Origin of the sequence: Limnobacter parvus (genome assembly GCF_024623725.1) — a bacterium.
In the GTDB taxonomy this organism is placed as follows: Bacteria; Pseudomonadota; Gammaproteobacteria; order Burkholderiales; family Burkholderiaceae_B; genus Limnobacter; species Limnobacter parvus.
The window spans coordinates 345,490-460,832 of sequence record NZ_JANKHG010000017.1 but is presented as its reverse complement, the minus strand read 5'-3'; the positions used below and the strand labels follow the sequence as shown (position 1 = coordinate 460,832).

General features: G+C 51.8%; 114 protein-coding genes, 4 tRNA genes and 2 pseudogenes (2 of these 120 only partly in view). 34 read left to right on the top strand and 86 right to left on the bottom strand.

The window, feature by feature from the left end; all coding sequences use genetic code 11:
- Positions 1–280, top strand: the 3' portion of a protein-coding gene (locus NSP04_RS09290; protein ID WP_257512048.1) for an HD domain-containing phosphohydrolase. Its footprint begins 1,148 nt before the window's first position; the window shows 280 of its 1,428 coding nt (coding positions 1,149–1,428); its start codon lies off the left edge, out of view; it ends in the stop codon at positions 278–280.
- A 21-nt stretch (positions 281–301) separates the two neighbouring features.
- A pseudogene (locus tag NSP04_RS15040) lies at positions 302–1,684 on the top strand (HD domain-containing phosphohydrolase).
- Between the two features lie 5 nt (positions 1,685–1,689).
- Here the strand turns inward: NSP04_RS15040 and NSP04_RS09275 are convergent.
- From NSP04_RS09275 to NSP04_RS09160, 23 genes are all read right to left on the bottom strand, one after another.
- Positions 1,690–2,328: a response regulator gene (locus NSP04_RS09275; RefSeq protein WP_257512045.1), complete on the bottom strand. Its 639-nt coding sequence runs from the start codon at positions 2,326–2,328 to the stop codon at positions 1,690–1,692.
- A 139-nt stretch (positions 2,329–2,467) separates the two neighbouring features.
- Positions 2,468–2,558, bottom strand: a tRNA-Ser gene (locus NSP04_RS09270).
- A gap of 99 nt (positions 2,559–2,657) precedes the next feature.
- Positions 2,658–3,914, bottom strand: a complete 1,257-nt coding sequence (locus NSP04_RS09265) for an aspartate kinase (protein ID WP_257512044.1) — start codon at positions 3,912–3,914, stop codon at positions 2,658–2,660.
- A 91-nt stretch (positions 3,915–4,005) separates the two neighbouring features.
- Entirely contained in the window at positions 4,006–5,520 is a 1,515-nt protein-coding gene (gene purF, locus NSP04_RS09260) for an amidophosphoribosyltransferase (RefSeq protein ID WP_257512043.1), read from the bottom strand.
- A 9-nt stretch (positions 5,521–5,529) separates the two neighbouring features.
- Complete coding sequence (locus NSP04_RS09255; RefSeq protein ID WP_257512042.1) at positions 5,530–6,021, bottom strand: CvpA family protein; 492 nt, start codon at positions 6,019–6,021, stop codon at positions 5,530–5,532.
- The gene (locus NSP04_RS09250; RefSeq protein WP_257512041.1) at positions 6,018–6,710 is read right to left on the bottom strand and encodes an SPOR domain-containing protein; all 693 of its coding nucleotides are present in this window, start codon (positions 6,708–6,710) and stop codon (positions 6,018–6,020) included. Before NSP04_RS09250 ends, NSP04_RS09255 begins: the two co-directional genes overlap by 4 nt.
- A gap of 18 nt (positions 6,711–6,728) precedes the next feature.
- A complete protein-coding gene (gene folC / locus NSP04_RS09245) occupies positions 6,729–8,126 on the bottom strand; it encodes a bifunctional tetrahydrofolate synthase/dihydrofolate synthase (RefSeq protein ID WP_257512040.1) in 1,398 nt (465 codons plus the stop codon).
- A 7-nt stretch (positions 8,127–8,133) separates the two neighbouring features.
- Positions 8,134–9,012: an acetyl-CoA carboxylase, carboxyltransferase subunit beta gene (accD, locus tag NSP04_RS09240; RefSeq protein WP_257512039.1), complete on the bottom strand. Its 879-nt coding sequence runs from the start codon at positions 9,010–9,012 to the stop codon at positions 8,134–8,136.
- 24 nt (positions 9,013–9,036) lie between these two features.
- Positions 9,037–9,849: a tryptophan synthase subunit alpha gene (trpA, locus tag NSP04_RS09235; RefSeq protein ID WP_257512038.1), complete on the bottom strand. Its 813-nt coding sequence runs from the start codon at positions 9,847–9,849 to the stop codon at positions 9,037–9,039.
- Between the two features lie 12 nt (positions 9,850–9,861).
- Complete coding sequence (gene trpB / locus NSP04_RS09230; RefSeq protein ID WP_257512037.1) at positions 9,862–11,115, bottom strand: tryptophan synthase subunit beta; 1,254 nt, start codon at positions 11,113–11,115, stop codon at positions 9,862–9,864.
- Between the two features lie 23 nt (positions 11,116–11,138).
- Entirely contained in the window at positions 11,139–11,774 is a 636-nt protein-coding gene (locus tag NSP04_RS09225; protein ID WP_257512036.1) for a phosphoribosylanthranilate isomerase, read from the bottom strand.
- Positions 11,771–12,535, bottom strand: a complete 765-nt coding sequence (truA, locus tag NSP04_RS09220) for a tRNA pseudouridine(38-40) synthase TruA (RefSeq protein WP_257512035.1) — start codon at positions 12,533–12,535, stop codon at positions 11,771–11,773. The genes NSP04_RS09225 and truA overlap by 4 nt, the downstream gene beginning before the upstream one ends.
- Entirely contained in the window at positions 12,535–14,766 is a 2,232-nt protein-coding gene (locus tag NSP04_RS09215; RefSeq protein ID WP_257512034.1) for a motility hub landmark protein FimV, read from the bottom strand. Before NSP04_RS09215 ends, truA begins: the two co-directional genes overlap by 1 nt.
- 61 nt (positions 14,767–14,827) lie before the next feature.
- Entirely contained in the window at positions 14,828–15,949 is a 1,122-nt protein-coding gene (gene asd / locus NSP04_RS09210; protein WP_257512281.1) for an aspartate-semialdehyde dehydrogenase, read from the bottom strand.
- Between the two features lie 45 nt (positions 15,950–15,994).
- Positions 15,995–17,089, bottom strand: coding sequence for a 3-isopropylmalate dehydrogenase (gene leuB / locus NSP04_RS09205; RefSeq protein WP_257512033.1), 1,095 nt, complete (start codon positions 17,087–17,089; stop codon positions 15,995–15,997).
- Positions 17,090–17,122: 33 nt separating this feature from the next.
- Positions 17,123–17,764, bottom strand: coding sequence for a 3-isopropylmalate dehydratase small subunit (gene leuD, locus NSP04_RS09200; RefSeq protein WP_257512032.1), 642 nt, complete (start codon positions 17,762–17,764; stop codon positions 17,123–17,125).
- A gap of 102 nt (positions 17,765–17,866) precedes the next feature.
- On the bottom strand, positions 17,867–18,004 hold the full coding sequence (locus NSP04_RS09195) for an entericidin A/B family lipoprotein (protein ID WP_257512031.1): 138 nt from the start codon (positions 18,002–18,004) through the stop codon (positions 17,867–17,869).
- Positions 18,005–18,027: 23 nt separating this feature from the next.
- The gene (gene leuC / locus NSP04_RS09190) at positions 18,028–19,428 is read right to left on the bottom strand and encodes a 3-isopropylmalate dehydratase large subunit (protein WP_257512030.1); all 1,401 of its coding nucleotides are present in this window, start codon (positions 19,426–19,428) and stop codon (positions 18,028–18,030) included.
- Between the two features lie 123 nt (positions 19,429–19,551).
- Positions 19,552–20,388 (bottom strand): M48 family metallopeptidase, encoded by an 837-nt coding sequence (locus NSP04_RS09185; RefSeq protein ID WP_257512029.1) that lies wholly within the window; start codon positions 20,386–20,388, stop codon positions 19,552–19,554.
- Between the two features lie 90 nt (positions 20,389–20,478).
- The gene (locus NSP04_RS09180; RefSeq protein ID WP_257512028.1) at positions 20,479–21,663 is read right to left on the bottom strand and encodes an MFS transporter; all 1,185 of its coding nucleotides are present in this window, start codon (positions 21,661–21,663) and stop codon (positions 20,479–20,481) included.
- Positions 21,664–21,702: 39 nt separating this feature from the next.
- Positions 21,703–22,809 carry a chorismate synthase gene (gene aroC, locus NSP04_RS09175; RefSeq protein WP_257512027.1) on the bottom strand — a complete coding sequence of 369 codons (1,107 nt, stop codon included), beginning with the start codon at positions 22,807–22,809 and terminating at the stop codon, positions 21,703–21,705.
- A 93-nt stretch (positions 22,810–22,902) separates the two neighbouring features.
- Positions 22,903–23,931: an NAD(P)/FAD-dependent oxidoreductase gene (locus NSP04_RS09170; protein WP_306815306.1), complete on the bottom strand. Its 1,029-nt coding sequence runs from the start codon at positions 23,929–23,931 to the stop codon at positions 22,903–22,905.
- Between the two features lie 32 nt (positions 23,932–23,963).
- Complete coding sequence (locus tag NSP04_RS09160; RefSeq protein ID WP_257512026.1) at positions 23,964–24,437, bottom strand: CBS domain-containing protein; 474 nt, start codon at positions 24,435–24,437, stop codon at positions 23,964–23,966.
- 152 nt (positions 24,438–24,589) lie between these two features.
- Here NSP04_RS09160 and NSP04_RS09155 point away from each other — a divergent pair, with 152 nt between their 5' ends.
- Entirely contained in the window at positions 24,590–24,904 is a 315-nt protein-coding gene (locus NSP04_RS09155; RefSeq protein ID WP_257512025.1) for an Mpo1-like protein, read from the top strand.
- Here the strand turns inward: NSP04_RS09155 and der are convergent.
- From der to ndk, 8 genes are all read right to left on the bottom strand, one after another.
- A complete protein-coding gene (gene der / locus NSP04_RS09150) occupies positions 24,901–26,226 on the bottom strand; it encodes a ribosome biogenesis GTPase Der (protein ID WP_257512024.1) in 1,326 nt (441 codons plus the stop codon). The two genes, NSP04_RS09155 and der, sit on opposite strands and share 4 nt — an antisense overlap.
- 10 nt (positions 26,227–26,236) lie before the next feature.
- Positions 26,237–27,415: an outer membrane protein assembly factor BamB gene (gene bamB / locus NSP04_RS09145; protein WP_257512023.1), complete on the bottom strand. Its 1,179-nt coding sequence runs from the start codon at positions 27,413–27,415 to the stop codon at positions 26,237–26,239.
- Positions 27,408–28,058, bottom strand: a complete 651-nt coding sequence (locus NSP04_RS09140; protein ID WP_257512022.1) for a YfgM family protein — start codon at positions 28,056–28,058, stop codon at positions 27,408–27,410. The genes bamB and NSP04_RS09140 overlap by 8 nt, the downstream gene beginning before the upstream one ends.
- The gene (gene hisS, locus NSP04_RS09135) at positions 28,055–29,380 is read right to left on the bottom strand and encodes a histidine--tRNA ligase (RefSeq protein WP_257512021.1); all 1,326 of its coding nucleotides are present in this window, start codon (positions 29,378–29,380) and stop codon (positions 28,055–28,057) included. Before hisS ends, NSP04_RS09140 begins: the two co-directional genes overlap by 4 nt.
- Before the next feature lie 50 nt (positions 29,381–29,430).
- Positions 29,431–30,678 (bottom strand): flavodoxin-dependent (E)-4-hydroxy-3-methylbut-2-enyl-diphosphate synthase, encoded by a 1,248-nt coding sequence (gene ispG / locus NSP04_RS09130; protein WP_257512020.1) that lies wholly within the window; start codon positions 30,676–30,678, stop codon positions 29,431–29,433.
- A 70-nt stretch (positions 30,679–30,748) separates the two neighbouring features.
- A complete protein-coding gene (locus NSP04_RS09125; protein ID WP_257512019.1) occupies positions 30,749–31,870 on the bottom strand; it encodes a RodZ domain-containing protein in 1,122 nt (373 codons plus the stop codon).
- A gap of 265 nt (positions 31,871–32,135) precedes the next feature.
- Positions 32,136–33,275 carry a dual-specificity RNA methyltransferase RlmN gene (gene rlmN / locus NSP04_RS09120; protein WP_257512018.1) on the bottom strand — a complete coding sequence of 380 codons (1,140 nt, stop codon included), beginning with the start codon at positions 33,273–33,275 and terminating at the stop codon, positions 32,136–32,138.
- A 78-nt stretch (positions 33,276–33,353) separates the two neighbouring features.
- Positions 33,354–33,779: a nucleoside-diphosphate kinase gene (gene ndk / locus NSP04_RS09115; RefSeq protein ID WP_257512017.1), complete on the bottom strand. Its 426-nt coding sequence runs from the start codon at positions 33,777–33,779 to the stop codon at positions 33,354–33,356.
- 172 nt (positions 33,780–33,951) lie between these two features.
- Here ndk and NSP04_RS09110 point away from each other — a divergent pair, with 172 nt between their 5' ends.
- Positions 33,952–34,656 (top strand): Bax inhibitor-1/YccA family protein, encoded by a 705-nt coding sequence (locus NSP04_RS09110; RefSeq protein WP_257512016.1) that lies wholly within the window; start codon positions 33,952–33,954, stop codon positions 34,654–34,656.
- Between the two features lie 217 nt (positions 34,657–34,873).
- Here NSP04_RS09110 and rlmD read toward each other — a convergent pair whose 3' ends face one another.
- From rlmD to yaaA, 5 genes are read right to left on the bottom strand one after another with little or no spacing between them, the layout of a single operon-like run.
- Entirely contained in the window at positions 34,874–36,247 is a 1,374-nt protein-coding gene (gene rlmD, locus NSP04_RS09105; protein WP_257512015.1) for a 23S rRNA (uracil(1939)-C(5))-methyltransferase RlmD, read from the bottom strand.
- A gap of 19 nt (positions 36,248–36,266) precedes the next feature.
- The gene (locus NSP04_RS09100; RefSeq protein WP_257512014.1) at positions 36,267–37,091 is read right to left on the bottom strand and encodes a peptidoglycan DD-metalloendopeptidase family protein; all 825 of its coding nucleotides are present in this window, start codon (positions 37,089–37,091) and stop codon (positions 36,267–36,269) included.
- Complete coding sequence (locus NSP04_RS09095) at positions 37,088–37,849, bottom strand: protein-L-isoaspartate(D-aspartate) O-methyltransferase (RefSeq protein WP_257512013.1); 762 nt, start codon at positions 37,847–37,849, stop codon at positions 37,088–37,090. Before NSP04_RS09095 ends, NSP04_RS09100 begins: the two co-directional genes overlap by 4 nt.
- Positions 37,840–38,601 (bottom strand): 5'/3'-nucleotidase SurE, encoded by a 762-nt coding sequence (gene surE / locus NSP04_RS09090; protein ID WP_257512012.1) that lies wholly within the window; start codon positions 38,599–38,601, stop codon positions 37,840–37,842. The genes NSP04_RS09095 and surE overlap by 10 nt, the downstream gene beginning before the upstream one ends.
- Before the next feature lie 2 nt (positions 38,602–38,603).
- On the bottom strand, positions 38,604–39,374 hold the full coding sequence (gene yaaA / locus NSP04_RS09085) for a peroxide stress protein YaaA (RefSeq protein WP_257512279.1): 771 nt from the start codon (positions 39,372–39,374) through the stop codon (positions 38,604–38,606).
- A gap of 306 nt (positions 39,375–39,680) precedes the next feature.
- Between yaaA and lexA the strand changes: the two genes are divergently transcribed.
- Genes lexA through NSP04_RS09065 form a run of 4 tightly spaced genes read left to right on the top strand, consistent with a single transcriptional unit; the run spans position 39,681 to position 45,587 of the window.
- Complete coding sequence (gene lexA, locus NSP04_RS09080; RefSeq protein WP_257512011.1) at positions 39,681–40,331, top strand: transcriptional repressor LexA; 651 nt, start codon at positions 39,681–39,683, stop codon at positions 40,329–40,331.
- A gap of 21 nt (positions 40,332–40,352) precedes the next feature.
- Positions 40,353–41,129 (top strand): translesion DNA synthesis-associated protein ImuA, encoded by a 777-nt coding sequence (gene imuA, locus NSP04_RS09075; RefSeq protein ID WP_257512010.1) that lies wholly within the window; start codon positions 40,353–40,355, stop codon positions 41,127–41,129.
- The gene (locus NSP04_RS09070; RefSeq protein WP_257512009.1) at positions 41,053–42,426 is read left to right on the top strand and encodes a DNA polymerase Y subunit UmuC family protein; all 1,374 of its coding nucleotides are present in this window, start codon (positions 41,053–41,055) and stop codon (positions 42,424–42,426) included. The genes imuA and NSP04_RS09070 overlap by 77 nt, the downstream gene beginning before the upstream one ends.
- A gap of 14 nt (positions 42,427–42,440) precedes the next feature.
- Positions 42,441–45,587, top strand: coding sequence for an error-prone DNA polymerase (locus tag NSP04_RS09065; protein ID WP_257512008.1), 3,147 nt, complete (start codon positions 42,441–42,443; stop codon positions 45,585–45,587).
- A 38-nt stretch (positions 45,588–45,625) separates the two neighbouring features.
- Here the strand turns inward: NSP04_RS09065 and NSP04_RS09060 are convergent, their stop codons facing one another.
- The gene (locus NSP04_RS09060) at positions 45,626–47,587 is read right to left on the bottom strand and encodes a DNA topoisomerase IV subunit B (RefSeq protein WP_257512007.1); all 1,962 of its coding nucleotides are present in this window, start codon (positions 47,585–47,587) and stop codon (positions 45,626–45,628) included.
- A gap of 290 nt (positions 47,588–47,877) precedes the next feature.
- On the opposite strand from NSP04_RS09060, the gene NSP04_RS09055 reads away from it, so the two are divergent.
- Both NSP04_RS09055 and NSP04_RS09050 read left to right on the top strand, forming a co-directional pair.
- Positions 47,878–48,453 (top strand): RNA polymerase sigma factor, encoded by a 576-nt coding sequence (locus NSP04_RS09055; protein WP_257512006.1) that lies wholly within the window; start codon positions 47,878–47,880, stop codon positions 48,451–48,453.
- 59 nt (positions 48,454–48,512) lie between these two features.
- A complete protein-coding gene (locus NSP04_RS09050; protein WP_257512005.1) occupies positions 48,513–48,884 on the top strand; it encodes a hypothetical protein in 372 nt (123 codons plus the stop codon).
- Positions 48,885–48,903: 19 nt separating this feature from the next.
- Here NSP04_RS09050 and NSP04_RS09045 read toward each other — a convergent pair whose 3' ends face one another.
- The 4 genes from NSP04_RS09045 to NSP04_RS09030 form a co-directional block, all read right to left on the bottom strand.
- A complete protein-coding gene (locus NSP04_RS09045) occupies positions 48,904–49,215 on the bottom strand; it encodes a hypothetical protein (protein WP_257512004.1) in 312 nt (103 codons plus the stop codon).
- A 55-nt stretch (positions 49,216–49,270) separates the two neighbouring features.
- On the bottom strand, positions 49,271–49,492 hold the full coding sequence (locus tag NSP04_RS09040; RefSeq protein WP_257512003.1) for a hypothetical protein: 222 nt from the start codon (positions 49,490–49,492) through the stop codon (positions 49,271–49,273).
- 15 nt (positions 49,493–49,507) lie between these two features.
- Positions 49,508–50,836 carry a sigma-54-dependent transcriptional regulator gene (locus tag NSP04_RS09035; RefSeq protein WP_257512002.1) on the bottom strand — a complete coding sequence of 443 codons (1,329 nt, stop codon included), beginning with the start codon at positions 50,834–50,836 and terminating at the stop codon, positions 49,508–49,510.
- Between the two features lie 101 nt (positions 50,837–50,937).
- Positions 50,938–51,540 (bottom strand): RNA polymerase sigma factor, encoded by a 603-nt coding sequence (locus tag NSP04_RS09030; RefSeq protein ID WP_257512001.1) that lies wholly within the window; start codon positions 51,538–51,540, stop codon positions 50,938–50,940.
- A 222-nt stretch (positions 51,541–51,762) separates the two neighbouring features.
- Here NSP04_RS09030 and NSP04_RS09025 point away from each other — a divergent pair.
- Positions 51,763–51,837 (top strand) — tRNA-Arg (locus NSP04_RS09025).
- 63 nt (positions 51,838–51,900) lie between these two features.
- Here the strand turns inward: NSP04_RS09025 and NSP04_RS09020 are convergent.
- The 3 genes from NSP04_RS09020 to NSP04_RS09010 all read right to left on the bottom strand — a co-directional run bounded on the left by NSP04_RS09020 (position 51,901) and on the right by NSP04_RS09010 (position 56,908).
- Positions 51,901–54,621 carry a TRAP transporter large permease subunit gene (locus NSP04_RS09020; RefSeq protein WP_257512000.1) on the bottom strand — a complete coding sequence of 907 codons (2,721 nt, stop codon included), beginning with the start codon at positions 54,619–54,621 and terminating at the stop codon, positions 51,901–51,903.
- A gap of 135 nt (positions 54,622–54,756) precedes the next feature.
- The gene (locus NSP04_RS09015; RefSeq protein ID WP_257511999.1) at positions 54,757–55,797 is read right to left on the bottom strand and encodes a putative solute-binding protein; all 1,041 of its coding nucleotides are present in this window, start codon (positions 55,795–55,797) and stop codon (positions 54,757–54,759) included.
- Between the two features lie 82 nt (positions 55,798–55,879).
- Positions 55,880–56,908, bottom strand: a complete 1,029-nt coding sequence (locus NSP04_RS09010) for a hypothetical protein (protein ID WP_257511998.1) — start codon at positions 56,906–56,908, stop codon at positions 55,880–55,882.
- Between the two features lie 260 nt (positions 56,909–57,168).
- On the opposite strand from NSP04_RS09010, the gene NSP04_RS09005 reads away from it, so the two are divergent.
- Entirely contained in the window at positions 57,169–58,566 is a 1,398-nt protein-coding gene (locus NSP04_RS09005) for a tetratricopeptide repeat protein (protein WP_257511997.1), read from the top strand.
- An 11-nt stretch (positions 58,567–58,577) separates the two neighbouring features.
- On the opposite strand, the gene NSP04_RS09000 is transcribed toward NSP04_RS09005, so the two are convergent.
- The 9 genes from NSP04_RS09000 to NSP04_RS08960 all read right to left on the bottom strand — a co-directional run bounded on the left by NSP04_RS09000 (position 58,578) and on the right by NSP04_RS08960 (position 66,024).
- On the bottom strand, positions 58,578–59,024 hold the full coding sequence (locus NSP04_RS09000) for a thioredoxin fold domain-containing protein (RefSeq protein WP_257511996.1): 447 nt from the start codon (positions 59,022–59,024) through the stop codon (positions 58,578–58,580).
- Positions 59,025–59,029: 5 nt separating this feature from the next.
- Positions 59,030–60,751: a thiosulfohydrolase SoxB gene (gene soxB / locus NSP04_RS08995; protein ID WP_257512278.1), complete on the bottom strand. Its 1,722-nt coding sequence runs from the start codon at positions 60,749–60,751 to the stop codon at positions 59,030–59,032.
- A gap of 21 nt (positions 60,752–60,772) precedes the next feature.
- On the bottom strand, positions 60,773–61,426 hold the full coding sequence (gene soxX / locus NSP04_RS08990) for a sulfur oxidation c-type cytochrome SoxX (RefSeq protein ID WP_257511995.1): 654 nt from the start codon (positions 61,424–61,426) through the stop codon (positions 60,773–60,775).
- Between the two features lie 17 nt (positions 61,427–61,443).
- On the bottom strand, positions 61,444–62,280 hold the full coding sequence (soxA, locus tag NSP04_RS08985; protein ID WP_257511994.1) for a sulfur oxidation c-type cytochrome SoxA: 837 nt from the start codon (positions 62,278–62,280) through the stop codon (positions 61,444–61,446).
- A gap of 38 nt (positions 62,281–62,318) precedes the next feature.
- Positions 62,319–62,630 (bottom strand): thiosulfate oxidation carrier complex protein SoxZ, encoded by a 312-nt coding sequence (soxZ, locus tag NSP04_RS08980; RefSeq protein WP_257511993.1) that lies wholly within the window; start codon positions 62,628–62,630, stop codon positions 62,319–62,321.
- Positions 62,631–62,651: 21 nt separating this feature from the next.
- Positions 62,652–63,125 carry a thiosulfate oxidation carrier protein SoxY gene (gene soxY, locus NSP04_RS08975; RefSeq protein ID WP_257511992.1) on the bottom strand — a complete coding sequence of 158 codons (474 nt, stop codon included), beginning with the start codon at positions 63,123–63,125 and terminating at the stop codon, positions 62,652–62,654.
- A 29-nt stretch (positions 63,126–63,154) separates the two neighbouring features.
- A complete protein-coding gene (locus NSP04_RS08970) occupies positions 63,155–64,177 on the bottom strand; it encodes a c-type cytochrome (protein ID WP_257511991.1) in 1,023 nt (340 codons plus the stop codon).
- A 3-nt stretch (positions 64,178–64,180) separates the two neighbouring features.
- Entirely contained in the window at positions 64,181–65,554 is a 1,374-nt protein-coding gene (soxC, locus tag NSP04_RS08965) for a sulfite dehydrogenase (RefSeq protein ID WP_257511990.1), read from the bottom strand.
- A 92-nt stretch (positions 65,555–65,646) separates the two neighbouring features.
- Positions 65,647–66,024: a hypothetical protein gene (locus NSP04_RS08960; protein ID WP_257511989.1), complete on the bottom strand. Its 378-nt coding sequence runs from the start codon at positions 66,022–66,024 to the stop codon at positions 65,647–65,649.
- A gap of 116 nt (positions 66,025–66,140) precedes the next feature.
- On the opposite strand from NSP04_RS08960, the gene NSP04_RS08955 reads away from it, so the two are divergent.
- Entirely contained in the window at positions 66,141–66,620 is a 480-nt protein-coding gene (locus NSP04_RS08955) for a DUF1178 family protein (RefSeq protein WP_257511988.1), read from the top strand.
- Between the two features lie 33 nt (positions 66,621–66,653).
- Here NSP04_RS08955 and gloA read toward each other — a convergent pair whose 3' ends face one another.
- Genes gloA through cyoA form a run of 8 tightly spaced genes read right to left on the bottom strand, consistent with a single transcriptional unit; the run spans position 66,654 to position 73,914 of the window.
- A complete protein-coding gene (gloA, locus tag NSP04_RS08950) occupies positions 66,654–67,151 on the bottom strand; it encodes a lactoylglutathione lyase (protein ID WP_257511987.1) in 498 nt (165 codons plus the stop codon).
- 12 nt (positions 67,152–67,163) lie between these two features.
- Positions 67,164–67,712 (bottom strand): response regulator transcription factor, encoded by a 549-nt coding sequence (locus tag NSP04_RS08945; RefSeq protein ID WP_257511986.1) that lies wholly within the window; start codon positions 67,710–67,712, stop codon positions 67,164–67,166.
- Positions 67,709–69,058: an ATP-binding protein gene (locus tag NSP04_RS08940; RefSeq protein WP_257511985.1), complete on the bottom strand. Its 1,350-nt coding sequence runs from the start codon at positions 69,056–69,058 to the stop codon at positions 67,709–67,711. Before NSP04_RS08940 ends, NSP04_RS08945 begins: the two co-directional genes overlap by 4 nt.
- Before the next feature lie 24 nt (positions 69,059–69,082).
- Positions 69,083–69,838 (bottom strand): SURF1 family protein, encoded by a 756-nt coding sequence (locus tag NSP04_RS08935; RefSeq protein WP_257511984.1) that lies wholly within the window; start codon positions 69,836–69,838, stop codon positions 69,083–69,085.
- Between the two features lie 16 nt (positions 69,839–69,854).
- Complete coding sequence (gene cyoD / locus NSP04_RS08930; protein ID WP_257511983.1) at positions 69,855–70,256, bottom strand: cytochrome o ubiquinol oxidase subunit IV; 402 nt, start codon at positions 70,254–70,256, stop codon at positions 69,855–69,857.
- Entirely contained in the window at positions 70,253–70,885 is a 633-nt protein-coding gene (cyoC, locus tag NSP04_RS08925) for a cytochrome o ubiquinol oxidase subunit III (RefSeq protein ID WP_371825017.1), read from the bottom strand. The genes cyoD and cyoC overlap by 4 nt, the downstream gene beginning before the upstream one ends.
- Positions 70,886–70,892: 7 nt before the next feature.
- Entirely contained in the window at positions 70,893–72,896 is a 2,004-nt protein-coding gene (gene cyoB / locus NSP04_RS08920) for a cytochrome o ubiquinol oxidase subunit I (RefSeq protein ID WP_257511981.1), read from the bottom strand.
- On the bottom strand, positions 72,877–73,914 hold the full coding sequence (gene cyoA, locus NSP04_RS08915; protein ID WP_257511980.1) for a ubiquinol oxidase subunit II: 1,038 nt from the start codon (positions 73,912–73,914) through the stop codon (positions 72,877–72,879). Before cyoA ends, cyoB begins: the two co-directional genes overlap by 20 nt.
- A gap of 157 nt (positions 73,915–74,071) precedes the next feature.
- On the opposite strand from cyoA, the gene NSP04_RS08910 reads away from it, so the two are divergent.
- The 4 genes from NSP04_RS08910 to NSP04_RS08895 all read left to right on the top strand — a co-directional run bounded on the left by NSP04_RS08910 (position 74,072) and on the right by NSP04_RS08895 (position 78,458).
- Positions 74,072–75,391, top strand: a complete 1,320-nt coding sequence (locus NSP04_RS08910; protein WP_257511979.1) for an MFS transporter — start codon at positions 74,072–74,074, stop codon at positions 75,389–75,391.
- Positions 75,392–75,505: 114 nt separating this feature from the next.
- On the top strand, positions 75,506–76,174 hold the full coding sequence (locus NSP04_RS08905; protein WP_257511978.1) for a DUF305 domain-containing protein: 669 nt from the start codon (positions 75,506–75,508) through the stop codon (positions 76,172–76,174).
- Positions 76,175–76,193: 19 nt separating this feature from the next.
- Positions 76,194–77,663 carry an LVIVD repeat-containing protein gene (locus NSP04_RS08900; protein ID WP_257511977.1) on the top strand — a complete coding sequence of 490 codons (1,470 nt, stop codon included), beginning with the start codon at positions 76,194–76,196 and terminating at the stop codon, positions 77,661–77,663.
- Between the two features lie 21 nt (positions 77,664–77,684).
- The gene (locus tag NSP04_RS08895; protein ID WP_257511976.1) at positions 77,685–78,458 is read left to right on the top strand and encodes an enoyl-CoA hydratase/isomerase family protein; all 774 of its coding nucleotides are present in this window, start codon (positions 77,685–77,687) and stop codon (positions 78,456–78,458) included.
- A gap of 7 nt (positions 78,459–78,465) precedes the next feature.
- Here the strand turns inward: NSP04_RS08895 and NSP04_RS08890 are convergent, their stop codons facing one another.
- Together NSP04_RS08890 and NSP04_RS08885 are read right to left on the bottom strand one after the other, a co-directional pair.
- Positions 78,466–79,281: an MBL fold metallo-hydrolase gene (locus NSP04_RS08890; RefSeq protein WP_257511975.1), complete on the bottom strand. Its 816-nt coding sequence runs from the start codon at positions 79,279–79,281 to the stop codon at positions 78,466–78,468.
- 70 nt (positions 79,282–79,351) lie between these two features.
- Positions 79,352–79,459 (bottom strand): annotated as a pseudogene (locus NSP04_RS08885) (LysR family transcriptional regulator); the annotation flags it as partial.
- A gap of 108 nt (positions 79,460–79,567) precedes the next feature.
- On the opposite strand from NSP04_RS08885, the gene NSP04_RS08880 reads away from it, so the two are divergent.
- Positions 79,568–80,197, top strand: a complete 630-nt coding sequence (locus tag NSP04_RS08880; protein ID WP_257511974.1) for an LON peptidase substrate-binding domain-containing protein — start codon at positions 79,568–79,570, stop codon at positions 80,195–80,197.
- A gap of 11 nt (positions 80,198–80,208) precedes the next feature.
- On the opposite strand, the gene NSP04_RS08875 is transcribed toward NSP04_RS08880, so the two are convergent.
- Both NSP04_RS08875 and NSP04_RS08870 read right to left on the bottom strand, forming a co-directional pair.
- Positions 80,209–81,186, bottom strand: coding sequence for an NADPH:quinone oxidoreductase family protein (locus tag NSP04_RS08875; protein WP_257511973.1), 978 nt, complete (start codon positions 81,184–81,186; stop codon positions 80,209–80,211).
- A 23-nt stretch (positions 81,187–81,209) separates the two neighbouring features.
- Positions 81,210–82,049, bottom strand: coding sequence for an SDR family NAD(P)-dependent oxidoreductase (locus tag NSP04_RS08870; RefSeq protein ID WP_257511972.1), 840 nt, complete (start codon positions 82,047–82,049; stop codon positions 81,210–81,212).
- Positions 82,050–82,198: 149 nt separating this feature from the next.
- On the opposite strand from NSP04_RS08870, the gene NSP04_RS08865 reads away from it, so the two are divergent.
- On the top strand, positions 82,199–82,918 hold the full coding sequence (locus NSP04_RS08865) for a class I SAM-dependent methyltransferase (protein WP_257511971.1): 720 nt from the start codon (positions 82,199–82,201) through the stop codon (positions 82,916–82,918).
- On the opposite strand, the gene NSP04_RS08860 is transcribed toward NSP04_RS08865, so the two are convergent.
- The 5 genes from NSP04_RS08860 to NSP04_RS08840 form a co-directional block, all read right to left on the bottom strand.
- On the bottom strand, positions 82,915–84,177 hold the full coding sequence (locus NSP04_RS08860; protein ID WP_257511970.1) for a TIGR03862 family flavoprotein: 1,263 nt from the start codon (positions 84,175–84,177) through the stop codon (positions 82,915–82,917). The genes NSP04_RS08865 and NSP04_RS08860 overlap by 4 nt on opposite strands.
- An 11-nt stretch (positions 84,178–84,188) precedes the next feature.
- Positions 84,189–84,410 carry a DUF3820 family protein gene (locus NSP04_RS08855; protein ID WP_257511969.1) on the bottom strand — a complete coding sequence of 74 codons (222 nt, stop codon included), beginning with the start codon at positions 84,408–84,410 and terminating at the stop codon, positions 84,189–84,191.
- A gap of 44 nt (positions 84,411–84,454) precedes the next feature.
- Positions 84,455–86,350, bottom strand: coding sequence for a potassium transporter Kup (locus NSP04_RS08850; protein ID WP_257511968.1), 1,896 nt, complete (start codon positions 86,348–86,350; stop codon positions 84,455–84,457).
- Positions 86,351–86,428: 78 nt separating this feature from the next.
- Complete coding sequence (locus tag NSP04_RS08845) at positions 86,429–87,130, bottom strand: response regulator (protein ID WP_257511967.1); 702 nt, start codon at positions 87,128–87,130, stop codon at positions 86,429–86,431.
- A 14-nt stretch (positions 87,131–87,144) separates the two neighbouring features.
- Positions 87,145–88,599 carry a sensor histidine kinase gene (locus NSP04_RS08840; RefSeq protein ID WP_257511966.1) on the bottom strand — a complete coding sequence of 485 codons (1,455 nt, stop codon included), beginning with the start codon at positions 88,597–88,599 and terminating at the stop codon, positions 87,145–87,147.
- Positions 88,600–88,746: 147 nt separating this feature from the next.
- On the opposite strand from NSP04_RS08840, the gene NSP04_RS08835 reads away from it, so the two are divergent.
- Positions 88,747–90,267 (top strand): alkaline phosphatase PhoX, encoded by a 1,521-nt coding sequence (locus NSP04_RS08835; RefSeq protein WP_257511965.1) that lies wholly within the window; start codon positions 88,747–88,749, stop codon positions 90,265–90,267.
- An 18-nt stretch (positions 90,268–90,285) separates the two neighbouring features.
- Here NSP04_RS08835 and NSP04_RS08830 read toward each other — a convergent pair whose 3' ends face one another.
- A complete protein-coding gene (locus tag NSP04_RS08830) occupies positions 90,286–92,592 on the bottom strand; it encodes a TIM-barrel domain-containing protein (RefSeq protein ID WP_257511964.1) in 2,307 nt (768 codons plus the stop codon).
- A complete protein-coding gene (locus NSP04_RS08825) occupies positions 92,589–93,947 on the bottom strand; it encodes a GDSL-type esterase/lipase family protein (RefSeq protein ID WP_257511963.1) in 1,359 nt (452 codons plus the stop codon). The genes NSP04_RS08830 and NSP04_RS08825 overlap by 4 nt, the downstream gene beginning before the upstream one ends.
- 115 nt (positions 93,948–94,062) lie before the next feature.
- Between NSP04_RS08825 and NSP04_RS08820 the strand changes: the two genes are divergently transcribed.
- Entirely contained in the window at positions 94,063–94,731 is a 669-nt protein-coding gene (locus NSP04_RS08820; protein WP_257511962.1) for a TetR/AcrR family transcriptional regulator, read from the top strand.
- 28 nt (positions 94,732–94,759) lie between these two features.
- Positions 94,760–95,332: an exopolysaccharide biosynthesis protein gene (locus NSP04_RS08815; RefSeq protein WP_257511961.1), complete on the top strand. Its 573-nt coding sequence runs from the start codon at positions 94,760–94,762 to the stop codon at positions 95,330–95,332.
- 82 nt (positions 95,333–95,414) lie between these two features.
- Here NSP04_RS08815 and NSP04_RS08810 read toward each other — a convergent pair.
- From NSP04_RS08810 to NSP04_RS08765, 10 genes are all read right to left on the bottom strand, one after another.
- Positions 95,415–95,491 (bottom strand) — tRNA-Pro (locus NSP04_RS08810).
- Positions 95,492–95,518: 27 nt separating this feature from the next.
- Complete coding sequence (locus NSP04_RS08805; RefSeq protein ID WP_257511960.1) at positions 95,519–95,902, bottom strand: MerR family transcriptional regulator; 384 nt, start codon at positions 95,900–95,902, stop codon at positions 95,519–95,521.
- A gap of 37 nt (positions 95,903–95,939) precedes the next feature.
- On the bottom strand, positions 95,940–96,248 hold the full coding sequence (locus tag NSP04_RS08800) for an integration host factor subunit alpha (RefSeq protein ID WP_257512277.1): 309 nt from the start codon (positions 96,246–96,248) through the stop codon (positions 95,940–95,942).
- A gap of 86 nt (positions 96,249–96,334) precedes the next feature.
- Complete coding sequence (gene pheT, locus NSP04_RS08795) at positions 96,335–98,764, bottom strand: phenylalanine--tRNA ligase subunit beta (RefSeq protein ID WP_257511959.1); 2,430 nt, start codon at positions 98,762–98,764, stop codon at positions 96,335–96,337.
- 31 nt (positions 98,765–98,795) lie between these two features.
- A complete protein-coding gene (gene pheS, locus NSP04_RS08790) occupies positions 98,796–99,758 on the bottom strand; it encodes a phenylalanine--tRNA ligase subunit alpha (RefSeq protein WP_371825016.1) in 963 nt (320 codons plus the stop codon).
- Positions 99,759–99,959: 201 nt separating this feature from the next.
- Positions 99,960–100,316, bottom strand: coding sequence for a 50S ribosomal protein L20 (gene rplT / locus NSP04_RS08785; protein ID WP_008249959.1), 357 nt, complete (start codon positions 100,314–100,316; stop codon positions 99,960–99,962).
- A gap of 14 nt (positions 100,317–100,330) precedes the next feature.
- On the bottom strand, positions 100,331–100,528 hold the full coding sequence (gene rpmI, locus NSP04_RS08780; RefSeq protein ID WP_105029855.1) for a 50S ribosomal protein L35: 198 nt from the start codon (positions 100,526–100,528) through the stop codon (positions 100,331–100,333).
- 164 nt (positions 100,529–100,692) lie between these two features.
- Complete coding sequence (gene infC / locus NSP04_RS08775) at positions 100,693–101,211, bottom strand: translation initiation factor IF-3 (protein WP_257512275.1); 519 nt, start codon at positions 101,209–101,211, stop codon at positions 100,693–100,695.
- Positions 101,212–101,239: 28 nt separating this feature from the next.
- A complete protein-coding gene (gene thrS, locus NSP04_RS08770) occupies positions 101,240–103,147 on the bottom strand; it encodes a threonine--tRNA ligase (RefSeq protein ID WP_257511958.1) in 1,908 nt (635 codons plus the stop codon).
- A 108-nt stretch (positions 103,148–103,255) separates the two neighbouring features.
- Positions 103,256–103,384 (bottom strand): hypothetical protein, encoded by a 129-nt coding sequence (locus NSP04_RS08765; protein WP_257511957.1) that lies wholly within the window; start codon positions 103,382–103,384, stop codon positions 103,256–103,258.
- Between the two features lie 186 nt (positions 103,385–103,570).
- Here NSP04_RS08765 and NSP04_RS08760 point away from each other — a divergent pair, with 186 nt between their 5' ends.
- From NSP04_RS08760 to NSP04_RS08740, 5 genes are all read left to right on the top strand, one after another.
- Positions 103,571–104,326, top strand: coding sequence for a Crp/Fnr family transcriptional regulator (locus NSP04_RS08760; protein ID WP_257511956.1), 756 nt, complete (start codon positions 103,571–103,573; stop codon positions 104,324–104,326).
- Positions 104,327–104,536: 210 nt separating this feature from the next.
- A complete protein-coding gene (locus tag NSP04_RS08755) occupies positions 104,537–105,310 on the top strand; it encodes a Crp/Fnr family transcriptional regulator (protein ID WP_257511955.1) in 774 nt (257 codons plus the stop codon).
- Positions 105,311–105,389: 79 nt separating this feature from the next.
- A complete protein-coding gene (locus NSP04_RS08750; RefSeq protein ID WP_257511954.1) occupies positions 105,390–105,740 on the top strand; it encodes an ElaB/YgaM/YqjD family protein in 351 nt (116 codons plus the stop codon).
- A 30-nt stretch (positions 105,741–105,770) separates the two neighbouring features.
- Complete coding sequence (locus NSP04_RS08745) at positions 105,771–106,082, top strand: BON domain-containing protein (RefSeq protein WP_257511953.1); 312 nt, start codon at positions 105,771–105,773, stop codon at positions 106,080–106,082.
- A 26-nt stretch (positions 106,083–106,108) separates the two neighbouring features.
- Positions 106,109–106,441, top strand: a complete 333-nt coding sequence (locus NSP04_RS08740; protein ID WP_257511952.1) for a BON domain-containing protein — start codon at positions 106,109–106,111, stop codon at positions 106,439–106,441.
- Positions 106,442–106,497: 56 nt separating this feature from the next.
- Here NSP04_RS08740 and NSP04_RS08735 read toward each other — a convergent pair whose 3' ends face one another.
- From NSP04_RS08735 to NSP04_RS08720, 4 genes are all read right to left on the bottom strand, one after another.
- Complete coding sequence (locus tag NSP04_RS08735) at positions 106,498–107,295, bottom strand: OmpA family protein (RefSeq protein ID WP_257511951.1); 798 nt, start codon at positions 107,293–107,295, stop codon at positions 106,498–106,500.
- Positions 107,292–107,663: a hypothetical protein gene (locus NSP04_RS08730; protein ID WP_257511950.1), complete on the bottom strand. Its 372-nt coding sequence runs from the start codon at positions 107,661–107,663 to the stop codon at positions 107,292–107,294. Before NSP04_RS08730 ends, NSP04_RS08735 begins: the two co-directional genes overlap by 4 nt.
- A 28-nt stretch (positions 107,664–107,691) precedes the next feature.
- Positions 107,692–108,108, bottom strand: a complete 417-nt coding sequence (locus NSP04_RS08725) for a CsbD family protein (RefSeq protein WP_257511949.1) — start codon at positions 108,106–108,108, stop codon at positions 107,692–107,694.
- A 150-nt stretch (positions 108,109–108,258) separates the two neighbouring features.
- Positions 108,259–108,335, bottom strand: a tRNA-Val gene (locus NSP04_RS08720).
- 124 nt (positions 108,336–108,459) lie between these two features.
- Between NSP04_RS08720 and NSP04_RS08715 the strand changes: the two genes are divergently transcribed.
- The 7 genes from NSP04_RS08715 to NSP04_RS08685 form a co-directional block, all read left to right on the top strand.
- Positions 108,460–108,729, top strand: coding sequence for a hypothetical protein (locus NSP04_RS08715; RefSeq protein ID WP_257511948.1), 270 nt, complete (start codon positions 108,460–108,462; stop codon positions 108,727–108,729).
- Positions 108,730–108,838: 109 nt separating this feature from the next.
- The gene (locus tag NSP04_RS08710) at positions 108,839–109,771 is read left to right on the top strand and encodes a UDP-2,3-diacylglucosamine diphosphatase (RefSeq protein ID WP_371825015.1); all 933 of its coding nucleotides are present in this window, start codon (positions 108,839–108,841) and stop codon (positions 109,769–109,771) included.
- Between the two features lie 6 nt (positions 109,772–109,777).
- Complete coding sequence (locus tag NSP04_RS08705) at positions 109,778–110,917, top strand: glycosyltransferase family 4 protein (protein ID WP_257511946.1); 1,140 nt, start codon at positions 109,778–109,780, stop codon at positions 110,915–110,917.
- Between the two features lie 99 nt (positions 110,918–111,016).
- On the top strand, positions 111,017–111,802 hold the full coding sequence (fabI, locus tag NSP04_RS08700) for an enoyl-ACP reductase FabI (protein WP_257511945.1): 786 nt from the start codon (positions 111,017–111,019) through the stop codon (positions 111,800–111,802).
- Positions 111,803–111,808: 6 nt separating this feature from the next.
- The gene (locus NSP04_RS08695; protein WP_257511944.1) at positions 111,809–112,480 is read left to right on the top strand and encodes an ABC transporter ATP-binding protein; all 672 of its coding nucleotides are present in this window, start codon (positions 111,809–111,811) and stop codon (positions 112,478–112,480) included.
- Positions 112,477–115,041 (top strand): ABC transporter permease, encoded by a 2,565-nt coding sequence (locus NSP04_RS08690; RefSeq protein ID WP_257511943.1) that lies wholly within the window; start codon positions 112,477–112,479, stop codon positions 115,039–115,041. Before NSP04_RS08695 ends, NSP04_RS08690 begins: the two co-directional genes overlap by 4 nt.
- Positions 115,038–115,343, top strand: the 5' end (the start) of a protein-coding gene (locus NSP04_RS08685; RefSeq protein ID WP_257511942.1) for a lipocalin-like domain-containing protein. The gene runs 816 nt beyond the window's last position; only the first 306 of its 1,122 coding nucleotides appear in the window; it begins with the start codon at positions 115,038–115,040; its stop codon lies off the right edge, out of view. The genes NSP04_RS08690 and NSP04_RS08685 overlap by 4 nt, the downstream gene beginning before the upstream one ends.

The window sequence follows — 115,343 nt, the reverse complement described above, 5'->3', positions numbered from 1 at the left end:
CTACGACCCCCACGTACTGGCCGCCTTGCCACCGGCGATTGAAAAGCTGAGGGCCGCACCGCGCTTGGACGAACGCCTGTTATCAGGGTCTGAACTAATTGTCGGGCAAACCTTGTCACGCGACTTTATTGGCCCGGATGGATACATGTGGCTTTCAAAAGAAAAACTGCTGAGCAAGCACTTCATTGATCAGGTCAAAGAGCATGAAGCTTTCACCGGAAAGCCACTTAAAGTGTATGTATTTCGCCTGAAACGATCGGGCCGAAACGCGGGCCGATAGCCACTTTATGGAATGTGAACGATGAGTATTGATGAAACCGTTGAAAACCAGGCAAGTCCACTAATCCATGGATTCACAGGCTCGATTCACACCAGCAAACGATCCAAGCACAAAATACTGTTCGTGGATGACGACTCCAATGTCATCAATGCGCTGCGTAAAACCTTTAGCCTTGAACCGTACGATATTCTTTTTACCACCGATGCACGGGAAGCGCTCTCCATGACTCGTCGGGAAAAGCCCTCCGTCGTCATTTGCGATTTGCGCATGCCTGATTTAAGCGGCATCGACGTGCTCCAGGCAATCTCCGAATTTTCACCCCACATCGGCAAAATCATATTGACTGGCCATGCTGAAACTGAAAGCTCGATCGACGCCATCAATCTCGGGCAAGTTGACCGTTTTCTGATCAAGCCCTGTAATGAAAACGCAATTCGGCACGCAGTGAGCGAACTTATCGAGGTGTACGAGCTGAGGGTTGAAACCGATCAATTGAATCAGGCTCTCGCTGAAAAAGTGTATGGACTTGAAAACTTTCAACATCAGCTTGAGATCAAGGTGAACGAAAGGCTCGACGAAATCAAGCAGGTGAATTCACTGCTGGACAAATCGCGCAAAGACATCAAGCTACAGTACCTGAGCACCATCCGTGTGTTCTGCAATTTTTTGGAATTGCGGTCTCCTGCCCTGGCATCACACTCCCGCCGGGTAGCCGACCTGTCGCGAATTCTGGCACAGCAGCTGGCGCTGGATGAAAACGAGGTACAACAAATTTACATCGCCAGCTTGTTGCACGACATAGGAAAAATAGGTCTGCCAGATCGCACACTGTTTACGCCATTTGCCAGCCTGGACGGGGAAGCCCAGGCAAGCCTGCTTAAACACCCCATCCGCGCGTAAACCGTTTTTCTGAATCTGCCAGACATGAGTGAAGTCAGCACCATTATTCGACACCACCATGAACGCTATGACGGGCAAGGATTCCCGGATGGACTCATCGGTGCAAACATCTCAATTGGTGCGCGAATATTGGCCGTTGCAGAAGATTACGACGAACTGCAACAAGGCTGGTTGGCGGATCAAAAACTTTCATCCAAAGAAGCGGCACGTTTTGTCACCAATGCCTCAGGCCGCCGCTATGATCCGGAAGTGATCGGTGCATTGCCCAAGGCATTGGAGGAATACGGCAGCACACCGCTGGCGCATGAGCAGATTGTTCCAGCCAAGAAACTTAAAATTGGAGCCATGCTGACCCGTGATTTCATAGGCCCAGATGGCTACCTGTGGGGCACCAAAGGCCAAGTAGTTAACGGAAGAATGCTCACCAAGTTTCGCGATGGTGAAGAAGTGATTGGCCATGCGATGAAAATTTACACCATGCGACCCGAAGCCTTGAGCAAATAACTTGCTTATTGCTTGCCAATTAGGGCCCGTGTGGTCTTGACGGCATTCATTTGTGCCTGAATTTCACTGGATAGAGCTTTCAGTCTCTTCTGGTCCACATCACTGAATTGCTTTATGTTTTCAAGATGCTGGTCGAGCTCAAACACAAAAGGCAACATTGCATTGTTCAGTTTGTGCACATACCGTGCCAGAAAATCATCCACAAGCTTATCGGTCTTGACTTTGAGGGTTGCAGCTTCTGGCATGCTTGCCCCAAGAAGAGGTTGCTGCAGACTTTTCACATGAAACGCCCGCTCAACCACGGCCAGCAAATCAGCACTGCGAAAGGGCTTTTTCAGATATTCGCGCACGCCCATGGGGCTTGCTTCTGCAACGCCTTCGATATTGCCATGACCGGTCATCAACACGCACTCAATATTGGCGTCAAACAACTTGACGCGCTTGACCAGCTCCAAGCCGTCTATGTTGGGCAACACGAAGTCGCTTAGCACCAAGACTGGAGGGTTGTCCTTGATGTAGGTCAATGCTTCATCCGCGGTGCCAAAACCAGCCACACTAAAACCATGGTCTTTCAAAACTGCTGTCACTGCCAATAGTTGGGGCGTTTCATCGTCCACCACCACAATTTCTTTAGTATGGGTCAAGGAGTGCCTCACGAGTGGGTGTGACGCCAAGCATAGAACCTTCAGACCCAAATAGATAGCACCTGTGATGGGTCTGCACCAAGCAAAAACCCCGAGGGTGTTGATCACTCAACATCCACTCGGGGTTCTCGGTATTCACTGGCGGAGACGAGAGGATTTGAACCTCCGATACCCTTTTGGGGTATGCTCCCTTAGCAGGGGAGTGCCTTCGACCACTCGGCCACGTCTCCAGAAGGCCGAATTATACACGGTTTCGGCCAAAATGTTGAATGTGGGCACAAATCACTTTACCGCGTGTTGCGCCACAAACAGGCAATTCAAATCAGAATTCAAGCAGTGACTTTTTCAAGGTCAAAAGCCTTGTGCAAAGCGCGCACCGCCAACTCCATGTACTTGTCATCGATCAACACCGACACCTTAATTTCAGATGTGGAAATCATCTGGATGTTGATGCTCTCTTCCGACAAAGTTTTAAACATCAGGCTGGCCACGCCCACATGTGAACGCATGCCAATGCCAACGATCGACACCTTGCACACGTTCGCATCGCCGGCCACTTCACGCGCACCCACGCTGCCTTGAATCTTGTTTTGCAACAAGTCCATGGTTTTGTTGAATTCATTGCGGTGCACTGTGAAGGTGAAGTCGGTGGTGCCATCAGAACCCTGGTTCTGAATAATCATGTCCACGTCAATATTGGCATCGGCCACTTGACCCAGAATTTGATAAGCCACACCGGGTTTGTCGGGAACCCCACGGATGGTAACTTTCGCTTCATCACGGTTGAAAGCGATACCGGAAACAACAGCCTGTTCCATATGTTCATCATCCTCAAAAGTAATCAGCGTGCCAGACACTTGTTCTTCGTCCAGCGATATCATTGGGTCGGTCAAGCTTGAAAGTACACGGGTGGGCACACGGTACTTGCCTGCAAACTCAACTGATCGAATTTGCAGAACCTTAGAGCCCAGCGAGGCCATTTCCAGCATCTCTTCAAAAGACACCACACGCATGCGGCGCGCTTCGGGCACCACGCGAGGGTCAGTGGTGTAAACGCCGTCTACATCCGTGTAAATTAGGCATTCCGCGGCGCCCATGGCCGCGGCAATTGCCACAGCCGAGGTGTCAGAACCACCACGGCCCAGTGTGGTCTGGTTGCCCGCTTCATCAATGCCCTGAAAGCCGGTAATTATCACAACCTTGCCCGCATTCAACTCGGCTTTGACACGGGTATCGTCAATCGATTCAATACGCGCCTTGGTATAACTGCTATCCGTTTTAATAGGCACCTGCCACCCGGAAAAGCCGATCGCGTCCAGCCCTTCGGCCTTCAAAGCCATGGCCAGCAAAGCCACAGAAGCTTGTTCACCCGTACAGCAAAGCATGTCGAGTTCGCGGGGATCAGGTTCAGCCTGAATTTCCTTGGCCAAGCCGATCAATCGGTTGGTTTCGCCCGACATGGCCGAGGGAACCACCACCATCTGGAAGCCGGCACGATGCCATTTGGCCACGCGTTTGGCCACATTCTTGATACGTTCTGTGGACCCCATCGAGGTGCCACCGTATTTATGTACTATCAGTGACATAGTCAGATCGCCCTGCACAAATAAAAAGCGCGAACCATTTCGCGCTTTCTTATCAATAAGTTGGCTATTTTACCTGAAATTATCCACCCACTTACTGGTTGGCGGAATAACCCAGATTCATTTGCAAACCACCCGATTCCAAAACCTCCGGGTGCATTCGCATGTACTCGAGTCTATCCAAGTATTCAGTGGTTACGTCGCCAGTAATGTAATGCCCGTCGAAACAACTGGCATCAAAGGTTTGAATTTTCGGGTTCAGGTCGCGAACCGCCCGCTTCATGTCTTCGATGTCTTGGTAAAACAGGGCATCTGCACCAATTTCCGCACAAATTTCTTCGTCGGAACGACCTGATGCGATCAGCTCATCCCGCGTGGGCATGTCAATGCCGTACACATTGGGAAAGCGCACAGGCGGCGCGGCTGATGCAAAAATTACCTTTTTGGCCCCAGCTTCACGCGCCATTTGTACGATTTCCCGGCTGGTGGTACCGCGCACAATCGAATCATCGACCAGCAACACAGTTTTGTTTTTGAATTCAACGGAAATGGCATTGAGCTTCTGGCGCACGCTTTTTTTGCGCACCGCCTGGCCCGGCATGATAAATGTGCGGCCAATGTAGCGGTTTTTGATGAACCCTTCGCGATACGGCACGCCCAAATGATTCGCCAGTTCCAGCGCTGCGGGGCGACTTGAATCGGGAATGGGCATGACCACATCAATTTCGCCAGCAGGCATGCTTTTGCGAATTTGATCAGCCAGGTATTCACCCATTTTTACCCGGGCTTCATACACGCTGATTCCGTCCATTACGGAATCGGGGCGTGCCAGGTAAACATACTCGAAAATACACGGGTTCAACGATGATTTTTCCGCACATTGCTGCGCGTACAGCTTGCCGTCCAAATCAACGAACACTGCTTCACCGGGTTCAATATCGCGCACAAATTCAAAACCCATGCCCACAAGGGCAACAGATTCCGATGCAAACATGTACTCGGCACCCTGCTCTGTTTCAGCCTTGCCCAGCGCCAGGGGGCGAATACCAAACGGATCGCGGAACGCCAGCAGACCATAGCCCGCAATTTGCGCCACACAGGCATAGGCACCGCGTGCACGCGCATGCACACCCGCCACCGCGCGGAAAATCGTGGCGGGATCGAGTGAATAACCCGATGCGTTCGACTGAAGTTCGTGGGCCAACACGTTCAGCAACACTTCCGAATCAGAATTCGTGTTGATGTGGCGGCGATCATTTTTAAACAGCTCAGCCTTCAAACGCTCGCTGTTGGTCAGGTTACCGTTGTGGGCCAACACCAAACCATAAGGAGCATTTACATAAAACGGCTGCGCTTCATCGGAGCTGGCAGCGGAACCTGCAGTGGGGTAACGCACATGTCCAATACCCATATTGCCAGGCAAAGAACGCATGTTGCGGGTGCGAAATACATCGCGCACCAAGCCATTGCCCTTGGACATTGAAAATGAATTCGTGTGCGCTGTTGCAATGCCTGCGGCATCTTGCCCCCGATGTTGCAACAACAACAGACTGTCGTAAAGAATTTGATTAACAGGAGAAAAACCGGCGATACCGACAATCCCGCACATTGAAAGCTCCTAGTAGCGCACCCACTTGGCCACACTTTCGGGCAAATGCGGCTTGATTTCTCTCATCGCATCCACGGCCAAAGGGGACAACATGGCATCTCGCCAAAATGGCTGTTCCGGAAGCGAGGTAAATCCTGCCCCTGTGACCAGCACCAACACAATAAACAAACCACGTGCGAAACCGAACGTTCCGCCCAGACCACGATCAGCAAAACCCAAGCCCGCCGCAGCAACTATTTTGCCTAGCAGGGAAATTAAAATGGCGCCCACAATCATGGAGGCGAAAAACGCAGCGGCGCAACCAATCAAGGCCTTCATCGGCGGCGTGAGCGATTCAGCCCAATCCATATACACCGCAAGGTCTGCGCCGTATCGGTTTGCAACCCAAAACGCAAGCACCCAGTTCGCCAGTGAAAGCACTTCTTTGACCATGCCGCGGAACAAACCAAGGATGACCGACAACACCACAATCGCGATTACGACATAATCAAATATCGTCACTGAACCACTCTCCCGGCCGTGTAACCGGCAGCAGAAAGTTTGGATTTTGTTTCATCTGCTTTGGACTGGCCAGCGATTGGCCCCACACGCACCCGGTACACCGTTCCGTTTGCCGTGCTGGTGGACTCAACCTTTGCAGGGAATCCTTTGCCACTTAGTTCTGTGCTCAATGTATCGGCGCGGGCCTTGTCGCTAACGGCGGCAACCTGAACCCAGTACACTTCTGCCTTGGCAAAGGCCGCTATGGGGTCTTCTCCGGCTGGCTTGGTTTCAACCTTTGGCTCAACCTTGACTTCGGGCTTAGGTTCTGGCTTTGGTTCAACCTTGGGTTCAACCTTAGGCTCGGGCTTGACTTCTACTTTTGGTTCAAGCTTGGCTTGTGGCTCAATTGCTGGTGCAACCGGTGCACTGGCCACAGCCTGTTCTTGCGCTGCTACAGGTGCTTCAAGAGTAGGCTGCGCGACGGGAGCTTCTTTGGGGGATTCAATTGAGGGTCTTTCAGGCACCACCAGCTCCACATCACTGGGAGTTTGGGCAGGCTCATTTTCAACCAAGGCTGGCACGATAATGATTGCTGCCAGAAAAAGTGCGATCGAGCCGACCAATCGCCTTCTGGACCTGCGTTTTAACTCATCAACCGGATCGTTGTTGACTTTGTTCTTGGCAGTAGAACGCGAATTTGAACTCACCAGCACTCCTGAGATAAATTAACCGGGACGTTTTCGAAGCGCTTCTTTGGCTTGCATGGCTTGCGCCACAACCAGAAAGGATCCGAAGACCAGAATTCTATCATTGGGTGGCACTGCAGAAGTGACCACTGCATACGCTTGGCTCACACTCTCGTAACTCTGAACACTTTTTTCTGGGGGCTGCTTTGCAATACCCCCTTTTGCGAGTGCATTGGAGTTGGCTTGCCAATCAAAAGCCGCTGCATCGACACCGGCCAGCGCCAACTGCTGCATCAACTGCTCAGTGCTTCGACCACGATCGCCTTCAAGGGGCACCAAATGCCAATGGTCGACCCGGTCTTTCAATGCATTCACTACTTCCACCGCATCTTTATCGGCCAGAATCCCGAAAATACAGTGGGTGTACGGAAAGAATCCCATGTTGTCGAGGCTTTCACGCAGGTGCGCTGCCGCATGCGGGTTGTGGCCCACATCCAGCACAACAGTAGGCTGCCCAGGCAACACCTGAAAACGCCCTGGCCATTCCACCAGCAAGAAGCCCTGGCGAATTGATTGCGCCGGCACCGGCAAACGGTCACGCACCGATTCAAGCGCAGCCAAAGCAGCAGAAGCATTCAGCAACTGGTTGGTACCGCGCAAAGCCGGGTACGCCAAAGCAGCGCGGCGCATGGTGCGCCCGCCATAGGCCCATTGCTGCTTGTCGCCGCTGTAGTTGAAGTCGCGCGCGAACATCCACAGGTCTGCACCAATCGATTCAGCATGGTCGATTACACTTTGCGGTGGCTTGGGGTCGCCCACAATAGCTGGTTTGCCGGCACGGAAAATGCCCGCTTTTTCGCGGCCAATGCTTTCGCGGTCTGGCCCCAGAAAGGCTTGGTGATCCAGGTCAATGCTGGTGCAAATTGCGCAGTCGGTGTCGAACAAGTTCACCGCGTCCAGGCGACCACCCAAACCCACTTCAAGAACCACCGCGTCCAGTTCTGTCTGTGCAAACAACCACGCAACTGCCAGCGTGCTGAACTCAAAGTAGGTTAAAGAAATTGATGTAGCAACCCTCGCCTTTTCAACCTGCTCGAAAGCTGCAATCAAATCGGCTTCAGCCACTTCCTCGCCGTTGATTCGGGCGCGCTCTGTAAATCGAATTAAATGGGGCGAGGTGTACATGCCCACTTTGTAGCCTGCCTGCACCAGAATGCTCTCAAGCATTGCGCAGGTGGAACCTTTGCCGTTTGTACCTGCTACGGTAAACACCACGCCGTTCAACGCGAAATTCATGTGCTGTTGAACCACCTTCAAGCGTTCAAGCCCCATGTCAATCGGCTTGCTGTGAATTGATTCAAGATAAGCCAGCCACTCGTTTATAGTGGCGTTGGCAGTGGGCTTCAGCGGGTTTTGTTCAGGTACTACTGGGTTCATAAGTGTTTCAGGCTGCCTGGTCGATTTGCTTTTTCATCAACAAGGCCAACAAGCTTGCCAGTGTTTTTTTCATTTCACGGCGATCAACAATGCAATCCACGGCGCCTTTCTCCATCAAGAATTCAGCACGCTGAAACCCTTCTGGCAAGGTTTGCCGAACAGTTTGTTCAATCACACGCGGGCCGGCGAAACCAATCAAGGCCTTGGGTTCGGCAACCACCACGTCGCCTAAAAATGCAAAGCTGGCGGAAACACCACCCATGGTTGGGTCGGTCAGTACAGAAATATAGGGCAATTTGGCCTGGCTCAATTTGGCCAGCATGGCCGATGTTTTCGCCATTTGCATCAGTGAGCCCAAACCTTCCTGCATTCGGGCTCCACCCGATGCAGCGATGCTGATGAATGGCACTTTGGCATCAATTGCCGCCTGCACACCGCGGCAGAAACGTTCACCCACCACAGAGCCCATCGAACCGCCCATAAAGTCAAACTCAAAACAGGCAATCACCACTTCCATGCCATTCATCACACCCTTTTGCACCACCAAGGCATCGGTTTCGCTGGTGGATTCTTTGGCCTCATTCAGGCGGGCTGTGTAGCTTTTGCTGTCTTTAAATTTCAGGGTGTCCATGGGCAACACTTCCTGGCCAATCTCCACACGCTCGTCGTTGTCGAACAGCAAGTTCAGCCGTTCACGCGACCCAATCCGCATGTGGTAAGTGCAAGAAGGGCACACCATGGCATTGCTGACTAAATCGTTTTGGTACAGCACTGCATCGCAGCTTTTGCACTTTGCCCAAATTCCTTCTGGCACACTTTTCTTGGCGGCATCGCCCGGCGTTTTCGAGGAAATACGGGGTGGAATAATTTTGTCTAACCAACTCATACACTTTCCCTTGCTGAGGTATTTTTATTGTGTGCCGAATTTGGCATCAAGTGCAGCACGAATCGGGGCAATGAATTTGCCCGCCAATACGGCTGCCTCTTGTGGGTTTCCTGCTTCAAGTGTTTGTATTAAAGCCGAACCAATCACGACCGCGTCTGCAGATTCCGCCACTCGGCATGCCGACTCCGCATCGCGTATGCCAAAACCAACGCCCACAGGCACATCGGTGAACTTGCGAATGGTGGGCAACTTTGAGCTGACCTCTGCCGCATTCAAATTTTGTGCACCGGTTACACCTTTCAGTGACACGTAATACACATAACCACTGGCGGCTTTGGCCACTTTTTCAATCCGTTCATCAGACGATGTAGGCGCCAGCAGGAAAATAGGATCCAGCTCAGCGGCCCGCAAGTACCTCGAAAACTCCAGCGACTCTTCGGGTGGGTAGTCCACCACCAGCACGCCGTCTACACCCGCCTTTTTGGCTTCGCTGACATACTTTTCCACACCCATGCGTTCAATCGGATTGGCATAACCCATCAACACGATGGGTGTGTGCTGATTGGTTTGGCGAAATTCAGCCACGTAATCGAGAATTTTGCGAGAGGTAACCCCCTTATCGAGGGCGCGTTCACTGGAGCGCTGAATCACAGGTCCGTCGGCCATGGGGTCAGAAAATGGCACGCCCAGTTCGATTACATCGGAACCGGCATCAGCAAGTGCGTGGAGCATGGCCACGGTTTGGCTTGGTTCAGGATCGCCACCGGTTACAAAGGGAATCAAGCCTTTGCGGCCCTCTTCTTTCAGCTTTTTGAATACTGCTTGAATTCTTGACATGGTTTGAAACTGTTATCTTTTGTTGCAGGCCATTTCTGCGCCTGTTTTGCAATCGGGGTGGCAATAGAATTCTGCACCGCTTAAGCGCGCCACGGTGTGCATGTCTTTGTCGCCTCTACCGGAAAGGTTCACCAAAATAACCTGGTCTTTCGACAAGGTTTTGGCCAGCTTTGCCGCATGAGCCAAAGCATGGCTGCTTTCCAGGGCTGGAATAATGCCTTCTATGCGGCAGCACTGGTGAAATGCTTCCAGTGCTTCAGCGTCGGTTACACCCACATATTCAGCACGATTCGAATCTTTCAACCACGCATGCTCGGGGCCAACACCGGGATAATCCAAACCTGCAGAAACCGAGTGGGTTTCAATGATTTGTCCATCGTCGCTTTGCAACAAATAAGTGCGGTTGCCATGCAAAACGCCTGGTGTGCCTGCACTGAGTGATGCCGCGTGCTTGCCGGTTTCAATGCCCTCGCCTGCGGCTTCAACGCCCACCAGCTTCACACCTTCAACATTCAGGTAAGGATGAAAAATACCCATGGCGTTTGAGCCGCCACCCACGCAGGCCAGCACATAATCAGGCTGTTTGCCCACCATCAAGGGCATTTGTTCAATGCACTCGCGACCAATCACGCTTTGAAAGTCGCGAACCAGCATGGGGTAAGGATGTGGCCCAGCAACAGTGCCGATGATGTAGAAGGTGTCTTCCACATTGGTTACCCAATCGCGCATCGCTTCGTTCAGCGCGTCTTTCAGGGTTTTCGAACCTGAAGAAACCGGAATCACTTCAGCACCCAGCAACTTCATTCGAAACACGTTCTGCGCCTGGCGGGCCACGTCTTCCTGCCCCATGTACACAACGCACTTCATGCCATAACGCGCTGCCACAGTGGCCGTGGCCACACCGTGCTGGCCCGCACCTGTTTCAGCGATTACACGGGGCTTGCCCATGCGCTTGGCCAACATGGCCTGCCCAATGCAGTTGTTCACCTTGTGGGCACCCGTGTGGTTCAGATCTTCGCGCTTGAAATAAATTTGTGCGCCGCCCACCAGGTCAGACCAGCGCTTGGCATGGTAAATCGGACTGGGCCGACCTACGAAATGCTTCAGTTCGCTCTGGAACTCAGCCAGAAATTCTGGGTCGTTTTGATAATGTGCATAAACGCTTTTCAGTTCTTCAAGGGCGTGAACCAGTGTTTCAGACACAAAGGTGCCACCGTAGGGGCCGAAATGGCCAGAGGCGTCGGGAAATTCATAGGGTTTGTTCATGATGCTGCTCTATCTGGGTTCACTTACAACAGCCCTGCGTCGGCCTTGTGAACCGCTCTGCAGAACTTTTCGATTTTTTCCACACTTTTCACGCCGCGCGCAACTTCTATCCCGCTGGACACGTCCACGCCGTAGGGTTTTAGCGCAACAATGGCTTGGGCCACATTGCTTTCTTCCAACCCCCCGGATAATACCAAAGCCTGCTTCAGTTCACCCGCTTTGGGCAACAAAGACCAGTCAAAAGTATGTCCTGTCCCACCATACGCCTCGCTCCAGGAATCCACAAGCAGGGCCTGTGCGGCCTGGAATTTCTGGCTTTCCTGCAACAGGTCCACCCCTTCTTTCATCCGAATGGCTTTGATAAACGGTCGCTTGAAACTTTCACAAAAATCTGCGCTTTCATCACCATGAAATTGCAACAGCACATTGGGTATTTCAGCAATTACGCTGCGAACGAAATCTGCCTCCGGATTGACAAACAAGGCCACAGGGGTTTGCCAGGCACCCATGCAGCGGGCCAAATGCGCCGCCTGCGCCAAATCAATGTTTCTGGGTGACGATGGATAAAACACGAAGCCCACTGCATCAGCACCCGCCTGCACTGCCGCGCGCACGGTTTCTTCGGTTTGAAAGCCACACAATTTGATACGGGTTCTCATTCAAACAATTCCTGTATGCCGAAGTGCTCGGGGTACTCAATATTCCACAAGCTCAAGCCTTGGGCCGGGTAAGTTTTCGCCGCAAGGCTTCTGTTTTTTGACTCAAGGACGTTTTCAAGCCAGCTTTCCGGCTGCCTGTGCAAACCTACTTCCATCAGGCTGCCCATCAAGTTGCGAACCATGTGATGCAAAAATGCGTTGCCATGAATCTCAAAATAACAGTGATCAGCCTCCTCGATCAATTTCATGGCATGCAGCGTGCGCACTGGGCTGGCTGCTTGACATTGCGAGGCCCGAAAGGCGCTGAAATCGTGTGTTCCCAACAAGCAAGCTGATGCACTGCGCATGGCCTGAAGGTCAAGCGGATAGTGCACCCAAGTCATGAATCGCTTAAATGGGTCGCGGACCGGGGAACTGTAAAAATAGTAACGATAGGTTCGCGAAAGTGCACTGAATCGTGCATGAAACTCGGCATCAACCAGCTTCGCGCCCTGCACTGAAACCGTGGGTGGCAGGCTGTTATTCACGCCTTTCACCCAAGCCGACATGGGTCTTACTGCTGCCATGTCGAAATGCACCACCTGCTGGCGGGCATGCACCCCCGTGTCAGTGCGGCCTGCACAAATCAGAGTGAGCGGTTCTTGCGCAATAACTTCAATGGCTTTGGTCAGCTCGTCTTGAACCGTGCGGCCGTGGGGCTGGGTTTGCCAACCTTCAAAATCATGGCCGTCGTAACTCAGGCCCAAGGCCACTCTGTTCATTAATTCAGTGTAGCCAGAAGCGCCTTGGCTTTGCGAACCTGGTCCACATCGCCTTTCTTCACGATTTCATTCAGCAATTCCTTGGCACCATCGGCATCGCCAATTTCAACATAAGCACCCGCCAAATCCAGTTTGGTGGCCACTTCCTGCCAGGTTGCATCGTCTACTTTGGGGTTTGGCACATCGACATCCAAGTCCACCATGGCTTGATCGAACGCGTCTTCGGCATTGCTATCCACGGATTTCGCACCTGACTCTTCAAGTTCTTTATCCAGAGCACTCTCTTTTTTGTCCGGATTGGATTCAATCAAATCGTCGAATGCCGAAGAAGCGTCAAAGTCATTTTCATCAACGGCACTAATTGGCTGCTTTCTAATTTCTTCCAGTTCTTCCTGAGCCGCCAGAGTGCCTTTCTCGATTTCATCCAGATCATCCAGAATTGAATTGGAAGTGTCCGCAGCTGCGGCGTCCTCTTCCGGAAACTCCAAAGTAAGCTCGCTGTTCAAAGAGTCTTTTTGTTTAAGCGCCTCATCCGATGCCTCGTTAAGCTCAGGAATGTCGTCAATTGAAGGTGTAGGCTCCTCTTGAACTGGATCAGCAGGCACTGGCGTAGACAATTGGGTTGCCTGCTCAGGCTCCGCCTGCTTTAGTCGGTCGTTCAAGACTTCGTCCAGATCGAAATCGGAGTCCTCAGACTTGTTCAAGGAACTTGAGCTTTGCACTACTGCGCTTGTGCTGGCCGCTGCTGCAGCTTCATCGAATTGGTTGACCTCACTGAATGATGCATTGTCATCCGCATCAAAGCCCTTTTCCTCTTCTTCGGTTTTGTTGCGGCGTGACCTCGCAATCAGCAAAAGAATTACAAAAACTGCCAAACCACCAGCACCAGCCAATATCCACGGCATCCAGTCAAAGGGCATGTCTTCAGCGAGCGCCTCAGCAACCGGTGCTTCTGTTCCTTCAGTAGCGCCTTCGGTAGTATTAGCAGTCGCTTCATCGGTTTGCTCAGCGGCCAGATCGCTCAATGTGTCCGAGGGCAGTTCTAAAGCAGCAGCAGTGTCAGTATCAGTGGATTGGGAATCTGATCCGCTACCAATACCCACTTCTCCCTCTACAGCGGCTCCCACCGGCTCAGAAACATCTTCTTGCATGTCCAACAATCGCTGCAAGTCACTGACATTTTTTTCCAACAGCGCAATCCGCTCATTGGCCTCTGCCAACGCTTTGTTTTTGGCGGTCAACTCTTCAGCGCTGGCGTCTGGATTGTTCGTGCCTTGCGCAGCACCTGGGGCTATCTGCAAACGGTCCACTTTCGGGGTGGCCGCTGCGCTCGTGTCTTGCACTGGCGCAATTGTGCCTTGCGTGCTGGTCGCAGAAGCAGCTGTGCTTTGATTCTCCACAGTCAACAAGCCAATTTGACGGGCATAGGCAGAGTACACATTGCGATCATCGTTTTGAGCCAGAACCAGCAAGGCCTCATTGCCGGAACGGGCACGCAAAGCGGCGCGATTCGGCACCTGAATTTGTGCCCCCTCGCGAATCATGTGCACACTGCCATTGATGAAGGATTCCTTGTTGGCCTCATACAGCGCTGCCATGGCCTGGTTTAAAGTCACCCCGTCACCCGCCAATTCCAAGGCAAGCTCGGACAGGGTGTCACCCCGCTGAACCTGAATACTGCCACCCTCGGCCACGTTGCTAGTTGGCTGGGCGGGAGGCGCCAAAGAAGCTGGCTGCGATTGCAAAGGGGGGGTGGCCTGGGTGGGCTGTGTCATGGGTGGGCGAATTTCGGGCAGCCTAGTCGCTGGCGCCTCTTGCGCTGCAGTCGGCCCCACAGGCACAGTCAGCGTGTATTCACGTGCAACCCTGCCACCAGCCCAGGTCAATTCAACCAAGGTGTCAATAAAACCTGCTGGCAGCGGCTTGTCCGCGGTAATTTTTACCCGCGCAGTACCTGGTTCTGCGCCATCTTCAACCGAAAAACGCAGGTTTTGCAGATTGGGGTCCATGGTCAGGCGGGCAGCGCGAAAAGCATCCGTCGAGGCCAGCTTGGCTTGCAGCGTAGCCCTTTCTTCTGGCGCCACTGAATCAACCTGAATTTGGGCAGAGAAAGGCTCACCCGCGCCAGAGAGCACTTCAAGCTTTCCAAGTTGCGCTGCCTGAGCGAAGGAACTTGCCAACAAACCTGATGCAAAAACAAAGGGCAAAATTTTCTTTTTGGTATGCCTCACCCGTTTACTCCATGAATGTTCAAGTCGCCCCAGGCAACTTTTTGGTCAATGATGATGCTGCTTAGCGTTCAATCAAAATTCGCAGCATGCGGCGAAGTGGCTCTGCCGCTCCCCACAGCAACTGGTCACCCACGGTGAAAGCGCTCAAGTAATTGCCACCCATGGCCATCTTGCGAAGTCGCCCCACTGGCACATGCATGCGACCGGTTACGGCGGCAGGCGTTAAATCTCGAATGGACGCATCACGCTCGTTGGGCACCACTTTAACCCAATCATTGGCCTTGGCAAGCATGTCGTTGATTTCATTCAAGGGAATGTCTTGCTTCAGCTTGATGGTCAATGCCTGGGAGTGGCAACGCATGGCGCCCACGCGCACGCACAAACCATCCACGGGCACGCAACCGGGCGAACCCATGGCTGATTTACCCAAAATTTTGTTGGTTTCCGCACCGCCCTTCCACTCTTCCTTGGATTGCCCATTGCCCAGGTCTTTGTCGATCCAGGGAATCAAGCTGCCACCCAAAGGCACGCCAAAGTTATCGGTCGGGTAAGAATCCGAATTGATGTGCTGGGCCACCTGGCGATCAATGTCCAAAATGGCAGATGCAGGGTTGTCCAGCAGTTCCTTCACCGATCCATGAATGCTGCCCATCTGGGCAATCAACTCACGCATGTTCTGTGCGCCTGCACCCGAAGCGGCCTGGTAAGTCATGGAGGTAATCCACTCAACTTTGTCGTTCTGGAACAGGCCGCCCAAGGCCATCAACATCAGCGACACAGTGCAGTTGCCGCCAACGTAGTTCTTTACGCCTTTGGTTAAGCCATCCTTGATCACAGGCATGTTCACGGGATCAAGGATAATAATTGCATCGTCTTTCATGCGCAGGCTGGAAGCCGCATCAATCCAATAGCCTTTCCAACCCGCTTCACGAAGCTTGGGAAATACGTCATTGGTGTAATCACCACCCTGACAAGTCAACACCACGTCCATTTGCTTCAGGGCTTCAACGCTGTTTGCATCTTGCAGCGGGCCCGCATTGCCCGCGAATGCGGGGGCCTTGCCACCTGCATTGGAAGTTGAGAAGAAAATCGGCTCGAAATGCGCGAAATCATTCTCTTCCAACATGCGCTGCATCAGCACCGAACCCACCATGCCACGCCATCCAATCAAACCAACTTTCAACATAACCACTCCAGTGTCTTTAAATTCTTTGAAAACCCGTACTGCTCAGGACTGCTTGGCAAGGGCCTCAACAATCGCATCGCCCATGCCAGCCGTACCTGTGCGCATTTTGCCGTCGCGCCAAATATCGCCCGTGCGCGGGCCCGTGGCCAACACCGCTTTCACCGCATTTTCAATGCGGGTGGCATGAGCCTCCAGGCCGAAGGTGTAGCGCAGCATCATCGCAGCCGACAGCACAGTGGCCATGGGATTGGCCAGATCTTTGCCGGCAATGTCGGGTGCTGAACCATGAATTGGCTCGTAAAGACCAAAATTCGTTTCATTCAGCGAAGCCGAGGGAAGCATACCGATCGATCCGGTCAACATCGAAGCCTCATCAGACAAAATATCACCGAACAGGTTGCCAGTCACGATCACATCAAACTGCTTGGGGTTTTTCAGTAACTGCATGGCGCAGTTGTCCACATACATGTGGCTAAGTGCCACATCGGTGTACTCAGTGCCCACTTCAGTCACGATGTCTCGCCAGAACTGTGTGGTTTCAAGCACATTGGCTTTGTCAACTGAACACAGTTTACCGCCCCGCTTTCGGGCCGCCTGAAACGCCACATGGGTAATGCGCCTAATTTCAGACTCGGCATAACGCATGGTGTCGAAGGCTTCCCGCTCGCCTTTGAATGGACCATCTTCAGCGATTCGATTGCCGCGAGGGGTACCAAAATAAATATCACCAGTCAATTCACGCACAATCAGGATGTCCAAACCAGCCACGACTTCGGGGCGCAAGGTGGATGCATCCGCCAGCTCTTCATACACCATGGCAGGCCGAAAATTTGCGAACAAATTCAATGCCTTGCGAATACCCAGAATGGCCTGCTCGGGGCGCAGGTGCCTCGGCAGCGTGTCCAGTGAAAAATCGCCCACTGCACCAAACAGTACCGCGTCAGATGCTTTGGCCAAGGCCACGGTTTCTTCAGGCAGGGGCACGCCTTTTTCTCGGTAAGCCACGCCACCGATCAATGCGTGTTCAAATTCAATGTTCAAGCCATCAGTTTTAAGGGCCTCTAGCACCTTCACTGCCTGTGCTGTAATTTCCGGACCAATGCCATCACCGGGCATTACGGCAATCTTTAAAGTCATTCTCGTTCTCTGGTTGGTCTCAAGTCAAAGCAGTTAAATGGTGTTCGCAAGCCAAGGCTGCTGGGTCAGGCGATTTTTTTCGAATTCAACAATGGTCTCTCGGTGTTGAAGGGTCAAACCGATGTCATCAAAACCGTTCATGAGGCAGTGCTTTCTAAATGCGTCTACGTCAAAGCTGTAGTTGTGACCTGCAATACTCACCATTTGGTTTTCAAGACTGACAGTGATCTCGATTCCAGGCTTCTCATTAATCGCAACGAATACCTCTTCAAGTTCTTTTTCTTTCAAAACAATAGGTAAGAAACCATTCTTAAAGCAATTGTTGTAAAAAATATCAGCAAAACTGCTGGAAATTACTGCTTTGAAACCATACTGCTGCAACGCCCACGGCGCATGTTCACGGGATGAACCACAGCCAAAATTGGGACCAGCCACCAAAACAGTTCCGCCTTGAAACTGGGGTTGATTCAACTCAAAATCGGGATTCAACGGACGCTTAGTGCAATCCATGCCGGGCTCACCTTCATCCAGGTAGCGCCAGCCGTCGAACAGGTGCTCGCCAAAACCAGTTCGCTTGATACTTTTCAAAAACTGCTTTGGAATAATGGCGTCGGTGTCCACATTGGCGCGGTTCAAAGCCACGGCAATGCCAGTGTGGGTTACAAATTTGTCCATGATCAATCCGTGAATGATTGGTGATTATCAACAGCACTAGCGAATAACTCAGGGCGGGCGAGCAAAAAGCCCGTCCGCCCTGGTGTCACACTATTTACGAATTTACTTCTTGTTTTCTTCGGCGGTGCGCTCGATGGCTTCGCCACCCGCTTTCAGATCTTTACCAACACCTTCAACTGTGTTGCAAGCAGACAAAGACAATGCAGACAAGGCAAGCAGCAGTGCGGAAATAATTTTCATATCAAATACCCCTTTTTTAATTTTTAAAAACTACGGAAATCGGTGAAATGGCCTGCAATTGCTGCCGCAGCCGCCATGGCTGGGCTGACAAGGTGCGTGCGGCCCCCTGCACCCTGACGTCCTTCAAAATTTCGGTTGCTGGTCGATGCACAACGTTCTCCACTGCCCAGTCGGTCTGCATTCATGGCCAGGCACATTGAACAGCCTGGTTCACGCCATTCAAAACCCGCATCCAGAAAAATTTTATCCAAACCTTCTTCTTCTGCCTGCGCTTTTACCAAACCCGAGCCAGGCACGACCAAAGCCAATTTGACTGAACTTGCCTTTTTTTTGCCCCTCACCACTGCCGCGGCATCGCGCAGGTCTTCAATCCGTGAATTGGTACAAGAACCGATGAACACGGTATCAATTGAAATGTCTTCAATTTTTTGAAGAGGCTTCAAATCCATGTACTGCAAGGCACGTTCATAGCCTTGGCGTTTGACCGGGTCAGCCACCTGCGCGGGGTCAGGAACAACTCCATGGATGTCTGTGACCATTTCTGGCGAGGTGCCCCAACTAACCTGCGGCTGGATATCCTCAGCCCTCAGTTCCACCACATGGTCAAAATGTGCACCTTCATCGGAATGCAACGTATTCCAGTAAGCAAGGGCGTGATCCCACATCGCGCCTTTCGGGCTGAAGGGACGGCCTTTCACATACTCGATGGTTTTTTGATCAACGGCCACCATGCCCGAACGTGCACCGCCTTCAATGGCCATGTTGCACATCGTCATACGGCCTTCAACTGACAAGCTGCGTATCGCAGACCCGGCAAATTCAATCGCGTAACCCGTGCCGCCAGCCGTGCCAATTTTCCCGATAATGGCTAAAATCACGTCTTTGGCGGATACACCCTGGCCCAAAGTGCCCTCCACACGCACCAGCATGTTCTTGGCTTTCTTCATCAACAAACATTGGGTGGCCATCACATGCTCAACTTCCGAGGTGCCAATGCCGAAAGCCAAGGCACCGATTGCGCCATGTGTGCTGGTGTGGGAATCGCCACACACCACAGTCATTCCTGGCAACGTGGCGCCTTGCTCAGGCCCAATCACATGGACAATTCCCTGGCGCAAATCTTTGATGTCAAAGTAGGTCAAGCCGTGGGCTTTTGCATTGTTGTCGAGCGTTTCAACCTGCAAACGTGACGTGGCATCAGTGATGCCCTTGGAACGGTCAGTGGTGGGCACGTTGTGGTCAACCACAGCCAGGTTGGCGCTATTGCGCCACAACTTGCGACCTGCGAGCTCCAAACCCTCAAATGCTTGAGGACTGGTCACTTCGTGCAGCAAATGACGATCAATGTAGATCAGGGAGGTGCCATCCTGTTCGGTGCGCACCACGTGACTTTCCCAGAGTTTGTCGTATAAGGTTTTTGCCATTTTCAAGGACCTGCTTCGGGCTAAATTACTGAGTTGATTGCAAAGCGAATAACTCCCAATTATGCCATATCCAGCCATGGGCTAGCGGCACGGCCAGCAGGGCCGTACCGCCAATCACAGGTTTTAGCGTCTGCTCGCCTGCTCGTAAAGCGGCTGCACGCGGGCCGAATACACTTCAAGATCACGTATACGGTTCTCTGGTGATGGATGGGTAGACAGCAATTGGGGGGGCGAACCTCCGCCAGCCCGACTCATTTTCTGCCACACGCTAATTGCCGCGCGCGGGTTGTAGCCGGCACGGGCCGCCAATTCCACGCCAATGCGGTCAGATTCCACTTCGTGAGAGCGACCGTAAGGCAATGAAATTGCGACATTGGCCGCCATGCCAGCAAGGTCTGAAGCACCGCGAGACAATCCAAAACCAGCGGAAATCAGATCAAGTCCGACCGAAGTAGCCAATTGTTGGGAAATTCTCTCACGACTGTGTTCGCGCAAGGCATGCGCAATTTCATGGCCCATGATCGCGGCGATTTCATCGTCGGTCAGCGCAAGCTTCTCAATCAGGGCCGAATAGAATGCGATCTTTCCACCGGCCATGCACCAAGCATTGATTTGATCAGATTCGATCACATTGACTTCCCACTTCCACTGCGGAGCATCTTGCCGAAATGCCACGGTTTGCGGAATCAAACGATTGGCAATTGCGCGCACGCGCGCAACTTGCTTGGCATCGCGGTTCAACTTTCCTTCTTTTTGCGCCTTCGCAAGAACCTCTGCGTAACCTTTGGCAGCGGCTGCATCAACTTCGGCAGAAGACACCAGTACAAACTGGGATCGTTCAACCCCAACAGCACCACCCGATGTGGTTTGTGTTGTTAAACAGGCTGTAAGCGCACCCGTTGAAAAAGCCAACGCCAATACCAAAGAGGTGCGCCGCTTGAAACCGGACAATGCATTCATTAATTCACCCGCAATTGTTTGTAAAACTGATCGAATGGCTTCGAAAAACACTAACGAAGTTCTGTACTACCAAGTTGACAGTTGGACCGTCTATCGAGTCAAAAGTGCCGAACCTGAATACCGGCAGGCAATTGTAAACCGCCACCCTAGTATCAAGGCAATCAAACCACCCAGCGAAGCCAGGGCAAACGCGCCTGAAGGCCCGGTAAACTCCCATGCGAGTCGCCCCAACAAAGTCCCAGCAGAACCACCCAGGCCGTAAGCAATCGTTGCATACATGGCCTGCCCACGCACCACCAAATTACTGGGTAAATTTTCGCGCAACCAAGAAATTGTGGCGGTGTGATGTGCCGCAAAAGTAAGTGCATGTAGGCCTTGAGCGAACACCACCACCCAACCCAGCTCAGGAAAAACAGCAATTAGCGCAAATCGAAAAGTGCAGGCACCAAAACTGATGCACAACCAAGTATTCAAGGTAAACCGATTGAAAAAGCGAGCCTGCAGGGCAAAAAACACCACCTCACACATGACGCCAAACGCCCACAGGCCGCCGATACTGAGTTCCGAATAATTGAACTCAAGCAAATAGAGCGAAAAGTAGGCATAAAAAACCCCATGCGAGAAAATCATGAAAAACGCCGCCAGCCAAAACAATGGCATGGGCCCAGGCAATAGCAGGCGCTTAAAACCACTGCCAGTAAACAGTGGGGCTGATTCAGCAAGTGAAGGAGTTCGAGCAGAATCTGGGGTGAATTTCAATGCCGCCACGAAACCCAACAACAATGCGGCACATGCCCACACAGGGTAGGATTCAAAACCAAAGCGATCTGCCACAGCCCCGAAAACGAGTACCGCCAATACAAAACCAAGCGATCCGTACAGACGCACCTGCCCGTACTTGCCTGTGCAACCCGCGCAACGTTCCATGGCATAGGAATCGGACATGGGCACCAAACCGGAAATACTCAGATTAAGCAGCAGAATCAGAACAATCAGATTTGCTGGGGATTGCTGATTCAAAAAAGCCAGCACTGCGAAGAAAAAACCGGCGAAAGTACCCACCCGAATCCAGCGCACCCGGTTTCCGGTGTAGTCAGCCAACCAACCCCATGCAAACGGACCCACAATGCGCATCAGCTGCATCATGCCCAAGGAAAGTGCAATCACGTCCAGGCTGTGCCCAATCGATTTTAAATAGGGGCCTAGAAACGGCGAATACAAGCCAACAAATGCGAAATACGCCGCGTAAAAAAGCGCTAACCAGCCCAGTTGCAAATGCCCGCCTGTCTCAGTGGAGAAACACTGTGTGAAAGATCAATAGTTGGAAGTACCGGGTGGAATTTGTGGCGTGTCCACTTTCACATCAGCACACTGGGCGCGATGCATCAACAGGTGGTCCATAATGACCAAGGCCAACATGGCTTCAGCAATAGGCGTGGCGCGAATGCCCACACACGGGTCATGGCGACCATAGGTTTCAACCTCGATGGGATTGCCCGCCTTGTCAATCGACTTTCTGGGCAATCGAATGCTTGAAGTGGGCTTGATGGCCATGCGTACTTCAATGTCTTGCCCTGTAGAAATGCCGCCTAAAATGCCACCCGCATGATTCGAGCCAAAGCCCTCAAGCAGCATTTCGTCGCCATGCTCGGAACCTTTCTGAGCAATGCAGCCAAAACCCGCGCCAATTTCCACACCTTTCACAGCGTTGATGCTCATCATGGCGTGGGCGATGTCGGCATCGAGCTTGTCGTACAAAGGGGAACCCAAACCCACAGGCACGCCAGTGGCTTGCACGCGCAAACCCGCACCGCATGAATCACCCGACTTCCGAAGCGCGTCCATGTAAGCCTCGAGTTCTGCGACCTTGGAATTGTTGGGCGCGAAAAACGGGTTGGTGTGTACGTCATCCCAATTCGAGAAAGGAATTTCCACTTCGCCAATTTGTGTCATGCAACCACGAATCTGGACACCCAAATTGGTAGCCAGCCACTTTTTGGCAATTGCACCTGCCGCCACCATGGGTGCGGTCATTCTTGCTGAAGAACGGCCACCACCGCGATAATCGCGAATGCCGTATTTGTGCCAGTAAGTGTAATCTGCATGCCCTGGGCGGAAGGTATCGACGATGTTGCCGTAATCTTTGCTTCGCTGGTCCTGGTTGCGAATCAACAAGCCTATCGGCGCACCGGTTGTAACTCCTTCAAACACACCTGAAAGAATTTCAACCTGATCCTCTTCCTGACGCTGAGTAACATGGCGCGAGGTACCGGGCTTGCGTCGATCCAGGTCGGCTTGCAAATCGGCCGCAGTCAGGGGCAATCCGGGTGGGCAGCCGTCTACAACACAACCAATGGCAGGTCCGTGGCTTTCCCCAAAATTACTGACTACAAATAGGCGACCCAGGCTGCTTCCGGACATGCGCGTTCACTCGTTGTGCAAAACGTTATTTTATCGGAATATCCCGCACCTGAGCGGCACGGGCGTTGAGCTTGCTCAATTCCAACCAAGTTGCTACTGAATCAGCGTGGTGTCCAGTGCATTCAACAACTGATTACCCAGCGTGTGGCCGCTTAAAAAAGCATCTTCCACACGGGCACCAGTCAACCAGTCGCCACAGGCGCCCAGCATATGCTCCTCGCTAAAATAACAAGGCACGCCCACAGGGTTACTGGGCAGGGAATACAGCCAGCGGTGCGCGGTAACAGACAAGGGCTCTTCCACAAGCTGCCCCGTCACATTGCTAAACACATCCATCAACATTTTGCCGACCTCTTCGGGCGCATAATCTTGGTGCTGGCGCGACCAATCGGCTGTGGCCTGCAGCATCCAACGGTCTCCCATGGCGCGGCCCGGCTTCGAAGAATCCCTGCAAATCCAGCCCAGCGGGCTGTCCACCACGAAAGCACCGTCGAAGTCGACTTTCACCACTTCACGTGGCGTTAACATGACCGACCAGGTCACGTTGGATTGAATGCCTGCAGCCAAACTGGCAAGTGGGGGGTGAACGGCTTCAAACAATGGCACCACCTGTTCAGCAGGTATGGCACAAGCCACCGCATCAAAGCCCGATTCCACACGAACTGTGCCGTCGGCCAAATGCAAGGTGAGCTGATACTGACCATCGATTCGCGCCACACCAGCCACACGGCATTGCAAACGCACATCCAAGCCGTGCGCCATGAAACGTCCCAAGCTTGCCATACCTGGCGTGCCCACCAAGCGGGTGGTATTGCTGGCATGCGGCGAAGAAACACCGTAAGCAAGATTTACAACAAGGCCAGCCCATGGCGCAACGGCCCCGGCGCTTTGAGCCTGCTCAATCAGATGAACAAATGCGGGCGTGGAGGCCTGAAAATATTGAGTGCCATGATCAAACCCAAGCGGCGGGCTTACATCGCGGTTTAACCAACGCGTGGGCATGCGTCCGCCTGGCCCTCGACTTTTCTCAAAAACTACGACCTCGTGTCCTTGATGCGCCAATTCACGGGCGCATGCCAAGCCAGATACACCTGCACCAACTATTGCGACTCGTTTAGTCATTTCAAACCACCTGTACTGATCTTCATAGTCAATCAGTTGCTGCTTTCTTCCATGGGCCAGTCACGAATGTAGCCTTTCAACATTTTGTTCTCGAAACCCTGCTCTTCCAGTACGGCTTTGGCCACGTCGTGAAAAGAAATCACTCCGCAAAGGGTGTTACCGTCCATGACTGGCAAATAGCGCTGGTGATTCTCAAGCATGAGTTTGCGAAGGCTGTCCACTTCCATGGTCAACGTGGCCACAGTGGGCTCGGGGTTCATGACCTCGCGAACAACGATTTCCGCTACCGGTGGCGTGGGTCCTGTGCGATGCTCTTTTTGGCGCTTGGCCAGCACGCGGATAACTTCTCGGAAGGTAACAATGCCTACCAGCTCACCCTTGTCCATTACAACCAAAGAGCCCACGTCGTGATCGGCCATGGTCACTACACAATCAGACAAATTCGTTTCGGGCGTGACAGTGAACAGTGTATTGCCTTTCACCCGCAGGACTTCTTTAACTTGCATCGCAAACCTCCTAGGTTCTTCTTGTGATGGTTTTTATTCATCCTACCCGAAATGGCGCAGCTTTCAAGTCAAAATTTTTGGGCAAATGCAGGCCTGAAGCGGCAGGAGATGTAAACTATGAAGACTAAAAATGAAGAACAGGAGACACATTCATGCCAAAAACAGGAAACAGATTTCAAACTTTCGCTGACTTTTACCCATTTTACCTGGCTGAACACACAAATCTTATCTGCCGACGCCTTCATTTTGTGGGCTCGACCCTGGCCTTGATTTGCCTGTTCAAATTGCTGACAACCGGTCAGCCAATTTGGCTGCTTTATGGTTTGTTGGTGGGTTATGCATTTGCTTGGGTGGGGCATTTTTTCTTTGAGAAAAATCGCCCTGCCACTTTCAAATACCCGCTTTACAGCTTCATGGGCGACTGGGTGATGTACAAAGACATTTTGACGAGAAAAATTCCGTTTTAATCTTTCTTGTCGAACGGGTTCACGTTGCTTCGGAATTCAACTCGAAGCGGCGTACCGTCTAACTTGAATCGGTCGCGAATACGGGTTTCCAGATAACGCTTGTAGTTGTCTGGGATGGCATCCAAAGCCGTACCGTGCACAATTACGATGGGCGGATTCTGCCCGCCTTGATGGGCGTAGCGAAGCTTGGGCCGGAATATGCCCTTGCGTGGAGGTTGTTGATGCTCTACACACTCTTGAATCAAGCGTGTCAGTTTGGGTGTAGACAGTTTGGCGAACGCTGCTGCGTGCGCTTCATCCACCGACTTCATCATGGCGGCAATGCCGAATGGCTTGGTGGCCGACACATAATGAAACTTGGCATAACTCAGAAATGTCAGTTTGCGCCCTACTTCAGCCTTGATACGTTCCTTGCGGTAATCATCCAGGCTGTCCCATTTGTTCACCGCCAATACCAGCGAACGCCCTGCCTCAACAATAAAACCAGCAATCGAAGCGTCTTGATCGGAAATGTCTTGCTGGGCATCCAGCATCAAAATAACTACATTGGCGTCTTCAATCGCTTGGAGTGTCTTGATCACCGAAAACTTTTCAACTGACTCAAACACCTTGCCGCGTTTACGTAAACCAGCGGTGTCAATAAGGGTGTACGGCTTGTCGTTACGCTCGAAGTCGATGTAAATACTGTCGCGGGTGGTGCCAGGTAAATCGAATGCAATTACGCGTTCTTCGCCCAGCAAGGTGTTCACCATGGTCGACTTGCCCACATTCGGACGCCCGGCAATGGCCACTTTGATGCGTCGGCCGCCTTCTTCATCTTCAGGTAGAACAGGCAGCTTTTCGCAGGCAATATCCATTAACTGACGGACGCCATCTCCATGGCTTGCAGAAATGGTTTCAGGTTCACCCAACCCCAACTCGAAAAAGTCGGCTGCAGCCATTGAGTGTGTATAGCCTTCGGTCTTGTTAACCACCAGGATTACATCTCGCTTGGCTTTTCGAAGCTCGGCTGCAATCACATGGTCGTGAGGCGTAACGCCCTGGCGGCCATCAACAAGAAACAACACCAAATCGGATTCAACAATTGCCTGTCGGCTTTGCTTGGCCATTTCTGCATAAATGCCGTCTTTGGCCACGGGTTCCAAACCACCTGTATCGACCACCAGGTATTCACGTGGGCCGAGGCGACCCAAACCGTAGTGGCGATCGCGGGTTAAGCCAGGCTGGTTGGCCACCAGGGCGTCTCTTGTTCGGGTCAAGCGATTGAACAATGTGGACTTACCCACGTTTGGGCGCCCAACCAGGGCAATGACAGGTTTCATGTTTTACTTTTTACTGGACAGATATCAGGGCCACACTGCCGCCACGCGACTGCACAATCAAGGCATCGGTGTCTGCAGCCACAGGCTGGCTTGCAAAAGCGGTTGAACCCACTTTCGTTCGCGCAATGGTTTTGCCTGTGTCTCTTTCAATGAAATGCAAATACCCATCAAAATCGCCCACAGCCACAGCTCGACCAATGACGGTCGGGGTGGTCGGCAAGCGACGCTGGAAGGTTTCGATACGCCAAACTTGTTTTCCACCGCTGCGGGAGAAAGCAAACATATTTCCCAACTCGTTGGGTGCAATCATGTAGCGATCATCCACAGACGCGCCATTGGGTGCTGAAAAATCAACAGTCCAGACGGGGCGTGCGCTGACGGAATCCAAACAACCCAGTTTGCCCTGGAAAGCAGCGGCGCATACCTCCCGGAAATTATAAATCGGGGTGCCGGTCACGTCGGTAATCCTTTCAATCTCGGTCGTACCCGAAGGCGAAGCCAGTGTTCCTTCCCAAGACACAGTGCCAGAATTCAAATCAAGTGCAACCAGACGCCCGCCGGGAAAACCGGCATACACGCGAGCATTGTTCACATCAACTGGTGTATTGACTCGCAGCGTAAGCGGCGGAAGCTGACGGGAGTACTTCCAGCGCTGCGCACCATTTGACGATGAGTACGCTATCACCGAAAAATCAATACTGCGCACAAGAATTGTACCGGCAGCGCCAATGGGTACGCTGCTTACGTCAGCACCCACACCAGTCTGCCAAATTTGCTTGCCGTTCGCGTCAAACGCTATCAAATTGTTGTTCACGTCGATTACAGCAACCGCATCCAATGTGGCAGCCACACCCGCTTTCAATTTCGAGCCCACCTTCACTTTCCACTTGATTTTGCCAGTGGCTTTGTCAATGGCGACCAACTGGCCTTCTTCGGAGGCTGCATACACGGTGGATTCGAGCAACACAGGCACGAAATTACCTTGCTTGGAATCACCCACATCCACAGACCACACGTTGGTCACTTTAATTTGCGGCGTGAAATCTTGTAGTGCAGCCGGTTTCACAGCATTGCCGCCAAAGGGGTTTAAATTGCTCATTGTTGAGCTGATGGTCGAGCAACCGCCCAGCAGAGCCAGCAACGCGAATGCCGCTGTGAATTTGGCGGCTTGATTCATTCGTTCACTCATTAACTTGGTCTCCAGTTTTGGGCAAGGCACTGATCTTGCGCTCAATCACTTGCTTCCATGGGCTGTCAGCTTGAATGGTGCTTTGGGCCAATTCATACTCTTTTCGTGCTGTGGCAATGTCTTTCTGCGCAAGGGCCAAATCACCCAAACGATCATGAAACAAACCTTCAAAGCCCGGATAACTTTCATTCAAGGCTGCCTTGGCACCCTCAAAATCAGATTGCTCGATCAAAATAGCGCTCAACATCAAACGTGCTGTGGCTGCATATTCGTCGAGCTTGGCCTCTTCGGCCGCCCACTGCAGTGCGGCCTTGGCTTCATCCAACTTGCCTTCATCGAAATAAGCCTTTGCGGAAATCAAGGCTCCACGCTGCGCGTATTGTGAGCCAGCATGTTCTTCAATCAGGGTTTTGTTGATTTCCCCAACAAGGTCCAAATTGCCTTCGCGTGTGGCTGCTTCCAATTGCTCGTACACCAGCACAGCATCAGTCGACTGGCGCGCTTGCCACCACTTCCAACCATTGTGGATGGCGAAGGCACCGAACACCAGAATTAGTACGGTCAGAATGAAACTGCCATACTTGTCCCAGAAAGATTTCAAACTGGCCAGTTGTTCTTGTTCCTCAAGGCTGTATCGACTCAAGACTCCTCTCCTTCTCCGTAAAGCAGACCGAAAATGGCTTCGGCCAATCCCTCTTGTTTGAATTCTTCCTGCTTGCTTTCACCGCGCAGAACTTTCACTGCTGCAGTGCCAGCATTCAATTCATTTTCGCCCAGAATAACGGCCACAGCGGCCCCGCTACCATCGGCACGTTTCATTTGGCTTTTAAACCCGCCACCACCTGCATGCAACACCACGGCAAATCCAGCATCGCGAAGTTCTTCAGCCAAGGTGAACGCACGGCGTGAGGTGCCCTCGCCCTGATGCACCACATACACATCCAGATCAGCCACATCATCGGGCTGATTCACTTCGAGATACAACTCGAGCAAACGTTCCAGGCCAATTGCAAATCCGATTGCCGGAGTGGGCTTACCGCCCAGAATTTCGATCAAGCCGTCGTAGCGGCCACCGCCGCAAATGGTGCCTTGGGTTCCCAAAGCATCGGTGATCCATTCAAACACGGTCAAATTGTAATAGTCGAGCCCGCGAACCAGTCGCGGTTTTTCGATGTAGCGCACGCCGGCATCGTCGAGCAAACGCTTCACGCCCTGGTAATGCGCCAGCGACTCGGCACCTAAAAATTCAGACAAACGTGGCGCATTGTTCACCATGTCTTGCATGGTCGGGTTTTTGGTGTCCAAAATACGCAATGGGTTTGTGTGCAAGCGGCGCTTGGCGTCTTCATCCAGTAATTCGGTGTGTTGCTCAAAATACGCAATCAGGGCTTGTCGATGGGCCAAACGCTCAGGAGCCTCACCCAGGCAATTGATTTCCAAGCGCACGTCTTCCAGCCCCATTTCACGCCACAGGCGTGACAGCATCACGATCAGTTCAGCATCAATGTCGGGACCACCAAAACCAAGCGCTTCTACATCAAGCTGGTGAAACTGGCGGTAACGGCCGCGCTGTGGGCGCTCGTGGCGAAACACTGGCCCCATGGAATAAACCCGCTGTGGCGCTGCATACGTCAAATTGTGCTGAATGGTGGCACGCGCAATACCCGCCGTGAATTCAGGGCGAAGAGTTAATTCGTCGCCGTTTAAACGATCCACAAAGCTGAACATTTCTTTTTCAACAATGTCGGTGACCTCACCAATGCCCCTGCGAAATAGCGACGTAGGCTCCAGTACAGGGGTTTTGATCAAGCGATAGCCATACGAAGTCAACCACTCGCGCAGCATCACTTCCAGGTTTTCCCAATGAATACCCTCGACGGGCAATACATCGTTCATCCCCTTGACGGATTGAAGTCGGGGTTGTTTCTTGGCTTTGGATTGTTCCGGCGACTCAGGATGACTCATTGACACTATTATCTTTATTTCTCAACCGGGTATTGTCGCCTATTCTTGGCTTACTTATCGGCGCCAGCGTACCTTTGCTCGACATAACGCTGCACAATCGCCTGAAATTCCTGGGCAATGTTCTCGCCCTTCAGGGTAACAGTGCGCTTCCCATCCAAAAATACGGGCGCAGAGGGTGCCTCGCCTGTCCCCGGCAATGAAATTCCGATGTCAGCGTGCTTGCTTTCACCAGGGCCATTGACCACGCAACCCATCACCGCTACTTTCATTTCTTCAACGCCCACATACTGATTTTTCCAGATGGGCATTTGATCACGTAGGTAGGTTTGAATTTGATCTGCCAATTCCTGAAATACAGTGCTGGTGGTGCGACCACAACCTGGGCAGGCAATAACCTGTGGGGTAAAAGCCCGTAAGCCCAAGGACTGCAAGATTTCCTGGCCGACCAGCACTTCCTTGCAGCGGTCCCCATTGGGTTCGGGGGTAAGTGAAACACGAATGGTGTCACCAATCCCTTCTTGCATTAAAACCGCCAAGGCTGCAGTAGAGGCCACAATGCCTTTGGTACCCATGCCGGCCTCGGTCAAACCCAAATGCAGTGGAAACTCGCTGCGACAGGCCAGTTCGCGGTACACCGCGATCAAGTCCTGAACCTGGCTAACCTTGCACGAAAGCACTATTTTATTGGCTGGCAAACCAAGCTCCACGGCTTTGTGGGCGCTGCTTACCGCCGATTCAATCAGCGCCTGGTACATCAATTGCTGCGCCGGAAGTGGCTCGGCTTTCTGACCGTTTTCGTCCATCATGCGGGCCAGGAGGTTTTGATCCAGACTGCCCCAATTCACACCAATTCGCACGGGTTTGTCATGCTCAGCCGCAATGGCAATCATCGCGGCAAAGTTGTCGTCTCGGGAACGCGATGAGCCCACATTGCCAGGATTGATTCGATACTTCGAAAGCGCCTTGGCGCAGTCTGGATACTTCTGAAGCAGCAAATGACCGTTGTAATGGAAATCGCCCACCAGCGGAACGGGAATTCGCATTTTGTCGAGCTGATCGCGAATGTAAGGCACAGCCGCAGCGGACGCATCATTGTTCACCGTGATACGAACCATTTCGCTACCCGCCAAATACAAGGCCTTCACTTGCAGTGCTGTATTCAGGGCATCTGCGGTGTCGGTGTTGGTCATGGATTGAACAAGCACCGGCGCACCACCACCGATGGACACCACGTGTTCTTTCCAGCACACATCAACTCGATGTGTCGGGCGGCGCTTTAGGGGAGTGTTTGGTATCACGATAAAACTTCTGAAATTAAGGCAGGTTGCAAAAAACCGAGGGGTGCCTTGCACCCCCTTCTGCTAAAACTTATTCGACAGTGACTCGAGCCACTTCTCCGCGAATGGAAGAAGACAAATCAACTGGCTTGCCGTTGGTCGAAACTGACACAGCCTGCGCATTCCCGACAATCAGCTTGAAGGGGAGTTGCCCACGAACTTCAAGATTGCTTCCACCATCATTTAATTGGGAAATCAATACTTTGTCGTTTCCATCACGAACGGTCACCCAAGACTGCTCTTGAAACTTAAAACGCAACACGCCTTGGGGCGCCGAATCGGTGGGAGCAGCCGCTGCTGGCGACTGTGCACCTGCCGGGTTCAAAGGCGCCGCGGATGGGCCAACCGGAGCCGAAGTACCAGGTGACTCAGATGGACCAGACGGTTGCTGCAAGGCCGGGAAAATTGCAGTGTCACCAGCAGTGGCTGGCGCTTCAAGCGCCAAGGGCGATGAATCATCTGGCGCACCTTCAGGCGCGATAGGTGTTTCAATTTCAGAGCCCAATGCAGTTGTCGGCGCTTCGTTGGCTTGAATTTCATCGGAAACCAGCGGTTCAGAATCTGAGACCTGCGCGTCCTCGTTCGACATGAACACGGGGATGTAAAACACCGACATGACAGCAACTGCAGCCAAAACAATACCGTAGCTCAATGATTTTTTGCCTGATTTTCGGTCAAAATTCAAGGAGGAAAGACGCTTGGAGCTGCTGGGCATTTTCGGCTCAAAAGGCTCAGCTCGCGCACTTTCAGCCTGGCCTAGCCTTGCAACTTTGGTGTGCACGCCCGACTCGGAATAACCGAATGCCATGATGACTGGAGCAGCATCAATTTTCAGAGCCTTGCAATAACTTTTTATGAAGGCCTTGGCAAAAGTTTCGGGCGGCAAACGGGCAACATCTCCACTTTCGATTGCCAAAAGTTGTTTTTCGTTGATTTTTGTTTGTGCACTGATATCGCTAAGCGAATAACCAGCTTTTTCGCGAGCGGCGCGTAAAATCCCACCTGGATTTTGACCAGATTCCAGCAAGGTCAGATTAGGATGTTTGTCGGCGGTTAAACCAACGTTGCTACTGACATTTTGCTCAAGTTTTTCGTCTTGGTCTGCACTGGCATCTGATGATTCAGTTTTGCTCATAGCACGATTTTCATTCATTTGATCTTTCCAAGCCTCGGCTGGCACAATGGCGCCGATTATTAATTGTAGTTACTTTACCGCTACCACACTTGCAGCATAATCGAAGCATGCCAGTAGATTCAAGCGATATCTATGAAAATTCAAGGCGTTGAGCAATCTTTTGAGAAAGCGCTGCAAGTTCGCATTGAATTGCGGAGCAGGGTGATATGGAATACACATGCTGCAACACCACCACACGCTGCACCGTACAGTCATTGTATGACAAAGGAAACCACGCTTAGGCTTAACTCCTGCGTTTGGAGGAAGCCCTCAGTTCTTCCAAAGAAACTGTACTCACCGTACGCTCACGAACCTTGGTTCGATCTTTGACCTCACCAGCCAATTGTCCGCAGGCGGCATCAATGTCGTCACCTCGAGTTTTCCGCACAGTGGTTACCACTCCGCCTTCGGACAGTATTTCTACGAACGTTTTGATTGCGGGTGTGGTTGACTTTATCAAACCCGATTCGGGGAACGGATTAAATGGAATCAGGTTAAATTTGCAAGGCACTGTTTTCGCAATGTCGAGAAGTTGGTGAGCATGCTCTGGTTTGTCATTTACGCCATCAAGCATCACATATTCAAAGGTAATGAAGTCTCGTGGCGCATGCTTTAAATAACGTAAACATGCATCCAACAATTCACGCAATGGATACTTTTTGTTCAACGGCACCAGGTGATCACGCAATGCGTCATTCGGTGCATGCAAAGAAACCGCAAGCGCCACAGGGCAATCTTGAGACAGCCGGTCCATAAAAGGCACTACACCCGAAGTAGAAACAGTAACGCGGCGGCGAGACAAGCCATACGCGGTGTCATCCAGCATAAGCTGCAAAGCCGGTACCAAAGCGTCATAGTTCAACAGGGGTTCGCCCATGCCCATCATTACGACGTTGGTAACGGGGCGCTCTTGTGCGTACACTCTGTTGCCTGAATCACGCAGCAGTACATTTGCTTTCCACAATTGAGCAACAATTTCTGCCGTGCTTAAGTTGCGGGAAAAACCCTGTTTGCCCGTGGAGCAAAACCGGCAGTTCACGGCGCAACCCGCTTGTGAACTGACACACAAGGTTCCGCGGCGTTCTTCAGGAATAAATACTGTTTCAACTGCATCGCCGTGGCCAACATCGAACAGCCACTTGCGTGTGCCATCAACCGACACATGATCGGAAACTATGTCAGGTGCCTGAATGCAGGCTCGGCTATGTAAATTCTGGCGAAATGATTTCGCAAGGTCGGTCATCGCGTCGAAGTTGTCGACACCCGATTGGTGAATCCACTTGGCCAATTGCTTGGCGCGAAATGGTTTTTCACCCAGATTGCCACACCACTGAATCAACTCGGGCACCGAGTAGTCCAGCAAATTATCGAGTTGTTCACTCATGGTGTGTCCTTTCAAAACAAACGGGGACGCAAGTGCGTCCCCGGTATTCAACGCAATTAATTGGGCTTGTTGCTCAAATCAACGTGCGAATACTTGTGACGCCGGGAAAAAGTAGGCGATTTCATTGGCAGCGGTTTCTGCGGCATCCGAGCCATGAACAGCGTTTGCATCAATGCTTTCAGCAAAATCTGCACGAATGGTGCCAGCAGCCGCTTCCTTGGGGTTTGTGGCACCCATCAGTTCGCGGTTTTTCGCGATGGCGTTCTCGCCTTCCAGAGCTTGAATCATAACTGGGCCTGAAATCATGAATTCAACCAAGTCGTTGAAGAAAGGACGTGCCTTGTGTACGGCGTAAAAGCCTTCTGCTTCAGCGCGTGACAAATGGGCCATGCGTGCGGCAACCACTTTCAGGCCAGCGCCTTCAAAACGGCTGTAAATTTGACCAATTACGTTTTTTGCAACAGCATCAGGTTTAATGATGGACAGGGTGCGTTCGATTGCCATGGTAATAACCACTCCGAAAAATTAGAAAAGCGAGAAAATTAACCGGCGATTATAGCTGGTTTATATAAAAAACCCAATCATGGGCCTGACCCACCACTTGAATTGAAACTTTTAAGCCTTACTATTAGTCTTAGTAAATAGCAATTCGCGTTTTACAAAGGAGCGAAAACACATGTCTGAATTTAAAACAGCACAATTTGGCCGCACAGCCGGTGGTGTTTCAACCGTAGAAACCAACCGTGTTCTGCGAAATACATACTTTTTGCTGGCGCTATCGATGATACCGACAGCTTTGGGCGCGTTTGCAGGTGTTCAGTTCGGCTTCTTCCGACTGTTCGCTGGCAGCCCAATCTTGTCATTTGTAGTGATGCTGGCCGCTATGTTCGGCTTTATCTGGGGTATTCAGCGTAACCGCGACAATGCCTTCGGCGTGGTACTGATGCTGGGCTTCACTTTCTTCATGGGTTTGATGTTGTCTGGCATTTTGTCGGTGGCACTTAGCCTGTCCAACGGCGGTTCCATCATCATGATGGCTGCCTTGGGTACAGCCGGCATTTTCTTCGGTTTGGCCAGCTATGCAGCAGTTACAAAGCGTGACTTCACGAACATGGGCAAGGGCTTAATGATTGGCTTGGTCATGGTGATCGTGGCTTCTGTGGCCAACATCTTCCTGCAAATGCCGGCCTTGTCGCTGACCATTTCTACCATCTGTGTGGGCTTGTTTTCGCTGTTCATTTTGTATGACTTGCAGCGAGTGATGCGCGGTGGTGAAACCAACTACATTTCGGCGTCGTTGAGCATTTACTTAAGCTTGTATAACTTGTTTGTGAATTTGCTGCAGTTGCTCATGGTGTTCACTGGCGGTAGCCGCGAGTAAATACGTGGAGACTCAAGCAAAGTTACTTTAAAGTAATTGATTTGAAAGCTTTTTTTGACACTTTGCAGCATCGAAAGTTGTTGCAAAGTCGTTTTTAAAAGCGCAGTATGAAGTCTCAGTTGGTCGGTATCTATACTGACCGCCGAGTTGGTGAGGCAAACACACCAACGAAAACGGGGCCGCAACGGCCCCGTTTGTTATTTATACTGCTGATTTTTCAGGAATAGTCGCTGTAAGCCACTCGCTCAAACACCGCAATTGATTCCACATGCGAGGTGTGCGGAAACATGTTCACCACCCCTGCTTTCATTAATTTGTAAGAGCCAACATTGCAAAGCACGGCCGTGTCGCGTGCCAGGGTGGCTGGGTTACAACTTACATACACAATTCTCTTGGGTTGAAATTCAGCCCGCGCACCCACAATCGCTTTGCAAATTTCAAGCGCACCGTCACGCGGTGGGTCAACCAACACTTTGTCAAACTGACCCCAGCTTTCCCACTCCGCGGTTTCCACTTCAAACAGGTTGCGCACATGAAATTCGGTTTTATCGGCCAGCCCATTGAACTGTGCGTTTTCACCGGCACGGTCGACAAGATCTTGGGACCCCTCATAACCCTTTACATAACTGCTTCGAGTGGCCAAAGGTAGGGAAAAATTGCCCAGGCCGCAAAACAAATCGAGGACACGGTCTTCAGGTTTCAAGTCAAGCAAGGACACAGCACGGCTAATCATCGCGTCGTTGATCATGTGGTTTACCTGCGTAAAATCGGTAGGCCTGAACCGCATGCGAATGCCAAAGCTGGGAATTCGATAGGTCAGGTCAACCGCCGTGTCAACTTCCAGGCGATGGGCGCTGGCCGGCCCTGCAGGCTGCAACCACCAATCAACTCCCCATTCTTGTCCGAAAGCTTTCAGCGTGCTCAGGTCTGATTCACTAAGCGGCTCAAGATGGCGAAGCACCATGGCGGTAACGCCATCACCCACGGCCAACTCGATCTGCGGCACGCGCATGTAAATACTCAGCGTCACCAGCATTTGGCCCAGTGGCACCAACATATTGGAAACATGCTTGGGCAGTACATGACATTCCTGCATGTCGGCCACATAGGAAGACGCTTTCTCGTGAAAGCCCACAAAAAAACGGTCTTTCTTAATCACAAATCGGGTGCTTAAACGGGCACGGTGTCGGTACCCCCAAAAGGATCCGTAAATGGGCAGCATCATTTGCTCGGGGGTTTGGCGACCTATGCGCTGCAACAAGTCCTCGAGTGCACGGTTCTTGATGGCCACTTGCGCATTCGGTTCAATGTGTTGCATTGCACAGCCGCCGCACACACCGTAATGGGGGCACTTTGGCTTGGTGCGCGCAGACACACTGGAGAGTACTTGCAAGGTTCGACCCTTGGAGTAGCTGGGCTTGATCCGCACAATTTCAGCCAACACAGTTTCACCGGTGATGGCACCTTCAATGAAATGTACTTTGCCATCCACATGGCCAATGCCACGCCCCTCGAGGTCAATCGACTCAATAGCAAGCTGCACCTGCGGAAATACCACAGGTGTTCTGTCTTTTTTCTTTTTTCGGCCCATGGCTACATTTGATTAAGGTTTAACGGGCCGGGAGGTAATCCATCGGGTCAACAGGTTTGCCCTGCTTGCGCACTTCAAAGTGCAGCTTGGGGCGATCGGAATCCGATTGCCCTGCTTCAGCGATTCGCTGGCCTTTGGTAACAGGCTCGCCTTCTTTCACCAACAATGTTTTGTTGTGCGCGTAAGCGGTCAGCAAATTGTTGTCGTGCTTCAAAATAATCAGGTTGCCATATCCGCGCAGAGCATTGCCGGAATACACCACCCGGCCAGCTTGCGAGGCCAGCACGGGGTCTCCTACTTTGGCAGCTAAATCAATGCCCTTGTTGACACCCGCTTTATAACCTTGAATCACTTGCCCCGGGTGCGGCCAAATAAAACCCAAGGTAACAGCAACCGGCGCAGGTGGCTTGATTTCGGGCGTGGGCGTGGCCTCAACTGGCTTGGCACCGCCAGCGGGTGTAATCGGGGTAACTTCAACACCACTGTCTTCCGTGATTGAACCAAGTGCCGCAGGAGCTGCCGCCACCTGCCCTTGCGTACCAGTAACACGCAACCTTTGCCCAATGCTCAATTTGGTGGGGTCGCTGATGTTGTTAATACGCGCAAGCTCACGCCAATCCATACCAAAGTCGAGGGCAATGCTGTAGAGCGTGTCACCACCTTTAACAGTGTATGACCCATCTACAGCACCTGCGTCGACGGCGCGCGAGGGCAAACGGTCAATGACAGGGGCTTGATTACCGGTTGAGGTACATGCACCCAAAAAAAACAAAGTTGCAAAACCAACTGCCAATGCACGTGTTTGACCCATCAATGGGGCTCGATTTAATACGCCACGTTTCATACGATGCGGGTTCCTTGTAACAGGGGTACGAATTTTACCAAGTCTTTCTTTTCGCGGTGCCATTTGTCGATCGCCAAGCGATCCACAATGACCAGATTCTGCTGGTTTTGATCAGCTACGGGCACGATCAAGCGCCCACCAATTTTCAGTTGTTTTAATAAAGCCTGCGGAATTTCAAGACCGGCAGCGGCCACAATAATGACATCAAACGGGGCCTGTGCGGGCAAGCCCGCCAAACCGTCACCATGAATTACTTTGACCTTCTGAAAGCCTGCGAGTTTCAAATTGCGCAAAGCCTTGTCGTACAACGCTTCAATGCGTTCTATGCTGACCACGCGCTTTGCAATGTGAGCAAACACTGCGGCTTGATAACCACAACCTGCACCCACTTCAAGCACATTGTCGAGTTCCTTGCGGCCGTCCAAAGCGTATTCAGCAAACCGGGCCACAGTGAAGGGGCGCGAGATGGTCTGCTGGTGGCCAATCGGTAGCGCAGCGTCTTCATAGGCACGTGAAGCAAACCCTTCATCCACAAACAAGTGACGCGGCACCGCACCGATTACATCCAATACTTGCTGATTCGCAATGCCCAAGGTTTTCAGCTTCTGAACCAAATGGCTACGCGCGCGCTCGGAAGTCAGGCTAGAGCCGCCGATGCGTTCCGGAATGCGATCCAGCTTGCGCGCAGACTGGGTAATCAGCGCGGGTGCTGGCTTGAATCGGGGCTTTTGGTCCATGTCTTCTTGTTTTACAGCCAATCGGCCAGGGTCTTCATTTGTTCGGTGTGCGTAAGGTCAGCCTTCAACGGACTGATCGAGATTTTACCCTGCTTGATGGCATAAAAGTCGGTGCCGGGGCCAGCATCTTTTGCCCCACCTGGGGGGCCAATCCAGTAAACAGTTTCGTCTTTGGGGGTTTGGGTGGGAATTACCGGTTCGGCATGGTGCCGTTTGCCCAAACGGGTGCACTCATAGCCCTGCATGTCGTCATAGGCAATCGGCGGAATGTTCACATTCAGCAAACAGTGTTCCAAACCCAGCTTGTTGTTCAGAAAACGATCGACGATTTCAGCAGCCACGCGGGCTGCGCTGTCCAGGTGCGCATAGCCCTTCCCGGCCAGTGAAAACGCAATTGCAGGCAATCCACACTGAAAGCCTTCCATGGCAGCGGCCACTGTGCCGGAATAAATGGTGTCGTCGCCCATGTTGGCGCCATTGTTAATACCGGAAACCACCAGGTCGGGCCGCTTTTCAAGCAAACCTGTCACCGCAACGTGTACACAATCGGTTGGCGTTCCATTCACATAGCGAAAACCATTGGCTGCTGTGCGCACTGTAAGTGGCCGATCCAGAGTGAGCGCATTCGATACACCCGAGCGGTCTTGTTCGGGGGCCATCACTTCAAGGTGAACCGTGTTGCCGAAGCGTTCAAGCAAGGCACCGTGCAAAGCCAAAATACCAGGGGCGCTGTAACCGTCGTCGTTGCTGATCAAAATGTGTGGAATGGTCACGATCAAGCTTCCTTGCGGCGAAACACCCAAGTGTTTTCAGTGGATTCTTTGGCCGCAAATGCGTAACCCGCAACTTTGAATTTTTTCAGTTGTTCTACATCGGTAATGCGCTGATCAACAATGTAGCGAGCCATCAGACCCCTGGCTTTTTTTGCGAAGAAACTGATGATTTTGTACTGACCATTTTTATAATCTTTAAACACGGGCTGCACCACGCGGGCATTCAGTGCCTTGGTGTCGACTGATTTAAAGTACTCGTCTGAGGCCAAGTTAACCAACACCGGGTCTTTCTTGCCCAGATCTTTGTTCAAAGCTGGGGCCACGGTTTGTTTCCAGTAGGCGTACAAATCTTTGCCAGCAGAATTCGGAAGCTTCGTGCCCATTTCAAGGCGGTAAGGCTGCATCAAATCGAGCGGGCGCAAAATACCATACAGGCCAGACAAAATTCGCACATGTTTTTGGGCAAAAGCCAAGCCCTCTTCGTCCAGGGTCTTTGCATCAAAACCATCGTAAACATCGCCATTAAAGGCAAGCAATGCCGGGCGTGAGTTTTTCTTGGTGAACTTCGGAGACCATTCGCTGTAACGCGTGGCATTGAGCACCCCCAGCTTGTCAGAGACCGACATCAGTTCAGAAATATCCGCTGGGCTCATGGGGCGCAAAATATCCACCAACTCGGCAGCCTGCTCGGTAAATTGCGGCTGGGTGCTGGTTGACACGGAAAGAGGTGTTTCGTAATCGAGCGATTTTGCTGGGGAAAGTACGACAATCATGGACATCAATCACCTGTAGTTACTACGTGCTTATTATCGCAGGATCTGGCAGGTGATTCAGGGACAGAGTGGTGTGAAGTCGGGAAAAATACCCATTACAAGGTATGCGCAAGGTACAAGGCAGCCTGTCGAAGGGTTGGCCGCGGATGCGACTTTGTCGCTCCGCTTCTGGCCGTGTCTCCCGAGGCTGTCTCTCCCGAAGATGTATCTATTACCTGAGATCACCCAAATCGGATTCAGGCGAATAAGTTTGCAAGAATTCGATTACTGTATATAATCACAGCATGTCAATTCGAGATTGCTGCCATGAAAGGTTTAACCGCTCGTCAACAAGAAATTCTGGATTTGATCCGCGATCAAATTGCCCAGTTTGGCCGACCACCCACACGCGCAGAAATTGCAAGGCAACTGGGGTTTCGTTCTGCCAACGCCGCTGAAGACCACCTGCAAGCCCTGGCCAAGAAAAATGTGATTGCACTCGATGCAAGCACATCGCGCGGCATTCGCTTGCTGGGCGAATACGCAGAAGGTCTTGAAGAAACAGCGAATAAAGTCATGGAACAATTCATGCAGTTGCCGCTAATTGGCCGCGTTGCTGCAGGTAGCCCAATACTTGCGCAGGAACACATTGAAAAACAGATTCCAGTTGACCCCGCCCTGTTTCCTGACAAACCAGACTATCTGCTGAAGGTACGCGGCATGTCGATGAAAGACATCGGCATTATGGATGGCGATTTGCTGGCTGTAAAAAAAGCAAGCACTGCGCGTGCAGGCCAGGTTGTTGTGGCCCGCGTGAATGAAGACGTTACAGTGAAACGCTTTTTCCAGAAAGGCCATTTGGTTGAACTGCAAGCCGAGAACAGCGACTTCGCTCCAATTGAAGTGGACCTTCGCACGGAAACATTCGCAATTGAAGGACTGGCTGTGGGTTTGATTCGCCAAGGCCAGTTGCATTAAACAAGGGGTTTGGGGGTTGTTGTGTCATCCGATCTTGCCAACATTCACCCTGACCTGTGGCGTGCCCACCAACTGGGTAGCGACAACAGCACACGCATACCCAGTGGTTTTGTACACCTTGACCAGCAACTGCCAGGCGGCGGTTGGCCCACGCGAAACCTGATTGAACTGCTTTTAAAACACCACGGCATCGGAGAACTGCGGTTTCTAATGCCCGTGTTTCGCAGGCTCTCGCTGGAACAAAAGAAACTGGTGCTGATTGGTGCACCATTGCTTCCGCTAACCCCAGTATTTGAACAGTTCGGCGTGGCCTTGAATCAAATTAATCTGATTCAAACCGACAAACCTCAAGACCGTTTGTGGGCCATTGAACAAGTGCTGCAAAGCGACTCCTTTGGTGCACTGTTCATGTGGCTGCCTGAAGAAAAAACCCTGTGCAGCCCTACCGTGTTGCGCCGCTTGCAATACCAGGCCACGCGTTCAAGGGGCTTGAGTTTTGTATTTCGCCCAATTCGTGCGCAACTGCAACCTTCGCCTGCTTCGCTGCGCCTGTGTTTAACCGCGCAAAGTCCCAACAGCTTGCGTGTGCATCTAATTAAGCGCAGGGGCCCCGTGCTTGAACAGCCCCTGTTAATTGATTTGCCCAATCCGCAAAGCGCCCTGCCCGGCCTTGTGTTTGAGCATGAGTTGATGAACACCCCGCACTCACAGGAGTTTGCAAGTGCGCTGGATCGCCCTGAGCTACAAACAAGCTTTCAAACAAAGCCACAACCCGCAGGAAGTCAAACCGCAATTTGATGTCGATTCACTGTTTGAATTGGCAGCGCACTACAGCCCTGTGGTGTGTTGGCGGCAAGACCAACACCATGAGCATGCAGGTTGGCTGGTTGAAGTGCACAGCAGTTTCAGGCTGTTTGGTGGCCCGCAAGCATTGCTTTCACAACTGTGGCAAGGTGCAGAAGAGTTTCCTGCCGAATTGCAACTGGCCAACCACCACACCGCAACAGGCGCATGGTGGCTGAGCAAATGCGCACCTGCCAGCACTGAAAGTGATTTTCTGGACATGCTGAATTTCAATGAGAACAGCCTGCTGGCTTTGCCAATGGGCGTGCTGGATTGCGACGCAAAATTACAAGCCACCTGGCATCAATGCGGCTTCACACGGCTTGCTGATTTGTGGCGCTTGCCGCGCGATGGTTTTTTAAAACGTTTTGGTGCGCATGCACTGGCTGAACTTGATTCAGGATTTGGCCTGCAAAACAAACTAGCACCGGGTGCAGCGAGCCACAAACCCGCAGACACGTTCGAGCAGGAAACGGAACTGCCTTTTCACAGCGATCGGCTGGATTTGATTGAACACCATGCCCAGGGTTTGCTGCAAGCCGTGTGCAACTGGCTTGGCCAAAAAAAACAGGGGGCGCGTGAATTGCACTGGGCCTTCAAGCACGCCCACGGTGAAGAAATTTTGTGCCTTCGAAGTGCGCAGCCCACCGATTGCATTGAAACCTGGAGACGCCTGCTGCACCACCAGTTGGCGCGCATGCAATTTCACGACGACATACGCAACCTTCGTGTGCGCTGCATGCACAGTGAATTGCTTCCCAATGTGAATACCAGTTTTTTGCCCGACCCAGCGGAAGGCACACGCAACTGGGACAACACCTGCGATGTGCTACGCGCCCGCTTGGGCCAACAAACCGTGCTGTTTGCCGCCACGGAAAGCGATCCCAGGCCTGAACGCAGCATTGTGTTGCAGCACACGCCGTTCACTAAAAATACAGCGATAGTGTTCAAAAAAATCGCCGACAAAAACGCACCTGAACTGAACAACACCACCCTGGCCAGCAGCACACCGCGGCCTTTGTGGCTATTGCCCACACCCAAGCCACTACAAGGCAAAACACCCAGTTGGCAAACAGGCGGCCCTTGGCAATTGCTGACCGGGCCGGAACGAATTGAGTTTGGCTGGTGGGACGCACAGCCCTGCAAGCGCGATTACTATTGCGCACGTGACAACAATTCAAGTTTGGTGTGGTTGTATCAAGATTTGCACGATGATTCATCGCGCTGGTTCTTGCACGGCTATTTTGCTTGAACGGCATGAAAAATATGACTGCTTCATTGCCAACACCACCCCGCTTTGCCGAAGCTTTGGCTTTAAGCAACTTCAGTTTTTTGAAAAGTGCATCGCACCCCGAAGAACTGGTGCAACAAGCCAAGGCGCTGGGCTACAGCGCCATCGGTATTGCTGATGAATGTTCACTGGCAGGTATTGTGCGCGCACACCAAGCCGCCAAAGAACAAGGTATTCAGCTTCTGGTGGGCGCACAGTTCATGTTTGCCCACAGCAGCCCGTTTGCAGGTCAGCGCATTGCCCTGATTGTAAAAAACAAAACCGGCTATACCCATTTGTGCCGCTTGATTACCCAGGCGCGCAGCCGCGCATTCAAAGGCGATTACCTGTTCACGCGCGACGACCTGGCCTGCATTCCACCCGGCTTGCAATTGCTGCTAATACCCGATGAACGCAACAAGGAAGGCTTTCCTGCCTTGTTAAGCTGGTGTGCAAAACGCTTCACAGGCCGCATGTTGGTGGTGTGCAGTTTGCACCACCGCGGCTTCGAAAACGCATGGCTAAGCCACTTGCAGGCCTTGGCCCACTTGCACCAAGCGGAACTAATGGCCAGCAACCTGCCAGTGATGCATTCGGCTGAACGCAAAGCCCTGCACGACGTACTGACTGCGGTTCGCTTAAATTGCAATTTGAATGATGCACGCCCATTTTTAGAACCCAATGCGCAACGCTGCCTGCAACCTTTGAATGTGCTGGCAACAACATACCCAATCGCACTTCTGGAAAAAGCCGCTGACTTGGCTGGGCAATGTGTGTTTTCACTGGATGAATTACGGTACCAGTACCCGCGAGAAATCAGCCCTGAAGGTCTGGAGCCGCCCCAATACCTACGCCAGTTAGTCACTGAGGGCGCAGCACTTCGCTACCCGCAGGAAATACCAGCCCAGGTACAAAAGCAGATTGATTATGAGCTGGCACTGATTGAGGAACTGAAATACGAAGCTTACTTTTTAACCGTGTACGACATTGTGCGCTTTGCCCGTTCACAAAACATTCTTTGCCAGGGCCGGGGCTCAGCCGCCAATTCAGTGGTGTGTTATTGCCTTCACATTACGGAGGTAAACCCGGCGCAAATGCAGGTGTTGTTCGAGCGTTTCATCAGCCGCGAACGCAACGAACCACCCGACATTGATGTGGACTTTGAGCACACACGGCGCGAAGAAGTAATTCAGTACATCTACAAAAAATATGGTCGCAACCGAGCGGCTTTGGCCGCCAGTGTGGTGGTGTACCGGCCACGATCTGCCCTGCGCGATGTGAGCAAAGCACTGGGGTTGAATACTGAGCTGATTGATCAATTGGCCAAGTCGCAAGACGGCGGCTTTACCCGAAGCATGAACATTGACCACATGGTGCAAGCAGGCATTGATGTGCGACAAACAGGCATACAACACTGCGTGCATTTGGCCGATGAACTGCTGGGTTTTCCACGGCATTTGTCGCAACACACCGGGGGCTTTGTGATTGCGCGCGACAGCCTGTCTGAACTGGTGCCAGTTGAAAACGCATCCATGCCAGACCGCAGCGTTATTCAATGGGACAAAGATGACCTGGACGCTATGGGCCTGATGAAAGTGGATGTATTGGCACTGGGCATGCTCAGTGCCATTCGCATGACGCTGGATGAACTGCACAACAAACCCGGGGCGCCTAAAACCCTGCAAGCCATACCCAACGAAGACAAAACAACCTACGACATGATTTGCAAGGCCGATACGGTGGGTGTGTTTCAAATTGAAAGCCGCGCCCAAATGGGCATGCTGCCACGCTTGCGGCCCCGTGAATATTACGACCTGGTCATACAGGTGGCAATTGTGCGCCCCGGCCCAATTCAAGGCGGCATGGTGCATCCGTACTTAAAACGCCGACAAGGTTTGATGGAAGTTGACTACCCTTCTGAGGATTTGAAACAAGCGCTGGGCCGCACCCTCGGCATTCCAATTTTTCAGGAACAGGTGATGCAAGTGGCTATTCTGGCTGCTGGTTTCACGCCGGGTGAAGCTGATGCCCTGCGCCGTGGCATGGCGGCCTGGAAACGCAAAGGGGGTTTGCACCATTTTTATGGCCGCGTAGTAGGTGGCATGGTGGAACGCGGCTACACCCGCGAATTTGCGGAAGGTATTTTCAAGCAGATGGAAGGCTTCGGTGAATATGGTTTTCCGGAAAGCCATGCCGCCAGTTTTGCCATGCTGGTGTATGCATCGTCTTGGTTGAAATGCCACCACCCCGATGCATTTTTGTGCGGACTGCTGAATGCCCAACCCATGGGTTTTTATGCGCCGTCCCAACTGATTCAAGATGCACAGCGGCACGGCGTGAAGGTGTTGCCCGTGGATGTGCAGTTCAGTGCACTGCAAAGCACACTTGAAAACATGCCTGGGTCATCACACAACAGCACCGCCTTGCTACCTGTACGTTTGGGTTTAAACCGGGTCACTAGTTTGAAATTTGAGGCGGCACTTCGAATTATTCAAGCTCGCGAAAACGGCCTGTTCGACAGCGTGGAAGATTTGACCAAGCGCGCACAACTGGACCGGGGTGACTTGATTGCACTGGCCGATGCCAATGCGCTTGAACAACTGGCCGGGCATCGTCGCCAGGCCGTGTGGCAAACAGCAGCGGCTGAAACCGGTCGACTTTACCAGCATGATTTATTGGCTGACACACGCAGCACGGAAACACCGCTTGAATTGCCCAAAGCCAGCGAACTGGACGACATGCTGGCCGATTACCGCGCCACAGGCGCAAGCCTTGAACACCACCCAATTTCATTTTTACGACAACAACTGGCACCTTACAAAATAAGGCAAGTTGAAGAATTGCGTGCTTATCCCAACGGGAGGCTGGCGCGTGCCTGCGGTATTGTGACCCACCGGCAACGCCCAGCCACGGCACATGGCACTGTGTTTTTGAATCTTGAGGATGAAACCGGCAATGTGAATGTGATTGTGTGGAACAGCCTGGCCGAAGAACAGCGGCAGGTGCTGCGCAATGCGCAAATCATGGGGGTATTCGGGATTTGGCAACGCGAAGGTGAAGTGTGCAATTTGGTGGCTCGCAGATTAGTTGATTACACCCACCTGCTGGCCAACCTGCAAACACTTTCGCGCGATTTTAAATAAAACAAGAAAAGCAAAAACTGGATTGAGCGCTCAGTTACCTAAATATCCACTTCCACCAAATTGCCTTTGTCTTCCAGCCAGGTTCGGCGCGCACCACTTTCCGTGCGGCCCATCAGCATGTGCATCATGGCATTGGTTTGGTCCACGTCCATGCTGCCCAAGGTAACAGGCAGCAAACGCCGTGTGTCTGGGTTCAGGGTGGTTTCCCACAACTGCTCGGCATTCATCTCGCCCAGGCCTTTGAAACGGGAAATTTTGATGTTCGCTTCCTTCACACCTTCCTTGCCCAGTTTGTCTTGCACCGCATAAAGCTCGGCTTCATCCAGACAATACAGTTTGCGCGCGGGTTTTTTACCCTGTGCCGGCACATCCACACGGAAGAGCGGCGGGCGCGCCACATACAAATTCTGGCTACGAATCAGCGCCGGGAAATGCTTGTAAAACAGCGTGAGCAGCAACACTTGGATGTGTGAACCATCCACATCGGCATCAGAAAGAATACAAATTTTGCCGTAGCGCAAACCGCTTAAATCAGGGCTGTCATTCACACCGTGTGGGTCCACACCAATGGCCACTGCGATGTCATGAATTTCCTGATTAGCAAACAGGCGATCTTTGTCAGTTTCCCAGGCGTTCAACACCTTGCCGCGCAAAGGCAATACAGCCTGAAACTCTTTGTCTCGGCCCATTTTCGCCGAGCCACCTGCCGAATCACCCTCGACCAAAAATACTTCATTCAAAGTAATATCGGTGCTTTCACAGTCGGTTAATTTGCCGGGCAAAATCGCCACTGAAGAGCTTTTGCGTTTCTCGACTTTTTGCGCGGCGCGCGAACGGGCCTGGGCCTGTTTGATGGCCAGTTCGGCAATCTTTTTACCGTCCTCAACGTGCTGGTTCAACCACAACTCGAACGCAGGCTTGACCAACGACGACACTAGGCGCACCGCATCGCGGCTATTGAGCCGTTCCTTGATTTGACCTTGAAACTGTGGGTCGAGCACCTTGGCTGAAAGCACAAAATTCGCCTTGGAAAAAATGTCATCTGGCATTAATTTGATGCCCTTTGGCATCAGCGAATGCATTTCACAAAACGCCTTGATGGCCTGAAACACCGCCTCGCGAAGGCCCGATTCATGCGTACCACCTGCGGAAGTCGGAATCAGGTTCACATAGCTTTCGCGCACTGGCGCGCCTTCGGCCACAAAGGCCAAAGCCCATGCAGCGCCCTCGCCTTCAGCAAAACCTTCATCGCGCAGTACATCCACATTCAAGTCACCGCTGAACATGGGGGCCACCAATTCACGGTCCAGCAGCTCTTCTTTCAAAAAACCGCTAAGGCCATCATCAAATTTCCAGCGCTTGGCCTCACCGGTTTTTTCAGTCACCAAGACCACTTCGACGCCTTTAAGCAGCACAGCCTTGCTGCGCAGCAAGCGGTCTACCTCATTCAAAGGCAGTATTGCGGAATCAAAATACTGGGGGTCGGGCCACACACGCACTGTGGTGCCCTTTTTGGGGTCGCCATTCACTTGTGGGCGTACCTTTAGTGGCTCGATCACATCGCCGCCACTGAATACAAGCGTGCCCACCTGTTTGTCACGTACCGCGCTGACTTCAAGCCGGGTCGACAAAGCATTGGTGACAGACACACCCACGCCATGCAAGCCACCTGAAAAACGATAAGCGCCGCCGTCGGCCTTGTTGAACTTACCCCCCGCATGCAGACGGGTGAATACCAACTCAATAACAGGTACTTTTTCCTCGGGGTGCAGGCCAATGGGTATACCCCGCCCCTCGTCTTGCACAGACACACTGCCATCGGTATGAATAGTCACGGTAATGCGAGCACCAAAACCGCCCAGCGCCTCGTCGGCCGCGTTGTCGATCACCTCTTGAATGATATGCAAAGGGCAATCTGTGCGCGTGTACATGCCGGGCCTTTGTTTAACAGGCTCCAGCCCTTTCAGCACGCGAATTGACGATTCTTGGTAATTGCTCATGACAACCTGAAGATTCAATGACCGCTTGATGATACCAACAAATGTGGCTGTTATTCGCCAGCCTTGGAACCATCTGCTCTTGGCTTTGCACTCAGCATCAGAGAGAGAAAAAAGGCCGGAATATTCAAACTCATACTTTTCAATATTTGGAAAGCGCTGCGTCCGCCCACCCCCCTCTCTAGTGATACCTAGGCAGCAGTTTTGACGGGCTTGGTACCCTGTGCCGTTATTCAAGAAATTCGCCGAGGCCGACCATGATTCCCCTACCGTTCCAAGTAGAAAGGCTCGACATGAAACCAATTGCACCAAAACTCAAGATCACAGCGATTCAGCGGTGTTCCGTCGCAAAGATGGACGCCACCCGCTCCGAATTCGAGTTGCTGGTCGCCAAGCAGGAAAAACGGCTACGGAATTTCATCATCAAGCACTTTCGCGATGAAAATGCGGTGGAAGATATTTTTCAGCAAACCTTAATCGAGGCCTACTGCTGCTGGGACAGCTTTCGAGGTGATGCCAAACGGGCCACCTGGCTTTTTGGAATTGCGCTTAATATTATTCGCAACACCGCGCGCCGCTCACCCCAATACAAATTTCACTTCACATCGGATGAAGACCTGGAGCTTGAGCAAGCCGAGGGCTCGGACCCCATGCAGCATTGTATGAAAAATGAATTCAGCATCAAGCTTGAATCTGCAATTGGCAATTTGCCCAATGATTTGCGTGAAACCTTGATTCTGGTGGTTCAACATGGAAATTCCTATCAAGAAGCAGCAGACATATTGGGCATCCCGATTGGAACAGTGCGCTCTAGAATTTCCAGATCTCGCGCTCAATTAAAATCAATTTACGACATGTACATGGACTGATGACAGCATTACTGAATACTCGTTATGGTGCATTAAATCTGATTCTGGAGTCTCTCGGAATGACTTTGGCAGATACCGAACAAGCTGCAGAATCAGATGCTTACCGTATTGATTATGAACAAAACTTGACCATTGAACTTCAACATTTGAAAGGGGCAGATTGCAGAGTAAGCGCCCGTATATTTTGTTTGGGAAAATCATTGCAAGTTCAAGATGACCAGCTGCGCATGGCCATGGGTATTTTTTCAGAACTGTTGAATGACCTGCCAAATGGCACATCCATGGCAATTTCAGATCATGACAATTGCTTAAGAATTTGCATTGAAATCACCAGTGAAAATGCCGACCAGGCCTTATTTCAATTCAATCAGTTCATTCACGTGGCGTTCGCCTACAAACAAACTTACTTTCAACACAAAACAGCCATCTAAGTACATTTTTCGAAGTGAATTATTTGCGGGAATGATGGGATTGTTCGCGCTCACGGGCCACGGCATCCAGCCAATCGTCGAACTGCTTTCTTGCATCCAGTAAGTTGTTGGCGACAATTGGTATCACAACAATCAAGCCAAGACCATCAACCATGGAGACACAAGTCCCTTCGAGTGATTCGGAATTCCAACGGTGTGCAAGCCAGTCTCGCAAACAATTGCTTTCATAGCTGTTCAATGCGATTTTGGCCTGAAATTCACAGGGTGTGGAGGTGGATTGCAACAACTCCCCATGACCAAGGCCAATGACGACACGGCTGTCAACTTGCATCCAGCCGGACGATCGCGCCAGCACCGGCTAGGCCTTGTGCGCGGGAATCATCAAGCTAAGCAATGGCAGCGGTGTCGCTGCGAATTTGCTGAGCCAGACTGCGAGGAGGCTGCAGCCCCGCGAATTTTTGAACGCCCAAAGGCTTTAGAGGCCGCTTGGCAAGATCGCTCAAAATGCCTTGAAAGGTGCCGCACACAGCAGAACCTGCGGCCCCGGATTGGCCAATGCCATGGTTTGCAGCTTGAATAGAATGAGAATTTGAATTGATCATGGTCATAGAAGCGCCTGTTAGTTAAATTTGAGTGGTGATGTTTTCCAAAGAGTTCCCGACTTTTTCAAGTAATTCAAACCGCTTCATTCTGTAATACATGGAATGCAGGGGAACTCCCAAACTTTCACTTGCAGACTTGGCACAACCATTGTGCGCATGGAGTGCTTGAGTAAGCACGGCTTTCTCAAAAGACAACAGCCGTTGCTTGAGGCCCAAACTAGAAGTGGTCTCCGCATTGTCGCAAGGAGTACCCAGTCCAATCACATGCCTTTGAGCGCAGGCGTGCAACTCACGAACATTGCCGGGCCATGGTTTACTGAGCAATTCGTCCAGTTCTTCAGTACTGATTGCAGGCACATCGAGCCGAAATTGAAAGGCAACTTCACTAAGAAAGTGACGATACAGCGGCAGGATATCCTCAAGCCTTTCTGCAAGACTGGGAATTTGAACTTGCGACACACTTAGCCTGAAATGCAGATCTTCCCTAAACTTTTGCTGCTTCACCAGCTCAGGAAGGCTTGCCTTGGTGGAAGCAATCACTCGAAAGGTCGATTGATAAAATGAGTTACCACCCAAACGTGTGGCTCCACGGTATTGCAAGGCATTCAGCAACTTTGCCTGACATGACAACGGAAGACTGTCCATTTCATCAAGGTAAAGTGTGCCTTCATTGGCCAGTTCAAGTTTTCCCGGCCTGTCTTTCTGGGCACCTGTAAAAGCGCCTGCCATAACGCCAAAGAGCTCGGCCTCGAACAATTGCTCGGGCAACGCTGCGCAATTAACATGAATGAATTCGCCTTTGACGCCCGACTGAGCATGCAGCCAGCGCGCTGCTGTGTCTTTGCCTGCGCCGGTTTGACCGATCAGCACTGTATCAACCGGCAATTGTTTGAGTACTTGCAACTGCGCCACTGCGCGCTGCATGGGCTTGGACCGAACAAATTCTGGGGCGTAAGGCCCATCGGAATCGACTGCCAGCTTCTTCTTTCCAAACTGAAGTGGCTTGGTTTTAATCAAACGCTCCAAAACATGCACCGCAGCCAAAGGATTGGGCGGTCGAACAATGGACGCGAATATAGGAATGTCGTGATACACATATTCTTGCCAGGGTTTATCGATAAACCGAATGATATGGCATTCCGGCTTTCGGCCCATGGCCTTGAAACGCTCAATCAAACCACCCAGCTCCTCCAACCCATGGTCGACCAACACCCAATGCGCAGGCAAACTGCGCTTTGTGATCAGCTCTGACAGCGGCAATTCGTGAACAGTGGCCTGCATCAGCAAGGCTGCTGCGCGTAGCCGGCTTTTTAATTCTTGCGATTCAATACACAGGGTTAATTCGGTCATGGATGCCAATTGCGCCAAGTCGGTGGGAACAACCCATTGTGCAGGTGAAGCAAAGCCCCCGAATCACCCCTTTGAACTAGTCATTGCTGAACGCGACAAATTTAATGGGTTGTTTCAGAACGCTCCATCACCTCAAGGCGCAGCATGTCTCGCGCCCTTGACAGACGGGAACGCACGGTGCCAATTGGCAGGTCCAGTTCCAGTGCGGCATCTTGATATGTAAAACCTTCCAAAAGCACCAACTGAACCACCAACTGCATTTTACCGGGCAAGTGATCAATCGCCTGCTTCAACGATTCCATGCGTTCTTGCTGCATCAACGACTCTTCTGGCTCGCAGATGGAGTCGGCTGCAATCATGCTGACTTGCTCTTCAAAGTCGTCATCCTGAAAACGAAAGCTGGTATCGCGATAACGGAAATTTTTAACCAGGTTCAATGCAATGCCAAACAACCATGTTTCTGGCTTGGACTCACCACGAAACCGACTCCAATTGCGAAACGCAGCCATGTGAGTTTGTTGAATGATGTCGTCGATGAAATCTTCGCGACGTAGGTGCTTGCGCACAAAATGGGTAAGACGCGATTTTTGATCTCGCAGCAAGGCTTCAAGTGTTTGCAGTTGCGCTGCGGTCAGTGGCGCGAGTGAGTCTTCGTTGGACTGAATGCTGATTTCGATCTGTTGAACTTGGTTTTGCTGCGCCATTTTCTGCCTCGTTTTGCTTGTGGGTGGTACCAAGCGTTGTGCAGTGTGCATGCCAGGGCAGCGTAGTTTTTAAGATATTGATTTCACTCCCTATTTATTGATTAACTCGTCTAAGCATTTGTGTTTTTTATAAAAAACCAGGAGCGCACTCGCCAAAAATTCAAAACGCCGTCCAGACAAGTGAGCAGTCAATGCCAGTTGCAGTGTAAAATGCGGGCAATTCTCCCGGTCGTATAATGGATAATACAGCCCCCTCCTAAGGGGCAAATATAGGTTCGATTCCTGTCCGGGAGACCACGGGTAAAAAAAAGCCCTTTCTGTTTTTTTACAGAAAGGGCTTTTCAACTAAGGGTTATCTGATCAGCTGGCTTGTTCAGTCACAATTTTCCAGCGGCCATCTTCCTTCTTCATGCGCAGTGTTTTGCGCACATTGTCAGAGTAGCTGTCAGCTTTGTAAGCCTGATCAAATTCAGCAGTGGCTTCTTCTCCATTCACCTGAATATTCAAATTGCTGATCGCCACTTCGATATTGGCTTTGCTTGCAATTCGATTCCTGCGCTGGCTTTCCCACTGTGCGCGACTGATAGCCCCAGGCAATTCGAAGTTGGCTGAGTAAAAGCTCAAATACCCTTCTACATCGCGAGCACTCCAGGCGGCCGCCCAATTGCTGACAACCTCGGTCACCTCAGATTGCGCCACTGCTGGGTCAGCAATGGCTGGTGCTGCAGGTACCGCTGGCATTGCCAAGTCGGCCGTGGATGTAGCACTACCTGACGGATCATCCAGTGGAATATCCACCGCTGGATCGACTGTGCCCGTAGCGTCTGCTGAGAGAATGTCTGCGGCTGGGTCCAGTGCAGAATCAACAGACGTTTGCGGGCTTGCTGCTGGCTCAACCTCGGGGGTTTGATCCAGCACAGCGGGCCGCAGTTGGTCCAGCCCCAAGAAATGGCTCACTGGCTTCAATGTGTCTGCGTTGTTGATCAGGGCTTGACCGCCGTAGGTCACGATCAGCAATCCAATGAACAAGGTGTATACCGGCAGCAACCAACGCTCATAACGATAATAGAACGCTTTGCCCTTGACTTCTTCGGCAACCTTGTCCATTTCAGCCTCGCCAACGACTTGTCGGGTGAGAAGCTGATTCAGCGCAACAGGCGGAGACAGGTAACCCAACTCGAACGCGGTGATCACGATCATCCAGAAATGCACTGGGTGGATGCCATTGCTGTACGCAATAGGAGCCACGGTGGCCGAAACCAGAATTACCGCGCCGAACGGATCCATCACCATACCGATGAATACCATCATGATCATGAATAGAGTCAACGCACCCCAAATACTGGCCATTTCAGCGGGCACGATGCTCATCAAACCAGATCGTTCAATCATGCCACCCACACTGATGGACAAGGCCATCAACATGATCAACGCGCCAATGTGACCAATGGTTTCCGTGGTGGCGCTACGCACCGCCATTTCCAGGCCCTGATTCTTTTTCTTCTCGGCAGGTGTATCACCGCCCACTTTGGTGGGGCCGCCGCGCAGTTTGTCGAAAATGATCACAAACAGCATGATGACCGGCAGCATCACAGGTGCAGTGAACTCGTCAAGCTTAGTGTCCAGCAGATATTCATATCCAAACACAACCAGCATGACAATCACGATGTAAGGCGATACAGGCACCAATGCACGAAGCGATTGTGGCAGCGCCTCTTTGGCCCTCGCACGTTCAGTAACGCGCCCTTCTGCCTTAAGCAAAGCAATCAGCATGAAGATGGTGGACGTCAGAATGAATACAAAAAGACCCCAGCCATAAAGCTCACTGGTCGTAACCTCTTTGTTCAAAGCGGCAATCACCACAATCAGCAAACAGGGACGAAGGACCACGCCCAGCGAACCTGACATGGCAGTGGCCGCCAAGGCAAATGGTCGACGGGCACCTGAGGCCAATACTTCCCTGTATACAATCGCACCCGCAGCAATCACGAATACACCGGATGCACCTGTGTAGGCAGTCGGGATAGCCGCAGCCAACAACACAATGTAAGTGAACACCTCGGGCGGCAGCTTCCAGGGCTTAAGAATATCCATGAACAAGGAAACCACGCGGGTTTGCTTGAGCAACATACCCGCCCACAGGTACAAGGCCAAGTTCAGAAAAATACTAGACAATTCGGTAATCTGGCCGAAATAAATCGCCAGACCCGCGATGTAATCGTCCATGAAGAAATTAATACCCGCATTCAAAGCCATGAAGGCATACAGCGGAATACTCAACAAGCCCATGCCATAACTGCCCCCCTCCTCGGCCTGGGCGGGTATCTTCAGCACATCCTTCAAACTGATGAACGACAAGCTGGCGAACAGGGCAATTGCAATAATACTGATCAGTGGGTTTTCAACTGCAACCCCGGAATCGTATTGCAGCTTCAAGTAATAGCTGGCTGAAATCGTCATCAACAGGTTGGCGCCCAGCATGGCCAGCGAGTAAACCTGAAAGTCTTTCTTGGTTCGCGGTGGTCGCAAACTGATGTGATGGAAATGTTTGGTGGTTGAAATGGCAGCAATCGCGACCATGATCAACAATATAAGGGGTCGGTTTTCAGTACCAAACTTGAAGATGCCAAAGAATCCGGTTTCTACCTCGCGAAATACTTCGACTTCCGGTGTAATGGCCTTGCTTACGCGTTCATACACAGCATAGCGCTCGCGACACTGATCACGGGCGGCTTCCAAAGATGCACGAATTTCATTCGGGTCAATTGCCACATCGCCAAACAGCAAATCAAGGTCTGACTTCGGCGCAGTTTCCGCATCAGCAACCTGCTTGGCAACCAAAGCATCAATGTCAGGGTTTGCTTCACAAGTAGGGGCCGACGGGTCGGCACGCAGCAAAAAGTACTGAACCTGGTTTTCAGGGTCGCCAAACATGCGTTCGCCCAGGCGAAGCAACTGGCCATGCACCATTTCACCCGTACCAATAATCAGGGTGAGTAACAAAAGAGAGAAAATGGGAAGGCTGGAAAGCCATTCAGATGGTGTGCGACCAAACCATTTTTTGCCGGCGGAACTCTGCATAACGGATCCTTGTCAGCGCCAACTTTTATGTTGACTGATCGAAATAGCTGTTTAAAGGTAATAAAAAGGGGGCAACGGCAAGCCCCCTTTTACTGCAAAGGCAAACAGGCAGGTATGTGGCCTGCCTTGAATTCTTTAAAGCTCGGTTTTCGTAGCACACTCAGAATCGGCACGGTTCACACCGCAACGAATCTGTTTCATGATGTTCAAGGCCTTTGGATCATAAGATCCGCTTTTTGCCAGGCTGATGCGCGATTCACGCAACAAAATTGTGTACTTCACCGAGTCAGCAGCAGGAATGTCCATCCAGGCGCCACCAGGAATACCCTTCTCGGCATTGGTAATGATTTGCATACCCGCCGGGAATTTCTTGGACCAGTAGTCACGTGATTTCTGTGCAAAACCGTCCGGGAACTTGGACTTGTTGACGATCAACTGATAGGTCAATACGGCAACCGGGAAGCGGACGATTGCGCCTGCATTGCCCAAACCTTTGTAAAGTTCAAGTGGCTTGTAAGCCGCGGCGGGTGCAGCGATGATATCTACCGAACCGTTGTTGAACTTGGCGCCAAAGTTGGAAATGTCTGCAGACACGGGCGATGCACCCACTTTGGAGATCATTTCTTTCTGAGCTGAATCGTAGTCAAAAGATGCGATTTTTTTACCCGCCAGTTTTTCAACTGAGTTGATATCGCGGCTTTTCACGTAAAGGTACGCGGCACCAAACGGGAAAATACCTGCTACCTGGAAGTTGCCCTGAGTCATCAGCGCATCGGCTTTTTCACCAGCGAACAACTGAATGGTGCGCTTCACCACTTCGTAGCTCAAAGGCATGTCGACCTTGCCGTCTTTCACAACCGACGCTGCACCGAGTGCATCAATAGAACCAGCCACCGAGTTGTAAGCCCGAGTGCGGAAGGAAGTGGCCACCAACATGTCGCACTGACCGGTCTTGAAGTTCTCAGACGCAATTTTTTCGTCAGTGAAAGCTTCCAGATGCAGATCGGCGCCGAAACCCTTGGCCGCCAGAACATAGTCTTTGCTCAAGTTAAACACGTCGCCACCAGCGCCGAGAATGTCGAATACACAAACTTTTTGTTTGGCCAAGGCCGGTGATGCAGATGCCATCAGTGCCAGGCCGAAACCGGCCGAGATTGCTTTGATTTTAAAATTCATTTGTCTGGTCTCCCAAAATTGTGTTTTTGCATGCCCGGGCGCATTTGCTAGAGGGTGGCCCGGCCTTGCTGTGAGCAAAAACTTAGTTCAACAAGTCGTCCACGTTCATGCCTTCGGGCATCGCAGCTTCTTCATCCCAATATTTTCCCATGCCGCCCACTGGGGTGCGGGTACCTACGTTTTCTGCCCAGTAGCGGTCAGAAAGGTTGGTCATTACAGCAACGGAAATACCTTCAACCAAGGCGTATTGTTCGCTTGGTTTGAAATCTTTGACTTCTGCAAATCGCTTGGTTGAATCGCGAAAACGCATGGTGTCACCCACAGCCAGTGCGGACAGACCGTACATCACGTGAGAAAGGCGAACGCCTTGGCGCTCGCCAATCAACATGGACAAACGGAAGGTTCCCCAAACATCTTTACCATCGGAGGCACCGGGCAAAATGCTCCACACCACAGCACGTGCTGCATTGGGAGCGCCCCACCATTTTGCATTGGAAAGACAAGTGAGCGCACGCTCGGATTTTGGTGCAATGTCGGTGGGCACGCCCACCATTTGCTGCGAAGCGATGTCGTTAACAACTGCTTGAAGACCTGCAACCGTGCCCAGCAGGTAGCTCAGTTCGTCAAAGTCACGCTCAAATTCAGGGCAGCCTTCGCCGTACTCAAAGTTGTATTTGTCTTCGAGCTTGTTGCGCATGGCTTCAAACGCGCGCAATTGCCGGCGCGCAGTAATTTCCAACAGACGTTTTTGACCAATCCGTGCGTCTTGTGCTTCTTCAATGTTGTTTTGTTTGGATGCGCGCAGGTAGCGCAGCTCTTCCTCGACAGCACGTTGCTCGGCGCATGCAGCAGAAGAAACCAGCAGAAGGGATTCGAGCAAGCGTGGATCGCCACCGAAGGCGCGGGTACCACCAGAAATTAAAGGGTAATTGCCTGTTGCGAATCGGCAAGCCATGTCGACATCGTCGATTTCAAGCTGAGGCGGAATAATTCTGCGTTCAATCAGGTTAATGGCGAGGTTAGTCGCCCCACGCTCCACGCTTGCACAACCTGCTGCAAACGCGACCACTCCCGAAATGGCTATCGCACGCCATACGCCAGCTTTGATCATTAATGTCTCCGTTGATTTTTCTTTTATACCTTGTCTAGCCAATATTGGATTTGACCTTTGAGTAACAAGGATTTCGCTCGTTATTAAACCATGAAAAATTCACCCATCCAAGGGAAAGTAAACAGTTGTTAATAGAAGTGCCATTCTATTCACTTGCGCAAACGAGAAGAAGAAGCCAGAAAACCCCCTTAATTGAGTGCAAGACAAACCTGAAAACCCAGGAGAATGAAGAGTCACCATTCGACCCGACCGCATGCGCCATGAGCCAAATTGAATTGCCTGCCGAAAGCGCCGAGACCCCGCTGAACGATCCCTCATCCAAGCCAGACCAAATGAAACAGGCGGTGAAGGACATGACGCCATTGAAAGGCAAAACTGCCTTGGTGGTGGATTCAGCACTGGCCACAAGGCGGGCATTGCAAGACCAGCTATCGCAACTGGGCTCCAAAGCGGTTATTTTCGCCAGCTCAGTTTCCGAAGTTGAACAGCATTTGGCCTCGCGTGAGTTTGCATTGATTGTGTGTGAATATCAGCTTGAAGGTGATCGAAACGGCCAACAACTGCTGGAAGACCTCCGGGTTAACAAAAAACTGGCCTGGTCAACTGCGTTTATGATGGTGACCGGTGAGCGCAGCTACGGCAACGTAGTTGCAGTTGCCGAGTTTGAACCCGATGACTACTTGATCAAACCGTTCACAGCGTCGACCTTGTCAGACCGTGTGGTGCGCATTTTCAACCGCAAAGCGCGATTAGCAGACGCTTACCGCGCCATGTACGATGGGGAATACGAAGCGATACACCCAATATGCGAAGAATTGGAATCAAAATTTCCTCAGTATCTAAATGAGCTTGAGCGAATGCGCATTGAGTCCTACTTTCGTTCTCGCCAATATGACAAGACCGAAGCGGAACTAATTGAAAAACTTGAAAAAATCCCCAAACCCTGGATGCAACTGTTGCTGGCCAAAGTCAACCTTGAAAAAAAGCAGTTTGACGACGCCAACAACTTGCTGACTGCAGTGGTTAAAACAAACCCGGAATACCTGGCTGCCGGAGATTTGTTCGCGGAAGTGCTTTGGGAACAGAATCGCCCTGCGGAGGCGCTTGAAATTCTTGAAAAAATGGGGGCCAAGGCGCTGTCATCTACAACACGTCTGCGCAAGCTGGCCGACCTTGCTGTGCGCATCGGGGACAATACCAGGTCGAAAAACTATTTGACCAAGGTGATTGACCGATCCCGGAATACGTCGCTTTCCCAAATACACGATTACCTTCAATTGTCGAAAATTTATGTGAAAGAGGGCCGGCACGAAGAAGCAGAAAAACTGACTGCAAAAATGCGTACCACGGTCAATTCCTCGGAGCTGGACTTGGCGCGGGCCATGATGGCCATTCAAAAAGAAATCGCGGATGGTCGCGACGCGAAAGCAGCAGACAAGCTGGCGAACTTTTTTGAAAGCAATTCTGACGATTTGCCCTCATTTGAACCGGAAACGCTGACGAGCCTGCTCGAACTGTGCTTTGCCGTCAACATGGACAACAAAGGTTACGAACTGGCGAGCCAAATCACCAGACAAAAACCGTCCAAAGCAATGCTGGACAGAATTCGCGGCGCAATCGCCGAATACAAGGACAAACAAATCTCAAGCGGTGACTAAAATCGGGCAGTTCAGAGAGCCCACGCATTTTTGATCAGTTCGTCCAAATAAGCTCCGTAAAATTCTGGCAACCCGCTACCCAGCAGGGGTCTACCCGCAACAGCACCTGTGCCACCAAACACCATGACGGTGGGTGAAAATTTCACATTCAATGGTGCAGCAAGTGACTTGCCCGTGTAGCGCCTGCCATCAAACCAGATGAAGCTGCGTTTTTCATCTGAAAAATCGATTTCGTACACACCCACCCTGCCCTTGTAATTGGGATCAGTGTGAATGTGCCGCAAAGATTGTTGCCGTACTTTTTCACAGTACGCGCAATCGGGCAGGGAAAAAAGCACAATCACCGCAGGCATGTCCTGCTGATGCAAATTGTTGGGAAAGGCCAGAGAGGCACCACCCGCCGCATGGGCAGTGGGTGCAAACCACGCAAACAAAACCAATAGCCAGATTGCTTTCATGAGATTTAGACAGCCACACCCGGGTTGTCGTTCATTCCAATCAATTTTGGTGTGTAGGGCACTTTGGTGGCGATGGTTTTCTTGTCTTTCAAATAGGTTTCAACCACATCCCAAATAGGCGGCTCGCCATTGCTGCGCGCTTCTTCGGCCACGGGTGCCCAACCGGCCACCTTGTAGGTTTTGGACGCTTCAATGGGCTTGCCATTTAAACGCATGTCCGAAATTCGCTGCCCTGCTTCACCATTGGGATTGCAGGTGTAGGTCAGCCCGCCCACACGCACCATGTCACCGCCCTGCTGGTAATACGGATCAGGGTTGAACAAGTTGTCGCAAACATCTTCCAGCACAGTTTTGATGAATTCGCCTTTCATGTCGGAAAGCGTGGTGTTGGGGTACGTAATGGCAGTTTGATCCATCAAGTGCTCGCGCGTGATGGTTTGACCCGGTAGCAAACTGGTACCCCAGCGAAAGCCTGGAGAAAAGGCAATTTCAGCGCCTTTCACTTCCATAAGCGCATCCACAATTAATTGGTCCCAGCTGCCGTTGAAGTTTCCACGACGATAGAGCAAGCCTTCACTCAGGGCCAAGGGCTCACTGAGTTTTTCGATGTAGGGTTTGCGTACGTTATTTACAAAGGCTTGCATGTCCGGGTCGGCGGGAAGCATGTTCGAAAACACGGGCAACAGGCGGTATTTGAAATCACGCAGCTTGCCCCCTTGAATGTCCATGTCCAGCACACCCAAAAATTTGCTGTTGCTGCCCGCATTGGTGACATAGGTAGTGCCAGATGAATTCTTCACCGGAATGGCGTTGGGTACGCCATCATGGGTGTGACCACCCAAAATAAAATCAATGCCGGTTACACGGCTTGCGAGTTTCAAATCCACGTCCATGCCGTTGTGTGAAAGCAGAACGACAACTTGAGCGCCTTCTGCACGCACTTGGTCAACCACTTCCTGCATGCTTTCTTCCTGAATTCCAAATGACCAGTCAGCCACTTGGTAACGCGGATTTGCAATTGGTGTATATGGAAATGCTTGGCCAACAATGGCCACTTTTGCACCGTTGATGGTTTTCATTACATGGCTTGGAAAAACCGGGTCCCCGAAATCAGCGGTTTTGATGTTCTGGGCAACTATGTCGATTTTGCCTTTGAAATCGTTTTCGGCAATTTCAAGCACACGGTCCATGCCATAAGTGCATTCCCAATGCAGGGTCATCACGTCAACGCCCAACATTTTTGCAGCATCAACCATGTCTTGCGCATTGGTCCACAAGCTGGTGGCAGAACCCTGCCAAGTGTCACCACCATCCAGCAACAATGCGCCGGGCCTGCTGGCCTTCATCATTTTCACCAGGGTAGACAAGTGCGCGAAACCGCCCACTTTGCCGTAATGCCGGGCAGCTTCTTCAAAATTCAAATAGGTGAAGGCATGCGCTTGTGCAGAACCTGGTTTGATGTTGAATGCCTTCAACAACGATTCACCCACCAAATGAGGCGCCTTGCCAAAAGCATCACCGATACCCAGGTTCACATTGGGTTCACGGAAATAAATGGGCACCAGTTGAGCGTGGCAATCGGTCATGTGCAACACGCTCGCGTTGCCAAATGGCTTCAAATCGTAAAGCTTTTCACCATGACCACCCGCCAGTACCTGCGGAGGACTGATTGCCATGCCAGCCGCCGAGGCAGCAGCCAGCATGCCCATGAATTCACGTCGATTCATTTGCATTGGGTATCGCTTCGCTTATTTGTTGACCGGTGAATCGGGTGACAACAGCAAAGCCATTGCGTCTTTCATCTGTGTTTCAGTCAAGATGCCTTCAGCACCGAAACGCGGCATGTTGGAACAGGCATTGTAGGCGTGTGAATTCCAGATCTTCACCCAGGTGTATTTCATGATTTCTTCGGAATTGCCGCGCAACTTGCCGTATTGGTAAAGCGAGGGCCCCAGGTTACCGTATGAAAGCTCTTCAGGTGCCAACTGGTGACAGGCATAGCAGTTGCCACCTGCCGCCGTGCCCTCCTTGTCGGAAAACTGAAACCCAACGCCTGTCTGGGCCAGTTTCTCACCCGCTTTCCAATCGCCCAAATACTTTCCATCGACCGGAAACTTCACTGCCGCAAGCGCGGCTTCTTGAAGTTTCACACGTTTTGCGTCGGTCAAACTACCGGGATCCGACTCCGCAAGTGAACACGCTTTCTGAAGCTCGGTCTGGTTCACGCGATCCAGTTTGGCAATTCCCTTTTCCTTGAATGAAGAGATCATCAACTGCTTGATTTCTTCGTCGGTCGGCTCAGCCACCTCGGGGCGACTTTCCGTGTTTGCACATCCACCGATCAGAGCCCCAGATACGGCAAGCAACAGCACACCGGCGGAATTTTTAAATGTAATACGCATAGTTGTTCTCCTTGTTGTTAGCGCTTAAGCGAAGTGGCCTGCATGGTACCGCCCTCGGCTTTTACACCCAGGTAGGTAATCAGGTCGATCGACGCTTGCGAGCCATACTTCAACTCGGGGAAACGTTGTTGACGGAAACAATCGTACATGCGCCATTGCACGGAACGAACCGCCCCCTGCGACACCCGGTAAGCCGGCCATGCGCCAAAGGCTGCCTGTGCAGGCTCGGGCTTGGTCAAATTCGGCAAACCCTGCAGGCGAATACGCTGGTCATCCGTTGCATGGCAACTGGCACAGGAAAAATCGTAAGGACCAGCCCGGTAGAAAAATATTTTCTCGCCCCGCGCGCGGGACGCTTTTTCCTCAGGATGCCCTTGAGGCACCTTGATGGTCGCCCCGCGCGACTGAGCGTAAACATAAGCCACCAGTGATTCCAGCTCTGTGGGCTTTTCGCCAGCACCTGAAAATGGCTTCTTGGTGATTTCAGCTTCGGTGCGGCCTTGCAGGGTCATCATGCAATGCACCAAGCGAGACTCCACATCCATGACTTTGCCTGTGTCACTGAAAAAGCGGGGCATGGTGGCGACCGCACCTGCCAACTTGCCAGGGCCGGAACCCAAATCACATTGCTCAAGCGAAGCAATTTTCGGCCCCTGTGGCTTGGTCCACAGCTCTTCACCGCGCAGTTCAACCAACTCAGCCGGGTTGCCATCGGCCAACATGTCACGGTATTCCTGAATGCCCTGCTCGACTGTTTTTTGCGCATGCGCATTCATGGTGATGGATGCCAAAGCACTGGCACCCACGAAGGCCACAGCGGCCATACGAACCGCTGTTTTTGCTGTTTGCCTCATCTCACGCCCCTTTCTTGTCGTTATGAATCGATTTGGGATCACGCCACTTTTGTTTTGTCAGTTCGGGAGTCGCCTTTGTTGTCGGTCCAGGTTATTTCTACCGTGTCGCCAACCTTGCCACCCTTGAATGAAAACGACATGAAAGGATTCTTGGATACGGCTGGACCCCAGTTGGCTTGCAGTACGACCTTGTCGCCGCACTTGGCAGTCACATTTTGAATAAACCATGCGGGCACCAGGCTGCCATCTGAGGCCTTGCGCTGGCCAGTTTCCATTTCGTGTGCCATCAACACTTTCACTTCAACTTCGTCGCCGTTTGCTTTGGCGCGAATTTTCATTGGATCACCCATGTTCTTCTCCTGAATATTGATTTAACCGCCGCAACCACCGAGAGTCACTTTGACTTCTTTCTTGGCAAAGTAATACTTGCCATCGGCTTTTACGAGTGCATACACATCGCTGGACCTGCCCATTTTTACACGGGTGTTTACTTTGGCATCAGTTCCGGCAGGAATCATGAATTGAGCCGACAACATGGATGGGTTGTTGGCCACCAACAGCGAAATTTCACTGGTTTTTTTTAGCTTGCTGTCTGCGCCCACAGGCACCACTGCACCGTTTTCAGCAATGTCGGGAGCGATTACGGTGATGTCAGCACTTTCCGTGGGCATGCTGCCCCCCAAAGCTTTCATCAAATCATCCAATGACTTGGCGCCAAACACCTTATCGGGATATCCGGCAGCAGCGAACACCTCTTTGGGATTGATCAAGCCTGCAGCCACGGCCAAACCCAGCACTGTCAGGCTTGAAGAAGCCTTCAGCACATTGCGTCTGTTTTGGTTCATTGAGTAACTCCTCCTAAAAATAAATCTGCTCACTTTCTCTTGGACAAAAACCAGTCAGAAAGTGCGTTTAAATCTTCATCTGACAAATGCGATTGCGCAGGCATTGGCATGTCGCCCCACACCCCGCTACTGCCAGCCTTGATGCGTTGCGCAAGATACGCCCTGGCATCGGCTTTGTCTTTGTACTTGTTGGCAATAGCAACAACGGATGGACCCAGCTTTTTGTTGTCCACTCCATGGCAGGCCACACAACCATTTGCATTGAACAACGACTCGCCTGAATTCATGCTGACCTTGGGCGCCGATGGTTCAGTGCCCGCTTGCGCCACGGTAACCACGCCACGCACGGGGCCAACCAAACGATTTTGATCTTTCAAGTTGCCATGCGCATCTTTTGCATAATCAGGCATAAAAGAAATGACTTTCGCGTCAGGCGTGCAGTTTGACATGCAACGCGTCTCTTTTACATCGGGTTTACCCGATGGCAACCACATACCATGGTTGGTTTGCATGCCATTGCGATTGGGGAGCCGGGCTTGCGTGGCAGCCATGTTGGTGTGGCTCAACACAAAGTCATCGCCCACTACACCGCCCATATTCAGAATGTATGCAGTCACTGCATACACCTCCTCGGTACTCAGACTTTTAGGCGCATTCCAGGGCATGGCGCGGTTAATGTAGTCCCACAAAGTAGAAAGCGTGGGTACCTTCATCAGGGTGGTGCGTTGGGGCGATGAGCCATCTTTAAGCGATTGAACCCGACCCGTCTGAATATCGGTGACGCTTGTGCCACCGACAATCGGTGTAAATATTTCGTTGCTTTCACCAAAAACACCATGACAGGAAGCGCATTGGGCGTCCCACACTTCCATGCCTTTCTGCACACTGCCGCTGCCTTTGGGCAGGCCCACAAAGTCCGGGCGAACATCAATGTCCCAGGCCGTCACCTCCGCAGGGGTAGCCACGCGGCCCAGACCTTCAAATGCCAGTGCACTTCCACCAAACAGCAAGCCTGTACAAACGGCGATTAGCATTTTAAGCGGTTGTCTCATGCCCTACCCCACATGCACATTGTGCACTTCACCTGCCGCATCAACGCGCCAACTTTGAATTGCGTTGTTGTGATAAATGCTTTTGTCGCCGCGCTTGTCGCGCAGCGTTCTGTAGCTGGGTTGCACATAGGCAGTGCTGTCGACTGCCCTGCTTTGCAGCAACACTTCACTTTTCCCATCCCACACCCAAGGCAGGTTGAAACGGGTCAGGGATTTATCATGGACCGGCCCTTGCAGCTTGGCGGTTTTCCAGTTCCTGCCACCATCGGTAGACACATCCACTGCAGTAATTTTTCCGCGGCCACTCCAAGCCAAGCCTGTGATGTTGTAAAAGCCAGGACTGAGCAGTTGTTGTCCGCCAGAAGGAGTGGTAATCACGGATTTGCATTCCTGCACTGAGGTGTATTGCCGGTGCAAACCGTCTGGCATTAAATCAATGTAGTGAATCGCCTCATCTTTCGTGCCATAGGGCTTGTCGCCCACCTCGATTCGGCGCAGGTATTTCACCCAGCTCACGCCCTGCACACCTGGCACCACCAAGCGCAGCGGGTAACCGTTTTCAGGGCGAAGCATTTCACCGTTTTGGCCATAGGCCAAAAGAACTTCACCACTTTCAATTAATTCCATGGGAATGGTGCGGGTCATGGATGAACCATCGGCACCCTCAGCCAACACAAAGCGCCCCTTTTTCAAATCCACACCGCAGAATTCCAATACCTTGATCAAAGGCACACCGGTGAACTCAGAACAACTCAGCATGCCATGTGTATATTGCACAGTGGGCACCGCCACATTGGCCCATTCCATGCCGGAGTTGGCACCGCATTCAATGAAATGGACGCGCGAAACCGATTCCATTCGCATCAGTTCATCGACAGTGAACACCATTTCTTTTTTTACCAAACCGTTGATCATTAAACGGTGCTGGGTGGGGTCAATGTCCCACCAGCCCTGGTGGTGGCGCTCGAAATGAAGACCCGATGGTGTAATAATTCCAAACAAACCCTGGAAAGGACAAAACGACACCGATGAGCCACCCACGCGAGTCAGCCCAGGCGATTCACGGCGCTGCAGATTCTTTTCATACTGTGAAGGCAGACCATAGGGCATGGTGGCAACAGGCTGACCAAGACCTTTGCTGTGCAAAGGCAAATTCAGAATGGCTGGGTCGCCTTTCGCTGTACTTTGAGAAATGGCCATGCCTGGTGTTGAAGCCACTGCGCCCACCGCAGCGGCAGCAAAGGCTTTTTTGAAAAAACTGCGGCGATCTGTTTCACTGGCGCGGTTAACAAACGCAATGTCGGTTCGACTTACGAAATTTTCAGGGGCGCGTTGAATCTGACCCAATGGGGTGTTCGAAGGAATGTCCAATGACACACATGTCTCCTGAATGCTTTTTAATTATATATGCGCATACGCTCATAATATTAATGTACACTCTGGCGCAGGCTTGTGCAAGTCATTTGGACCTAGGGTTTCTTCCTAGTTTTTTGCTCGGTTTTGCGATCAGCTTTGTTTTTACGCAAACTGTCGTGATCAATTTTGTACTCGGGTTTGGAAATACCCTGGCTGGTCGGGTCTGTGGGCAACACATTGTGCACAGCCTGCGCACCCACCTTGGCCACCAAACGAACTGTGTCATAGGCAGAGTGAGTGATTTTTTTCTCCACCATGTGTACAGCCGATGAAATCGGCGCAATCGGGCGAATCTTTTTGAGTACAGAAAACGGAATATCGGCGATTCGCCGATGCACGCCCTCTACCTGACGTGTTCCTTCGTCCAGCGTGGCAGACACCAAGTCAACAATGCCGCGCAAATGGGGCTCAAGTGACTTTTTTCGGGACATACAAACCTCTTGGGGCCGTGATTGTTGTTAATCGAATTCTAGAAGAGATTCAATTGCAGCGGTAGACAAACCATTCCACTGTAAAATACCCAAATTCTGAGATTGATTCAAACATTGTGGCAATTATCATTTACGACCTGGAGTGTGAATACTCCCATCGCTTCGAAGGCTGGTTTCGCTCGAACGACGATTTCGACGATCAACGAGAGCAACAATTGCTGACGTGCCCGGAATGTGGCACCTCCGCCATTCGTAAGGTACCATCCAAAATTAATATTGGCAGCAAGGCCTCGGTTGAAACTAGGCTTACCGAGCCAAAACCTACCGAACCAACAGCAGCTGTGGCTCAAAAAGCAAATTCAGTTGATGTGGCAACTGCATTTGTAATGGCACGCCAAGCTATTCAAGCGCTGATCAATCATTCCGAAGACGTCGGCGATCGATTTGCCGAGGAAGCTCGGAAAATTCATTACGAAGAAGCGCCAATACGCGCCATTCGTGGCCAAGCCAGCCCGGAAGAATTTGAAGAACTGCGCGACGAAGGCATTGAAATTATTGCCCTGCCAATTTTGCCCAGTGAAGAAGAACTGAATTAATCACTGGGCTTAAGTGGCCATTGACTCATTGGCTTACTTACCCAGTCCGCCCAGCAAGCTGGGTTGAACAATTTCAATCCAGTAACCATCCGGGTCTTTTACAAAGGCCACGTTTTTCATTTTCCCCTGCTCAGGGCGCTTTACATACTCAAGTTTGTTTTCGTCGAACCAGGCCACCGCCTGATTTAAATCGGGAACAGCGAAGCAGATGTGCCCGAAACCCTGCGGCTGGGCATTGCCATCGTGGTACTTGAATTCAGCGTCTTTCTCGGTGCCCCAGTTGTGGGTTAATTCAAGTACACCACGCTGGGAAAATGTCCATGTTGTGCGCTCGGCTTCATCCGCGGGGGGTGTTTCACCGTCACCCAACTTGGCCAGAAAATACAGCGAGAACGACATTTCCTGAAAATCGAGTTTACGCAGCAGGATCATGCCGAACACTTTTTCATAGAAATTCAACGACACAACTGGGTCTTTGATGCGCAGCATGGTGTGATTAAACACAAATCCATCATGTGGGTTTTGGCTCATGGTATTTATCCTTTATTTAACGCGGCGTTTTTCAAGCTTGCGTGCCAGTGTTCGGCGGTGCATGCCCAGCCTGCGCGCGGTTTCTGAAATATTGAAATCGGTTTCTACCAGTACCTCGTGAATGCGTTCCCATTCAAGGTTCTTGATTGAGGTGGCCCGGTTGGTCAATTCCACTGGTTCGCTCCCGGCAACGTGGCCAAAAGCGGCTTCAATGTCGTCGGTGTTCGATGGCTTTGCCAAATACTGGCAAGCGCCCAGCTTAATGGCCTCGACTGCGGTGTTGATGCTCGCAAAACCAGTAAGCACAACAATCAACATGGCCGGGTTGTGTGCATTCAAAGCCTGAACGCAATTCAAGCCTGATGAACTTCCACTGAGTTTCAAATCCACCACGGCGTGCGTGGGTGTGTGCTTTAAAAGCAAGGTTTCCATTTCATCTTGACTGCTAGCGTGAAGTACCTTGTAGTCGCGCCGCTCGAATGAGCGCTTCAGCACGCGCGCGAATGACTCATCGTCTTCGACCAGCAACAACAACCTTTCCTTACTGCTACTTTGGTTCATCGCGCTTGGTTCTCCAAATTACCATCTTGCACCACCAGCGAGCTCAGGGGCAGAACGATTCGCACCTCGGCCCCTCCTTCTGAACAATTGCGTGCCTGAACCGAGCCGCCCAAAGTGCGCGCCACATTCATCACCAAAAACAAGCCCAAGCCCCCCCCCGGGCGGCCTTTGCTGGAGTTGTAGGGTGTGCCCACCTGTTCCAAAATATCGGCCCGAAAGCCTGGGCCCTGGTCGGTAACAGTCAAAAACAAATGTTCCTGGTTTTTGGACACGTCAAAACGCAGCCAGTTCGGGGAAACTTCCAAAGCGTTGTCCAGCACATTGAACACCATCTGCTTCACAGTGGAATCAAAAGCCACTGTAAACTCTTCTTCAACCTGGTTATTGAACTCAAAGTGCTGCGCTGGTCGGCTACTTTCCCACTCTTGAACCAGATCTTCGAAGAAGTCGTGCAAAGTGGTTTTCGCTGACGACTCACCGCGTGTTTCCCCGGCTGATAACAATATGCCACTCACAATGCTTTTGCATCGAATCAACTGGCTTTCAACTTCCTCAATTTCTTCGAGCATGTCGGCGTTGTTTGCGAACTGGGGCATGCGCTTCCAGTCGCTGAGCACCACTGACATGGTGGCCAGTGGTGTACCCAGTTCATGTGCAGCGCCACTGGCCAGCAGGCCCATGCGTACAATGTGTTCTTCCTCAGCAGCGCGTTGTCGCAACGCGGCCAGTGTGGCATCGCCCGCACGCAGATTGCGCCCGATTCGCGTGATAAAAATTACCAGCAAAGCAGCATTGAGTACGAAGCAAATGACCAGGCCGCTGGCATACAGATCAGCCAGCTTGTAAGTGCTGTTCAACGGCAGCACAAGGGGGTGATTGAACACAGACAAGAATGCAAGGCACAGCGTCGTGATGCCCACCACCAGCCAAGTGGACTCAGAACGCAACAACACCGCACTTAAAATAACCTGCAATAAAAACAGAAATACGAAGGGGTTGTTGATGCCACCGGTGAAGTACAGCTGTGCGGTCAGGCTGGCGATGTCGACCAGCATGGCCAAAAACAATTCCCGGTTGCTGACCACACGTTCTTCATGCCAGCGCAAATGACTGCCAATATTGAAAGCAATCAAACACACCATCACTGACAGCATTTGAAACAGGGGCAGCTGAATATTCAAGCCCCAAGTGGCCACCAAAATGGTTGCAATTTGCCCACCCACCGCCAGCCAGCGCAAGTGAATCAAATGCAGCATGTTTTTGTGACCGGTTTCATTCAGTACATTCGTTTCATCAAAGGCGCTTGCGCCCTGACGAATGGAAACAATGTCGGTATTGATGGCCATGTGAATGTGGATCCTGCGGCGGTATTACTTTCGATTCAACCAGACGGTAACACCCGCTACCATCAAGGCCAAAGCATACCAAGTGAAGGCATACACCAAGTGGCTGTTGTGAAACTTGATTACAGTTAATCCATCGACCGGGTAGGTTTTGGGGGTAAACCCGGTGATTTCCTCGCCCAAATTTCGGGGTGCCCCCGCATCAATAAAATAGGGGGCAGCTGGTTGCAAATTGTAGTGCTCGGACAAAGCTGCAATGTCGCGTGAATACCAGCGATTGCCCGCAGGGTCGTTTTCCCGTAAAAATGCCCCACCCTCTTCGCTGATGCGCAACAGGCCACGCACTTCAAACTGGCCTTGCGTGTTCTCGACAGTCATTGGATCGACTTCATTCAAAGGAATATAACCGCGATTAATCCACACAACTTCTCCGCCTATTTGGCGCAGTGGTGTGAGTAGCCAGTGTCCTGCCCCCAACACCGTGGTGGCCTGTACGCGCGTGGTGAACTGGGGCAGCAATTGACCCTGCACCTTCACGCTCAGGTATTCATGGGTGTCGCGGCCCACCTTGGGCCATTCAGTAGCTGCTGGTGCGTTTACAGCTGGCGCATCAACGCGGCTTTCCACCCGCTCAATCAAATCGAGTTTGTAATCAAGCCGGTAAACCTGCCAAGTGCCCAGCGCAAAAAAAGCGCTGAAAAAAAAGGCCGCCAGGGCAAAGCCCAGCAGCCTTTTGATCGAGTTGGGGGCACGGTTTGAATGGGTAGTTGATCCGTCATTCATTGTGCGCCCCGCTCCTTCACTTCAGCTGTTGAATCGACTCGATCGCTTCGTGGTTCATGCCCGGCATCATGTTGGTGTTCAGGTGGTACATCACCCAGATCGAACCCACCAATGTGATCACCACAATAATCAGCGTGAACATCAGCGCCAACATGGTCCAGCCGCCTTCCGACTTGCTGTTCATGTGCAGAAAGTAAACCATGTGCACCACCATTTGAACAGCACCCAAGGCAAGAATTACAAGCGCTGTGGTGGTCGAACTCTCAAATACACCGCCCATCACCAAGGCGAAGGGAATTACTGTCAGGATAACTGCCAGTACGAACCCTACGGTGTAGTCGCGCATGCTGACGTGAATTTCATCGTCATCATCGTGGTGATCGTGGTGGTCGTTGACGTTGTGTGGATGTGCGCTCATGGCAATACTCCCATCAAATAAACGAAGGTAAACACGCCGATCCAGATCACGTCGAGGAAGTGCCAGAACATGGACAGGCACATCACGCGGCGGCGATTTTCAGGAATCAAGCCGTGCTTTTTCAATTGGAACAACAACACCACAAGCCAGATGATGCCGAAAAACACGTGCAAACCGTGGGTGCCCACCAGTGCAAAGAAGGCGGTTAAAAATCCACTGGTTTGCGGTGTTGCACCAATGCTGATGAAATGCCAAAACTCGTAAATTTCAACAGCCAGAAACGCCAGGCCCAACACACCCGTAATACCCAACCACAACAGGGTGGTATTCAGCTTGCGGTTTTGCATGCCCACCATGGCCACGCCATAGGTAATTGAACTCAGCAACAGAAACGCGGTGTTGATTGCCACCAGATTCAAATCGAAAATTTCCGCACCAGTGGGGCCACCCGCATAGTTGCGGCCGATCACCGCATACGTGGCGAACAAACAAGCGAAGATCAAGCAATCGCTCATCAGGTAAATCCAGAAGCCCAAGGACGAACCATTTTTAGGATGGTGGTCCTTCACGTAATAACGTGCACTGGGGTCATTGGACAAATCTGCGGATGCGTTCATGGCTGCATTCATAGTTAGTTCAGACATGGGCTTGCTCCAGTTTTGTACGTGCGGCTTCTGTTTGGGCCACAACATCGGCCTTGATGTAGAAGTCGCGCTTGTAATTGAATGTGTGTGCAATCACTGCCACCACAAGGGCAACTGTGCTACCTGCTGCCAACCACCAAATGTGCCACACCAGAGCAAAGCCAATCACTGCGCTGATACCAGCAATCACAAAGCCTGCCGCGGTGTTCTTGGGCATGTGAATGTCCGCAAAACCGTCGGTTGGGCGCTTATAGCCATTCTTTTTCATGTCGGCCCATGCATCGGTGTCGTACACCACGGGTGTGAACGCGAAGTTGTAATCTGCAGGTGGGCTTGAAGTGGCCCATTCCAGCGTACGGCCACCCCAGGGGTCACCGGTGGTGTCGCGCAACTTGGCGCGGTCACGCCAGGTGACATAGAACTGCATGATCATGGCGGCAATACCCACGGCGATCATGGCGGCACCCAGTGCTGCGATCTGGAACCAGATTTGCAGAGAGGGATCATCGAACTGGCTCATACGGCGGGTTACACCCATCAAGCCCAACACATACAACGGCATGAAGGCGAAGTAGAAACCGACAACCCAGAACCAGAACGACACCTTGCCCCAGAATTCATCCAGCTTTACACCCAATGCTTTTGGTGCCCAGAAGTTAATGGCTGCAAAAAGGCCGAACAACACACCACCAATAATCACGTTATGGAAGTGCGCAATCAGGAACAGGCTGTTGTGCAACACAAAGTCGGCTGGGGGTACGGCCAGCAACACGCCGGTCATGCCACCAATCACGAAAGTGATCATGAAGGCGATGGTCCACATCATGGGCAACTCGAAACTAATCTTGCCCTTGTACATGGTGAACAGCCAGTTGAAAATTTTCGCACCCGTGGGGATGGAAATAATCATGGTGGTTATACCAAAGAAGGCATTCACACTGGCCCCGCTACCCATGGTGAAGAAGTGGTGCAACCAAACCAGGTAGGAAAGAATGGTAATAACAACCGTGGCGTATACCATCGAACTGTAACCAAACAAACGCTTGCGGCTGAATGTGGAAACAACTTCAGAGAACACACCAAACAGCGGCAAAATCAGGATGTAAACTTCGGGGTGACCCCAAATCCAGATCAGGTTCACGTACATCATGGAGTTGCCGCCCAGGTCGTTCGTGAAGAAGTTGGTGCCCAAATAACGGTCCATGGTCAACATGCCCAACACAGCAGTCAACACGGGGAAGGCGGCCACAATCAACACGTTCGCACACAGGGAAGTCCAGGTGAAAATCGGCATCTTCATCAGGGTCATGCCAGGGGCGCGCATTTTCACCACGGTTACGATCAAGTTCACACCCGAGAGTAAGGTACCCACCCCGGCTATCTGCAAAGCCCAGATGTAGTAATCAACCCCCACGTACGGACTTTGCAATGCACCCGACAGTGGTGGATAGGCCAACCAGCCAGTCATGGCGAATTCACCCACGAACAGCGAAGCCATAATCAACGCGGCACCCATCGCAGTCATCCAGAAGCTGAAGTTATTCAGAAACGGAAATGCCACATCGCGTGCGCCAATTTGCAGCGGGATCAGGTAGTTCATCAAACCCGTAATCAAAGGCATGGCCACGAAGAAAATCATGATCACGCCGTGGGCTGTGAAAATCTGGTCGTAATGGTGTGGCGGCAAGAAGCCCTCATTGCCATTAAACGCCATGGCCTGCTGCGCCCGCATCATGATGGCGTCTGCAAAGCCGCGCATCATCATGACCAAACCCAGCACCATGTACATGATGCCGATTTTCTTGTGGTCAATGCTGGTGAACCAGTCATTCCACAAGGTGCCCCACAAACGGTGTTTGTGAATCAGGTACAGCAGGATCAATCCACCCGTCATGGCCACAGCCAACGTGCCCATGATGATTGGGTCGTAGTATGGAATCGCGTTAAGAGTTAGCCGCCCGAATATCGGGCTTGTTTCAATTGGATACTGAGTCATAGCCATTCTTCTTGGATGAAGTGATGAGTGGGAGTGCGTCGTCGTTTGGGGCGATGGTGCACATGGCTTCGTTGATCAAAATTGCCAATTCATCGGCAGACAAACCGGTGCGGTTGCGCATGGAATCCGCCATCATTTGCGTGTCCATGCACACAGTGCCTTCCACCACGCAACGATTTACAATCGCGTGGAACAAGTTGTTTTCAACGGTCGCAAAGCGCTCTACCGGGTGTTTGGTGGTGGGCTTCTCCAGCTCAAGATACGCTGCGCGATCCAATTGTTTGCCGTACGACTTGTTGCGTGCCACCCAGTTGTCGAACTCTTCCTGACTTACGCCGTTGTACTTGAAGCGCATGTGAGAAAACCCGGCGCCACTGTAGTTCGCGGAGAAACCTTCCCAGCTTCCTTTTTCGTTAATCACGGCATTCAATGTGGTTTCCATGCCGGCCATGGAATAGATTTGGCCGGCCAGTGCTGGAATGTAAAACGAATTCATGACTGTGCTTGAAGTGATCTTGAAGCGCACAGGCACATTCACAGGCGTCACCAGCTCGTTCACCGTGGCTATGCCCTGCTCGGGATAGATGAACAACCATTTCCAATCCAGCGACACCACTTGGACCACCAAGGGCTTGTGATCCGCTGGCAGTGGTGTACTTGCGTTAATGCGGTCTAGCGGGCGATAGGGGTCAAGTTTGTGTGTGCTTACCCAAGTGACAAGGCCCAGCACAATAATAATCAGCAAGGGTGCGCCCCAAATGACCAATTCCAGCTTGGTAGAATGGTCCCACTCAGGATCGTATTCAGCCTGTGTATTGGCTTGCCGATATTTCCAGGCGAAGAAACAGGTTAGAAAGATCACTGGCACAATGATGATCAACATCAACACCGTGGACAACACGATGAGGTCAGCCTGCTGCGACGCAATGTCGCCTTTGGGATTCATCACGATGGTGTTACATCCTGCTAGCAGGAGAAGCGGCACCAACAAAAGACTTCGTTTCAGTGGCTTGAACATAATACCCAGCATGGTTAGAAAATGATTTCATGCTAATTTACTGACATGGTTGAGCCTTGGGCATTGGACATATTGTCCAAGCAAGCAGATTTAACTTTCAAGCCATTGAAAATAAAAATAATATTGTCGCAAGCAAAAGATTCGAGGAGAACTACAAATGTCCGGCACAAGCACAATTCACGCGGAACAAGGCGTTACACCGGGCCATCATGGCAGCAACAGCAACGTCACACCCGGCGAAATCGCCATTGGGGTGGTTATTGGGCGTGCTTCGGAATATTTCGATTTTTTCGTGTACGCCATCGCATCGGTACTTGTATTTCCAAAAGTGTTTTTTCCTTTTGAAGACCCTCTGACTGCAACCCTGTACTCATTCATTATTTTCTCGTTTGCATTCATCGCTCGCCCCGTTGGTACGGTTGCATTGATGATGGTGCAGCAGAAATTCGGACGTGAAACCAAGTTAACTGTGGCTTTGTTCATGCTGGGCATTTCAACAGCGGGCATTGCTTTCTTGCCAACCTATGCGTCGCTGGGTGCCGCATCGATTGTGTTGCTTGCTGTGTTACGAATTGGACAGGGTTTGGCCTTTGGCGGATCCTGGGATGGACTGCCATCGCTGTTGGCATTAAACGCCCCTGAAAAGAAACGCGGCTGGTACGCCATGCTTGGTCAGTTGGGCGCACCATTGGGTTTCATCATTGCCGCCGGCTTGTTCGCTTACCTGCTGGCCGCTCTTTCTCCTGCTGACTTTCTCGACTGGGGTTGGCGCTATCCTTTCTATGTGGCCTTTGCGATTAACGTAGTGGCTTTGTTCGCCCGCCTGCGCTTGGTAGCCACCAGCGAATATGCGCGCTTGCTGGAGGAACGTGAACTTCAACCGGTAAAGGTCACTGAAATTGTTGGTTCCCAAGGTCACAATATTTTGGTGGGCGCTTTGGCTGCCTTGGCCAGCTATGCGCTGTTCCATGTGGTCACAGTGTTCCCCTTGTCCTGGATTGCGTTAAATTCCGACCGATCCATTCCCGAGTTTTTGGTGATTCAAATCGCGGGGGCGGTGCTGGCCGCCGGTTCAGTCGTGATCAGCGGCTTGATTGCTGACAAACTGGGCCGCCGCAACACATTGGGCTTTTTTGCGATTCTGATTGCGCTATTCAGCTTTTTCGTGCCATCCATGATGGACGGTGGCGACAACGGCCAGACTGCGTTCATTCTGATTGGTTTTGTGTTGCTGGGCTTGTCCTATGGTCAAGCAGCAGGCGCGGTAACCGCCAATTTCAAGGCCAAGTACCGTTACATGGGTGCAGCGCTTACCTCGGATTTGGCATGGCTGGTGGGTGCAGGCTTTGCTCCCCTGGTGGCCTTGGGTTTGGCTGCGCATTTCGGTTTGGAATACGTTAGCTTGTACCTGCTTTCTGGCGCTGTGGGCTCATTGGCTGCGCTTAGTTTGAACCGTGCGCTTGAATTAAAGGACTGATTCTTCGCAATTCAGTGGTATCTCGATTCAGGAAGCGCTTAACCAGCGCGTTCCTGAATCCAACGGCTGCTCGTGGAAGTAGAAGATGCATATACATCAATAACTTCACGAGACATGCAACACCCGCAAGCCCCAAAATCACCCTACCCCGGTAAGCGTGCTTTGGCCATCACCATCGTGGCCATTGTGGCGCTCGCGTCTGGTTTTTTTGCCTTCCAAAACCCAAAGCCAGTCGCTCAAGAAAAACAGGTAAGCCAAATCGACGCCGGCTTCGCTCGCAGCATGATGCTGCACCACGCCCAGGCCATTCAAATGTCCATGATGATGCGCAATGCCGCATCACCCGAAATTCAAGCACTTGCACAATCTATCATCCTGAAACAAACCCGCGAAATGGGTGTAATGGAAGGTTGGCTGACCGCGTGGAAAGAACCCGTCATGGTAGATGGCGCACCTATGGCATGGGTTGAAAACGCCAAGAATGTTCGCCACCTGGACGACCAGTTGTACCAAGCCCAATGCAAGGCTGACGGTGGCGCGATGGCAGGCGTGGCCACGCCGGAAGAACTTGCTCAGCTCAACTTGGCAACTGGCACCGACAAAGAAATTCTGTTCATCAAACTGATGTTGGCCCACCACCGCGCGGCAATTCCTATGGCGTGGTTTGCAAACCGCAATGGAGAATCCAGCCTAGTGAAAGCCATGGCGGCCAGCATGGTGCGCGAACAGGGCATGGAAATTGGCTGGATGCAAATGAAACTACAACAAATCGACAAATCCTGAACCGGAGACATTCCACATCATGTTGAACAATATTCCACAATTGCGCCTGGCAATATTGCTACTACCCACGCTGATTGCAGGCTGTTTTGGGGGTTCTGGTTCCAGCAATACTGCTGCTGGCGGGCGGACCAACCCGAGCCAGGTGGTGGATGGACTAAACATTACAGCCACGCCTCAAGGTCGGTGTGGCCCAGGTTCACGCCCTGAGACAGGCATGCAGGGCCGTGTATCGCAAGCCGACCACGATGCGGGTCTGGCTGCCGCTGGATTTGCTTGCAACACACAAATGGTGGGTTCATTCGCGCCTGAACGCGTGATTGGTACAGTGGGTGGGTTTAAGGTTGAACGCTACCGCGACAAAGCGGGCCGCGATTGTGCATTTGCAGACAGCACCTTGCTGTTTCCAACAAATATTCTGGACCTTGAACTGGGTGTGAATGTGTTTGACATGAGCGACCCCACCAATCCGGTTCGCACTGCGCGGCTGATTACACCGGCCATGTTGTCACCACATGAATCGCTGGTGGTTAGCCAGGAAGGTGGCGTGCTGGCCGCCGTATTGGGCAACCCGGCTTTCGGCCCCGGTATCGTCGATATTTACGATGTATCTGAGGATTGCCGCAAACCCGTGTTGAAATCATCCACACCCTTGGGCCTGTTTGGCCATGAAAGCGGCATTTCTCCAGATGGAAAAACATTCTTCTCTGGCTCTCCGTCCACATCGACCCTGGTGGCCTTGGACATATCCAACCCCAGCCTGCCCCGCCCGCTTTGGGCGGGTCAATATTCATCCCATGGATTGTCAATCAGCCCCGACGGAAACCGTGCTTATGTGGCCAGCATTGGCGACCCGGCTGGTCTGGTGATTCTGGACATTTCAGAAATTCAGGCGCGCCAAGCGAACCCGCAAGTGCGCGAGATTTCGCGCCTGACCTGGGACACAGTGACCATTCCACAAAACGCCATTCCCTTCACCAGCAATGGAAAGCAGTATGTGATGGAAATTGACGAATTCTCCGCGGGTGGCAACTTGCCACTGCCGGTTGGCATTCACGGTGATCTGGTGGGCGCCGCCCGGATCATCGACATTTCTGATGAAACCAAACCCAAGGTCATTTCCAATTTGCGCCTTGATGTGCACAACATGGAAAACCGCGAAGAAATTGCGAACGATCCCGGCGCACAAAATCCAATCGGCGGTTATGCGGGGCACTATTGCAACATACCAACTCGCGTGAACCCCACCATTGTAGCGTGCAGCATGATTTTGTCGGGCTTGCGAATTTTTGATATTCGCGACCCAGCCAATCCGGTAGAAGTGGCTTATTTCAACGCACCCGTAAAACCACGAATCATTACCTTACCTGCGCCAGCCAGCAACTGGGCCATGTCCAGCCCTGCATTCGTGCCTGAACGAAAGGAAATCTGGTACACCGATGGCTTCCAGGGCTTTTATGTAGTTAAAGTAACCAACGACGCTTGGAAATAACAACAACTGGAAACAAGACAAATGAATTTTGAATATTTGACGCTGGAATTAGCTGATCGCGTGGCCACTGTCACCATTAACCGCCCCGACAAAGGCAATGCGCTGGCACCCGATGTACTGGAAGAAGTGACACACATGTTCAACGCGCTTGGTGCGCGGCAAGACGTGAATGTGATTGTGTTCACAGGTGGCGAACGCTACTTTTCAGCAGGCTTTGATTTAAATGAAATTCGAAAACTTGAAAAAGTAAGCAACGAAGCCTACACCGCATTGTTTCACCGGGCCTACCGCGCCATTCTGTTTTGCGAACAGCCAGTAATTTGTGCAGTGGGCGGCGCCGCAATTGCAGGTGGATTTGACCTAACCATGATGTGCGACATTCGGTACGCATCCACCCGCGCCAAATTCGGCCAGCGTGAAATCGTGTTGTCGTTGACCCCGATCATGGACCCGCTGTGGCGAATCATCGGTATGGGCCGCGCAAAAGAAGTGGCGCTGACGGGCCGAATTTATGATGCAGCAGAAGCCGAACGCATGGGCTATGTCAGCAAGGTGTTTCCTGAAGGTGAATTGCTAAGCTCGGTTGCACAAATTGCGCGCGACATGGCGCAATACGACCGTGCATGTTTGGCTGAAACCAAACGCCTTTCCAACGTGGTGCTGAATCAAGATCTGGACATGTCCATGCGCACGCAGGAATGGCTGTTCAGAAGTTACATTGGTTCAGAAGACAACCACCAGCGCATTGACGCGCTGCAAGCGCAATTGGCAGCAGCAAGAAAGGCAAAAAGCTGACCCTGATTCAACTGTAGCGCGCGAACTCTACGGGGTCGTGCGCGCAAAACAGCTCGACTTCATCGCCACTGCTTTTCACCAATTCACGCAAACGCGCCTGTGTGGCGACACGCTCGGCAGGCAATGTTTGCACAAGCTTCTCAAAGAAAGCCACACCCGCCGGCATGGGGTCCTCGTGCTTCAACGCCACCTCACTTCGGTGAAAGTATGCGTCTCCACAATGCAAAAGCCACTTGTTGCCGTTCTTCACCGCCACGCCCACATGCCCACGTGTGTGCCCAATCAAAGGCACCATCAGCAATTCAACACCAGCAATGGGTCGAATTGCCTGAAAGCCAAACCAGGTTTCCGTGGGTTTGTCGTGAATATTCCATTTGGGTTTGTGTTCGAACTGCGCTTTTCTGAATCGCAATGAATCGCGCAGGCTTGGCTTGATTGCATGACGGTGCTCAGGCTCGAACACATGCACATGTGCCTCGGGAAAATCACTCAAGCCCCCAGCATGATCCAGATCAAGGTGAGTGGGCACAATGTGCTTTACATCACCAGGCTTCAAACCCAGTGCCCTGATTTGCTCAATCGCTGTTTCTTCCATGCGCAATTGGGGAGCCAACATGGCCACAAAGCCAGCACCCAAGCGCCTTTTTGGCTCTAATACATCACCCGTACCCAAACCTGTATCTACCAGAATCAGACCCTGTTCGCTTTCAACCATCAGGCAATGGCACACCATTTCAGCTCTTTCAAAAAAACCACCACTGCCATTGATCAAGCGTTTGCAAACCGGGCACATGGTGCCGCAATTCAGGTGGTGAATTTTCATAGGTCAGGTTCCGAATAGATGGGGTAAGTTCAGTTTAAATCGCAACGCATCAACAATGCACCATGCTTCTTCAATTGCTGAGATCCTGAACCAGCAACTCAGCAAAATAATCACAGGGTGGGCGTTTCGATTTCAAACTTCGCGACAACACCACTTCGACGGGCTTCAAGGGTGGCAGGTCTTCTGCTCACGGGAATTACCTTGCTTGCATTGAGCGCAGAGATGGCAATGCAGGCTCTGGGTTGATATGCTTGGCGTGTTGTAGAAGTTTTACCCGAGGAATTCGATGATGTCTCAAGCGGCCACCCCCCTCTTCCCTCTCGCTACGGTGCTGTATCCACAGGGTGTATTAAACCTTCAGATTTTCGAGGTTCGTTATCTCGACATGATGAAAAAATGCCTGCGCGACAACACATCATTCGGTGTAGTCAGCCTGATTGACGGCAACGAAGTACGCCGCCCGGATGAACAAATTCAACTGGCAAAAATTGGTACTTTGATAAAAATTGAACACCATGAGTTTGTAACACCCACTTTGATTGAAGTATCAACAATCGGTACACAACGCTTCAAGATGGACACGGCCAGGCAAGAGAAAAACGGCTTGTGGATGGCTGAAATTCAACCCATGCCAGCCGACTCTGTGGTGGAAATTCCGAATTATTTGCAAGGCAGCGCCAATGCCTTGGCGAAGTTAATCAACACCATCGATGAACAAGGCATTTCTGAGGAACAACTGCCCTTTCGCAAACCATTCAAACTGATGGATTGCGGCTGGGTGGCCAACCGCTGGTGTGAATTATTACCACTGGACAAGCCCACCAAGCTGCAATTGCTCGCGCTCGACAACCCACTGCTTCGTCTGGAGTTGATCGATGACATTTTGCAAGAACAAGGCTTGGTCAAACCGCAATAAACTCACCGACTTTACCCTGCGGAAATCACCACTTTGCCCACCACTTTTCTGTTGAGCAAATCTTGCAAGGCCTGCGCGCCCTGCGAGAGCGGATAAACTTTGGACACCAGTGGCTTGAGTTTGCCCTGGTCAATCAGCATGAACATTTCGCCAAGGTCTTTGATAAAATCAAACAACTGGCGATTCACAAATTCACCCCAGAACACACCCACAATTGAAGCACCTTTCAGCAGTGGCAGGTTCAGCGGAATATTGGGTATTTCACCATCAGCAAAACCCACCGCCAAATATCGACCGCCCCAGCCTATGCTGCGGAATGCGGGTTCAGCGAACTTGCCGCCCACGGGGTCGAAGATCACATCAGGACCCTTGCCCGCCGTAAGTTCTTTTACACGCACGCGCAAATCTTCGCTGATGTAATTGATCAATTCATCGGCGCCGTTTTCCTTACAAACATCCAGCTTCTCGGTGCTGGATGCTGCAGCAATTACCTTGGCCCCAAGCGCCTTTGCAATTTGAATCGCTGCCAAACCAACACCACCTGCCGCACCCAATACCAAAAGGGTTTCACCTTCTTTCAACTGCGCACGGCCTTTCAGTGCGTGATATGAGGTGCCGTATGTCAAGGTAAAAGCAGCAGCCGTTTGAAAACTCATAGTCGGCGGCATGGGAATAACCTGCTTGGCTTGCACCAAGACTTTTTCTGCGAACGCACCGTGTGTGCACATTGCAATTACGCGGTCGCCCACTTTTACATTTTTCACACCCTCGCCCAGTACGGCCACCACACCAGCCAGCTCAGCACCCGGCGCAAACGGCAAAGTGGGTTTGAACTGGTATTTGCCTTGAATAATCAGCGCATCGGGAAAATTCACGCCCGCCGCTTTCATGTCAACCACTACCTGGCCAGGACCCGGTTGCGGGTCAGCCGTTTCCTGAAATACCAAGGTGCTGGGTAAACCCAGGCTATTGCACATCAATGCTTTCATTGTTTTGTCTCCGTTTTTGTATTTTATTTGGGCAGCGTTGGGTTTTGCTGAGTCAAAATTTCCTTCATCCGGGTTTCAATCACCGGAACCATGTAGCTGTGCGGAATCACATAAAAACGCTTTTCAGCAATGGCCGTGAAAGTTTCTGCCGCCATGTCTTCAGCAGTCAATTGCCCGCTTGCAATGGCCTTGCCAATTCGTTTGTTCAATTGCGCTGTCAAACCTTCAATTGGATTGGTTTGCGCCACATCACTGGGCCGGTTGCGCTCGGAATTGCCAATGCCTGTAGGTACCCAGGCCGGGCACAGCAGGGAAATGCCGATGGGCGATTGGGTCATTTGCAATTCAAGGCTTAAGGTTTCGCTGAGTGTAACCACGCCATGTTTGCTGACGTTGTATGCGGCCATACCCGGGTTGGAAACCAGGCCAGCGACAGAAGCCGTATTCACAATATGCGCTGGGCCGCCTTGGGCCTGCATGCGTGGCAAGAATTCAGAAATACCGTGCACCACGCTCCACAGGTTCACTTGCAGTATCCATTCCCAATCTGCCACGGTGTGTTCCCAGGTGGTGCGCGCCAGGGCAACGCCTGCATTGTTGAACAACAAATGGACTGCATCGAACTGCTTGTACGCTGCATCGGCCAGCGCCTTGATTTCCGCTGCATGGCGCACGTCGGTGCGAATAGCCAGAATTCGCTCGGCAGGCAAGCCAAGTTGCCTTACTGCCTGCGCAAGTGCCGTTTCGTCAATATCTGCTAACACCACATTCATACCTTGTGCAGCAGCATGCTTGGCAAAGGCCAACCCAATACCGCTGGCAGCCCCTGTGATCACAGCGGTTTTGCCCTTGAAGTTGTTCATTGATTGTTGTCTCCGTGTGTTTGTATTTTTATGGCTTCTTTCGAGCCATTTGAGATTATCAGAACAACTCGGTACGAAAAAAAGAAAACTTATGAAACACAATGAATTGAACGATAATCAAATTAGGCTTTGATCTGTAGGAAGTACACATGAACAACTCAGTGAAGAAATTATTTGAAGTGTCACTGATACTGGCACCCTTGATTCTTGGTTCCAGCGCATGGGCCGCATGCCAATACAAAACAATTTCAAACCCCCACCCCGATGGCATTGGTAAATCATACTGCGATCGCCCCATTTCAAAAGTGATGGGTTGGCAAGGCGCACCGTGGCTTGAACGCCCGCAACGCATCGAAGAAGAACGCACCGATTTGCTGATTCAAAAACTGAATTTGAAACCAGGCATGGTAGTGGGTGACATTGGCGCAGGAACCGGGCACATCAGCCAGATGATGGCCACACCGATTGCACCCAACGGTGTGGTGTGGGCGGTTGATATTCAACCGCAGATGATCAAGATGCTGCAAAAAAAAGCCGAAACCTTGCCCAAGGGTCGAATGGAAGTTCGACAGTCAGAAAGTAAATCGCTGAACCTGCCAGACCGAATCCTGGACGTGGCCATTATGGTGGATGTGTACCATGAGCTGGAATACCCGCGCGAAACACTTCAATCACTGATGAAAGCCGTGAAAAAAGGCGGACGTGTTGTGTTTGTGGAATACCGCGCGTTTGACCCCGATGTACCCATCAAACCGCTGCACACCATGAGCGTGGCGCAGGTTCAAAAAGAGGCTGAAGATTTGGGTTTGAAATACGAGAAAGCAGAAAGCCTGAGCTGGCAAAACATGATTACCTTCATCAACCCTTAAGGAATTTGTTTGCGGTTTGATGGGTCATTCAGCCAATTCAACGCGCCCTGCCCGGCAGCCAAGCCAGTTGCAAAGCAGGCGGTGAGCAGATAACCGCCGGTGGGTGCTTCCCAGTCCAGCATTTCACCAGCCACAAAGGTGCCGGGTTTGTTCTGCAACATGTAGTTGCTGTTCAAACTTTCAAAGCACACACCACCCGCAGTGCTAATGGCTTCAGCAATGGGCCGAACGGAATGCACGGTGATTGGTAACGCTTTGATCGTTGAAACCAGTTTGTCGGTATTTTTAAAGTCTTCTTTGCACAGAACTTCATGCAGCAAGGCCAGTTTCACACCTGCAAGTCCCAGCTTGCTTTTGAAGTAACTCGACATGGATTGGCTGCTGCGTGCAAGGCCTGCTACTTCAGTGCGCACCCGTTCAACAGGTCGCCCCGGTAATAAATCCAGCGTAAAAGTTGCGCTGCCTTGCGCATTCAAACGCTGGCGAATTTCTCGTGAATAGGCATAGATCAGGCTTCCCTCTACACCGTGCTGGCCAATCACCATTTCACCTTGGCGCTCACTTTCATTGCCGTGCAAGTCAGTGAACTTCAAGGCCACCGACTTCAAAGGTGCGCCAGAAAATTTTTCGCGCAGGTAATCACTCCACTTCACTTCAAACCCGCAATTGGCACTTTCCAGTTCAGCGACTTGCACACCCATGCCGCGAAGCAAAGGCACCCAAGCCCCGTTCGAACCCAGTTTGGGCCAGCTTGCGCCGCCCAGAGCCAACACGGTGGCTAGTGGCGAGAACTCGCGAACACCGCCGGGTGTTGAAAACATCAACTGCCCCTTTTCCCCCCAACCTTGCCAAACATGGCGCACATGCATGCGCACGCCAAGGCTGCGCAAACGATGTAACCATGCTCGTAACAAAGGTGCCGCCTTCATTTCTTTCGGAAACACCCGGCCCGACGTGCCTACAAAAGTTTCAACGCCCAAGCCATGCACCCACTCACAAAGCTTTTCAGGAGTCATTAAGTTAAGTGTGGGTTGCAGCGGCTTTTGCTTGTCTGCATAGCGTTTACAAAACTGCGCATACTCTTCACTGTGGGTAATGTTCAAACCGCCAATGCCAGCCAATAAAAACTTGCGCCCGAATGAAGGCATGGAATCGAACAGATCCACCTGAACACCCGCATCCGCAAGTACCTCAGCCGCCATCAAGCCAGCGGGGCCACCGCCAACAATGGCCACAGTTACATGCGATAGTTCAGACATACAAAGCTTGTTTAATTGGAATCGGTGTTGCGAAGGGGCTTAAGCAGATGGCTTAAACCGTTGTGATCAATTTCCTGCATCAAGGCCAGCAAACGGCCTATTTCGCCTTTCGGAAAACCTTCGCGGGCAAACCAGTTCAGGTAATTGCCGGGCAAATCGGCCAGCAACTTGCCTTGGTGTTTACCAAAAGGCATTTTCATGGTGACCAGCTTTTGAAGATCTTCAGCGTTCATGCTCACAATTATAGAACACGCAGTTCGCACAAGCTGACTGGTGTTTAGATTTGCACCCGGGTACCCAATTCAACCACCGCGTTCAGCGGCAATCTAAAGAAGTCGACTACACCCCCTGCATTTCGGCTCATCGCTGAAAACAGTTGTTCTCGCCACTTGGCCATGCCCGAACCTGCGGTGGGCACCACAGTTTCGCGACTTAAAAAGTATGTGGTCTCGAACAGCGAAATGGGTAAACCCGTTTCCTGAGTTAACTCAAGCGCGTCTGGAATGTTAGGTGTGTTCATGAAGCCGTAGTGAACAGTTACTTGCCAGAAGTTTTGTCCAAGTGCCTTCACCTTCACGCGGTCTTTGGTGCCTACCCAAGGCACGCTGTGAAACACCACCGTCAAAATAATATTTCTAGCGTGTAGCACCTGGTTGTGCTTCAAGTTGTGCAGCAAAGCCATGGGCACCTTTTCAGGATCTGCAACGGGGTACACCGCCGTGCGTTCAGCCCGGTTAATTTGTTCAGAATTTAAGGTGGGCAGAAAGTCACATAAATTAATACCGTCTTTTTGAATGCTTTGTATCAGCAACTTGCGACCGCTCCACCAGGTCGACATGACCACAAACAAGCCCAGGCCCAGCACAATTGGAAACCACCCACCGTCAAGCAATTTTAGTGCACAACTAACCACCAGCAACACATCAATCAAAATGAAGAAGATGGTGGCACCGACAGAAAGCCAGGCTGGCAGGCCCCAACTGTGGCGAATTACAAAGTAAGTCAGCACTGTGGTGATCAGCATGGTCAAAGTCACTGCAATGCCATACGCACCTGCCAGGTTAGAAGAGTTTTGAAACAACAACACGGCCAGCAGTACACCTGCCAAAAGCAACCAGTTCACGGCGGGCATGTAAATTTGCCCGGATTCTTTCGCCGACGTGTAGTGAATTTTCATGCGCGGCAGAAAACCTAGTTGTATGGCCTGTTTGCTCATGGAATATGCACCGGAAATAACAGCTTGTGAGGCAATAATGGCGGCCATGGTGGCCAGGCACAAAGCAGGAATAACCCAGGTTTCGGGGAAAGAGCGATAAAACGGATTTTCAATGGCAGACGGATCTGCAATCAACAACGCGCCCTGCCCCAAATAATTCAAGGCCAAACATGGAAACACAAGAAACGTCCATGCAAAGCGAATCGGCTTTTTACCGAAGTGCCCCATGTCGGCATACAGGGCTTCTGCACCAGTCAATGCAAGCACAATTGCACCCATGGCTGCAAACAAGGCCCAACCGCGTTCAAGCACAAACTGAACACCATGAACAGGGTTCAGTGCAGCCAGAATTTGCGGTGCGTTCACTATGTTGACCACACCCACCATACCCAAGGTAACAAACCACAACACAATAATCGGGCCGAAAAATTTACCCACCACCGCCGTGCCGTGCCGCTGAACTGCAAACAAGCCAATCAATATCATGATGCTCAGTGGAATAATATAGGGCGTCAACGTGGGGGTGATCAACGTTAATCCTTCCATCGCTCCCAACACTGAAATGGCCGGTGTAATCACGCTGTCGCCGTAAAAAAGCGTTGCGCCAAACACGCCAATCAGCAACAACACGGTTTTCAGCATGGGCTTTTTCCTGACTGCTTCTGAGGCCAGCGCAGTCAGTGCCAATCCACCTCCTTCACCGTTGTTGTCCGCTTTCAAAATCAGGATCACGTATTTGAGTGTGACCACCAGCATCAATGCCCAGAAAATGACGGAAATTGCACCAGTCAGGTTTTCCGGATTCAGAGGCACGCCTGAATTTTCGCCAAACACTTCCTTAACGGTATACAGCGGGCTGGTGCCAATGTCACCGTACACAACGCCAATGGCACCCAATGTCAGTGCCGCAAGGCCAGCGCGGCTTTGTTCGGTTTTTTCAGTCTGGTTCGTGGTCATGGCGGGTCTGTAAAGTAAACACAGACTGCATAGTGCGCCGCAACATATCAGGAAGTTATAAGGAAGTGGTGCGGCTGTTTATTCGGCAGCCAGCATGCGATAACCCACACCGGTTTCAGTCAAAATAAAATGCGGATCGGCCGGGTTTTTCTCCAGTTTGCCGCGAAGCTGACCCACATACAAACGGGTGTACTGGGTGTGTTCCAAATACTCTGGCCCCCACACGTCCATCAATAACTGCCGATGGGAAACGGCTTGGCCTGCGCTTCGAACCAAACGGGCCAACAGTTCATATTCAGTTGGGGTCAACTTCACATCATCGCCATTCAACACGATTTGGCGCTTCACCAAATCCACCTGTAAACCATCTCGTTGGTAGTGCAGTGTAGCGGGCTGCGCATGGTTTCCGCGATGGCGCAAGGCAACACGGATTCGCGCCAACAATTCGCCGACACTAAATGGTTTCACCAGGTAGTCATCGGCCCCCGCATCCAGCAACTCAATTTTGCTTTCTTCCTGCGGACGCGCTGAAATGATAATCACTGGGGCGGTACTGCTTTTTCGCGCAAGGTGAAGAAACTCTTGTCCCTCACCATCGGGAAGGCCAAGATCGAGCAAAAACAAATCGAAGGGTTGCCATGCAGCCTGATTTGCCATCAAGGCCTGCGCTTCAGACAAACTGGCTGCGGTAGTAACCGCGTGACCCTCGGTTGTCAGTGTTGAGCGAAGCGCCCTACCCAACTCGCGGTCATCTTCAATCAAAAGAATACGAATGGCCATAAACCGTTTTGTTCCTACTCAGGCAAATTTGGCAAAACCAGACCCGCCACAGTGCCTTGCCCATTGTTCGAACTGAAAATCAAATGACCACCATGTATTTGGGCCACTGCATGGCAAAGCTGCAAGCCAATGCCCATTCCGCGACCGCGATCGCCCTTCCATTCTGAATCAGTGTTTGCATGAATACCCAAGCCCCGCCCCTTGTCGCTCACTTCAAACAACACCGAACCCTCTTCCTTGCTCACTTTAAGCTCGATGGTTGCTGGCTTTCCTGAATGCTTGCTGGCATTGTCGATTAGGTTATCGAGCGCTTGTTCAACCAGCACCATATTGCATTTCAACAATGGCAGGCCTGGGTCAACATCAACCTTTGGCAAATGAACATGTTTGCGCTGGCGCAAACGTTGAAATACAGACGCTACCATGTCTTCTACAGATTCGAACTGCATGGGTACTTCAACCCGGTCGCCGCTTAAGCGTGCCAAGGTCAAGGTGTTGTCGGTTAAGCGAGCAACCTGTTCAGATTCCGCATGAATCAATTCGGCATAGCGCCGAATTTCCTGGGTAGACAATTGGCCCGCCTGTTCCAGAATGGCTGTGGCAGACGTCATGATGCTGGCCAGGGGGGTGCGCTGGTCATGCGCAATTGAGGTTAAAAACAAGCTGCGGGTTTTCTGGCTTTGTGCCAGTTCACGCGCGCTTTGGGCGCGCAGCAAGCTTTCCCGGCGTTCGCATGCCAAACCCATTTGGTCAAGCAGGGCCTGCACATCGCGAGTCCACTGCATGTTCTGTGCCTTTGAATCATTCAGCGTACAAACACAAACCCCGAATGCCTTCGACTTCCCGCGCATGGGCAAATAAATATCGGGAAGGCTTTCATACCGCCCCGTGTTTCTGCCCAAAGGCTTGTTTTCTTTCAAACACGCCTTAAAGCCCTCGAGTTGTTGCGGGTTCAAGCTGGTGATATCCGAGGAAAGGTCATGCGCTTCAAAACCAAGCGCAATCGCATCGCATTCACTAGCCAAACCTCGCACCAGTTGATTAAGTTGCGACAACAAGGTGTGGGGGTCATCAACTTCGCGAAGTTGTTCGCTCCATTTCATCAAGCGCAATGTACGTTGAGCCTGTAATCTTTCCAAAGCGGCAATCTGCTTTTGTCGACGCAACAAATAGGTGACCAACCACGACACGCCCATCATCGTGATCAGCAAGATGCCGTGTTCATGCAAATCCACGTGAAAGGTGTGGACTGGCGGGACCATTTGATAATTGAACATCAACACCGCGAAAGCGCTAAGCATTAGCGACAAAGCCAGTGGCAGCAACAATGAATAGATGGACGAAACAAGTATCAGAAGCACAGGTGCATTTGTTAAGGTAACCCAGTCATGGGGATATACTAGGATCAACATCAATGCTGACCACAAAGCAAAACCAAAAAATCCTGCGATAAATGCGTTTCTTTTCATCTGCACATGGTATCAATTTAAGCACCGCGAAAGCATGGGCGAATGTGACCATTTGATGACCTGTCACTTAGGGCATGCCCCCTGAATCCTTTCGCCGCGTAATTGAGTATTAATGGCTTGTAGCATCAAAAGTAAACGGGGTTGGAAATGGCTGTAATTCACAACGAACTCAAAAAAATTGAACAACAAGGTCTGTCTCGCAGGGTGTTCCTGCGAAACATGCTACTGACTGCAGGTAGCATTTCTGCGGCGCAATGGTTAACCGCGTGTGGCGGGGGTTCTTCTGCAGGTGGCGCAGGGGTGGGGCCCAGCGGGTCTGGCGCTCCGCGAACCAGTCCTTTCGCTTCGATGGGCCCTTTGATGCCGCCCGATGCAAATGGCGTTCAGTTGCCGGCAGGCTTTACATCGCGTGTAGTCGCGGTGTTCAATGAGCCGCCCATCCCATCCCAACCCGACTTCCGTTGGCATTCCGACCCGGACGGAGGCGCTGTTTTCGCCACTGAAGACGGTGGCTGGATTTACGTGTCAAATTCCGAAGCCCGCGATGCCACAACCGCATTTGGTCAAATTCCAAGTGAGCTTTCAGCCATACGCCAACTGGCCAGCCGCGATTCACTTCAACTGCTTAGCCCAATTACCAACGCCATCAGCGGCCTGGTGGATACCCTGCTGCCAGGCGGAATTCCATTGTTGCTGCCATTTGGCGGGGGTGCCAGCGCCTTGCGGTTTGATCAAAGTGGTAACTTGATCGACGCCTACCCAATTCAAAGAAACACCACCACCAACTGCGCGGGCGGTGCCTCGCCCTGGGGCACGTGGATCAATGGCGAAGAAATTCTGGACGGTTACATGTTCGAATGCAGCCCGTTGCGCAACGGTGGCGAACCGATTCGACTGGATCGATTTGGACGCAAGGCACATGAACAGGTCGCCTACGACGTTGAACGCAGGGCGATTTATCACAGCGAAGACATCACAGGCGAAGACCGGTTCTACCGCACCGTATTTACAACCACAGATTGGCCTGCCAATTCCCGCCCCAATTTTGAAAACGGAAAACTGCAGGTACTTTCTGTACCCGCTGGAATTGAGGCAGCCCGTCAAGGCCCGACCCCAATTACCTGGTTGGACGCGATTGACGACGGTACCCCACAGCCGGATGTATACCTGCCCGACTCCACCATTTTTGCTGGCAATGAAGGTGTGTGGTTCTTGAATGGCTTCGTTTACTTCTCAACCAAAGTGGACAACAACGTGTGGGCCATCGACGTGGCTCGCGGCACCATTGAAAGTATTTATGACCCCACAGATGGCCCAATCGGTTCGCCGGTGGATCCATCCGAGCCAAAAATGATGGGCGTGGACAACTTGAGCATGACCTTGGATGGAGAAATGATTGTGGTGGAAGATGGTGGCGACATGCGCGCCATGGTGCTGCTGCCAGATCGCACCACCATACCGTTGCTTCGCCTGCCAGGAGATGCCAGTGCCACTGAAGTAACAGGCCCAGCCTTCTCGCCGGACGGGCGCAGGTTGTATGTGTCAAGCCAGCGTGCATTGCGCAATGGCGTGTCGACTCAAACTGGACAAGGTGGTGTTGTGTATGAAATCACAATGCCCTTTGCCGTGCGAGTGAACCCGCCAATTGCACGGGCAATGCCGTCTTAAGACAGGGGAAGCATCCTTTTAGAACGGACTGCTTCCACACTTGAAAAAGTACGGTAGCGAATCAATGGGTGCGGGTACGGTGATATCCGCAGGGCCATTAAATTGCTCGCCCGTGTCCACATGCCTCCAGCAACCTTGGGGCAGGTACACATCGCGTGTAGTGGCACCTTGCACCACCACGGGTGCCACCAACACGTCACGGCCCAACAGCCATTGTTGATCTTCCTGCCTAGCGCGCTCATCCCTGGGGTATTCCACCCACAAGCCGCGTACAGGTGGCACGCCAGTGGTTTGCGCCTCTTGCCACAACCGCATGATCAACGGCGCCGCTTTCAAATGCAGCTCGGCCGCTTTGCGCCAGTGCTCCAACGTTTCTTCCCCATAAAACCAGGGCATGCGCACGCCATTGCTGGAAGAATTGTGAACGCGAAACACGGGCGACAAAGCCGCCCAGAATGACCACCGCGTGTACAACTCCGCACTGGCCGCACCCACGTGGAAGTCGAAATAACCACCGATGTCGGTGTTGTAGCCATAAGAGCCAGTTGCACCCCGGCTCAGCATGTCGGTAGTTAACGATGCAATGCCCGAGGCGCGCGACCAATCGCTGGTTTCATCACCCGGAAAATTCGAGGACTCAAAACCCGAACTGCCCTGTCTTCCGGAATAACCCGCGCGGGTCCAGAAGAAAATATGCCGTCCGGTTTTGCGCTCAATGTCGTCAATAATTTTTCGTGTCGTTTGATGGAACACGGTGGGGTAATGGTTGTGCATGGTTTCGCCCGTGCTGCCATCAAAAAAATGCATGTCCAGCGCTATGTGTTCACCAAAGTCTTGCATGAATCCGTCAGCACCCAGCTCTTCCAGCATTTCCCGAATACGACCCTCCCACCACGCAATTGCTTCCGGATTGGTGAAGTCAATGGCAGCACCCAGGCCACCAAACGGTGTACCAAACAGGTAAGGCAAGCCGGCTGCGTCGTTCACCACATAGCCTTCCTGCAAGGCCTCGGTGAAAGTTTCTAGCCGCTCGGTGTTGGCCACGTCGATGCCCACATAATTCCGAATGTACAAGTACGCGCGAATGTTGCGATCGTGCAAAGCTTTGATCACTGTCTTGCTGGTTTCGCGCGGCAAAATTTCCCAGCCCTCAAACACATAACCCTTCACGGGCAATTTGAATGCATCAATTTGTGCCAGGTCGTCCCAAATTTTTGCCTCATAGCTGCTTGCGTCATCTGCCTGAGCAGACAACACCCGCACCGCACGCGACAAGGTAGGACCCAAGTCAGCTTGCAAAGGCACACGGTGTCGCCCCTGCAAACCCGACAGGCTTTGCAACGCTTTCTTCTCGGTGCCTGGCGCCACCAAATACGTCATCTCGCTGCCCGACACATTCACTTGCCAGTTTTCGGGGCTGGATGCACCCAGGTCGTAACGTGAAGGCCGCGTGCTATCCAGCATGAAGCCGTATCCGCCTGTTGAGGCAAATGCTGTTGAAATGTAATACGCCGCATCAGGACCCGAGGGAAACATGTAACCCTCGCCCTGCCCCGAAGCAGTATTGGCCACGACACCCAACGGCCCTGCACCAATGTTCTGCGCCTGAATAAAATTAGTGAGCAAATTTCCGCGCTGGTTCACCGCATTGTGGCGCCCACCAAAACCATAAAATGATTCTTCATCGCGCAACACAAAACTGTCTGCCACCATCACAACGCCCTGCGCGGGGTTCACTGACATGCGCACTTCAAAACTGTTGTTGTCCGAAGGCTTTACTTCAACTTCAATAACCCGGCCAGTGGGGTCGTTGGTCGCAATCGTCAGTTCAACGCCGGTTGCAGTTTGAGTGGCTTCCAACACTTCGGTGCCATGGTACTGAATACCCAGCAACGCCTGCGTAAGGTAATTGCCCACCCAGGGCGTGGCCCGCAATTGGGGCGCAACTTCCGCACCCACCATATAACTGAAAGGTGCATTCAACAAACGCCGGGGAACATAGTCGCTGCCCAAAGGCTCGTCGATGGCCAACCCTGGTTCAAGCGCACCACCCTCGCCGCTGACCTGCTCTAGTATCAATTCATCACTCGAGTTAAAAAAACGAATCCGCAAAGGGTTTTTCGAGATTTCCACACGGCCGTTGGTATTGCTCAGCTCGATCTCCTGCTCGCCCAGATCAACCTGCGCGGGCTGTATTACTCCGCCTGAGGAATCGGCGGGGCTGGTGACCACACCACTTTCTTCTGTGCCCAAACATCCTTGCAGGGTAATCGCCAGAAATGCCAGCACCAGCATGCGCGCACTGCTTACAATAAAGGTGTTCATGGTTGTCTCTCAAACAGATTCAAATTCACGCAATCCGCCATGGCCGAATAGCCCGCCGGGTTGGGGTGTAAGTTGTCACCGCTGTTGTATTCAGCAGCCAAAAATCCTGGCCGATTTTTGTCTTCCAGACATTGCTCAAAATCCACCACACCGTCGCTCAAGGTTTGGCTGCGTATCCAGGCATTGGCTTCATCGCGCCCGCGCTTGGCTGAAGCGGCGCCGTGTAACACAGGTACCAGTTCAGTTACAGTTCCCTCCGCTGGTGGTATGGTGCCCAGAATGACTTTCAGCCCCGCATTTTTTGCATTGGCAATCAACTCTTTGTACCCGGCAATCAGTTCATCAGATGTAGGGGCCTGGCCTGGCTTGGGGTTACCGAAGTCGTTGGTGCCTATCATTAGCAACACATGGCTTACACCTTGGGTTTGCAGTACATCGGCATTGAATCGCGTCAGCAGTGCCTTGCCAAACTGGGGCAACCAGCCATCGCGCAACAGCTCGTTGCCACCAATACCAGCATTGGCCACCGTGAACGGCATGCCTGCACTGTTGAATCGACGCTGCAAATGATTGGGGTAACGTTGGTCGGTAGCAACAAGGGGTGAACTCCGGCCGCTTAAAAAAGCGGTGGTTGAATCAGACCCATCGGTGATTGAATCGCCCACTGTCACCACGGTGCCCACATTCTTTGGGGCCAACACTTCCAACGCCTCGATTACCAAAAAATTGGCGGTGTAACCCTCGGGCGCGGCAACAAATACGCTGCCATCCGCGCTGCCTGCATAATCGCCTGGCAGGCTCAAGTAAAGCACCTCGTTTGCATTCAAATGCCGTGTGACCTGCGGCGTAAGGCCAGGCGCATAAAAGCTTACCCCCACGCGCTTGAAAGACTCCACCGGGTACACCATCCAATCGCTCACCACGGTTTCGCCAGCTTGCAGGGTAACGCTGGGCTGCTCATTGAAAGTCAGCTTGCATTCTGTGTTGGGTACCATGTCGGCCCCACCCGGCTCGGCTTCTTCAGCCAAATGAAAGTTGGTGAACGTCACTGGAAGGCTCGAGTAGCGATTGCTTAAACGCAAACGCACCACATTGCCAGCCCAATGGGGTGCGAACGATTGGCGCACGGTCAGCCCGCTGATCGGGTGTGTGATCAGCGCATCGCCAGGCGCAGTTTTCCAGGAAGTGACCACCCGCGCCTGCGGCAAATTGCCTTGCATAGAGTTACAAAAACCCGCGCCGCTTGGGCGAATGGATGTGGCTGCAACGTTTAAGTTGTTGGAAGACTCACCTCCGCAGGCTGTCATCAACAAGGCACTGGCCAAAGCCAGACCATGCAAAATAGAAAGTTTCATTGCAAACAGCCGAAGAATGAGTGAGCCGGTGACTATTTGACACGACTTCGTATCAGAATATCACCACCAGAATAATTGTGATACGATCCAGTGTCAAATACTTTAAACCATTCCATTGACTGAACCCAAAGCCCCCCTGCCCGCCCAGGCATCGCCGCGCAGTTACGGTGGCAAGTCTGCCGAAGAACGCCAGGCCAACCGCAAACGGGCGCTGGTGGACGCCTCCGTACGTTTGTTTGGCGAACAAGGTTTCGCAGCCGTCAGTATTGATGCCATTTGCGCCGAGGCTGGGCTCACCAAACGCTACTTCTACGAAGCCTTCCCCAGCCGCGAAGCCTTGCTAACCGCGGCCTATGAATCAGCAACCCGTGAGTACATGCAATCGATTTTGGCGGCCGTAGCTCCTCACCTTCGTGATGCACGCCAACTGGTGCATGCCGGCCTGCAGGAAAGCTTTGGATTCGTAAAACGTAACCCGGCAAAAGCGCGACTCATTTTGATTGAAGCCATGACAGTGCGCGGCCAGCTGGGCGAAATGTACGGTGAACGCTACGACGCTTTCGTAGATTTGATGCTGCAATTTACACGCCCGTTTCTAAGTGGCCCGAAAGTACCTGACAAGGTATTGCGGGTAATGGCCAAAAGCGCTGTGGGTGTAATTATTCACCTGTGCCAAAGCTGGATAGCCACTGACTTCAAACAACCCATGGCCGAACTGGTCGACGGCACGGAACGCGTATTCGGTGGCATGGGCCGCGAGCTGGGCGTGAAAGGCTACACGTAGGTGCAACAGTGCAACGGTATACTGCCGCATGAACGAATTACTGCTGCGCCTTAAACTGGCCGTTGAGCACCCCCACGAAGATCAGGTTTCCGTGCGCTTTCTTGCCGACATGCACGGCGAATCCGCCCACGGTGCACTGCTTCTTTTCCTGGCAGTGCTTACGCTGTTGCCGATTCCTTTTTCCGGCTTTCTGTTTTCATTTGGAATATGGTCTGTGGCGCGCATGATGTGGATCAACAACAGCGGTCATGGCCTGCCTGAAAGGGTATGCCGTGTGAAATTGTCCAAGGCTTCTGCCACGCGCCTGATCAAGATTTTGAGTTGGATTTACACCAAGGCCGATCGAATTTGTGCCCCGCGATTGCTGTCGCTAAGCAGCCCTACCCACCGAGGCTGGCTGGTGCCTTTCATTGCCCTGATGGGCTTTATTATTTTTCTGCCCATCCCCGGCGGCAACGGCACCCCAGCTGTTGCGCTAATTTTGATTGGGCTTGGGCTCATGGCGCGAGATGGTTTGGCGATTATCGCGGGAATTTTGACTGGCTTGATGGGTGTGGGGGTTTTGACGTTTTTAGTGTGGATGATTGTGAGAGTGGTTTAATCAAGGAAAAGCGGCTCAATTTCCCGAAGACAATCCAAAATTAAAAAAGGCCCAGGTCGAAAAACCTGAGCCTTTTAATATTTGGTCGGAATGAGAGGATTCGAACCTCCGACCCCTTGCACCCCATGCAAGTGCGCTACCAGGCTGCGCCACATTCCGAGAAGGCTGGATTATACCCAGAAACGCTTAAGCTTTCAGGGCTTCGCGCAAATTTAGCAGTTGTTCTTTCAAAACTTCTCGATCAATCAAAATTGGCAGAGGTGCGTCGCCCGCTGGCCCGTTCTTTTCTTGATCCAGCCGATTGCGGGCACCGTTGATTGTGAAGCCATGCTCGTACAACAATTCCCGGATTCGGCGAATAAACAGAACCTCATGGTGCTGATAATAACGGCGATTACCGCGTCGAGTAATCGACTTCAGTTGCGTGAATTCCTGTTCCCAGTAACGTAGTACATGGGTTTTTACGCCGCACAGCTCGCTGACTTCACCAATAGTGAAGTAACGCTTGGCCGGAATCGGCGGCAAGCTGGCTGAGGGTGAAGCTCCGTCTGCGTTTACGGTTTTTTGCATTAGATTATTTGCTTTTACTTAAATAATTTAGTGAAAATTATTCAACCAAAGCTTTAAGTTTCTGGCTGGGATGAAAGGTTACCACTCTACGCGCTGCAATGGGTATCTCTTCGCCGGTTTTTGGATTTCTGCCCGGGCGCTGGGGTTTGTCGCGCAGCTGGAAATTACCAAAACCCGACAATTTTACAGAGTCACCCTCTTCCAGCGTGGTACGAATTTCATCGAAAAACGCATCCACAAAATCTTTTGCTTCACGCTTGTTCAAGCCCAAGCTATCAAACAGCATTTCGGCCAGTTCAGCCTTGGTCAGCGAGCCCGACGCCAAACCATCTTCTATCAGGTCCATGCGGTCTGAGCGGGTGCTTGATTCATTACTTCGGTCGTCGTTCAACACAAATTGATCCACAGTGAGTTCTACCTATTCTTCAATATTTACCGCAGACGGGCCGAGCAACGCTGGCCTGCTTGCTCAATCATTTTTTTCAACAATGGCTCGATGTCGGCGTCAGTCAAGCTACGGTCGCTTGCCTGAAGGGTTAACCTGAATGCCAAACTTTTCTCATTTAGATTCAGACCCTTACCTTCTTCTTTTGGAAGGAATTCATCAAAAAGGATAACCGATTTCAGCCAGGCAAGGTTGTCATCTTTCACTTCAGTGAAGGCTTTTTTAAGTTGCGCAGCAGCAATGTTTTGATCCACCACGAAAGCAAGGTCGCGTACTACAACGGGTTGCTTTGAAACTTCCTTGAATACAGGCACTTTTCGAGTGTTCAGGCCATCAAGCAGCAGCTCAAACACAATCGGGGCATGAGGCAAGTCGAATTGTTGCACCAACTTCGGATGCATTTCACCGATAAAACCGACAGGCTGCTTGTTCACCAGCACTCGCGCGCTGCGGCCGGGGTGCAAAGCAGGGTGCGACTCGCCTGAATAGACCTCGAAATCCACCTTGCGGCCGTGCAGCAATTGCTCCACGTCGCCTTTCACATCAAAAAAGTCGAGTGCGCGGTTGTTGCCAGCGGCCCACTGCAGCTGGTCAGCAAGGCCATAGGCCAAACCACCCACTTTCCAGGTTTGCTTGAAGCCGGCCACAGTTTGCGCGCCGTCTTGCACTTTTTCGTCCAGTTCAAAGACCCGCGCAACCTCAAAAACACGCAGGCGGTCTACGCGGTGGCCCAAGTTGTGTTTCAACACACCGGTCAGGCTACCAATCAATGTGGAACGCATCACGCTAAGATGGCTTGCAATCGGGTTGAGCAAACGCACAGGGTTCGTGTTGTTGTTGAAATCGGCTTCCCACTGTTCAGGCGTAAAGCTGTAACTGACCACTTCCTGATAACCCAATGCAGCAACCTGGCGGCGAATCGCATGGTGACCTACTTTGCCATCTGGTGCAGGCAACATTTTCAGTTTACCAATGGGCGCGCGCAGCGGCAGGCTGTCGTAGCCCACCACACGAATCACTTCTTCGATCAGGTCTTCTTCAATATTAATGTCGAAGCGGTAGCTGGGTGGGTTGACTACATAACGAGTCTCAACACCCTGCCCGTCAACATTGAACTGGAAGCCCAGCTTGGTGAACACATCTTTCACCTGCTCCACAGTGAACGGCATGCCAATCACCATTTCCGCACGCGCATGCCGCAAGGTAACCGGCTTGCGCGCTGGCAGGTTCAACACTTGGTCCACCACAGGACCAGCTTGACCACCACAAATTTCTAGGATCAGTGCAGTAATGCGCTCGATGTGCTCGGGAATGGTTTGGAAATCAACCCCGCGCTCGAAACGATGCGATGCATCGGATGAAAAATTGAACTCACGCGCGCGGCCCACAATTGCGTCGGGGTGCCAAAACGCGGCTTCCACAAAAATATTGGTGGTGCCCTCATTCACAGCGGTGTGGTCGCCACCCATGATACCGGCCAGTGCTTCCGGGCCATTGGCGTCGCAAATTACGCCCATGTGCGGCTTAAGCGCCACTTGCATCTCGTTCAGCAGCTTCAGCTGCTCGTCTTCGCGTGCCCAGCGCACTGTAAGGTCGCCCTGCACTTTGTCCAGATCGAACACATGGCTGGGGCGGCCCAGTTCAAGCATTACATAGTTGGAAATATCCACCAGGGCATTCAAGCTGCGCTGGCCTGCACCCTCAAGGCGATCGACCATCCACTGCGGCGTTTTTACGCTGTTGTTCACACCACGAATGACACGGCCTGCGAAGCGGCCACACAAGTCGGTGCTCTCAACTTTCACATTCAGGGTGTCGGAAATGGAGGCCACCACCGGCGCAAATGAAGGCGCATTCAATGTGGCACCGGTGAGCGCAGCCACTTCACGGGCCACGCCCCACACGCTCAAACAATCTGCGCGATTGGGCGTCATTTTCAGGGTGAACTTCATCTCGTTCAAGCCGAGAAGTTCACGCACATTGCCGCCCACGGGAAACTCTTCGCTCAGAATGTGCAGCCCATCCACATCGCTGGGCACGCCCAGCTCTTTGCCGGAGCACAACATACCGCCGCTTTCTACGCCGCGCATCTTTGTGGGTTTGATCTTAAAGCCGCCAGGCAGTTCAGCACCAGGCAAGGCACAAGGTACTTTCAAGCCTTTAGCCACATTGGGCGCGCCGCACACAATTTGGCGCACATCGCCTTCAGCCACCTGCACTTGGCAAACGCTCAAGCGGTCGGCATCAGGGTGCTTGTCTTTCTTGACAACCAAACCCACCACCACACCGGAAAATTCCGGAGCCAAGGGTTCAAGTTCTTCCACTTCCAAACCCGCCATGGTGAGCTTGTCGCCCAACTCTTGAGTATTCAACGGCGTGTTGACGAGTGACTTCAGCCAGGATTCTGTGAATTGCATCTTGAAATATCCGAAACTGGTTTAGTTAAACTTAATTGAATTGCTGCAGAAAACGAATGTCGTTTTCATAGAACAAGCGCAGGTCATTAATGCCATAGCGCAGCATCGTTAGCCGATCGGGGCCCACACCAAATGCGAAACCAGTGTAGGTTTCGGGGTCGATACCCACGTGGCGCAGCACATTGGGGTGCACCTGGCCACAACCAGCAATTTCCAGCCATTTGCCCTTGTTCGGGCCGCTGGTGAAGGCCATGTCAATTTCTGCAGACGGTTCCGTGAACGGAAAAAACGAGGGGCGGAATCGAATGGTGATGTCGTCGGTTTCGAAAAATGTTTTCAAAAAATCCATGAACACCGCTTTCAAATCCGCAAAGCTGACGCCTTCATCAATCCACAAACCTTCAACCTGGTGGAACATCGGCGAATGGGTTGCATCGCTGTCTACGCGGTACACGCGGCCTGGCGCAATAATGCGAATCGGCGGCTTGTTGGTTTGCATGTAGCGCACTTGCATGGGCGAGGTGTGCGTGCGCAGCAGGTTGCCACCTGTGCCTTCAACGTAAAACGTGTCGTGCATGGAACGCGCGGGGTGGTTTTCCGGTGTGTTCAATGCAGTGAAATTGTGGAAGTCGGTTTCAATTTCAGGGCCATCGGCCAAATCAAATCCAATGGTTGTGAAAATTTCCTCAATCCGTTCAAGCGTACGCATGGCCGGGTGCAAGCCGCCGGTGCCGCGCATGCGGCCGGGTTTGGTCACATCAATGGCCTGGGCCTGCAGCTTGGCTTGCATGGCCGCATCGGCCAGCGCCTGACGCTTGGCATTCAGTACTGCTTCAACCTGTTGCTTCAACTGGTTGATTTCAGCGCCACGGGTTTTCTTCTCTTCGGGCGACAACGCAGCCATGCCCTTGAGCAACTCAGTGACTTTGCCTTGTTTGCCCAAAAACTGGGCCTTGATGTTTTCAAGACTGGCTGAGTCGGTTGCCGATGACATGGCCTGTTCGGCCTCGGTAAGAATAGCGAATAGCGAAGCATCCATGGGTATTGAGTCGATTCTTTTTGAGATTGGAACGGCTTTCAGTAGAGCCATGAATTGTACCGCCTGAAAACAAAAACGGAGCCCGAAGGCTCCGTTTTTACTAGTCTTTTCGCCAACTTAAGAGAAATACTTAAGCGACAAATAAATGACTATTGCTTAGGCTTGTGCTGCGCGCACTTGACCTACGATCGCAGCAAAAGCTGCTTTGTCGGTCACTGCCAGATCGGCCAATACCTTGCGGTCCAGACCAATTGCAGCTTTTTTCAAGCCATTGATGAACACGCTGTAAGTCATGCCGTGTTCACGCACTGCTGCGTTGATACGGGTGATCCACAGGGCGCGGAATACGCGCTTCTTGTTGCGACGGTCACGGTATGCGTACTGACCAGCACGCATTACCGCTTGCTTGGCAACGCGGAATACATTGTTACGACGACCGCGGAAGCCTTTGGCTTGGGCGATAACTTTTTTGTGACGGGCGCGAGCCGTTACACCACGTTTTACTCTAGGCATCTTTCACCCTCCCCTTATGCGTAAGGCATCATGTCGCGCACGCGACCGATGTCTGATTTGTGAATCGTTTCCATGCCGCGAAGCTGACGCTTGCTCTTGGTCGTTTTCTTGGTGAGGATGTGGCGCTTAAAGGCGTGGCCACGCTTGATCGATCCGCTTGAGCGGACCAAGAATCGCTTTGCAGCGCTCTTTTTGGTCTTCATCTTGGGCATCTTGGTGCTCCTAGTGCTGCTTGCAGGTGGTTTCGACGAAACTCTTTTCTAACCTGGTGGGCAATTGGTGCCATGCGCATTAAGCGCAAAGCAGCAAGCCCGCGATTATAACGCGGGTTTGCGTGTGCTTGCAATCTTTTTGAAACGAGATGAGGTAAAGACGCTTATTTCTTGCGTGGCCCGATCATCATGACCATCTGGCGACCTTCCATCTTTGGCATTTGCTCGACCAGACCGATTTCGTCCAAGTCGTTGCGAACTCGCTCCAAAAGGCGGGCACCAATGTCTTGGTGGGCCATTTCACGTCCGCGAAAACGAAGAGTGACCTTGCACTTGTCGCCGTCTTCAAGAAAGCGGGTCAGGTTTTTCAACTTCACGTTGTAGTCACCGTCGTCCGTTCCAGGTCGAAATTTGATTTCCTTGATTTGAACCTGCTTTTGCTTGGACTTGGCTTCCGCAGCCTTCTTCTGCTCTTGGTAGCGGAATTTGCCGTAATCCATCAGCTTCGCCACCGGGGGAACAGCCTGTGGCGCGATTTCTACCAAATCCACACCGCCTTCTTCAGCCATCCGCAATGCGTCTGATGTTTTAACGATGCCTAACTGCTCACCCTCAATTCCGATGAGGCGCACTTCAGGGATTCGAATTTCCTCGTTCGTGCGGTTTTTCTTTTCTGCTACGATGTTTGGCCTCTTTTATCTAGTTTAAAGATCAGGCTCTGCTGCTAATTTCGCCCAGCAATCGCTGAACAAATTCATCAACAGGCAGTGAGCCCAGGTTTTCATTGCCACGCAGGCGTACGGCAACTTGATTTGCGTCACGCTCTGCATCGCCGATTACGGCAATATAAGGCGTTTTCTGCATTGTGTGCTCACGGATTTTACGATTGATCTTTTCATTACGCAAATCCGCCTCTACTCTAATGCCTTGTTTTTTCAACATTTGCACCACAGTGTGCGCGTATTCATTGTGCGCTTCGGTAATGGTGGCAACAACCACTTGCACGGGCGACAGCCACAAGGGCATGGCACCCGCGTGGTTTTCAATCAAGATACCGATGAAGCGCTCCATGGAACCCACAATGGCTCGGTGCAGCATCACTGGCACTCGTCGGCTGTTGTCTTCGGCCACGTATTCAGCACCCAAGCGCCCGGGCAACTGGAAATCGACCTGAATGGTGCCGCACTGCCATGAACGTCCAATGGAGTCTTTCATGTGATATTCGATCTTGGGGCCATAAAAAGCACCCTCGCCTGGCAGCTCGGTCCACTGAACACCACAGGCCTGCAAAGCCTGACGAAGTGATTCCTCCGCTTTGTCCCAGGTTTCATCGGTTCCCAAACGGGCTTCTGGACGCAGGGCCAACTTCACATTGATTTCATTGAAGCCAAAGTCAGCGTAAACCTGCATGGCTACTTGGTTGAATTTGGTGACCTCTTCCCGCACTTGGTCTTCAGTACAGAAAATATGACCATCATCCTGAGTAAAGCCGCGCACTCTCATAATGCCGTGTAGCGCACCCGAACTTTCGTTTCGGTGGCAAGCGCCGAATTCGCCGTATCGCATGGGCAAGTCGCGGTAGCTGCGCAAATCGCTTTTGAACACTTCAAGGTGACCAGGGCAGTTCATCGGCTTTAGCGCGTAATCGCGCTTTTCCGATTCAGTGGTGAACATGTTCTCTTTGTAATTTTCCCAGTGGCCCGACTTTTCCCACAGCTTGCGGTCCAGAATTTGCGGGCAGCGAATTTCCTGATAGTCACCGTCTACGTACACCTTGCGCATGTACTGCTCCACTTGTTGCCACAGGGCCCAACCCTTGGGGTGCCAAAACACCAAGCCTGGGGCTTCATCTTGCATGTGGAACAAATCGAGCTGCTTGCCAAGCTTGCGGTGGTCGCGCTTTTCAGCCTCTTCCAGGCGGTGCAGGTAAGCGGCCAGGTCTTCTTTCTTGGTCCAGGCGGTGCCATAAATACGCTGCAACATTTCATTGTTGGAGTTACCGCGCCAGTAGGCACCTGCAACTTTCATCAATTTGAAGTGTTTCAGCTTGCCGGTGTTGGGCACGTGGGGTCCGCGGCACAAGTCAATGAACTTGCCTTCGCGATACAAGGAAATATTTTCGTTGCTGGGAATGCTGGCGATAATTTCAGCTTTGTAGTGCTCACCCTGATCTTTGAAAAACTGCACGGCATCGTCGCGCACCCATTCTTCACGGGTAACCACTTCATCGAGCTTGGCCAGTTCGGCCATTTTCTTCTCAATCGCTTCCAGGTCTTCGGGGGTGAAGGGCCGCTCATAGGAAAAGTCGTAATAGAAGCCATCTTCAATCACCGGGCCAATGGTTACCTGGGCAGTCGGGAACAATTCCTTCACGGCGTAGGCCAGAAGGTGGGCCGTAGAATGACGAATCATATCCAGTCCAGCCTCGTCTTTTTCAGTGACGATGGATAAGCTTGAATCAGATTCAATGGTGTAAGAAGTATCAACCAGTGCGCCATTCACCGTGCCAGCCAATGCGGCCTTGGCCAGGCCAGGGCCAATGCTGGCGGCCACTTGGGCCACGGTCACGGGATGATCGAAAACACGTTCGGATCCGTCAGGCAGGCGGATTACTGGCATAGGTACTTCCCTTTCGGTGAATTGGCTTTTTTCTAACCCTCTATTTTAGCCTTGCGAATGCTGCCTGACCATTCCAAAGGTGCCGATTCACTTGAAAAGCGATTGCTATTAGCCGATTTGGGGTTTGTGGATGCCATCCTTGATGTCTTTCTTCACCTTCTTGGCGGCTTTTTTTTCTTTGGGGGTACTTAAAGCCTTCTTTTTATCTTGTTTGTTACTTTTCTGTTCATGACCCATGAAATGACTCCGCTCTGGCGCAGGCCAAGGGCTCTCAGCCTCTGCAAGTTGATGGTGGTACGTTTGGAAAAAAACGTATGTGCGTTACCGAACATAGTTTACCTAAGGGATTACACTAATCTATGTGCAGTCGCCGGTAATACTCGATTATCGAGAAGCCGAGCCCTCACCGGAGTCTCGATACCAATGACAAGCCCCACATCCAACCACTTGCTTAATGCGCTGCCACGGCAAGAATACGAAAGGCTGGCACCCCACCTTGAATTAATAAAACTGAATTTGGGCGATGTATTGTACGAATCGGGCAGCCAAATGCGACATGCCTATTTTCCGATTACCTCGATAATTTCCCTGTTGTACGTACTTGAGAATGGATCGTCTGCTGAAATTGCAGTGGTAGGCAACGAGGGCATTCTCGGTATAGCCCTGTTCATGGGCGGCAATACCACCCCAAGCCGGGCGGTCGTGCAAAGTAAGGGCAGCGCTTACCGCCTGAAAGCAGATATTTTGCTTGATGAATTCAATCGTGGCGGCCCTTCCCAAAACCTGCTGCTTCGTTACACGCAGGCGCTGATTACACAAATGACACAAACCGCGGTTTGCAATCGACACCACACAGTTGAACAACAGTTGTGTCGCTGGCTTTTACTAAGTTTGGATCGTTTGTCGGGCAATTCGCTGAACATGACTCAGGAACTGATTGCAAACATGCTGGGCGTGCGGCGTGAAGGCGTGACAGAAGCGGCTGGCCGCCTTCAACGAGAAGGCTTGATTAAATATTGCCGTGGTCACATTGAAGTGTTGGACCGAAACCTTTTAGAGGCACGTGTGTGTGAATGTTACCAGGTTGTTCAAACCGAATTTGAGCGATTACTCCCTAACAAGGACCAGAGCCCGCGCCTTGGCTTTCCAATCGCCTGCTCTGAAAAAATTGCCTCCTGATTGTTACTTTTTTGATCATTCCATATGACATGACTCCGTTCTGGCGGAGCGCTAGGATTTTCAACCCTTTCAAGCGTGATCACATGCTCAATTAAGTAGATAAACAAGCCACTGCACACTTGCCCTTAAGGGATTACCACTAGAATTCGTCATCAAGCGATAGTGCATAGCCGTTAAAAAGCCTCATTCACTTCAATGGAGCTTAGCACTATGTCTCACACTGCCTTGAATCACTTACTTAATTCATTGTCCCCAAAAGATTTTGCATTACTCGAGCCGCATCTTGAGGCAGTTGATTTAAATCCCGGTGCTGTGCTGTATGAATTCGGTGAGCAGATTCGATACGCCTATTTTCCTATCACCTCAATCATCTCATTGTTGTATGTACTGGAAGATGGCGCGTCTGCTGAAACCGCAGTGGTGGGCAATGAAGGCGTGCTTGGCGTTACCTTATTCATGGGCGGCACCACCACACCTACTCGAGCTGTGGTGCAAGGCCAAGGTATTGCGTACCGCATTAGAGCAGACATCTTGCTTGAGGAATTTAACAAGGGTGAAGCCATTCAGAATTTGCTGCTTCGCTACACGCAGGTACTGATTACCCAAATGAATCAAACGGCGGTTTGTAATCGACACCACAGCGTTGAACAACAACTATGCCGCTGGCTTTTGCGCAGGCTTGATCGTGTTTCAGGCAATTCACTGAACATCACCCAGGAATCGATTGCAAATATGCTGGGGGTGCGGCGCGAGGGCGTAACCGAGGCAGCTGGCCGCCTTCAGCGCGACGGATTGATCAAATACAACCGTGGTCATTTAGAGGTGTTGGACAGAGATTCGCTAGAGGTTCGCGTGTGTGAATGTTATGAAGTCGTTAAAGCTGAGTTCGAGCGTTTGCTTCCGGATAAAGAACAGCAAGTGAGTGAAAAATTGCCACCCGATTATTTCAGAAAAGTGGGTTCGGAACAGTTAAGCATGGAATGAAATGTGCGAAAGCGAACAGTCAGCGGAGTGCAGAAGGACTACTTTAAGAGTCCTTCTTTCATTTTAAACGGAGATAACCATGGAAAAAATTAACACCAATACCAACGGCAACATCAACCCGAGCAACAACTCAAATGAGTTGCGGAACAAGTCGATCGACACTTTTGCAAACGACAGCAAAGCGACTTCGCACAGCAGCAGCCTGAACCATGAAGACAGCAACCTGGAACAAATCAAGAGTTCAGTGAATGGTACTTTCAACGAAGCCAAAAACAAGTGGCAGGATCTAGAACATGCAATGCTGGCCAAGGGCCAGGAAGCTGGCAAGGCAGGACGCATTTACATTTATCAAAACCCATTCAAATCTGTGTTGGCAGCCAGCGCAGTGGGCTTGTTGGTCGGCTTTTTGTTCTCGGCAACACGCAGGTAAAAACCAGCAAACAATTGGAGAGAAATTACTATGCATCTTCGTCTACATTTGGCCAAATACCTTGGCTTTCTCGTACTGGCTTTTTTGGTGGGGTGCGTTTCTGGTCCGGGGCAATCCGGCACTGGTGAATACATTGATGATTCGGTAATCACCACTAAGGTGAAAGCGGCAATTTTCAATGAACCCAGCTTGAAGTCAGCAGAAATCAATGTTGAAACGTTTAAGGGAGTAGTTCAGCTCAGCGGCTTTATCAATTCCAGCGCTGACATGACTAAAGCAATTGAAGTAACCCGAAGCGTGAAAGGTGTTGAGTCTGTGAAGAATGACATGCGCTTGAAGTAACACTGATCAATTTTTTGGAGAAAGGCGTGGGCAAACGCAAGTTTTTTGGCGCCGAACATTACGTCCGGAATGAAGAAGAAAACTTCTTCATTCCGGACGATGTCACATTGAACAACACAATCAAAATGATTTTGTTGAAAGAGCCTATGCTATTCGATTCGATTATTTGCGTGAACACGATTAACCAAGAAGTCACGTTGAGCGGGTTTGTTGATTCCGAAATCGAAAAAGATTATCTGGATCGAGTCGTACTGGAATTATGCAAATTTATAAACGTAATTAACAAAGTTGAGGTAATGCCCAAGCTTTGGAATTTCACGGGAGACACAGGATGTGACCCTATGCAGGCAAGCCACTGATAAAAACCGCAAGCAACATTTCAAGCTACTCGCGGATTTGATATTTTCACTTCATATTATTTTAAAACGGTCACTTCAACCCGACGATTTAATTGGCGACCAGAAGCTGAGTCATTTCCAGCCACAGGTGAGCTTTCACCCATACCTTGTACTGAAAGGCGCCTGTTCGAAATGCCCTTACTTTGCAGAAAAGTGCTCACAGTAAACGCCCTGCTTTCCGACAACTCCATATTGCTTTGTGAAGAGCCAACATTGTCTGTATGACCCTCGATGGCCAGCCGGCTTTCCGGATTGTTGTTCATGAATTCATACAACTTGTTTAAATCAGCGTCTGCGCCTGCATTCAAATTTGATTGCCCGGTTGCGAACAACACGTCACCCAAAGTAATCAGCATGCCGCGCGGGCTAGGCTTGGCATTCAAAGCTGCCAGTTCGGCCGCTAATTTGTTGGCGCGATCTGTGGCGGTGTCGGCGCGGTCTGCGGCGGTGTCGGCTTCAGCCGTGCGAGAGGCCAAGCGCGCATCTGCGGTGGTAGTGCTCATTGCTTTCTGCTGGTCCAGCATATAAGCCTCTCGCGCTCTTACTTCCGCAATTTCGATTTTTCGAAGCGCGACAAAATTATTGTGCATGACAAGCTGCGAAGTTGTTTGTGGTTGCTCCACCTTGTTTACAGCTGCTTCAGCGTCTGCACGAGCTTGTGGCGCGTATCGACTGAGTACCGGGTCATTCTGTAACACGGTAAGCTTACTGCGAAGTTCTCCTTGCTGATCGGACGAAAGCATGGGTGAGGCACACGCCGTCATCAGACTGAGCGTGACTGCACTTAAAGCAATGCGGCGGGGTAAGTTGTTCATGGTGACACCTTCCTGTTGCGCAACATTTCCTGTTGCATGGCTTTGTTCTGGTTCTGCATTTCACTGTTAACTGCCGATGTTTTACCCAAAGCGGTTTTGGCAATCGCCAAATCAGAACTCAAAATCGACTCGATGGCCAGCATTTCGGCCAGTTCCGATTTACCATCCAGCGAAGCCAATCGTGACGCTTCCAGACGCTGCCTGGCAACCGTCAATTCCTGATTGCCGTGAGTGTAAACCGGCATTTTTTCAGCATTCGCGACGGCCACTTGGGCCGCCACGTAAGACCTACCAACAGGGGTAGGAGCGGTTGCGCACGCGGCAAGAATGCCAGCGCCCATGAGTAAACTCGAGATAGCAATCTTCATTGTGTTTCACCTAAAAAAATATCGAAAGTTAATGCTTGCTGAAAAACTCTTTCACTTGCTTGTCAGCGTCGGCCTTGTTGGTCGAATAGCGTTTTTGAACCAAGGTTGAAAGTTGATCGCTATTGCCACAACAGGCCACCAGTTCCTCTTGTTCAAGCTTGCTCCACTGTTGCTTTGCACTACCAATCTTTGATTTCCACTGGTCTTGGCTCATGACATCAGTGTTCGTATTTCCATTCAGATTGCCATTGCTGCCGTTGTTTACCTTCTGGGCGCTGTTACTGTCCATGTCTTCCACATTCTTCTTGTCTGTGGATTGCGGTGCGGCATCTTTCGCTGCAGACTTCTTATGTACATTGAAATCGCCATCTTGAACCTTGTTGGCCTGAATTGGCTTGGGAGGGATTTTAGGGATGTTGTCCGTGGGTGAAGGTACGTTTGTCATTGTGTATGCTCCGTGGTTGTAGGCCAATTTCGAAAAATCGAATGGCAGCTTCAGGGAAGCCACAACCACCATATGCAAACGCGCACAATAGGTCGGTACGCTGACGCACACTTGAAAAATTTTGGAAGGGAAAAAGGGATTACCAAAGATTGGTAGGACCGACTGGAATCGAACCAGCGACCTCTGCCATGTCAAGGCAGCGCTCTAACCAGCTGAGCTACGGTCCTAAGAAGACTGCGAAATATACACCAGCACGAACATGGGGGCAAGCCCAAATGCGCTTGACATGGCTTTTGACAACAACTATTGTCATATTCAGTTTTTTACTATTACGCCCTATTAGGACAAATTATGGCCGTCAAGGTAAGTGCACAATCATTTGAATCAATGCGCAAAGTCATGAATGGCTTTTGGATCCTGGTTCCCGCTTATTTGTTAATCAGCCTTGTGATGCCTTTCTTGCTGGTATTGGCTGCCCTGTTGCTGGTGGCGCACACCTTGGAGTTGCCTATCGCTTTCCTGCGCCTTCGCGGCAAAAACCTTCCCACCATGGAAGTGGTCTCCAAGACCCTTTTGTATGGCTTTACCTGGTGGCTACCGAAAAGCCTGGAAGCAAAATAAAGGATCAGGCAAACCTCGTTCTGTGTAAAAAAAGCGTCATATTACTGTCACAAGCTGGTCAAATCGAGCGCGTCTAATTGGATTCATGACAAGAACATGGACATTCAAAATGCGCTCGAACCAGTTGAACTTCAAGCATAAAATTGCAGAGCAGCTGTTTACAAAAGGTGAGAGCGCTGAACAACTCAAACCTGAGGCGCTGTCGCCCGCGAATTTTCAAGAACCGGTAGACACCGGATCTTCGGCCGAAGAGCAAGGATCCAACCATTACAGAACCATCTGGATTTCAGACATTCACCTGGGAACCCCCGGTTGCCAGGCAGATGCCCTTCTTCATTTCCTGAAACACAATGAAAGCGACACCCTGTATTTGGTGGGCGACATTATTGATGGCTGGCAGCTGCGCAAAAGCTGGTTCTGGCCTCAAAGTCACAACGACGTCATTCAAAAAGTGTTGCGCAAAGCACGTAAAGGCACACAGGTTGTGTTCATTCCGGGCAACCACGATGAAGCTGCAAGACAGTTTGCAGGCATGACTTTTGGCGACATTCCGATTCTTGAAAATGCGGTGCATGTAACAGCAGATGGCAAGCGCCTGTGGGTGGTGCACGGCGATGAATTTGACCAAGTAGTTCGTTACGCCAAGTGGCTGGCCTATCTGGGCGACACGCTGTACAACTTTGCGCTGACACTGAACCGTGTGTTGAACAACATACGAATCAAGCTGGGTTACCCATACTGGTCGCTGTCGCAATTCCTGAAGCAGCAAGTGAAAAACGCAGTGAATTTCATCCTTGAGTTCGAGCATGCGCTGATTCACGAAGCCAAACACCGAGGCTATGACGGCGTGGTGTGTGGACACATTCACAAGGCTGAAATCAAACAGGTCGACGGTTTGCTGTATTGCAATGACGGCGACTGGGTTGAAAGCCTGACCGCCCTGGTGGAACACCCTTGCGGGAAGCTGGACATCGTTCACTGGCCACACCGCGACCTGCCCGTACGCAAACAAAAGGCGCTTGAAACCGCCACAGTGGAGTAGATCGCGATGCGCATTTTGATTGCTACTGATGCATGGGCACCACAGGTCAACGGTGTGGTTCAAACGCTAAGCCAAGTCGTGGCGCAATTAAGCGCGCAAGGGCATGAAGTTCGAGTCATTCACCCTGGCCTGTTCCGAACAATACCCTGCCCCACTTACCCGGAAATCCGTTTGGCCTTGTGGCCATTTTCACGCTTAAGCCAAGAGTTAGATCAGTTCAAGCCGCAGGCTGTGCACATTGTGACAGAAGGCCCTATTGGCCTTGCTATGCGCTTGATTGCGCACGCCCGCAAGCTGCCTTTTACTACGGCGTACCACACTCAGTTTCCGGAGTATGTGAAAGCACGTTCGGGTATACCCATTCGCTTTACGGCAGCGCTGCTGCGATGGTTTCACCGGCCTTCTAGGGCAGTGATGGTACCCACATTGTCGGTCATCAACACATTGAAAAGCCGTGGCCTGAGTAATTGTGTGTTGTGGCAGCGCGGTGTTGATTTGAAGCGTTTTAATCCCGAACAATCTGCGGCCAGCAAACATCTGAGTTACAGCCCAATCGACCTACCCACGGACGACGTCCAACAAGTGGAGTTGCTGCGCCGTTTAAATGCATGCAGTATTGAAAAGCCTGTATTTTTATACGCAGGGCGAGTGGCAGTTGAAAAAAACCTGGAGGCTTTTCTAGGCCTTGAACTGCCCGGTGAAAAATGGATAGCTGGCGATGGGCCTGCACGCAAGGCGCTTGAAAAGCAATTTCCTGAAGCCAAATGGTTCGGTATGTTGAACCACGCCGCGCTTTCTGAACTTTACAAACGCGCAGACGTATTTGTATTTCCCAGCCTGACCGACACCTTCGGGCTGGTGTTGCTTGAAGCAATGGCCAGTGGTTGCCCTGTGGCGGCTTTTCCAGTGAATGGTCCCCTGGATGTGGTGGCCAATTCCGGTGCCGGCGTGCTGGACTGGAACCTGAAAACAGCCGCGATGGCGGCGCTTCAAATTGAGCGTGATGTGCCCCTAAGGCATGCCAGCACCTTCACCTGGGAAAGCTGTGCTGAGCAGTTTCATGGCTACTTGGCACCCATTGGGCTGGGCAGCAACGCTTCTAAAAAACTGCAAACAAGTTCGAAAGCCCTGTCTAACCGGTCCTGAAGCCAAGCCTTCAGCTCAGCCCAAAGTCGATTGCCCCGAGAATTGCCTATAATAGGCACAAAATAAACACCTAAAACACATTCTCGGGAGCAATACAAATTGGGATTCCTAGCCGGTAAAAAAATTCTGATCACAGGCCTGCTGTCTAACCGTTCGATCGCCTATGGCATTGCCAAAGCCTGCCACGCACAAGGCGCGGAACTGGCCTTTACTTATCAAACAGAGCGATTCCTGGGCCGCGTTACCGACATGGCAGCTGAATTCGACTCCAAGCTAGTATTTCCTTTGGATGTGGCCGAAGATGCACAAATTGAAAGCCTGTTCACTGAACTGGCCAAGCATTGGGATGGCTTGGACGGTTTGGTGCATGCCATTGGTTTTGCACCCCGCGAAGCCATTGCAGGAGACTTTCTGGAAGGCATTTCACGCGAAGCATTCCGCATTGCGCACGACATTTCGGCCTACAGCTTTCCAGCACTTGCCAAAGCCGCCTACCCGATGATGGAAGGCCGTGAAGGTGCATTGCTAACCTTAAGCTACCTGGGTTCAGTGCGCATGGTGCCCAACTACAACACAATGGGCTTGGCCAAAGCTTCACTGGAAGCGTCAGTGCGCTACTTGGCCGAATCGCTCGGCCCCAAAGGCATTCGGGTGAACGGAATTTCTGCTGGCCCAATTAAAACCCTGGCGGCGGCTGGCATCAAAGGCTTCAGCAAAATTTTGCATGCGGTGGAAGAAGCTGCGCCACTGCGCCGCAATGTGACCATTGACGACGTGGGCAACACCGCAGCATTCATGCTTTCTGATTTGGCACGCGGAATTACTGCTGAAATTACTTATGTAGACGCAGGTTACAGCACTGTGGTTGGCGGCATGGCCGAGTAAACAACAGTGACGTCAAACGCAGCACCCAACCCAACCCTCGCGCTGGCGGGGGTTTCAAAAACACTCGGTGGCGTGAAGTTATTCACCGATGTGAATCTTCAACTCCACAGTGGGCAATCGCTGGCTGTGGTCGGTGAATCGGGGTCGGGTAAATCCACCCTGCTTCACATCATGGCTGGCCTTGACCAGGCCGACACTGGCGAGGTGCTCTGGGCTGATTCTGCCATTCACACTTTAAATACAAGTCAGGTTGCCGCCAAACGTTTGCGGCACGTTGGCTTGGTGTTTCAAGCCTACTACCTGATGCCGCACTTAAGCGCGCAACAGAACATTGAACTGCCGTTTTTGTTGGCAGGTGAACAGCCCAATACACAACGTTGCTTGCAGCTGCTGGAACAGGTCGGTATGGCACACAAAGCAGTCAGTTTTCCGCGTGAAATGTCGGGCGGTGAACAGCAGCGCGTGGCCATTGCCCGTGCACTGGCCTTGAACCCGCCACTAATTTTGGCAGACGAGCCCACAGGCAACCTGGATGAAGACAATGCCGAGCGCGTGCTTCAGGTGTTGCTACAGGCCTGTTCAGCGCAAGGGTGCGCTTTGGTGATGGTGACCCATTCACTGAAAGCGGCAGGCCATCTGAACAAGCAATTAAGCCTGACCGAGCACCGCTTGGTATGAACACGCCGCCCCGCCTTGCCTTGAAACTTCAGCTGTTTGCCGGTGCGCTTCGCGATCAGCCCGTGAAGTGGTTAATTGCCACCCTTTCGATTGCGGTGGGCGTGGGCTTGGGCTTTGCAGTGCACCTGATCCACAAGCAGGCGCTGGACCAATTCAACAACGGCGTTCGGCAGTTTTCCGGGCAAGCTGATTTGCAGTTGCTGCCCCACAGCACCCTGCTGCCTGAAACAGTTTTGAACACGCTTAGTAGGCTACCGGAAGTGGCTGTGGCGTCGCCAGTGATCGATATTGCAGTGCCCGTTGAAGGGCTTGAGAAACCAGTGCGCTGGCTGGGGCTGGACGTATTCACTGCGGCGGCAGTAACGCCCAACTTCATCGGCCAAAACGAAAACGACAGTGACAATGACAGTGAAGCTCAGCAGGGCGATATTCCCTTGCTGAACAGCAGCAATGTGTTTTTAAGCCCGGCCTTGAAGGAACAATTTGCATCTGGGCAAAAAGTGTTGAAGGCATTTGCTGACGGAAAAACAATGCCATGGAATATCGCAGGCAGCGTACCAGCGGCGGGCGCTGGGCAACTGATTGCGGTAGCCGACATTGCAGCAGTGCAGTGGAAACTTGGTACGCTTGGGCAATTGTCGCGAGTGGATTTAAAACTTCAGGAAGGTGTAAGCCCTGCCGCTTTCCAGAAGCAATATGGCGAGAATTTCGCCGACCTGGGTCGCCTTGAAACACCCAGCGAACAAGGCACACGCGGTGCCAGTGTGTCGCAGGCTTACCGCGCCAACTTGTCAATTTTGGCCATGGTGGCTTTGCTTACGGGTGGTTTTCTAACGTTCTCTACACAAATGTTGGCCGTAGCACAGCGATCACGCCAGTGGGCCTTGTTGGCTGCACTGGGTGCGCGCGCAAGCGCACTGCGCACACAGGTGTTGTTCGAATCGATGTGTTGCGGCTTGGTTGGCGGTGCGCTGGGCGTGGCCATGGGTTGGGGCCTGGCAACCGCCGTGGTTCTCTACCTGGGCGTTGATTTGGGCGCTGGCTACTTTGAAACTGCACAAGGCAGCGTGGCGCTTTCGCCAGTTGATGCGTTGTTATTTGGTGGCTTTGGTGTGGTGGCCACGTTGCTGGGCGGTTTGTCTCCAGCGTTTCAAACTGGCCAAATGGCCTTGCACCAGCGCCTGCGAGCAGGCACTGAAGAAGCAGGTTTGCAATTCGCCAACAAAGCACACTGGCTTGGCTTGGTGCTTTGCGCAGTGGCTGTGGCCTGCTTGTGGATTCCGCCTTACGGCAATATTCCAGTGGGTGGCTACCTTTCCGTGGCCTTCGGTTTGTTTGGCGGCATCGCGATGATTGGTTTGGTGGTGCGCACACTAATCCGCCAGCCTGCACAACTGAACCATCTTGCGGACCTTGCAAAATCGCGTTTGGCCAGCACCCCGAATTTGCTGGCCGTGGGACTTTCCGGCGTAGTGGCCAGTTTTGCGCTGGTAGTGGCCATGCATGTGATGATTTTCAGTTTCCGGTATTCGCTAGACAACTGGCTAACCCAGGTGCTGCCTGCGCCGCTGTATGTGAAGTTAAACAGTGCCACCATTCCAACCTTTCCCACAAATTTTCAAGACAAACTGGCTGCCTTGCCTTGTGTCGATTTGGCAGAATTCTGGGGAACCCAATCGATTGTGCTTGACCCAAAACGCCCGGCTGTGGAACTGATCGCCAGGCCAATTTCCATAGCAGCGGCACAGCAACGCCTGCCCATGACAGGCAGTACGATTGACGCGCCACAAGCCGGCACATTGCCGGTTTGGGTCAGCGAACCGATGACTGACCTCTATGGCCTGAAAGCGGGCAGCCAGCTTGAATTGCAACTGGACAAAGGCACGCGTGTGCCCGTTACAGTGATGGGTGTTTGGCGCGACTACACCCGCCAACACGGCGCAATCGTTCTTCCAAAACTAGAACTTCTGCAGCAATTCAATGTGCAGTTCAAAGACACCCAGGGTGCCGTGTGGCCAAAAGAAAACATTGCCGTGAAAGACATGGTTCAGCGAATTCAACAAGCAGCAAGCGGCACCATGTTGAAAGACAAAATCGACTTTGCCGAGCCTGGTGAAATTCGCCAGCTTAGCCTGGACATTTTTGATCGCAGTTTTGCAGTTACTTACCTGCTTGAAATTGCTGCGGTGATAATTGGTTTGTTCGGAGTGGGTACCACATTTTCTGCCATGGCGTTGCAACGCAAGCGGGAATTTGCATTATTGGGCGCAATGGGTGCCAGCCCTGGCTGGATGCTGAAATTGATCGCTCGTGAAGCATTAATTGCTTCAGCCGTGGCCGCTTTGGTGGGTTTAACCATTGGCCTTGCTTTTGCCGCCATTCTAATTTTTGTGGTGAACCCTCAGTCGTTTCACTGGACCATGGAATGGTTCACGCCCTGGCGTGATTTGTTCATCATGGTGGTGGTATTGATTGGCATGAGCAGTGCCACCGTAACACTGGCCCTGCGCAGCAAACTGAACACGCAGCTGGTTGACCAACTGAAAGAGGACTGGGCATGAAGCGGCGCGAATTGCTGAAAGCGGGTTTGGCTTGGTCATTGGTGGGTGCGCCAAGCTTGTTACACGCCGATCCGAATTTGCAGCGCGTGTATGCTCAGCCCAACCCGGAATTTCCGCCCGTTCTGCCCCGCGACCACGGCGTGCATCCGGCCTTTCGCACAGAGTGGTGGTATTTCACGGGCTGGTTTGAAAGCCCCGAACTTGATTCACCATTCGGTGTACAAATTACGTTTTTCAGGTCTGCGCCCAACGTAGACGTTCGAAACCCCAGCGCCTTTTCACCCAAGCAATTGTTGTTCGCG

Bases quoted from the DNA above. Each gene is read 5' to 3' on its own strand.
- NSP04_RS09265 (WP_257512044.1), bottom strand. From the start codon at position 3,914: ATGTCACTGATAGTACATAAATACGGTGGCACCTCGATGGGGTCCACA.
- purF (WP_257512043.1), bottom strand. From the start codon at position 5,520: ATGTGCGGGATTGTCGGTATCGCCGGTTTTTCTCCTGTTAATCAAATT.
- folC (WP_257512040.1), bottom strand. From the start codon at position 8,126: ATGAACCCAGTAGTACCTGAACAAAACCCGCTGAAGCCCACTGCCAAC.
- accD (WP_257512039.1), bottom strand. From the start codon at position 9,012: ATGAGTTGGTTAGACAAAATTATTCCACCCCGTATTTCCTCGAAAACG.
- trpA (WP_257512038.1), bottom strand. From the start codon at position 9,849: ATGTCAAGAATTCAAGCAGTATTCAAAAAGCTGAAAGAAGAGGGCCGC.
- trpB (WP_257512037.1), bottom strand. From the start codon at position 11,115: ATGAACAAACCCTATGAATTTCCCGACGCCTCTGGCCATTTCGGCCCC.
- NSP04_RS09225 (WP_257512036.1), bottom strand. From the start codon at position 11,774: ATGAGAACCCGTATCAAATTGTGTGGCTTTCAAACCGAAGAAACCGTG.
- truA (WP_257512035.1), bottom strand. From the start codon at position 12,535: ATGAACAGAGTGGCCTTGGGCCTGAGTTACGACGGCCATGATTTTGAA.
- leuB (WP_257512033.1), bottom strand. From the start codon at position 17,089: ATGACTTTAAAGATTGCCGTAATGCCCGGTGATGGCATTGGTCCGGAA.
- leuD (WP_257512032.1), bottom strand. From the start codon at position 17,764: ATGGACAAATTTGTAACCCACACTGGCATTGCCGTGGCTTTGAACCGC.
- NSP04_RS09195 (WP_257512031.1), bottom strand. From the start codon at position 18,004: ATGAAAATTATTTCCGCACTGCTGCTTGCCTTGTCTGCATTGTCTTTG.
- leuC (WP_257512030.1), bottom strand. From the start codon at position 19,428: ATGGCAAAAACCTTATACGACAAACTCTGGGAAAGTCACGTGGTGCGC.
- NSP04_RS09185 (WP_257512029.1), bottom strand. From the start codon at position 20,388: ATGAATGCATTGTCCGGTTTCAAGCGGCGCACCTCTTTGGTATTGGCG.
- aroC (WP_257512027.1), bottom strand. From the start codon at position 22,809: ATGTCCGGAAGCAGCCTGGGTCGCCTATTTGTAGTCAGTAATTTTGGG.
- NSP04_RS09170 (WP_306815306.1), bottom strand. From the start codon at position 23,931: ATGACTAAACGAGTCGCAATAGTTGGTGCAGGTGTATCTGGCTTGGCA.
- NSP04_RS09160 (WP_257512026.1), bottom strand. From the start codon at position 24,437: ATGCAAGTTAAAGAAGTCCTGCGGGTGAAAGGCAATACACTGTTCACT.
- NSP04_RS09155 (WP_257512025.1), top strand. From the start codon at position 24,590: ATGCCAAAAACAGGAAACAGATTTCAAACTTTCGCTGACTTTTACCCA.
- der (WP_257512024.1), bottom strand. From the start codon at position 26,226: ATGAAACCTGTCATTGCCCTGGTTGGGCGCCCAAACGTGGGTAAGTCC.
- bamB (WP_257512023.1), bottom strand. From the start codon at position 27,415: ATGAGTGAACGAATGAATCAAGCCGCCAAATTCACAGCGGCATTCGCG.
- hisS (WP_257512021.1), bottom strand. From the start codon at position 29,380: ATGAGTCATCCTGAGTCGCCGGAACAATCCAAAGCCAAGAAACAACCC.
- NSP04_RS09125 (WP_257512019.1), bottom strand. From the start codon at position 31,870: ATGAATGAAAATCGTGCTATGAGCAAAACTGAATCATCAGATGCCAGT.
- rlmN (WP_257512018.1), bottom strand. From the start codon at position 33,275: ATGAGTGAACAACTCGATAATTTGCTGGACTACTCGGTGCCCGAGTTG.
- ndk (WP_257512017.1), bottom strand. From the start codon at position 33,779: ATGGCAATCGAACGCACCCTGTCCATCATTAAACCTGATGCTGTTGCA.
- NSP04_RS09110 (WP_257512016.1), top strand. From the start codon at position 33,952: ATGTCTGAATTTAAAACAGCACAATTTGGCCGCACAGCCGGTGGTGTT.
- rlmD (WP_257512015.1), bottom strand. From the start codon at position 36,247: ATGGGCCGAAAAAAGAAAAAAGACAGAACACCTGTGGTATTTCCGCAG.
- NSP04_RS09100 (WP_257512014.1), bottom strand. From the start codon at position 37,091: ATGAAACGTGGCGTATTAAATCGAGCCCCATTGATGGGTCAAACACGT.
- yaaA (WP_257512279.1), bottom strand. From the start codon at position 39,374: ATGATTGTCGTACTTTCCCCAGCAAAATCGCTCGATTACGAAACACCT.
- lexA (WP_257512011.1), top strand. From the start codon at position 39,681: ATGAAAGGTTTAACCGCTCGTCAACAAGAAATTCTGGATTTGATCCGC.
- NSP04_RS09065 (WP_257512008.1), top strand. From the start codon at position 42,441: ATGACTGCTTCATTGCCAACACCACCCCGCTTTGCCGAAGCTTTGGCT.
- NSP04_RS09060 (WP_257512007.1), bottom strand. From the start codon at position 47,587: ATGAGCAATTACCAAGAATCGTCAATTCGCGTGCTGAAAGGGCTGGAG.
- NSP04_RS09055 (WP_257512006.1), top strand. From the start codon at position 47,878: ATGAAACCAATTGCACCAAAACTCAAGATCACAGCGATTCAGCGGTGT.
- NSP04_RS09050 (WP_257512005.1), top strand. From the start codon at position 48,513: ATGACTTTGGCAGATACCGAACAAGCTGCAGAATCAGATGCTTACCGT.
- NSP04_RS09045 (WP_257512004.1), bottom strand. From the start codon at position 49,215: ATGCAAGTTGACAGCCGTGTCGTCATTGGCCTTGGTCATGGGGAGTTG.
- NSP04_RS09040 (WP_257512003.1), bottom strand. From the start codon at position 49,492: ATGACCATGATCAATTCAAATTCTCATTCTATTCAAGCTGCAAACCAT.
- NSP04_RS09035 (WP_257512002.1), bottom strand. From the start codon at position 50,836: ATGACCGAATTAACCCTGTGTATTGAATCGCAAGAATTAAAAAGCCGG.
- NSP04_RS09030 (WP_257512001.1), bottom strand. From the start codon at position 51,540: ATGGCGCAGCAAAACCAAGTTCAACAGATCGAAATCAGCATTCAGTCC.
- NSP04_RS09020 (WP_257512000.1), bottom strand. From the start codon at position 54,621: ATGCAGAGTTCCGCCGGCAAAAAATGGTTTGGTCGCACACCATCTGAA.
- NSP04_RS09015 (WP_257511999.1), bottom strand. From the start codon at position 55,797: ATGAATTTTAAAATCAAAGCAATCTCGGCCGGTTTCGGCCTGGCACTG.
- NSP04_RS09010 (WP_257511998.1), bottom strand. From the start codon at position 56,908: ATGATCAAAGCTGGCGTATGGCGTGCGATAGCCATTTCGGGAGTGGTC.
- NSP04_RS09005 (WP_257511997.1), top strand. From the start codon at position 57,169: ATGAGCCAAATTGAATTGCCTGCCGAAAGCGCCGAGACCCCGCTGAAC.
- NSP04_RS09000 (WP_257511996.1), bottom strand. From the start codon at position 59,024: ATGAAAGCAATCTGGCTATTGGTTTTGTTTGCGTGGTTTGCACCCACT.
- soxB (WP_257512278.1), bottom strand. From the start codon at position 60,751: ATGAATCGACGTGAATTCATGGGCATGCTGGCTGCTGCCTCGGCGGCT.
- soxX (WP_257511995.1), bottom strand. From the start codon at position 61,426: ATGCGTATTACATTTAAAAATTCCGCCGGTGTGCTGTTGCTTGCCGTA.
- soxA (WP_257511994.1), bottom strand. From the start codon at position 62,280: ATGAGGCAAACAGCAAAAACAGCGGTTCGTATGGCCGCTGTGGCCTTC.
- soxZ (WP_257511993.1), bottom strand. From the start codon at position 62,630: ATGGGTGATCCAATGAAAATTCGCGCCAAAGCAAACGGCGACGAAGTT.
- soxY (WP_257511992.1), bottom strand. From the start codon at position 63,125: ATGAACCAAAACAGACGCAATGTGCTGAAGGCTTCTTCAAGCCTGACA.
- NSP04_RS08970 (WP_257511991.1), bottom strand. From the start codon at position 64,177: ATGAGACAACCGCTTAAAATGCTAATCGCCGTTTGTACAGGCTTGCTG.
- NSP04_RS08960 (WP_257511989.1), bottom strand. From the start codon at position 66,024: ATGTCCCGAAAAAAGTCACTTGAGCCCCATTTGCGCGGCATTGTTGAC.
- gloA (WP_257511987.1), bottom strand. From the start codon at position 67,151: ATGAGCCAAAACCCACATGATGGATTTGTGTTTAATCACACCATGCTG.
- NSP04_RS08945 (WP_257511986.1), bottom strand. From the start codon at position 67,712: ATGAACCAAAGTAGCAGTAAGGAAAGGTTGTTGTTGCTGGTCGAAGAC.
- NSP04_RS08940 (WP_257511985.1), bottom strand. From the start codon at position 69,058: ATGGCCATCAATACCGACATTGTTTCCATTCGTCAGGGCGCAAGCGCC.
- NSP04_RS08935 (WP_257511984.1), bottom strand. From the start codon at position 69,838: ATGAATGACGGATCAACTACCCATTCAAACCGTGCCCCCAACTCGATC.
- cyoD (WP_257511983.1), bottom strand. From the start codon at position 70,256: ATGAGCGCACATCCACACAACGTCAACGACCACCACGATCACCACGAT.
- cyoC (WP_371825017.1), bottom strand. From the start codon at position 70,885: ATGAATGCAGCCATGAACGCATCCGCAGATTTGTCCAATGACCCCAGT.
- cyoB (WP_257511981.1), bottom strand. From the start codon at position 72,896: ATGACTCAGTATCCAATTGAAACAAGCCCGATATTCGGGCGGCTAACT.
- cyoA (WP_257511980.1), bottom strand. From the start codon at position 73,914: ATGTTCAAGCCACTGAAACGAAGTCTTTTGTTGGTGCCGCTTCTCCTG.
- NSP04_RS08910 (WP_257511979.1), top strand. From the start codon at position 74,072: ATGTCCGGCACAAGCACAATTCACGCGGAACAAGGCGTTACACCGGGC.
- NSP04_RS08905 (WP_257511978.1), top strand. From the start codon at position 75,506: ATGCAACACCCGCAAGCCCCAAAATCACCCTACCCCGGTAAGCGTGCT.
- NSP04_RS08900 (WP_257511977.1), top strand. From the start codon at position 76,194: ATGTTGAACAATATTCCACAATTGCGCCTGGCAATATTGCTACTACCC.
- NSP04_RS08895 (WP_257511976.1), top strand. From the start codon at position 77,685: ATGAATTTTGAATATTTGACGCTGGAATTAGCTGATCGCGTGGCCACT.
- NSP04_RS08890 (WP_257511975.1), bottom strand. From the start codon at position 79,281: ATGAAAATTCACCACCTGAATTGCGGCACCATGTGCCCGGTTTGCAAA.
- NSP04_RS08880 (WP_257511974.1), top strand. From the start codon at position 79,568: ATGATGTCTCAAGCGGCCACCCCCCTCTTCCCTCTCGCTACGGTGCTG.
- NSP04_RS08875 (WP_257511973.1), bottom strand. From the start codon at position 81,186: ATGAAAGCATTGATGTGCAATAGCCTGGGTTTACCCAGCACCTTGGTA.
- NSP04_RS08870 (WP_257511972.1), bottom strand. From the start codon at position 82,049: ATGAACAACTTCAAGGGCAAAACCGCTGTGATCACAGGGGCTGCCAGC.
- NSP04_RS08865 (WP_257511971.1), top strand. From the start codon at position 82,199: ATGAACAACTCAGTGAAGAAATTATTTGAAGTGTCACTGATACTGGCA.
- NSP04_RS08860 (WP_257511970.1), bottom strand. From the start codon at position 84,177: ATGTCTGAACTATCGCATGTAACTGTGGCCATTGTTGGCGGTGGCCCC.
- NSP04_RS08855 (WP_257511969.1), bottom strand. From the start codon at position 84,410: ATGAACGCTGAAGATCTTCAAAAGCTGGTCACCATGAAAATGCCTTTT.
- NSP04_RS08850 (WP_257511968.1), bottom strand. From the start codon at position 86,350: ATGACCACGAACCAGACTGAAAAAACCGAACAAAGCCGCGCTGGCCTT.
- NSP04_RS08845 (WP_257511967.1), bottom strand. From the start codon at position 87,130: ATGGCCATTCGTATTCTTTTGATTGAAGATGACCGCGAGTTGGGTAGG.
- NSP04_RS08840 (WP_257511966.1), bottom strand. From the start codon at position 88,599: ATGAAAAGAAACGCATTTATCGCAGGATTTTTTGGTTTTGCTTTGTGG.
- NSP04_RS08835 (WP_257511965.1), top strand. From the start codon at position 88,747: ATGGCTGTAATTCACAACGAACTCAAAAAAATTGAACAACAAGGTCTG.
- NSP04_RS08830 (WP_257511964.1), bottom strand. From the start codon at position 92,592: ATGAACACCTTTATTGTAAGCAGTGCGCGCATGCTGGTGCTGGCATTT.
- NSP04_RS08825 (WP_257511963.1), bottom strand. From the start codon at position 93,947: ATGAAACTTTCTATTTTGCATGGTCTGGCTTTGGCCAGTGCCTTGTTG.
- NSP04_RS08815 (WP_257511961.1), top strand. From the start codon at position 94,760: ATGAACGAATTACTGCTGCGCCTTAAACTGGCCGTTGAGCACCCCCAC.
- NSP04_RS08805 (WP_257511960.1), bottom strand. From the start codon at position 95,902: ATGCAAAAAACCGTAAACGCAGACGGAGCTTCACCCTCAGCCAGCTTG.
- NSP04_RS08800 (WP_257512277.1), bottom strand. From the start codon at position 96,248: ATGGACCTGATAGAAGATGGTTTGGCGTCGGGCTCGCTGACCAAGGCT.
- pheT (WP_257511959.1), bottom strand. From the start codon at position 98,764: ATGCAATTCACAGAATCCTGGCTGAAGTCACTCGTCAACACGCCGTTG.
- pheS (WP_371825016.1), bottom strand. From the start codon at position 99,758: ATGTCATCGGCAACCGACTCAGCCAGTCTTGAAAACATCAAGGCCCAG.
- rplT (WP_008249959.1), bottom strand. From the start codon at position 100,316: ATGCCTAGAGTAAAACGTGGTGTAACGGCTCGCGCCCGTCACAAAAAA.
- rpmI (WP_105029855.1), bottom strand. From the start codon at position 100,528: ATGCCCAAGATGAAGACCAAAAAGAGCGCTGCAAAGCGATTCTTGGTC.
- thrS (WP_257511958.1), bottom strand. From the start codon at position 103,147: ATGCCAGTAATCCGCCTGCCTGACGGATCCGAACGTGTTTTCGATCAT.
- NSP04_RS08765 (WP_257511957.1), bottom strand. From the start codon at position 103,384: ATGGGTCATGAACAGAAAAGTAACAAACAAGATAAAAAGAAGGCTTTA.
- NSP04_RS08760 (WP_257511956.1), top strand. From the start codon at position 103,571: ATGACAAGCCCCACATCCAACCACTTGCTTAATGCGCTGCCACGGCAA.
- NSP04_RS08755 (WP_257511955.1), top strand. From the start codon at position 104,537: ATGTCTCACACTGCCTTGAATCACTTACTTAATTCATTGTCCCCAAAA.
- NSP04_RS08750 (WP_257511954.1), top strand. From the start codon at position 105,390: ATGGAAAAAATTAACACCAATACCAACGGCAACATCAACCCGAGCAAC.
- NSP04_RS08745 (WP_257511953.1), top strand. From the start codon at position 105,771: ATGCATCTTCGTCTACATTTGGCCAAATACCTTGGCTTTCTCGTACTG.
- NSP04_RS08735 (WP_257511951.1), bottom strand. From the start codon at position 107,295: ATGAACAACTTACCCCGCCGCATTGCTTTAAGTGCAGTCACGCTCAGT.
- NSP04_RS08730 (WP_257511950.1), bottom strand. From the start codon at position 107,663: ATGAAGATTGCTATCTCGAGTTTACTCATGGGCGCTGGCATTCTTGCC.
- NSP04_RS08725 (WP_257511949.1), bottom strand. From the start codon at position 108,108: ATGACAAACGTACCTTCACCCACGGACAACATCCCTAAAATCCCTCCC.
- NSP04_RS08715 (WP_257511948.1), top strand. From the start codon at position 108,460: ATGGCCGTCAAGGTAAGTGCACAATCATTTGAATCAATGCGCAAAGTC.
- NSP04_RS08710 (WP_371825015.1), top strand. From the start codon at position 108,839: ATGCGCTCGAACCAGTTGAACTTCAAGCATAAAATTGCAGAGCAGCTG.
- NSP04_RS08705 (WP_257511946.1), top strand. From the start codon at position 109,778: ATGCGCATTTTGATTGCTACTGATGCATGGGCACCACAGGTCAACGGT.
- NSP04_RS08690 (WP_257511943.1), top strand. From the start codon at position 112,477: ATGAACACGCCGCCCCGCCTTGCCTTGAAACTTCAGCTGTTTGCCGGT.